Origin of the sequence: Nesterenkonia alkaliphila (assembly GCF_009758175.1) — a bacterium.
Classification (GTDB): domain Bacteria; phylum Actinomycetota; class Actinomycetes; order Actinomycetales; family Micrococcaceae; genus Nesterenkonia; species Nesterenkonia alkaliphila.
This window is the reverse complement of record NZ_WRPM01000031.1, coordinates 1-115,077: the sequence shown is the minus strand read 5'-3', so window position 1 is coordinate 115,077 and position 115,077 is coordinate 1. Positions and strand designations below refer to the sequence as shown.

The 115,077-nt window shown below is 65.1% G+C and carries 105 protein-coding genes and 1 tRNA gene (1 of these 106 only partly in view); 37 read left to right on the top strand and 69 right to left on the bottom strand.

The window, feature by feature from the left end:
• From GNZ21_RS05010 to GNZ21_RS04920, 19 genes are all read right to left on the bottom strand, one after another.
• A protein-coding gene (locus GNZ21_RS05010) for a hypothetical protein (protein WP_157321923.1) crosses the window boundary here: on the bottom strand, positions 1-798 show its 5' portion. It extends 249 nt beyond the left edge of the window; 798 of the gene's 1,047 nt are visible here — the first part of the coding sequence; the start codon lies at positions 796-798; its stop codon lies beyond the left edge, outside the window.
• The gene (locus GNZ21_RS05005; protein WP_157321921.1) at positions 795-1,178 is read right to left on the bottom strand and encodes a hypothetical protein; all 384 of its coding nucleotides are present in this window, start codon (positions 1,176-1,178) and stop codon (positions 795-797) included. Before GNZ21_RS05005 ends, GNZ21_RS05010 begins: the two co-directional genes overlap by 4 nt.
• Positions 1,179-1,232: 54 nt before the next feature.
• A complete protein-coding gene (locus tag GNZ21_RS05000; RefSeq protein ID WP_157321918.1) occupies positions 1,233-1,541 on the bottom strand; it encodes a hypothetical protein in 309 nt (102 codons plus the stop codon).
• 2 nt (positions 1,542-1,543) lie between these two features.
• Positions 1,544-2,020 carry a hypothetical protein gene (locus GNZ21_RS04995; RefSeq protein WP_229659443.1) on the bottom strand — a complete coding sequence of 159 codons (477 nt, stop codon included), beginning with the start codon at positions 2,018-2,020 and terminating at the stop codon, positions 1,544-1,546.
• A gap of 2 nt (positions 2,021-2,022) precedes the next feature.
• The gene (locus GNZ21_RS04990) at positions 2,023-4,170 is read right to left on the bottom strand and encodes a type IV secretory system conjugative DNA transfer family protein (protein WP_229659442.1); all 2,148 of its coding nucleotides are present in this window, start codon (positions 4,168-4,170) and stop codon (positions 2,023-2,025) included.
• A 16-nt stretch (positions 4,171-4,186) separates the two neighbouring features.
• Complete coding sequence (locus GNZ21_RS04985; protein ID WP_157321915.1) at positions 4,187-5,809, bottom strand: conjugal transfer protein TraC; 1,623 nt, start codon at positions 5,807-5,809, stop codon at positions 4,187-4,189.
• A complete protein-coding gene (locus GNZ21_RS04980) occupies positions 5,809-7,485 on the bottom strand; it encodes a PrgI family protein (protein ID WP_157321913.1) in 1,677 nt (558 codons plus the stop codon). Before GNZ21_RS04980 ends, GNZ21_RS04985 begins: the two co-directional genes overlap by 1 nt.
• A 24-nt stretch (positions 7,486-7,509) precedes the next feature.
• Positions 7,510-8,637, bottom strand: coding sequence for a hypothetical protein (locus GNZ21_RS04975; protein ID WP_157321911.1), 1,128 nt, complete (start codon positions 8,635-8,637; stop codon positions 7,510-7,512).
• Positions 8,638-8,696: 59 nt separating this feature from the next.
• The gene (locus tag GNZ21_RS04970) at positions 8,697-9,008 is read right to left on the bottom strand and encodes a hypothetical protein (protein WP_157321910.1); all 312 of its coding nucleotides are present in this window, start codon (positions 9,006-9,008) and stop codon (positions 8,697-8,699) included.
• Positions 9,009-9,098: 90 nt separating this feature from the next.
• Positions 9,099-9,845 (bottom strand): hypothetical protein, encoded by a 747-nt coding sequence (locus GNZ21_RS04965; protein WP_157321908.1) that lies wholly within the window; start codon positions 9,843-9,845, stop codon positions 9,099-9,101.
• 99 nt (positions 9,846-9,944) lie between these two features.
• The gene (locus GNZ21_RS04960) at positions 9,945-10,298 is read right to left on the bottom strand and encodes a hypothetical protein (RefSeq protein ID WP_157321906.1); all 354 of its coding nucleotides are present in this window, start codon (positions 10,296-10,298) and stop codon (positions 9,945-9,947) included.
• A 312-nt stretch (positions 10,299-10,610) separates the two neighbouring features.
• A complete protein-coding gene (locus tag GNZ21_RS04955; protein ID WP_157321904.1) occupies positions 10,611-10,928 on the bottom strand; it encodes a hypothetical protein in 318 nt (105 codons plus the stop codon).
• Complete coding sequence (locus GNZ21_RS04950; RefSeq protein ID WP_157321902.1) at positions 10,925-11,494, bottom strand: hypothetical protein; 570 nt, start codon at positions 11,492-11,494, stop codon at positions 10,925-10,927. The genes GNZ21_RS04955 and GNZ21_RS04950 overlap by 4 nt, the downstream gene beginning before the upstream one ends.
• A gap of 35 nt (positions 11,495-11,529) precedes the next feature.
• Positions 11,530-12,492, bottom strand: a complete 963-nt coding sequence (locus tag GNZ21_RS04945) for a sigma factor (protein WP_157321900.1) — start codon at positions 12,490-12,492, stop codon at positions 11,530-11,532.
• The gene (locus GNZ21_RS04940) at positions 12,467-13,768 is read right to left on the bottom strand and encodes a hypothetical protein (protein ID WP_157321898.1); all 1,302 of its coding nucleotides are present in this window, start codon (positions 13,766-13,768) and stop codon (positions 12,467-12,469) included. The genes GNZ21_RS04945 and GNZ21_RS04940 overlap by 26 nt, the downstream gene beginning before the upstream one ends.
• A gap of 100 nt (positions 13,769-13,868) precedes the next feature.
• Positions 13,869-14,243: a hypothetical protein gene (locus GNZ21_RS04935; RefSeq protein WP_157321896.1), complete on the bottom strand. Its 375-nt coding sequence runs from the start codon at positions 14,241-14,243 to the stop codon at positions 13,869-13,871.
• Positions 14,244-14,246: 3 nt separating this feature from the next.
• Entirely contained in the window at positions 14,247-15,215 is a 969-nt protein-coding gene (locus GNZ21_RS04930) for a DUF2637 domain-containing protein (protein ID WP_157321894.1), read from the bottom strand.
• 44 nt (positions 15,216-15,259) lie between these two features.
• On the bottom strand, positions 15,260-16,168 hold the full coding sequence (locus GNZ21_RS04925) for a hypothetical protein (protein ID WP_157321892.1): 909 nt from the start codon (positions 16,166-16,168) through the stop codon (positions 15,260-15,262).
• Positions 16,165-16,434, bottom strand: coding sequence for a helix-turn-helix domain-containing protein (locus GNZ21_RS04920; protein ID WP_157321890.1), 270 nt, complete (start codon positions 16,432-16,434; stop codon positions 16,165-16,167). The genes GNZ21_RS04925 and GNZ21_RS04920 overlap by 4 nt, the downstream gene beginning before the upstream one ends.
• 93 nt (positions 16,435-16,527) lie before the next feature.
• On the opposite strand from GNZ21_RS04920, the gene GNZ21_RS16280 reads away from it, so the two are divergent.
• Positions 16,528-16,878, top strand: a complete 351-nt coding sequence (locus GNZ21_RS16280; RefSeq protein WP_157321999.1) for a helix-turn-helix domain-containing protein — start codon at positions 16,528-16,530, stop codon at positions 16,876-16,878.
• Here the strand turns inward: GNZ21_RS16280 and GNZ21_RS04910 are convergent.
• The 5 genes from GNZ21_RS04910 to GNZ21_RS04890 all read right to left on the bottom strand — a co-directional run bounded on the left by GNZ21_RS04910 (position 16,838) and on the right by GNZ21_RS04890 (position 23,646).
• Positions 16,838-16,911 (bottom strand) — tRNA-Met (locus tag GNZ21_RS04910). The genes GNZ21_RS16280 and GNZ21_RS04910 overlap by 41 nt on opposite strands.
• 121 nt (positions 16,912-17,032) lie before the next feature.
• The gene (locus tag GNZ21_RS04905) at positions 17,033-20,206 is read right to left on the bottom strand and encodes a UPF0182 family membrane protein (RefSeq protein WP_157321888.1); all 3,174 of its coding nucleotides are present in this window, start codon (positions 20,204-20,206) and stop codon (positions 17,033-17,035) included.
• Positions 20,207-20,257: 51 nt separating this feature from the next.
• Entirely contained in the window at positions 20,258-21,295 is a 1,038-nt protein-coding gene (locus tag GNZ21_RS04900) for a YlbL family protein (protein ID WP_157321886.1), read from the bottom strand.
• 20 nt (positions 21,296-21,315) lie between these two features.
• Complete coding sequence (locus tag GNZ21_RS04895) at positions 21,316-22,851, bottom strand: zinc-dependent metalloprotease (protein ID WP_157321884.1); 1,536 nt, start codon at positions 22,849-22,851, stop codon at positions 21,316-21,318.
• 78 nt (positions 22,852-22,929) lie between these two features.
• Complete coding sequence (locus GNZ21_RS04890; RefSeq protein ID WP_157321882.1) at positions 22,930-23,646, bottom strand: ubiquitin-activating E1 family protein; 717 nt, start codon at positions 23,644-23,646, stop codon at positions 22,930-22,932.
• 213 nt (positions 23,647-23,859) lie between these two features.
• Between GNZ21_RS04890 and GNZ21_RS04885 the strand changes: the two genes are divergently transcribed.
• Positions 23,860-24,411: a M48 metallopeptidase family protein gene (locus tag GNZ21_RS04885; RefSeq protein ID WP_157321879.1), complete on the top strand. Its 552-nt coding sequence runs from the start codon at positions 23,860-23,862 to the stop codon at positions 24,409-24,411.
• Here GNZ21_RS04885 and GNZ21_RS04880 read toward each other — a convergent pair.
• Positions 24,396-26,528: an ATP-dependent DNA helicase UvrD2 gene (locus GNZ21_RS04880; RefSeq protein ID WP_157321876.1), complete on the bottom strand. Its 2,133-nt coding sequence runs from the start codon at positions 26,526-26,528 to the stop codon at positions 24,396-24,398. The genes GNZ21_RS04885 and GNZ21_RS04880 overlap by 16 nt on opposite strands.
• A gap of 88 nt (positions 26,529-26,616) precedes the next feature.
• On the opposite strand from GNZ21_RS04880, the gene GNZ21_RS04875 reads away from it, so the two are divergent.
• Positions 26,617-28,125 carry a phosphotransferase gene (locus GNZ21_RS04875; protein WP_229659441.1) on the top strand — a complete coding sequence of 503 codons (1,509 nt, stop codon included), beginning with the start codon at positions 26,617-26,619 and terminating at the stop codon, positions 28,123-28,125.
• 118 nt (positions 28,126-28,243) lie between these two features.
• On the opposite strand, the gene GNZ21_RS04870 is transcribed toward GNZ21_RS04875, so the two are convergent.
• From GNZ21_RS04870 to GNZ21_RS04835, 9 genes are all read right to left on the bottom strand, one after another.
• Positions 28,244-28,993, bottom strand: a complete 750-nt coding sequence (locus tag GNZ21_RS04870) for a DUF3800 domain-containing protein (RefSeq protein WP_157321873.1) — start codon at positions 28,991-28,993, stop codon at positions 28,244-28,246.
• 25 nt (positions 28,994-29,018) lie between these two features.
• Positions 29,019-29,678, bottom strand: coding sequence for a hypothetical protein (locus GNZ21_RS04865; RefSeq protein ID WP_157321871.1), 660 nt, complete (start codon positions 29,676-29,678; stop codon positions 29,019-29,021).
• The gene (locus tag GNZ21_RS04860; RefSeq protein WP_157321869.1) at positions 29,675-32,425 is read right to left on the bottom strand and encodes a site-specific DNA-methyltransferase; all 2,751 of its coding nucleotides are present in this window, start codon (positions 32,423-32,425) and stop codon (positions 29,675-29,677) included. The genes GNZ21_RS04865 and GNZ21_RS04860 overlap by 4 nt, the downstream gene beginning before the upstream one ends.
• A gap of 28 nt (positions 32,426-32,453) precedes the next feature.
• Complete coding sequence (locus tag GNZ21_RS15665; RefSeq protein WP_198345968.1) at positions 32,454-33,935, bottom strand: P-loop NTPase family protein; 1,482 nt, start codon at positions 33,933-33,935, stop codon at positions 32,454-32,456.
• Positions 33,907-35,607, bottom strand: coding sequence for a DEAD/DEAH box helicase family protein (locus tag GNZ21_RS15660; RefSeq protein WP_198345967.1), 1,701 nt, complete (start codon positions 35,605-35,607; stop codon positions 33,907-33,909). The genes GNZ21_RS15665 and GNZ21_RS15660 overlap by 29 nt, the downstream gene beginning before the upstream one ends.
• A gap of 151 nt (positions 35,608-35,758) precedes the next feature.
• The gene (locus tag GNZ21_RS04850; RefSeq protein WP_157321867.1) at positions 35,759-37,486 is read right to left on the bottom strand and encodes a dipeptide ABC transporter ATP-binding protein; all 1,728 of its coding nucleotides are present in this window, start codon (positions 37,484-37,486) and stop codon (positions 35,759-35,761) included.
• Positions 37,483-38,568, bottom strand: coding sequence for an ABC transporter permease (locus GNZ21_RS04845; protein WP_157321865.1), 1,086 nt, complete (start codon positions 38,566-38,568; stop codon positions 37,483-37,485). The genes GNZ21_RS04850 and GNZ21_RS04845 overlap by 4 nt, the downstream gene beginning before the upstream one ends.
• Before the next feature lie 2 nt (positions 38,569-38,570).
• Positions 38,571-39,647 (bottom strand): ABC transporter permease, encoded by a 1,077-nt coding sequence (locus GNZ21_RS04840; RefSeq protein WP_373868398.1) that lies wholly within the window; start codon positions 39,645-39,647, stop codon positions 38,571-38,573.
• A 10-nt stretch (positions 39,648-39,657) separates the two neighbouring features.
• On the bottom strand, positions 39,658-41,304 hold the full coding sequence (locus GNZ21_RS04835; RefSeq protein WP_157321863.1) for an ABC transporter substrate-binding protein: 1,647 nt from the start codon (positions 41,302-41,304) through the stop codon (positions 39,658-39,660).
• A 276-nt stretch (positions 41,305-41,580) separates the two neighbouring features.
• Between GNZ21_RS04835 and GNZ21_RS04830 the strand changes: the two genes are divergently transcribed.
• Positions 41,581-42,753: an MFS transporter gene (locus GNZ21_RS04830; protein WP_157321861.1), complete on the top strand. Its 1,173-nt coding sequence runs from the start codon at positions 41,581-41,583 to the stop codon at positions 42,751-42,753.
• A gap of 99 nt (positions 42,754-42,852) precedes the next feature.
• Complete coding sequence (locus tag GNZ21_RS04825; RefSeq protein WP_229659440.1) at positions 42,853-44,178, top strand: MFS transporter; 1,326 nt, start codon at positions 42,853-42,855, stop codon at positions 44,176-44,178.
• 6 nt (positions 44,179-44,184) lie between these two features.
• Here the strand turns inward: GNZ21_RS04825 and GNZ21_RS04820 are convergent, their stop codons facing one another.
• From GNZ21_RS04820 to GNZ21_RS04805, 4 genes are read right to left on the bottom strand one after another with little or no spacing between them, the layout of a single operon-like run.
• A complete protein-coding gene (locus GNZ21_RS04820) occupies positions 44,185-47,931 on the bottom strand; it encodes a UvrD-helicase domain-containing protein (protein ID WP_157321859.1) in 3,747 nt (1,248 codons plus the stop codon).
• A complete protein-coding gene (locus GNZ21_RS04815; RefSeq protein WP_157321856.1) occupies positions 47,928-51,143 on the bottom strand; it encodes a PD-(D/E)XK nuclease family protein in 3,216 nt (1,071 codons plus the stop codon). Before GNZ21_RS04815 ends, GNZ21_RS04820 begins: the two co-directional genes overlap by 4 nt.
• 10 nt (positions 51,144-51,153) lie before the next feature.
• Entirely contained in the window at positions 51,154-51,450 is a 297-nt protein-coding gene (locus GNZ21_RS04810; RefSeq protein ID WP_157321853.1) for a hypothetical protein, read from the bottom strand.
• Positions 51,447-52,649 carry a hypothetical protein gene (locus GNZ21_RS04805; protein ID WP_157321850.1) on the bottom strand — a complete coding sequence of 401 codons (1,203 nt, stop codon included), beginning with the start codon at positions 52,647-52,649 and terminating at the stop codon, positions 51,447-51,449. Before GNZ21_RS04805 ends, GNZ21_RS04810 begins: the two co-directional genes overlap by 4 nt.
• Positions 52,650-52,755: 106 nt before the next feature.
• Here GNZ21_RS04805 and GNZ21_RS04800 point away from each other — a divergent pair, with 106 nt between their 5' ends.
• From GNZ21_RS04800 to GNZ21_RS04790, 3 genes are read left to right on the top strand one after another with little or no spacing between them, the layout of a single operon-like run.
• Positions 52,756-53,475 (top strand): 3'-5' exonuclease, encoded by a 720-nt coding sequence (locus tag GNZ21_RS04800; RefSeq protein WP_157321847.1) that lies wholly within the window; start codon positions 52,756-52,758, stop codon positions 53,473-53,475.
• A 15-nt stretch (positions 53,476-53,490) separates the two neighbouring features.
• Positions 53,491-53,835, top strand: coding sequence for a hypothetical protein (locus GNZ21_RS04795; protein WP_157321844.1), 345 nt, complete (start codon positions 53,491-53,493; stop codon positions 53,833-53,835).
• Positions 53,836-53,853: 18 nt separating this feature from the next.
• A complete protein-coding gene (locus GNZ21_RS04790; RefSeq protein ID WP_157321841.1) occupies positions 53,854-54,624 on the top strand; it encodes a hypothetical protein in 771 nt (256 codons plus the stop codon).
• Positions 54,625-54,633: 9 nt separating this feature from the next.
• Here the strand turns inward: GNZ21_RS04790 and hemL are convergent, their stop codons facing one another.
• The gene (hemL, locus tag GNZ21_RS04785) at positions 54,634-55,938 is read right to left on the bottom strand and encodes a glutamate-1-semialdehyde 2,1-aminomutase (protein ID WP_157321839.1); all 1,305 of its coding nucleotides are present in this window, start codon (positions 55,936-55,938) and stop codon (positions 54,634-54,636) included.
• A gap of 7 nt (positions 55,939-55,945) precedes the next feature.
• Positions 55,946-56,926, bottom strand: coding sequence for a porphobilinogen synthase (hemB, locus tag GNZ21_RS04780; RefSeq protein ID WP_188503559.1), 981 nt, complete (start codon positions 56,924-56,926; stop codon positions 55,946-55,948).
• 249 nt (positions 56,927-57,175) lie between these two features.
• On the opposite strand from hemB, the gene GNZ21_RS04775 reads away from it, so the two are divergent.
• Together GNZ21_RS04775 and GNZ21_RS04770 are read left to right on the top strand one after the other, a co-directional pair.
• Positions 57,176-58,351, top strand: coding sequence for an ATP-grasp domain-containing protein (locus tag GNZ21_RS04775; RefSeq protein WP_229659439.1), 1,176 nt, complete (start codon positions 57,176-57,178; stop codon positions 58,349-58,351).
• Positions 58,351-60,417, top strand: a complete 2,067-nt coding sequence (locus GNZ21_RS04770; protein ID WP_157321835.1) for a CocE/NonD family hydrolase — start codon at positions 58,351-58,353, stop codon at positions 60,415-60,417. Before GNZ21_RS04775 ends, GNZ21_RS04770 begins: the two co-directional genes overlap by 1 nt.
• A 15-nt stretch (positions 60,418-60,432) precedes the next feature.
• Here GNZ21_RS04770 and GNZ21_RS04765 read toward each other — a convergent pair whose 3' ends face one another.
• From GNZ21_RS04765 to hemE, 9 genes are all read right to left on the bottom strand, one after another.
• On the bottom strand, positions 60,433-61,137 hold the full coding sequence (locus GNZ21_RS04765; RefSeq protein ID WP_157321833.1) for a uroporphyrinogen-III synthase: 705 nt from the start codon (positions 61,135-61,137) through the stop codon (positions 60,433-60,435).
• Positions 61,138-61,146: 9 nt separating this feature from the next.
• Positions 61,147-62,079, bottom strand: coding sequence for an ADP-ribosylglycohydrolase family protein (locus tag GNZ21_RS04760; protein ID WP_157321831.1), 933 nt, complete (start codon positions 62,077-62,079; stop codon positions 61,147-61,149).
• A gap of 74 nt (positions 62,080-62,153) precedes the next feature.
• Complete coding sequence (locus GNZ21_RS04755) at positions 62,154-63,443, bottom strand: hypothetical protein (protein WP_157321829.1); 1,290 nt, start codon at positions 63,441-63,443, stop codon at positions 62,154-62,156.
• A 53-nt stretch (positions 63,444-63,496) separates the two neighbouring features.
• Positions 63,497-63,892 (bottom strand): hypothetical protein, encoded by a 396-nt coding sequence (locus GNZ21_RS04750; protein ID WP_157321827.1) that lies wholly within the window; start codon positions 63,890-63,892, stop codon positions 63,497-63,499.
• Positions 63,893-63,964: 72 nt separating this feature from the next.
• Positions 63,965-64,990: a hydroxymethylbilane synthase gene (gene hemC, locus GNZ21_RS04745; protein ID WP_157321825.1), complete on the bottom strand. Its 1,026-nt coding sequence runs from the start codon at positions 64,988-64,990 to the stop codon at positions 63,965-63,967.
• Positions 64,990-66,156, bottom strand: a complete 1,167-nt coding sequence (locus GNZ21_RS04740) for a ferrochelatase (RefSeq protein ID WP_157321823.1) — start codon at positions 66,154-66,156, stop codon at positions 64,990-64,992. Before GNZ21_RS04740 ends, hemC begins: the two co-directional genes overlap by 1 nt.
• A 2-nt stretch (positions 66,157-66,158) precedes the next feature.
• A complete protein-coding gene (gene hemQ, locus GNZ21_RS04735) occupies positions 66,159-66,932 on the bottom strand; it encodes a hydrogen peroxide-dependent heme synthase (RefSeq protein WP_157321821.1) in 774 nt (257 codons plus the stop codon).
• A gap of 66 nt (positions 66,933-66,998) precedes the next feature.
• Positions 66,999-68,405 carry a protoporphyrinogen oxidase gene (hemG, locus tag GNZ21_RS04730; RefSeq protein ID WP_157321819.1) on the bottom strand — a complete coding sequence of 469 codons (1,407 nt, stop codon included), beginning with the start codon at positions 68,403-68,405 and terminating at the stop codon, positions 66,999-67,001.
• A 25-nt stretch (positions 68,406-68,430) separates the two neighbouring features.
• On the bottom strand, positions 68,431-69,618 hold the full coding sequence (gene hemE / locus GNZ21_RS04725; RefSeq protein WP_157321817.1) for a uroporphyrinogen decarboxylase: 1,188 nt from the start codon (positions 69,616-69,618) through the stop codon (positions 68,431-68,433).
• Between the two features lie 136 nt (positions 69,619-69,754).
• Between hemE and GNZ21_RS04720 the strand changes: the two genes are divergently transcribed.
• From GNZ21_RS04720 to GNZ21_RS04680, 9 genes are all read left to right on the top strand, one after another.
• Positions 69,755-71,200 carry a glutamyl-tRNA reductase gene (locus GNZ21_RS04720; protein WP_188503557.1) on the top strand — a complete coding sequence of 482 codons (1,446 nt, stop codon included), beginning with the start codon at positions 69,755-69,757 and terminating at the stop codon, positions 71,198-71,200.
• Positions 71,201-71,228: 28 nt separating this feature from the next.
• The gene (locus GNZ21_RS04715) at positions 71,229-73,553 is read left to right on the top strand and encodes a DNA polymerase III subunit gamma and tau (RefSeq protein WP_188503556.1); all 2,325 of its coding nucleotides are present in this window, start codon (positions 71,229-71,231) and stop codon (positions 73,551-73,553) included.
• A gap of 11 nt (positions 73,554-73,564) precedes the next feature.
• Positions 73,565-74,161, top strand: coding sequence for a recombination mediator RecR (recR, locus tag GNZ21_RS04710; RefSeq protein ID WP_188503555.1), 597 nt, complete (start codon positions 73,565-73,567; stop codon positions 74,159-74,161).
• A gap of 367 nt (positions 74,162-74,528) precedes the next feature.
• Positions 74,529-75,464 carry a transporter substrate-binding domain-containing protein gene (locus tag GNZ21_RS04705; protein ID WP_157321815.1) on the top strand — a complete coding sequence of 312 codons (936 nt, stop codon included), beginning with the start codon at positions 74,529-74,531 and terminating at the stop codon, positions 75,462-75,464.
• A gap of 104 nt (positions 75,465-75,568) precedes the next feature.
• Complete coding sequence (locus GNZ21_RS04700; RefSeq protein WP_188503554.1) at positions 75,569-76,387, top strand: amino acid ABC transporter permease; 819 nt, start codon at positions 75,569-75,571, stop codon at positions 76,385-76,387.
• The gene (locus tag GNZ21_RS04695; protein WP_157321813.1) at positions 76,384-77,109 is read left to right on the top strand and encodes an amino acid ABC transporter permease; all 726 of its coding nucleotides are present in this window, start codon (positions 76,384-76,386) and stop codon (positions 77,107-77,109) included. The genes GNZ21_RS04700 and GNZ21_RS04695 overlap by 4 nt, the downstream gene beginning before the upstream one ends.
• Positions 77,093-77,923 carry an ectoine/hydroxyectoine ABC transporter ATP-binding protein EhuA gene (gene ehuA, locus GNZ21_RS04690; RefSeq protein WP_157321811.1) on the top strand — a complete coding sequence of 277 codons (831 nt, stop codon included), beginning with the start codon at positions 77,093-77,095 and terminating at the stop codon, positions 77,921-77,923. The genes GNZ21_RS04695 and ehuA overlap by 17 nt, the downstream gene beginning before the upstream one ends.
• A 111-nt stretch (positions 77,924-78,034) precedes the next feature.
• A complete protein-coding gene (locus tag GNZ21_RS04685) occupies positions 78,035-79,318 on the top strand; it encodes an aspartate kinase (RefSeq protein ID WP_157321809.1) in 1,284 nt (427 codons plus the stop codon).
• A 12-nt stretch (positions 79,319-79,330) separates the two neighbouring features.
• Positions 79,331-80,212, top strand: coding sequence for a 3-methyladenine DNA glycosylase (locus tag GNZ21_RS04680; RefSeq protein WP_157321983.1), 882 nt, complete (start codon positions 79,331-79,333; stop codon positions 80,210-80,212).
• A gap of 148 nt (positions 80,213-80,360) precedes the next feature.
• On the opposite strand, the gene GNZ21_RS04675 is transcribed toward GNZ21_RS04680, so the two are convergent.
• Complete coding sequence (locus GNZ21_RS04675; protein ID WP_157321807.1) at positions 80,361-81,017, bottom strand: NADPH-dependent F420 reductase; 657 nt, start codon at positions 81,015-81,017, stop codon at positions 80,361-80,363.
• Between the two features lie 128 nt (positions 81,018-81,145).
• Between GNZ21_RS04675 and GNZ21_RS04670 the strand changes: the two genes are divergently transcribed.
• From GNZ21_RS04670 to GNZ21_RS04640, 7 genes are all read left to right on the top strand, one after another.
• Positions 81,146-81,307, top strand: coding sequence for a ribbon-helix-helix domain-containing protein (locus GNZ21_RS04670; RefSeq protein WP_157321805.1), 162 nt, complete (start codon positions 81,146-81,148; stop codon positions 81,305-81,307).
• Positions 81,304-81,765 (top strand): VOC family protein, encoded by a 462-nt coding sequence (locus tag GNZ21_RS04665; protein ID WP_157321803.1) that lies wholly within the window; start codon positions 81,304-81,306, stop codon positions 81,763-81,765. The genes GNZ21_RS04670 and GNZ21_RS04665 overlap by 4 nt, the downstream gene beginning before the upstream one ends.
• Before the next feature lie 68 nt (positions 81,766-81,833).
• Entirely contained in the window at positions 81,834-82,088 is a 255-nt protein-coding gene (gene purS, locus GNZ21_RS04660; RefSeq protein WP_188503553.1) for a phosphoribosylformylglycinamidine synthase subunit PurS, read from the top strand.
• Between the two features lie 6 nt (positions 82,089-82,094).
• Complete coding sequence (gene purQ, locus GNZ21_RS04655; RefSeq protein ID WP_157321798.1) at positions 82,095-82,889, top strand: phosphoribosylformylglycinamidine synthase subunit PurQ; 795 nt, start codon at positions 82,095-82,097, stop codon at positions 82,887-82,889.
• The gene (purL, locus tag GNZ21_RS04650; RefSeq protein ID WP_188503552.1) at positions 82,886-85,249 is read left to right on the top strand and encodes a phosphoribosylformylglycinamidine synthase subunit PurL; all 2,364 of its coding nucleotides are present in this window, start codon (positions 82,886-82,888) and stop codon (positions 85,247-85,249) included. Before purQ ends, purL begins: the two co-directional genes overlap by 4 nt.
• A 39-nt stretch (positions 85,250-85,288) precedes the next feature.
• A complete protein-coding gene (locus GNZ21_RS04645; protein WP_188503551.1) occupies positions 85,289-85,834 on the top strand; it encodes a DUF1697 domain-containing protein in 546 nt (181 codons plus the stop codon).
• Positions 85,831-87,993, top strand: a complete 2,163-nt coding sequence (locus tag GNZ21_RS04640; RefSeq protein WP_229659437.1) for an MMPL family transporter — start codon at positions 85,831-85,833, stop codon at positions 87,991-87,993. Before GNZ21_RS04645 ends, GNZ21_RS04640 begins: the two co-directional genes overlap by 4 nt.
• Here GNZ21_RS04640 and GNZ21_RS04635 read toward each other — a convergent pair.
• Both GNZ21_RS04635 and GNZ21_RS04630 read right to left on the bottom strand, forming a co-directional pair.
• The gene (locus tag GNZ21_RS04635) at positions 87,933-89,141 is read right to left on the bottom strand and encodes a cysteine desulfurase-like protein (protein ID WP_157321796.1); all 1,209 of its coding nucleotides are present in this window, start codon (positions 89,139-89,141) and stop codon (positions 87,933-87,935) included. The two genes, GNZ21_RS04640 and GNZ21_RS04635, sit on opposite strands and share 61 nt — an antisense overlap.
• 9 nt (positions 89,142-89,150) lie before the next feature.
• Positions 89,151-89,627 (bottom strand): flavodoxin domain-containing protein, encoded by a 477-nt coding sequence (locus tag GNZ21_RS04630; protein ID WP_157321795.1) that lies wholly within the window; start codon positions 89,625-89,627, stop codon positions 89,151-89,153.
• A 176-nt stretch (positions 89,628-89,803) separates the two neighbouring features.
• Here GNZ21_RS04630 and GNZ21_RS04625 point away from each other — a divergent pair, with 176 nt between their 5' ends.
• Together GNZ21_RS04625 and GNZ21_RS04620 are read left to right on the top strand one after the other, a co-directional pair.
• Positions 89,804-90,730, top strand: coding sequence for an ABC transporter ATP-binding protein (locus GNZ21_RS04625; RefSeq protein ID WP_157321793.1), 927 nt, complete (start codon positions 89,804-89,806; stop codon positions 90,728-90,730).
• Entirely contained in the window at positions 90,727-91,860 is a 1,134-nt protein-coding gene (locus GNZ21_RS04620; protein ID WP_157321791.1) for an ABC transporter permease, read from the top strand. Before GNZ21_RS04625 ends, GNZ21_RS04620 begins: the two co-directional genes overlap by 4 nt.
• Positions 91,861-91,862: 2 nt before the next feature.
• Here GNZ21_RS04620 and GNZ21_RS04615 read toward each other — a convergent pair whose 3' ends face one another.
• From GNZ21_RS04615 to arsB, 12 genes are all read right to left on the bottom strand, one after another.
• Complete coding sequence (locus GNZ21_RS04615) at positions 91,863-93,788, bottom strand: NHL domain-containing thioredoxin family protein (RefSeq protein ID WP_157321788.1); 1,926 nt, start codon at positions 93,786-93,788, stop codon at positions 91,863-91,865.
• A gap of 66 nt (positions 93,789-93,854) precedes the next feature.
• Complete coding sequence (locus tag GNZ21_RS04610) at positions 93,855-95,897, bottom strand: cytochrome c oxidase assembly protein (protein ID WP_229659436.1); 2,043 nt, start codon at positions 95,895-95,897, stop codon at positions 93,855-93,857.
• Positions 95,890-96,075, bottom strand: a complete 186-nt coding sequence (locus tag GNZ21_RS04605) for a hypothetical protein (protein WP_157321784.1) — start codon at positions 96,073-96,075, stop codon at positions 95,890-95,892. Before GNZ21_RS04605 ends, GNZ21_RS04610 begins: the two co-directional genes overlap by 8 nt.
• Before the next feature lie 110 nt (positions 96,076-96,185).
• Positions 96,186-96,470 (bottom strand): HU family DNA-binding protein, encoded by a 285-nt coding sequence (locus tag GNZ21_RS04600; protein ID WP_044493282.1) that lies wholly within the window; start codon positions 96,468-96,470, stop codon positions 96,186-96,188.
• Between the two features lie 240 nt (positions 96,471-96,710).
• Complete coding sequence (gene rpsN / locus GNZ21_RS04595; RefSeq protein ID WP_157321783.1) at positions 96,711-97,016, bottom strand: 30S ribosomal protein S14; 306 nt, start codon at positions 97,014-97,016, stop codon at positions 96,711-96,713.
• A gap of 2 nt (positions 97,017-97,018) precedes the next feature.
• Positions 97,019-97,186, bottom strand: coding sequence for a 50S ribosomal protein L33 (gene rpmG / locus GNZ21_RS04590; protein WP_150460872.1), 168 nt, complete (start codon positions 97,184-97,186; stop codon positions 97,019-97,021).
• Positions 97,186-97,422 (bottom strand): 50S ribosomal protein L28, encoded by a 237-nt coding sequence (gene rpmB / locus GNZ21_RS04585; protein WP_157321781.1) that lies wholly within the window; start codon positions 97,420-97,422, stop codon positions 97,186-97,188. Before rpmB ends, rpmG begins: the two co-directional genes overlap by 1 nt.
• 299 nt (positions 97,423-97,721) lie before the next feature.
• Positions 97,722-99,020, bottom strand: a complete 1,299-nt coding sequence (locus GNZ21_RS04580; RefSeq protein ID WP_188503550.1) for an HNH endonuclease signature motif containing protein — start codon at positions 99,018-99,020, stop codon at positions 97,722-97,724.
• 56 nt (positions 99,021-99,076) lie between these two features.
• Positions 99,077-100,288: an MFS transporter gene (locus GNZ21_RS04575; RefSeq protein WP_157321776.1), complete on the bottom strand. Its 1,212-nt coding sequence runs from the start codon at positions 100,286-100,288 to the stop codon at positions 99,077-99,079.
• Positions 100,289-100,293: 5 nt separating this feature from the next.
• Complete coding sequence (locus tag GNZ21_RS04570; RefSeq protein WP_157321774.1) at positions 100,294-101,532, bottom strand: FAD-dependent oxidoreductase; 1,239 nt, start codon at positions 101,530-101,532, stop codon at positions 100,294-100,296.
• Positions 101,532-101,954, bottom strand: coding sequence for an arsenate reductase ArsC (locus GNZ21_RS04565; RefSeq protein WP_157321772.1), 423 nt, complete (start codon positions 101,952-101,954; stop codon positions 101,532-101,534). Before GNZ21_RS04565 ends, GNZ21_RS04570 begins: the two co-directional genes overlap by 1 nt.
• Positions 101,955-101,990: 36 nt before the next feature.
• On the bottom strand, positions 101,991-103,109 hold the full coding sequence (gene arsB / locus GNZ21_RS04560) for an ACR3 family arsenite efflux transporter (protein WP_268234816.1): 1,119 nt from the start codon (positions 103,107-103,109) through the stop codon (positions 101,991-101,993).
• A gap of 93 nt (positions 103,110-103,202) precedes the next feature.
• Here arsB and GNZ21_RS04555 point away from each other — a divergent pair, with 93 nt between their 5' ends.
• Complete coding sequence (locus GNZ21_RS04555) at positions 103,203-103,607, top strand: ArsR/SmtB family transcription factor (RefSeq protein WP_157321768.1); 405 nt, start codon at positions 103,203-103,205, stop codon at positions 103,605-103,607.
• Here the strand turns inward: GNZ21_RS04555 and GNZ21_RS04550 are convergent.
• Positions 103,589-104,017, bottom strand: a complete 429-nt coding sequence (locus GNZ21_RS04550) for a DUF4345 domain-containing protein (protein ID WP_157321766.1) — start codon at positions 104,015-104,017, stop codon at positions 103,589-103,591. The two genes, GNZ21_RS04555 and GNZ21_RS04550, sit on opposite strands and share 19 nt — an antisense overlap.
• Before the next feature lie 48 nt (positions 104,018-104,065).
• On the opposite strand from GNZ21_RS04550, the gene GNZ21_RS04545 reads away from it, so the two are divergent.
• Positions 104,066-104,665 carry a TetR/AcrR family transcriptional regulator gene (locus GNZ21_RS04545; protein ID WP_157321763.1) on the top strand — a complete coding sequence of 200 codons (600 nt, stop codon included), beginning with the start codon at positions 104,066-104,068 and terminating at the stop codon, positions 104,663-104,665.
• 13 nt (positions 104,666-104,678) lie between these two features.
• Here the strand turns inward: GNZ21_RS04545 and GNZ21_RS04540 are convergent, their stop codons facing one another.
• Genes GNZ21_RS04540 through GNZ21_RS04525 form a run of 4 tightly spaced genes read right to left on the bottom strand, consistent with a single transcriptional unit; the run spans position 104,679 to position 108,713 of the window.
• Entirely contained in the window at positions 104,679-105,734 is a 1,056-nt protein-coding gene (locus GNZ21_RS04540; protein WP_229659435.1) for a YdcF family protein, read from the bottom strand.
• A 26-nt stretch (positions 105,735-105,760) separates the two neighbouring features.
• Positions 105,761-106,282 (bottom strand): DUF3830 family protein, encoded by a 522-nt coding sequence (locus tag GNZ21_RS04535; protein ID WP_188503549.1) that lies wholly within the window; start codon positions 106,280-106,282, stop codon positions 105,761-105,763.
• A gap of 2 nt (positions 106,283-106,284) precedes the next feature.
• Entirely contained in the window at positions 106,285-107,718 is a 1,434-nt protein-coding gene (locus GNZ21_RS04530) for an amidase (protein ID WP_157321760.1), read from the bottom strand.
• Positions 107,715-108,713 (bottom strand): D-2-hydroxyacid dehydrogenase, encoded by a 999-nt coding sequence (locus tag GNZ21_RS04525; protein ID WP_157321758.1) that lies wholly within the window; start codon positions 108,711-108,713, stop codon positions 107,715-107,717. The genes GNZ21_RS04530 and GNZ21_RS04525 overlap by 4 nt, the downstream gene beginning before the upstream one ends.
• 81 nt (positions 108,714-108,794) lie before the next feature.
• Here GNZ21_RS04525 and GNZ21_RS04520 point away from each other — a divergent pair, with 81 nt between their 5' ends.
• From GNZ21_RS04520 to GNZ21_RS04490, 7 genes are all read left to right on the top strand, one after another.
• The gene (locus tag GNZ21_RS04520) at positions 108,795-109,679 is read left to right on the top strand and encodes a maleate cis-trans isomerase family protein (protein WP_188503548.1); all 885 of its coding nucleotides are present in this window, start codon (positions 108,795-108,797) and stop codon (positions 109,677-109,679) included.
• Positions 109,680-109,692: 13 nt separating this feature from the next.
• Positions 109,693-110,457 (top strand): maleate cis-trans isomerase family protein, encoded by a 765-nt coding sequence (locus GNZ21_RS04515; protein WP_157321756.1) that lies wholly within the window; start codon positions 109,693-109,695, stop codon positions 110,455-110,457.
• Between the two features lie 35 nt (positions 110,458-110,492).
• Positions 110,493-111,152: a GntR family transcriptional regulator gene (locus GNZ21_RS04510; RefSeq protein WP_157321754.1), complete on the top strand. Its 660-nt coding sequence runs from the start codon at positions 110,493-110,495 to the stop codon at positions 111,150-111,152.
• A gap of 141 nt (positions 111,153-111,293) precedes the next feature.
• Positions 111,294-112,043, top strand: coding sequence for a TetR family transcriptional regulator (locus GNZ21_RS04505; protein ID WP_157321750.1), 750 nt, complete (start codon positions 111,294-111,296; stop codon positions 112,041-112,043).
• A gap of 58 nt (positions 112,044-112,101) precedes the next feature.
• Positions 112,102-113,040 carry an ABC transporter ATP-binding protein gene (locus tag GNZ21_RS04500; RefSeq protein WP_157321748.1) on the top strand — a complete coding sequence of 313 codons (939 nt, stop codon included), beginning with the start codon at positions 112,102-112,104 and terminating at the stop codon, positions 113,038-113,040.
• Entirely contained in the window at positions 113,041-114,702 is a 1,662-nt protein-coding gene (locus GNZ21_RS04495; protein ID WP_157321746.1) for an ABC transporter permease, read from the top strand.
• Between the two features lie 143 nt (positions 114,703-114,845).
• Positions 114,846-115,034 carry an FAD-dependent oxidoreductase gene (locus GNZ21_RS04490; RefSeq protein ID WP_157321744.1) on the top strand — a complete coding sequence of 63 codons (189 nt, stop codon included), beginning with the start codon at positions 114,846-114,848 and terminating at the stop codon, positions 115,032-115,034.
• The last annotated feature ends 43 nt before the right edge of the window (positions 115,035-115,077 follow it).

Sequence of the window (115,077 nt, the reverse complement as noted above, 5' to 3'; positions counted from 1 at the left end):
ACTGGTGACTTTGGCTCTGACGAAGTAGTTCGGCTCGCCCCGGGCTGGCCTGTCGAGCTTGCGGTGTTCCCGCCGCGAGTACACGGTGGTGCGCCACAGGGTCTCGTCGTAGTCCAGGACCATAGGTTTCAGCTCGGAGTGATTGCCCTTGCCGCACTCGGGCATATTCTCCATGACCGTACGCAACCGCCCGATCATCGCCTGGAGGTGGGGAAGCCACATCATCATCGGATTCACACTCGGGGCTGCTTCCTCCCACACTTTGTACTCCAGATTCAGGGCCGCATAGAGTTCCGCGACGATCTGGGAGTGGCGGTACCAACAGGCTGGGATCACCGTCTTGGGTATCCGATACTCATTGACCAGCCAATCGGTGAACCTGCGCAGCTCGATCCATGCCTCTGACTGGTCTTCAGGGTCGATCTCGGACCAGCGGGTGCCCAACCAGTTCGGTGGTCCTCCTGCCGCCAGCTCCTCGGCCACATCAGCGGCCAAGTAGGCCTCCAGCCCGTTGGTGTTCTCCTCCTGGTGCGCTGTTTCAGTCGGTGGCAGCTTCAGTGTTGAGGGATCTCCTGGTTCTGGGTCTTCTGCGATCTCCTCCGGGGCGGGCTCCAGCTGACGCAGAGTCGATTCAGATTCCCACGTTCGTCTCAGCTGCTCAGCACCTGCCACAGACTCCTCGGGCTCCGTAGTACTGGTGTGTGAGGCTTCAGAGGCGTGCAGCTGGTCATAGCTGGCCGCTACCCGGTGCAGTTCAGCTTCCAACGGGTCAGGACCGGCGGTAGCGGTGGTGCTCATCGTGTGCTCCCATCTGCGGAGTCCCGGGCTGGTTGGTGCTGCTGATATGGGGGCCGAGTGACCAGCTGTTTGAGCCCGTCGATGATCTCGTGGACGACCCGGGCCGCGCACCCAGGCTGAGAGTCTTCTTCCATCCGGGCATGCACTGCGGGGTGGCAGAGATCCTGACACAGCCAGAACCCCGCCCCTGGTGCCTGACTGCATTCCTGCACTTCCGGGTGATCGGCCAGGGTGCAGTGCCATTGCAGGGCAACGAACCGGCCGCAGATCTCGCACAGCGCCGGTTTCACTGGCAGCTGCGCCCACCGCAGATCCGATGAAGCAGGAGTCTCGGCACGGTGTTGGGGTGTGTGAGCCGAGGGTTCCGGCTGGTAGTCCATAGGGTGCTCATTTCTGGTGTGAGTCGAGGTCGGCAAATGCTTCGGAATCGGTGCTCATGCGCCCTCCAGCTCCCTTTGGGAGGCTCGGGCCTGCTGGTGCTGGATGACGGCTGTCGAGAGCTGGCACAGCCGCAGGGCCAGAGCGAAGTGCAACACACCGGGCAGGGTGATCCACCATGACCCTATGACTGGTGTGAGGGTCAACCAGATGCACCCGTGGGCCACCATCATCAGCTGCGCCTTACGGGCGAATCCTGGGTCTGCATCTGCTGGGGTGTGCACCGCCCAGATCCTCAGCCCCAGGTGCCAGTAGACCACTAGGGCCAGCAGACAGCCAGCGGCTGCGATGGAGAGTTCAATCATGCTCAGCCTTTCGTGTACTGGTGGTGCTCGTGCTTGGCAGAGGCCAGGATCGCGGTCTTCAGCTGCGCCCGCTGTGCCGGGGTCAGCCGCTGGTGCCGGCGGATGAGATCCCGCAGGATCACCACTGTGGCCCGTCGCCGGTTCCACCCGTTGTGGTCTTTGGGACGGTCCATCACCCGGTGCAGAGCCTGGTGGTGGTACCTGCACATCGGCATCAGATCCTGGTCTTTCTCCTCAGCCCTCCATCTGCCCCCGGCGTCCTGGGTGACTCCCCCATAGGAGGTGTGGTGTAAGTCCAGGCCCCGCCCGGTGGCTGCTTCGTGCTCGGTGAGGGTGAGCCCGCAGACTTGGCAGGCTGGCTCTTTGCCCTCTGCTCTGCGGTCCTGGAACCAGCGTTGACGCCTCCACCCCCATGCCTGGGACCGCAGGTATCCCCGGTATGCAGGTGAGCCGGTACGGCCCAGTGTGGCCCTGCCCATCCTCAGAACACCGTCACATCCCGGTCTCGGTCCCGGTTCCGGCGCTGGTCGGTCCGGGGCCGGGCCGTGGACTCTGTGGGTTCCACGGTCGCAGTCTGCGGTGCTGGGAAGTGGTGCGGATCAGAGCGTGTGCGGCGGAACCACTCCCTGCCGGTCTCGGTCGTGCCTACGGTGCCGGTCTCCGGGTTCACCTGATGAGAGGAATGCACCGTCTGCACGCCGTTCGTCGTGCTGGTCACCGGGCGGTGGGGCGTCCCGGTGGAGTGCCGTGGCCCCATACCCTGTGCAGGTGCGGCTTCTAGGCCCGCGCTGGAGGCCTGGTGATGGACCGGCTGGGCGTGCTCAGGCGGGCGCAGCATCGCCTCCCACTCATGTTCGTGTTCTGGGTCCAGCAGTGATTTCGCGTAGGCCTTTTTGGCCTGGTCGATCTCATCGGCGTCCTTGCGCTTCCAGTAGGGTTTGAGGTTCATGAAGATGGGCCGCTGCTTCCGAAACAGCACAATGGCCCAGGAGAACGGCAACCGGCGTAGCTCGTCGATCTCCAACACGTTCTTATCGTGGATCTGGTCTGAGACCGAGCTGCCGTCTTTCTGCCGGGATTTGCTGGCCCGGATGATCTCTCGTTGTCCGGCCAGTTTCTGGATCTCCTCCAGATCCCGGGTGCCTGAGGCTCCGCCGAGCTGGATCTTGATGGTGGCCGCATCGAAGATCGCGCTGGCTGCCTGTTCACCCCATGCGTCCCGGACTTGGGCCAGGGACTGGAAGACCGGCATCGCGGAGATCCCGACACCACCGCCGTCAGCCATAAGCTGCACCAGGCCCTCCCAGGCTCGGGTGATGTTGGCGATCTCATCGAGAATCAGCGCCAAGGGTGGGTCCAGCCGGTTGCCCTTGCGCTTTGCTGCGATCTCCCGTGCCCGTTCGGTAATGGCATCCATCATCGCGATCAGAAAAGGTCCGGCTGAGCTGCCGCCGGTTTTGGTGCCGACGATGTAGAGGGTGCCGGATTCTTTGATGAACCGGTCAATGTCGAATGTCTCATCGGCACTCCGGGGATTCAGAGTCTGTCGCACAGCATCCACCGAGAGCCCCTGGACGGCATTGGAGACCCCGAACCACATGTTGGCTCTCATCTTCGGGTCGCCCTCGATCACTGACTCCAAGGCTGCGCCCCACCCCACAGCGGCGGTGCCTTTCTCCTCATGCTCACGCAGGATCTCCACCGCTGCACGCGCCTGCGCTGAGGACTTGCCCCACAGCATCAGATCATCCACGCTGCGGTTCTCCAGGGCTGCTGCGTGCAGCAGGGCCTGCATGATGTCGATAGCAGGTGCCCGCCATTCACTGTTGTTGCCGTCTGCGGCCAACCCGGCTGCCCCAATGAGGCTGCTGGCACGCTGGTTGGCCACCTGAGGCTTCTCACACCCGGTGATCGGAGACCACTTCAAAGTGGTGGCCTTACCGGTCAGCCCCTGCGGGTCGAACAGTGTCACCGGGCCTTTCTTCGCCCTCAGCGGGGCGGTCATCGAGTAGTTATCAGCCCGGGAGCTGGTAGTGATCACTGGTCCTGGGGCGTCCACAATTGCCCCGACCAGCACGTTCACACCCTTACCGGAACGCGGTGGTCCCAGCAGCACCTGGGACTCCTCCAAGGAGGCCCAGCAGGGCACTCCCTCACTGTGGCCTAACAGGATGTTCCCCGCCTCCGGGGTGCGGTCTTTCTTCTCCAGGGTGGGCCTGACTTTGCCGGTGGCTTTCTTCGCTGCCTTTGGCCCCATCCATTCGCGGATCTCCGCGCGTTTGGCCAGGCCCTCGCGCCGGCGCATCCGGGCGATGAAGTACTTATCCGACTGCCGGTACTTGGTATAGGCCGCGAACCCCCCGAGCGTGCCTACTATGGCGACCACCAGGAACAGCCCCCAGGCCACACCCACACCCCAGGTCGGGGCAGTACACCCGGTCTCTGTTTCCCCGAACGCGGTGGCATCCCCGGTGCCCACAAAGGTCAGCGGGTCAAATACTCCACTCGGGGCAGCCCACTGGCCGCAGGCCACACGGTTAGCGACCATGCCCAGCCCGGTCAACGCAGCCAGTAGTGCCACCAGCGCCCCGACCGCGTACATGGCGATATCCCCACCGGTGGTGGGCATCATCCGATTATCGCGCTCACGAAACATGCTGGGCCTCACTCTGTTGTTCTGGTGTCGGTGTGGTGTGCAGCCAGGCGGGTATCGGATCACCGTCGGCATCTACCTCCACCCCCGGGGCATCGGCGTCTTCGGTGTCTGCTTCATCGGGTTCGGAGTCCATGCGCTCATCGGTGTTCAGCAGTGGCAGCTCGGCTGGAGTCAGCTCGTTGTAGACCTCGAATGTGGACTGTCCCACCCGCCACAGCCCCTCCCCTTTGGGCAGTGAGCGCAGCAGCTGCTTCTCCCGGTCGTTGAGTTCCAGCTCATCCATCGTGACTTTCAGTGCGGCACTGTCTTGGCGGTAGATCACTTTCACATCAGCATCAGCCAGCAGAGACCGGGCCATTGCCGCCATTTGGGAGCCCTGGTCACCAGCCATGTTCAAGTCGGAGACCTTGTGCATGATGAGGATGTTGAAGATCCCGTAGGCCCGGGCGAGCTTCCAGTTCTCCACCATCCGCTGCAAATCTGCCCGGGAGGATAGTGAGTCCCAGCCCTCCTCGTAGACGATGATCCGCTGGCCCGCATCGGAGTTAGTGACCATCGATTCCATCCATGCACCACAGCAGGCAGAGACCATCCGGCGGGCCACCTGGGAAGCCCCCCGCATCGAAGAGGTGTCGATGGACACTGCCGGGGAATCAGAGGAGAAGTTCACCGTGGATTCTCCATCGAACATTCCGGCCAAATCACCACTGGTGGTGCGCTGAAACGTCAGGGCCAGCATTTCAGCAGCATCAGCGACACGCTGCGGGGCCTCCTGGATGGTGGCTTCCAGAGCTTTGATCACATCCGGGATCGTCGGAGTCCTCCCACGCTCAGCCGCAATGCGCTCTGCCCCGTCGATGCCCTCCTCCAGGGCGGCGTGCTCAGGCGGGCTGAGCTCATCGGCCCCGTTGAGGATCTTCACCAGAGTCTCCATGATGGTCATGCGCCTGGTGCGCACCACCAGCTTCCAGTCCTGATCTGTCATGGTCTCGCCCTGCTGGTTCTTGGAGGGCCTGATCCCCTCATCCAGCGGGTTCAGCCTGGTGTGGATACCCGGGCCGACCTGGATCACCACCCCGCCAAGGGTCTTCACTATCGGGGTCCACTCACCTTTGAGGTCACTGGCCACCGAGAGTTTGCGGCCGACCAGCACCAATCGGATCGACAGGGACTTCGCCAGAGAGGACTTCCCCGTGCCCACGGTGCCAAACAACAACATGGACATGCCACTGATGAGCCGGCGGTTATAGGCATCCCAGGGGTCGAAGCAGAACGGGCCACCACCGTGCATGTCCCGACCGATGAGTACCCCGTTGGCCCCCAGGGAGGGGCCTGCCACATAGGGGTAAGCGGTGGCCGCAGTGTGTGCCCCTGCTTTGACACCCTCCAGCTTCAGCTCCGTGGTGCCCCAGCCCGAGCGGGGACGCCGCTCTCCACCTGGCCCCCAGGTGCGCCGGGGAAACCCGGCGTTATCGTCTACCTTGTCGCGGCTCTCGCGCTGCTTGGCCTGCTCTTTGAGCATCCGGGCAGCCTCTTTCTGCACCCGGCGACGCTGCTTAGCATCCCCGGTGGAGAACGTGAATACGTCGTGTTTGGAGGAGAGTTTCGGCATCAGAGCGCCAACCTCCCCAGCGGCAGGGCACCAGCGATAAACCCAGAGTCCTGCTCACCCCCCAGTAGTCGGATCTCACATCCTGCCTCCGCTGCCCGGGTGCGCAGATCCCCGCAGTTGGCCTCCAACTCCTGCTCGGTCGTGGCTGAGACGGTGATCAGACATGCGATCTTCACCGGGGCGTGGGATTCCACCAGCTCGGCTTCTTCCCGCTCGATATCCTCGATCTGGCGGGTATGGCGCAGGCTGGGCTGCTTACCCAAACGGCTTCTCACCGTCTCGTTGGTCTGCCAATCTGCCTTGCGCCGCTCATTGTCTTTCAGAGCTTTGCGGGTATCCCTGGGCTTCACATAGAGGCTCACGGTGTGGCGGAACTCCCCGGCGAAGATGAACCGGTCAAGGAACCCCAGCTGGGCTTGGGCTTGGGGCCACTCGCTGATCACAAAGCTGCGGTGCAGAGCCCCGTCGGACTCGAACCGATCCAGGGTCCACTCCGCGTGCATTGGCCCAGCACTATCGGGGGCCACCCCGGCGAAGTCTCCCTCGCGGTCGCTGATCTCCATCGTGGACAGCGGGTCGAACCCAGAACGGATCAGGGCGGCCAAGCTCCGTGGGGTATGCCACTTCACCACTCGGGTGCCTGAGTCCGGCAGTGCCGACTCCACCACCCTCATCACTCCCAAAGCGGTGTCCATGAACCCGCGCAGCTTCCCGCCATTGGCTTGAATCCGTCGGGCCAGTACGTCCTGGGAGAGCACGATGGTCAGCCAGGGCTCATGAAGCGACTGACCGTCCTGGTGGTTCATCATCTCCACGAACGACCCATCCAGGATCGGGTCGATCCCCGGTCCGCTCATCTGCACCTGGTCACCGTCGATATCCCGGGTGGGAGCCTCTAGACGTTTGCGCTCATACCAGGCCATGACCTTAGCCCCGCTGATGATGGTGGTCTGGTCCGAGAATTGCAGCCGCGCCACACCAGGGATACGGGATAGCCCGGAGAGCACACCGGCCCATGCCCGCAGCCGGTCCTCCTTATCCTCAAAGGCCTCCAGGGCGAATGCCTTATCGGTCATGATCGCTGCAACCACCACGGCCTCTTTGCGGCGCGGGTCATAGACGAACGCTGCTCCCCCCGGCTGCTGGAAGACCCGCAGTTCGTTGATCTCCCCGGGCAGTTTGAACCGGTGGCCCTTACCCGGTTTGATCCTGCCTTTCTTGTTCCTGGGGGTATCGTCCTCAGGCCTGATCGGCCCGTCTACCGATTCGTAGTCCGGCAGCACCTGAGAATCCCCGGGTGCCACCAGTTCGTTCTGCCTGTAGATCGTGCCAGTGGCATCCAGCCCGGCCTCCAGACCATCAACGGGCTGGACGTACTCAGTCTGGCCCTGCTTTTTCCGCCAACCGAATTTCATGATCGTAAACGCCCACCTAATCAGTGACTTGCCCATCACTCTGGGGATACCCACCAGAGCGAACCCGCCACCGATCACCAGGGCGATCAGCAAGCCCGTAGGAAACCCGACTGCAACCACGATGGGTACACAGATCAGCACCCCGACTCCCAGGAAGATCACCTGGTCCCACCCCAGGCCCATCACCACGCCGGTGGACTCTTCCCGTCCGAACCGGGTGCCGTCCCACTCAGAGGCCTCATAGGCCATTGGTGCGCTCATAGGATTCTGTGTCCTTTCCGTGCTTTACCGACGCCGAACGCTTCGGGTGATCATCCGGCCACCGCCGCGCAGCACCCGGCCACCGGTCCGTGTTGCTGTCCGGGCAGCGCCACGGCCGACTCCGCTTATCCGCCGGCCACCGCCAGCGGCGGCAGCTACACCTGCTGCTTCCATCGCGCGGTTGCCCTCCGGGGTCATGAAGCTCACAAACGCCAGCATCAGCAGCGGCATAGCGGAGGCGATCACGATCAGTGCCGCCCCAGCAACCAGCTGCACCCAGTCCGAGCCGATGGAGGCCATAGTCAGCCCGAACTGCACAATCGCAGCCGCAACAGGTTTGGCCAGCATCAGCGCGACTTCCACACTGATCCACTTGGAGAAGATCGACTTCGCCGCCTCGAAGCTCAGACTGAATATGGCAATAGGGGTGAACATCGCCAGTGTCAGCACCGCCACGGTGCGGAAGATCATCATCAGCATCAAGATCCCGCAGCAGATCAGAAGCCCGAAACTGACCAAGAATGGCAGCAGGATCGCCCCGGGCTCATCAGCGATACCGGCCATTGCCCACAGCTCGTAATTGGTATCAACAACGACTTCGTCCTCGTGCGGGTTGTACCAGAAGCCCACCAAGCGCATGATCCCGGCAACCCCGATATCCTCACCCGAGGTCTCATCGGTGCCGGCCTGCAGAATCCACAACGCCATAGCGTCAGTGGCCCGCAGCCCCATGAACACCAGGCCCGCCGTGACGTAGGTGGCCGGGACCGCCAACACCGCTGACGCAAACGCCCTGATCATCCCAGCTGTTGAGGCCCGGAACAGTGACAGGATGATCTGGAACGTGAGGAAGATGATCAAGATCGGCAGCATCGCCAGCACCATCACGTTAAGCATCCCTGGGTAGTGGATCGTGTAGGTATCAGCGCCTGTCACATTGACAGTGCCTCCCATCACCGCGATCCACCAGGAATCAGCATCCCCGGAGGGAGTGAAGCTGGTGGCATCCCCGAAAGCTCCTGCGATGAACTCCCACGAGGCGTGGGCAAAGGAGTTGATCGACTGAGCCAACAGGGCACGGAACGATTCACCCCAATCCTCGAAAGGATCGGGGATCAGTCCGCCGATGCCAACCACGACAAATGAATCCATCATCACTGTTCCTCAGTGCCGGTGGGCTGCTGCCTAGCTGCTGGGCTTCGCCTCACCACTCACCCGAAGAGGTTCCAGCCGGAGAACCACATGATTGCCCCACCGATGGAGCCCACCAACAGAGCCGCGACCAGGGAGACGATGAACCCCTGGATGCCCATTGACTGTCCGGCCGAAGCGCCGAACATCTTGGACCCGCCCCAGACGATCAGCCCGATCACAGCGGTAATCACGAAACAGACAATCGCGGTACCGATGATCTGCCCAGCGAACGTCTGGAGGAAGTTCTGAACCCAGGGTGCTCCCATGTTGGGGCTGACCCCAGGGTTGATCCCTCCGCCTCCGGCCTGGATGTACAGTGCGTTGATCATGATCAAAGTTCCTCTCGGTATCAGGGGACAGTCCCGTTGCGCTGTCCACCTGCTCTACCGGCCCCTCACAGCCGGCGCATGTCACCGGCTCTAGTCCCCGGGAACAGGAATGGTGTAGATGATGTAGAGGGCACTCATCGAGGGGCTGGTGTCCAGCACGATCACCTCGATCTCAGAGCCAGGGGCGGGATTCGTGTTGGACCGGGTGCAATCCCCGCCACCGCCGTCAGGACGCCAGGAATATCTCGATATGTAGCCTGTGTCATCCCAAGTGGAGGGGTGCCCTGCATCTTGCCACCCAGAGGCTGGAGCGCTGGAATGGTGCCAAAGCCAGCCCAGAGTCCTGGTGGAGGCCTCACTGGCAGCAAGATCGAACGCACCAAGGCGATCAAGTTCTGCGACCATCCACTCGTGTTCCTGCTCAGGCGGGATATGCGCGTCCTGGCCACCAAATGAACCTGCTCGGTGCCAGTCCCCAGAGACTGTGACGGTGTTCAAGCACTGCGAGGCTGGTTCCTCCAGGTGGACGTTGACATGTCCTGGTCCGGCCTCGTTGACCAGCACTCCCCCGTCACTCGCTGTTGCCGCAGAAGACGACGTCCACTGGATCGCGCCTCCCAAACTGCCCAGCACCAACGCTGCCGCCAAACACAGATAGATCCCACGGAATCCAGCAGCACTGTTCTCACTGTTAGCGATCACCTTGCCGCTGGCCCAACGCAACGCAGCTAATACCCCGCCGATCACCAGCAGCACTGCCGCTGTGCCCATCATCCACCCGGCGATCATGTTGATGTGCCCCAGCCCACTGCCTGAGGTATCAATGTTCTCCAGCACCGCTGGCCTCCTCCATCACTCACCGGCAAACACCCTGCTCGCCGGTGAAATGGGCGCTCAGCAGCCCGGGACGTATGTCAGATAGAGATCACGCGCGGATCAGAACACGATTGCGACCAGAGCGATCATCCAAAGAACCATCACACAAGCAGTGGCCACAGCGAAGATGATCCTGCCCCTGGTGCCCTGGAGAATCGTGGGCAGGTTCTCTGGCCCGTCGTCATCAGCTGGGACACTGTGCGTCAAGTAGTGCACCCAGCCGCGCCGCCACCGCGCACGGCCACGGGCCAACAGCCCTGGCCGGCGCTTTGACCGCTCTACCTCTTCGGCCCAAGGATCATCCATCACCTCGTCTTCGGTGATCGGCTCCTCCAGCTGGTCAGCCTCAGTGTCCAGTGAAGCTGCCTGCTCGATCTCAGTGGTGTTCTCAGTGCTCGGCTGATCAGTACTCATCATCTCTCCTGCCGCTGATCCAATTCTGTCTTTAGGCATCTGGTCCGGTGAGGTCATTGAGGAAATCCCTGAACTCCCCAGGCCAGTGCCGCCTGGCGGGCTGCGCATCTGCTGATGAGCCCCGGGATGTAGCTGCCACACCAAGCAGCAGCCACACTGGTCCCAAAAAAGGAGCCGTTACAGTCAACCTGGCGAACCGGCACCGGTCCTCAGCCCGGGTCGATTGCCCCCACAGATCCAGGAAGACCCACACCGAGCCCATCCCGACGAACAGCCACATCACGCTGATCCCTAATACCGTCTCTACGCCCATCACACGCTCTGCCTCTCATCCGCTGCCACAGGTACCCGTTTGCGGTTATTTCCCATGAGATCTCCAAAGAATGAACGCCTGGACTCCCCGGTGGATCGGGAGGCTGCGGTCTCATGCGCCCAGTCCCGGATCAGTAACCACGCCCCCACCAGCAGCCAAAGGCCCCCGACGGGCAGAGCTACCAGTGTCAGCCGGGCAAACTTGGTCCGGTACTTCTGGTCCTGCTCCTCACGCCACAGCTCGAAGAATGACCAGGCCATCACTGCACCGGTGATCACCCAGGCTGCGGCGACAAACCCCAAGGTTTCAGGGCTCATCGGCCCCACCCCGGCTCACCAACGCTGGGGCCACCGGGGGCGGGGCTCTGATAGCCCTCTGGCAGCTGCTCAGCTGCTGTGCGGGGCCGAGACCGTCCGCGACTCGGGGCTCCGGGGTCTGTGGCGTTGCTGGCAGCTTCTGGCCCTCTCCAGGGAGTCAGCACAGAGCCTCGATTCCCACTGAGCGCCATGACTCTGCGGGTGCCGTCCGCGTCCTGGAGCTTGAAGTCGCTGTGAATCTGCTGCCAGTCTTTGAACACATTGGAGTCAATGCCGTACTCGATCAGATCCGCCTCAACAGGGTCTACTGTCGGGGGCCGGTGCCCGTTGGCCACCAGCATCCGGTCCACCGCCTGATCGAACGTAGCGCAGTCTCCTGCTGCCCGATCCGGGGCCACCACGACGTACCGTTCGCCACTGCTGGCATCCGCATCAGGGGTGGCCACAGTGCCGATCCATTCTGGGCCGGAGAACGCCCGGGAAGACTCGCCCACCACAAAGACATGGGTGCCCACCCCGGGTTGGTCTGAGGTCTTGATGAACGGTGGTTGGTAGCTCTTACTCATGAGTGGTATTCCTTATCCCGGTCGATGGTGGCTGTCTACGCGGCTTTCTCTTCCCGTACCCGGGGATGTTCTTCGTCTGTGGCCCGGCGAAGTTCAATGGGCACAGTCCCGTCGATCACGCCCCAAGCCACACTCAGCAGCCGCACCGTCGTGGCCAGGTACTGCCGGGCAGTGTTGTAGGTCCAACCGGTCTGCTCCTGCACATGAGAGACCGGGATCTTCTGCCAGCTGCCCGGGTAAGAGGCGATAGCTCGGGCCATTTTCGTAGTCCACGACCCCGCCACTCCGATCTCGGGCAGACAAGAGATCAGATCCCGCACCCGGGCCGGCTTCCCCTGAAGCTCGGCGTGCTTGTGCCAGGCGTTCAGAATCACCTGGCAATACAGCTCCAGGGTCCGTTTGAACTCCCTGACCCGGGCCTCACTGATCCCAAAAGCCGCTGCTGCTTGCTTGGTATCGGTGTGGAAATGCAAATGAGTGGCCAGCCCGTGGATGAACACCTCCTGGTCCATCACCGCCGAAGCAGTACCAAGGATGGGCTGCAACCAGGACTCCACCGCTAAGGCCTCTGCGGTCTCCACTGCCGGATCACCGTACTGGTCCCGGTGCTCCCACACCCGCGAGGCAGCATTGGCCAGCTGCTCCTCGACCGTGTACCCGGACTCACCATCGCCACTGGGCCGCTCGGGCAACAGATCCCCGTGCTTGTTGACCTCAGCATGGATACGAGTCACCGCCTGGTTATGACCGATCCTGTTCACCCAGGCTTGCAGAGACCCGATAGCCGGATCGAAGCTGTACCGGGACTGCCATGCACCAGCCACCGTTTCCCCAAGAACGTCTTCCCAGAACCGCAGCAGCCCAGCTCGCTGCATCATCGGCCGGATCACCATGCGCCCGGCAGTCTTCCCGGCCTCCAAAAGCTGCTCACCGGTGAACGGGTCCACTGCCCCGCCAGGTGTGTGTGCCCCGTCAGGTGTGTGCTCTGCTGCGCTCATAGCTGGTATCCCGTCCCGTCTCCTGCTGATCCCTTACCCGGGTGCCCACCGGTGCTTCACTTCGCTGTTGTTGCCGTGGCAGATCCCTGAACCTCAGCCGTCGCATTTCCTCCTCGGTCGCCTCCTGACTGACCTCGACCCCGACGGCAAGGGCGTTGCGACGGTGCTTCTCCGGCAACGCGTTGAAGATCTCCGGGGTCAGCCGGTCAGGGAACTCCACCTGCCAGGTGCCCTTACCCGAGCACTGCGGACAGTTCGAGCGCATATACCCGTTCTTGGCATGAGCCGGCAGCGGGCACACCACCCCAGTACCCGACCCCCGAGCTGAGGGTTGGGACCGCTGCGCGATCCACTCAGCCCACCCCTGGGGAGCGTTGCGCAACGCCGCTGCAATCAGCCCCAACGGGCTCACCACCCGACCGCTGGCCCGGCTGAAGATCTCATCGACCAACGCCTCCAGCGTGGAGCGTGACCCCACCCGCACCCCGGTGTGGCGCTCCACCAACGCTGAGACATGAGCCAGAGGAACATCCCGGTAAGGCCGGTTGTCCATCGGCTCCGGTGCAGGGACAGCCGCCGCAGGCGCTGGCCCCACCGGAGTCTCCCCCTCCGGGATCTTCTCGTCCTCCTCCTCCGAAGATCTGCCGGTCCCGCCTCTGTGCTCACCAGGAGGACTTGAGGAGGAGGATTGAGGGTTTAAGCGATGGTTAGAGGACGTGCGCGCGCGTTGAGGGTGGAAATTTTCGACATCGGAGCCTGCATTTTTTTCCGACCCAGCCAGGGTGGAAAAATTTTCCTCCCTAATGTTCATGGGGGTGGAAGAATTTTCCGACCCAGTTATCCACAGGCCCGACTCTGGGGTGGAAGAATTTTCCGACCTACCCTGACCTGGGGGTTCTTCAACGGCACTTTCGTCGGTCTCAGCTGCTTCCAGGTAGTTGAAGAACCCCTCCGGGTCAGTAATCAGCTGCTGGAGAGCCGCCTCATGGACCCAGAACTCGAAGCCGGCCACGTCCTGGCCACGGTGACCTACAGAGCGCACCAGAGAGATCAGACCCCACATCTCGAACTTGCTCAGCCCAGTCTGGACTGTCCTGGTAGTAGTGATGCACCGCCGGGCCAGTGTGGCCTTGTCAGACTTCCAACGCCACTGCGAGTCCACGTGATTGCACAAGTGCATCAGCAGCAGTGCCTCAGTAGCGGTGACTTTCTTCTCGCCCAGCTTCGCCAGGGCATCCCCCAGCCGCACCGCATAGTTCAACGCCTCAATACTCACGATCTACCTCCGGTGCGTTGAGCCGCAGCGGCCCCGGGCTGAGTATTGCCTCACCGTTGTGGACCTGGTAGATCAACGCGTGGATGGTGCCCGACATGTCTCAGCCCTCCTCCTGCTCGTTCTTGTGCCAGGCGAGGATTGCCGCGACCACGTTGGGAATGTGCTCGGTGGAACTCCACCGGGCACCGGGAGGGTCCAGCGGATGCCAGAGGCCAGTCGCGTACTTGGACTCCCCGTTCTGGAGGTAGTGGGTTCCTGAGACGGTGATGCTCAGGCCCATGCTGTCCTCGCTGATCCGGGCCATGTGCCAGTCATTCACCAGCCGCCAACCGTCGCCGTAGCGCAGGTACAGCGGCTCATCAACCGGCTGCGGGAACTCGTAGACGGTCTCCACTAAGGTTCGCACTGGGGCGTCTGGATGATGGAAGACGACTGGCCCTGGGTCTGAGCTGACCTTGCCGATCAGAGCGTTCATGGTTCAGGCCACCTCCCGCTCGGCGGCATTCAGGTGTGCTTGTGCGCCCTCGGTCTCGAAGATCTCCGGGCGGCTCTCTTTTAGATCTTCCAGGCGGCGGCGTCCGGTCTTATCGCTGAACCCGAAGTGCCGTGCCAGGGCTCCACCACTGACCCGCTTGCCCTTGACCACCAGCTGGGCAACGTAGTCTGTGACCTCGGCCTGGTCGGTCTTCCCGGTGGTCGGTGTCTTGGTGGTGGTGTCCTCTACTGCCCTGAGGTGAGGGCCTGTGGCCGACTCAGTAGGGGCTGGGGACGATGAGGGGGTATCTGCCTCTTTGGAAGCTCGTTTGAGCATGAGATCCCGTTCCAGGCGCAGTTTCTCGATCCGAGCCTTGTGCTCTTCCTGGGCGATCTCTGCCTCTTGCCGGGCGCGTTCCCGCTCCGCTTCCATTTCCAGCTGTTTGCGCTCTCGCTCTGCGTGCTGGGCAGCCCACTCAGCTTCTGCCTGAAGCTCCTTGCGACGCGAGACCGGATCCTCCACTGCGACCCGGGCCAGCTGCTCGGTAGCGGCGAATACCGCCACCGGGACCATTGCCGCGACCCCAGCGCCCACCAGGCCCTGCCAATGCTCCGAGAGCGTGTGAGCATATGAGAGCGCATGGGCGGTATTAGCGATCATCGAGACCACAGTGAATGTGCCCAGCAGCAGCCACGAGGGCCAGGTCTTCTCACCCCGGGCCTTATGGATCAGCACCGACCCGGCGTAGACCAGAATGGCGGTGTCGATGAATGCCGGGACTCCCCAGTGCATCCACATCGGCAGCCCCAACCAGGCGGCGACCTCCATCAGTGCCACGAAGCTGATCAGAAAGGCCACAAGGCCGGCGAAGCACACCCCGATGGTGATAGCTCGGATGAAGCGCGGATCATCAGGATTGATCCTGGACTGCTTCACCTCAACAGCCTTGCCGGTGGTTGTCGTAGTCGTCATCTGGTTCCCGCTCACTCTCGTAGTCCCCATCTGCTTCCGCCTGTTCAGGCCGCAGAGCCCTTGGCTTCGGTCTGGCTCCGGGCATCGTCCAAGTTCGCCTGTGCCTTAGTGATCGAGCCCAGAGTGTCCCGATCCTCCAGGGCATGCCGCACATCCGGGTGAGTGCCCATCCGCACCAGCAGATCCGTGAGCACACCCACCGTGTCGGCCACCGTCCGGGCAAAAGACTTCAGCCGATCCTCGCCCAGCGCCCGGGCATCGATCTGCCTGGTCGTGAAGTAGGCCTCCAGGGCCTGTGCCTTGCGCTTAGCCTGGGTCAGCGGTGCAGCCCCACCAGCCTGCAAATCGGTGATGATCTTCTTGGCCTCATGCTGAGATTTCTCCGTGTGCTTGCCCGTGAAATCCACCCGCAATGGCTCCAGACCGGTATCCGAGACCAACCGGTCCTCACCGTCAAAATCAGCAAGCACATCCTCGTGCTCAACAGAGTCCTCATCCGCAACGGTGGAAACGCTGACCACCTCTGCGTCCACCACGTCCTCGTCCAGGTCATTGGCGGTATAGTCCCGGTACTGTTTCCCATCGGCACCCTGCACATCCAGGGTTTGTCCAGGTGTTGCACTCGCAACACCTTGGGGCTGGCTGGACGCAAGCTTGCGCGACACTGTGGAATGGTCCATGTCAGTAGCCGCCGCGATCCCGCGAGTACTCATTCCCGCATCCCTGAGCATCATCAGAACTTGCTGCTCTTCTTCTCTACTCGGACGCAGAGCGATTCCCTGAAACTCGTGATCCAAGCATTCCTGCCAGGAGTTGTAGCCCAGAGCGATCCAGATCCGGCCACGCCACATCGCTGCCATTTTTACCCGTAGGGCAGCAACATCTGCCTTGAACTCCTCAATGACCTCCCGGGCCTCATCAGCGCTGTAGCTGCTAGTTAGGGCGGTGCTCATGATGCTGACACCAGCTCATCTTCAAGCAGCTCTGCCTCGTCGAATCCCGCGACAAGTGTTGAGAACGGCACCCCGAGCCAACGTGCGAGACGCATTAGCTCATCCAGACGAAAAGACGCTCTACTGGAGCGTTGAACCCTGCCGTGGAGTTTGGCGGAGAATGTCCCCTTACTGATTCCGAGCGCCTCTGCCGCTGCCTGATAAGTGAGCCCTCGACGCCCAATCTCTGCGCCGATGTTTGACCTTAGCTGTTCGAGGTATGTCATGACTGCACACTATTTGGCATAGCCCAATCACGCAAGCACTTCGTTTGGATATTCACTACTTCGTGTCGAAATGTATTGCTCTATAGTGTCTACATGGGTATCGTGAGTGGCATGACTATAGCCCCCGAGAACATTGATCCAAAGATCGCAGCCAACGATCTGGTCTCCGGTGAGATTCGCGCTTGGCTCTCACGTCGTGGCCTGACGCAGAAAGACTTAGCTTCCGTGCTCGGCCTTAGTGCTGGAAGCGTGTCTTGGCGGATGAAAGGGAAGACCCTGTGGGCATTCTCTGAACTTGTGGTCGTGGCCAGCTGGCTCAATATCTCAATCGCACAACTGCTCGGAGAAGATCTCGTGAATGAGAAAAACCCCCACCCAATGGGTGAGGGTTCTCTCCTTGGAGTTGCGCGGCCAGGATTTGAACCTGGGACCTCCGGGTTATGAGCCCGGCGAGCTACCGAACTGCTCCACCGCGCGCTGGGTTTCCCGTTTCCGGGACTTACCTATCTTACATGCTGGTGAACTGAACTCAAAATCTGAGGGCTGAGGGGTCGGTCCCCATCGGGAAACCGGCCCCTCAGCCCTGCCAGCGACCCGCTCAGTCGTTCAGCGAGTTCTCCAGCTGGAAGAGCTCGTCGAGGGTCTCCTCGAACTCCAGCTCCAATTGGCGGTAGCGGGCCAGGTCGCCCTCCGAGAATGCCTCGTTCCGGTCGGCCCAGAGCTCCGCCGCCTCGCCGCGGAGCTGCTCGAGGCGCTCCTGGTCATCCTCGGCGACTGGGGCGTCGTCGTCCTCATCCTCCTCATCGTCCTCAGGGGCCGCAGCCTCCTCGGTCTCGGTGGGGGCTGGTGAGGGCTCGGTGGCCTCGTCCTCCGTGGTGCCCTCGACCCCGTCGAGATCATCCTCCACGGCCTCGGCATCCACACCGGCGCCTTCAACTGCCTCGACACCAGCATCGCCCTCGAAGACCATATCGAGCGCTTCCTGCAGGGTGTCGCCGTAGCCGACCTCCTCGCCGAAGCCGACCAGCACCATGCGCAGGGCCGGGTAGGCCGAGCCGGTGGTGGCCTGGACGTAGATGGGCTGCACGTTGAGGATGCCGCCGCCGGCGGGCATGGTGATCATATTGCCGCGGTGCACCTCGGAACCGCCCAGGTCGTCCAGCACATTGAGCTGCTGGGCGATGGTCTGGTGCGAGTCGAAGTTCGCCTGAGTCTGGCCCGGGCCGGGGATGGAGGTCTGCCGGGGCAGCTCCAGCAGCCGCAGCCGGCCATAGTCCTCATGCCGGACCCCGTCCTCGCCGGTGCCGGCATCGCCGGAGGCCGCCAGGAACCCGTAGAGCACGTTGCGCTGCTGACCATCGGCCTCAGTAGCCGGGATGAAGGCGGAGGTCAGCGAGAAGCTGGGCTCCTCCTGCTCCGGCATCTCCAGCGTCATGTAGTACGGGGGCTGCGGCTCGCCACCGTCCCGGGTGGGGTCCGAGGGGATCGACCAGGCGTCGTTGCCCTCGTAGAAGGTGCCCGGTGAGTCCACGTGATACTCGGTGAGCAGGGACCGCTGGATGCGGAACATATCCTCCGGGTAGCGCACATGGTCCAGCAGCTCCGCGCTCATCTCCTCCATGGGCTGGATGGCCTGCGGGAACACCTCCTGCCAGGCCTGCAGGATCGGGTCCTCGTCATCCCAGGCGTAGAGCTCCACGGAGCCGTCATAGGCATCCACAGTGGCCTTGACCGAGTTGCGGATGTAGTTGATCTGGCCGGTCAGCTGCTGCGGCCCGCCCTGGGTCAGGGCGTCCACTGTGGCCGACTCCAGCTGCTGCTCAGTGGAATAGGGGAAGTTGTTGGAGGTGGTGTAGCCCTCCACGATCCACTTGATCCGCCCGTCCACAATGGCCGGGTAGATGTTCTGGTCCACCTCCAGGTAGGGGGCGACCTTCTCCACCCGTTCCCGCGGGTGGCGGTCGTAGAGGATCTGGGACTCCTCGTTCATGTCACCGGAGAGGAAGATCTCAGGTGATTGGAAGTTCAGCGCGAAGACCAGCCGGTTGAACATATTGCCCACCGAGGGTCCGCCGTCACCGCTGAAGGTGTACTGGGTATCGTCCTGGCCATTGTCATCGGCCTCGGCTGCTTCCGCCTCGCCCTCCTCATCCTCAGTCAGCTCCACGGCCGGGCGGTCCAGCTCGCGTGGCGCAGCGCCCTCCGGGGCGCCCACAATGGAGTACTGGGGTACGGCTTCGCCGAAGTAGATGCGCGGCTCGTAGTCCTCATCGGAGGCCAGATCACCGGTGGTGGGGATCCCCTGCAGGGTGAAGTCCGGCCGGCCCTCTGGAGTCACGGTGTTCGCGTTGGCCGCCACCAGGCCGTAGCCGTGGGTGTAGATCAGGTGCTGGTTGACCCAGGAGCCCTCCGGGGCATTGACCTCACGGGCGGCGATCACCGTGTCATAGCGTTGACCATCAATCTCGTAGCGGTCAAAGCTCAGCGTCTCCGGGAAGGTGTAGTAGGGCCGGAACTGCTGGAACTGCCGGTAGGCGGCGGAGACCAGATTGGGATCCAGCAGACGGATGTTCTCAATGTTCGCCGCATCATCGGCCAACGCTCCTGCCTCGGCTTCCTGGGTTGCGGAGTAGCTGATCTTCTCCAGGTCCTCCAGGTCATAGGCGAAGCGGGTCAGCTCCATATTGCGCTCGATGTACTCGGCTTCCAGGGTCTGCTCCGTGGGCCGCACCTGGTACTCCTGCACCAGGAAGGGCACCACACCGGTGCCGATGATCGCCGTGACGATCAGCACGGCTGTGCCGATGATGGCGAACCGCCAGCGGGCAGTGATCGCGGTGATGATCAGTACGATCGCCACCAGCACAGCGGCGATGGCCAGAATGGTCTGAGCCGGGATGACCGCATTGACATCGGTGTAGAGCGCACCGGCCCAGTTACCGCTCTGATCCTGCAGGGTGGCGAAGCGGCCCAGGAACCAGCTCACACCCTGGAGCAGGATGAACGCTGCCACCGCGATAGCCACATGCCAGCGGGCTGCCTTCTCCACTACGAATCTGCCGCTTGCCTCGATCCGGATGGACCCGAACAGGTAGTGGCAGAGGATGCCGGCGATACCGGCCACCAGCACGGCTGAGATCAGGAAGCCGTTCACGAAGTTCAGGAACGGCAGGGTGAATACGTAGAAGGCGAAGTCGCGCCCGAACTCGGGGTCCGTCTGGCCGAAAGGCTGCTGGTTGATGAACAGCAGTACCTGCTGCCAGTTGGCCTGTGCGGCGGTGCCGGCGAACAGGCCCATCAGCACTGGCAGGCCGAACATCAGCAGCCGGCGCATGGAGGTCAAGGTGGACTGATACTTGCTCACCGAGTCCGCCAGCTGGCCCTCGATGTTCTTGGGCCGGGTGCGGAAGGCAAAGAACAGGCTCAGCCACACCAGCAGCCCCATCAGCAGGAAGGCCGCCACAAAGATCACCCCGCGCGCCACCCACTCGGTCCAGAAGACCTCGGAGTAGCCCAGCTGTGAGTACCACAGGATCTCCGCGTAGAAGCCGGAGAACGCCACGAAGGCACCCAGCAGCGCGGCGATGATCACTATGGTGATGATCAGCGCGGAGGGACGACGCCGCCCGCCCTGGCTGCGGCCGCTCTCACCTCCCCCGCTGCCCCCAGAACCGCCTGAGCCGGCGTCGTCGTTGCTGCTGCTGCCCGACCCGGAGCCGAAAATCCCTCCGGAGAAGGGGTTCGAGTTGCCGAATCCCTGAGAGAAGCTCAAAGTGTGTCCTCGTCTCTACCTGTACTCATCAATTGGTGGTGCGGTGACGAATCACCGGCCGCAGGGCTGAAGCCCTGCCAAAAAGTCCTCATCATTGTCCCTGACCGCCTCGAGGATCGCCACTGCCTGATCCACATCCTCGACCCCGTAGACCTCGATGCCGCCAGGAAGCCTGCCCTCCAGCTCATCACAGTTCGGCCGTGGCGCCAAGAAATGCTCGGCACCCTCGTTCCGGGCCCCGACCGTCTTCTGCGCCACCCCGCCGATGGGACCCACCGTGCCGTCAGGGTCCACCGTGCCGGTGCCGGCCCAGTTCACCCCGCCGGTGAGCGATTCCTCGGTCATGGTGTCGACCAGCCCCAGGGCGAACATCAGCCCGGCGGAGGGACCGCCGACATCCTCCAGCCGGATATCCACCTCCACTGGGAAGTCGAACTCGGTGGCCAGCATGATGCCTACGTAGTACTCCCCGTCGGCCTCCTGATAGGTGGGGACCTCTACCTCCACGGGTTGGCCGTCGCGGACCACCGTCAATTCTATCGGTTCGCCTGCGGCCTCGTTGACCGCCTGTCGCAATCCTTCGAGTCCGGTGATCTCCTCGCCCTCGGCGGCGAGCATTTGGTCCCCGGGGATAAGAATCTCATCAGTTCCGGCCGCTACAGCCTCCTCGGTGAACTGCATCACCGAGAGCTCCACGGTGTAGTCCACGTCCAAGTGGTCCAGGGCGGCGGCGAGCGCCAGCTCCTGGGAGGAGGCCATGGCGGCCTGGTTGCGCTGCTGGACCTCCTCGCGGGTGGTGCCGGAGGGGTAGACCAGCTCATGCGGGGTCAGGTCCACGCTCGGGGCGATCCAGCCGCGCAGAGCGTCGAAGACCCGCACGGTGGAAGTTGGTGCGCCGTTGACGTAGACAGTGGTCAGCGAGAGGCTGCCCTCAGTCTCATGGGTGTCCGCCCCGTGCACGCTGATCACCGGGGATTCTTGGATCTCACCAATGGTATTGAACACCGGTCCGGGGGACTCCGTCAGATAGGCGCTGGGCAGAGTGAAGGCGGCCAATCCGATCACCAGAGCCCCCAGACCGGAGGCCATCTGGACGTTTCTGCGTAGGCTCACGCGCCGGGACCGTCATAGTCACCGTCGAGCAGCCTCTTCAGCTCCTCATCGATCTTGGCGGCCTCCTGCTGCCGCTGCGCACGCCGGGTATGGAACCCGGCCGGGTCGTCCAGATCGGCCTCCTCGGGCTGCACATCGGGGTGCGCCCACACCTCATCGCGACCCTCGGCTCCGTCGCTTTCACGCAGCTTCGCCCACAGAGCGGCGGCGTCGCGCAACCGACGAGGCCGCAGCTCCAGGCCCACCAGGGCGGCGAAGGCCGCCTCGGCCGGGCCCCCGGTGGCGCGGCGGCGGGCGAAGGTCTCGCGCAGCCTGCCGATAGAGGGCAGGTGGGCACCAGCCTGGGACACCACGTCGTCGACCCAGCCCTCCACCAGGGCCAGGGTGGTCTCGATGCGGCGCAGCGCAGCCTCCTGCATCGGAGTGCGGTCGGTCTGGAAGAGACCCTCACCGAAGAGGTCCTCCATCTCCTGGGGATTGCTGGGATCGATCTGACTGGCAGCTTCCTCCACCCGCTCCATGTTGATGTGGATGCCGGCGGCGTACTGGGCCACTGCGTTGAACAGATCATCCTCCAACCAGGGGGCACGCAGGAACAGCCGGATCCGTGCCGCCTCACGCAGCGCCAGGTACAGCAGGATCTCCTCGTGCTCCACCTGCAGGCCCTCGCTGAACTCCTTGATATTGGCGGGCACCAGGGTCATAGCAGTACCAGCCAGCGGGAGGCCGATATCGGAGCCGGAGTGCACCTCTGCGGCAAGTTCGCCGATGGCCTGGCCGATCTGGGCGCCGAAGGCCACTGAGCCCATCCGCTCCATCATGGAAGCCACCTGGGCACCGGCGTCCGGGGGGAGCATCCCTTTGAGCTCCTCGGGCAGCTGGGCTCCGCCGCCCTCCTCCAGCTGCTGGCGCACCACCTGGGCCATGGCCCGGCCCACCGATTCGGCAACCGGTGCCGTCAGCCGCTGCCAGGACTCGAAGGTCCGCTCGATCCATTGTTTGCGGCTCAGGGCCTGCCCGATAGTGCCTACCGCCTCAAAGGCAGTGGCCTCATTGAGCCACATCTCTGCCAACCGGAGAGCGTCGTCGACCTGTTTGGCCTCTGCGGGAGTCACCGCGGCATCGTCTGCCACCGCACTGACTGCTGCGTTCTTGGTCAGCTCCCAGTTCACGGTCTCATCGCCCTGGTTCTGCATAGCGGAGAACATGGCCTGGACCTGGCCCATGATCTGCTGCATCATGGCCGGGTCACCGAAGCCAGGGGGCATCTGGGAGGGGTCGAGCTGGCTGGGATCAAAGCCGGGCGGGAAACCGGGGAAGCCCCCGGCGCCGAAGGGGTTCTCACCGGTGCCACTGTTGTCCTGGCTGTTCTTGCTCTGCGGGTCGCCGGTGAAGCCCATGGAGGGTCCGGTGGAGGGGCGGTCCTGCTCTTCAGCAGAGGATTCGTCTCCGAAGGCCTCGCCGAAGAGTTTGCGCAGGAACTCCTCCTCATTGGACTCGCTGCGATCGTTGTCATCGGGCTTGTCAGTCATGCCTGGCTCCTGCAAGAGGGGAAAATTCCGTGACTGCCAGGGTATCGCCGCGAGCTGGGGAAGACCCGCTGCGTTCGCTCACAGCCCCACGGGGAGGGCGGCGGTGAAGCAGGCGCAGTTGGGCACCGGCTGGATCAGCTGCGGGGTGATGAGCCCGGTGCCGGCCTCACAGACCAGTGCTGCCTGGTGGATGGCAGGGGGCGCACTGCCCTGGATCAGCGCCGAGGCCTGTTGAGCTGCTGCTGCGGCGGCGCCCATCACCAGCGCCGCTGCAGCGGGGCCAGCCGGTGTGCTCTCCCCGGGGTCACTGCCGGTGGCCTGCGGGGTTGTCTGAGTCAGCAGGCCGGTGTGCAGCAGGCATTCGGGGCAGACCGGAGCACCTGGCAGCAGCAGCGGACCGGCCCGCCAGCCCTGGGCTGTGACTAGCACCGGCAGCACCGCTGCAGACTCCTGATAGGCCCGGCGCAGGGCGTCCGCCTCCAGGGCTCCGGCAGCGGTGACCAGATGCAGGTCTGCCCCAGCGATAGCGGTGCCCTCGAAGGCCTCAAGGACCACAGTCTGTTCTGCCTGGCTGCTGAGCCGTTCGGCGGCGGCCTCACTGCGGGGACGGCCCTGCTCGATGGCGCGGAACCCCGGGATCTCTGCGGAGACCGGCCGGGGATCCCGCAGAATGAGGGTCCCGACGTTCAGCCTGATCAGCAGCTCAGCGAGCTGGATGCCCAGGCCTTCCAAGCCCTCCACTGCGATGGTGGCGAGACTGCACCGTGCCGCGCGAACCGCGTCGTCGTAGTTCATCACGTCATCCTTTTCATTTGATAATGTTTGATGACTTTTATTATGAGGGACGACGCCGCCTGCCTCCCCGGGTTTTCCACAGCCCAACTCCCTCCCTCCTCCCCTCCTCGAGGATTTCGTCGCGAAACTGTGGGAATGGAGCCGAAATCGAGGAGAGTTCCCACAGTTTCACTACAGGATCCTCGGGCGGATGCCTCGGTAAGCTGGCTAGCTATGGCGCAGCAGGCAGAGACGAGGATCCAAGTTGACGGGGAGGATGTGATCGTCCTGCGCTCGGCCAGGCGCACCCGTACCGTCAGCGCCGATATGGTCAACGGGACCCTGCGGCTGCGGGCCCCGCTGCGGCTGAGCCGGCGGGAGGTCGAGAAGCATGCCCGAGCGTTCAGACAGCGGCTGCAGTCCCGCCAGTCGGCGGCCTCCAGCAGTGATGCCGCCCTGCTGGAACGGGCCCAGGAACTCTCGCGCCGCTACTTCGGCGCCGCCCTGAACCCCAGCTCGGTGGCCTGGTCCACCCGGCAGCTCAAACGGTGGGGGTCCACCAGTTCGGCCAGCCAGGAGATCCGCCTCTCCGCCAGGTTGCGGCAGATGCCCAGCTGGGTGGTGGACGCAGTGTTGGTCCATGAGCTGGCCCATCTCATCGAGCCCGGGCACGGCCCGAGGTTCCAAGAGCTGGTAGGACGGTATCCGCGCACCGCCGAGGCTGACGCCTTTCTTGCCGGGGTCACCTGGGCTGAGCAGCAAGGAAGCAGTCAGCCTGACCTGTAGGCGTGCAGGGCTGCCTTCAGCTGCTCCCCGTGGGACTCCAGCTTCTTTGCGCCGATGCCGGAGATCTCCAGCAGCTGCTCATCGGTGCTGGGCCGATGCTCCGCAATGGCCTCCAGGGTGGCATCGCCGAAGACCATGAACGCCGGGATCTCCAGCTCCTTGGCATAGCCGCGCCGCCACTCGCGCAGGTGCTCGAAGAGCTGCTCGTCGTAACGGGGCGGACAGTCTTCGCAGCGCCGCCGTTTGATCTGGGTGCCTACCGTCAGCGGGGTGCCGCAGCCGGCACAGACCGCTGCCCTTCGCTTACGGGCGGCGGCGTTGACGCTGAGCCCGCCCCCGCCGGGAGCGATCTTCTGGGCAGGCGCCTGAAGGCCAAGCTCCTTGCGCAGTGGGATCAGGAACCGCGAAGACTTGCGCCGGCCCCGTCCCCCAGGGTGCCGGGCTGCGGCCGAGGAGAGGAACAGATGGGTTTTGGCCCGGGTGATCCCCACGTAGAAGAGCCTCCGTTCCTCATCCAGTTCCCGCTGGCTCTGGGCGAAGCTGATCGGCATCAGGCCCTCGCACAGCCCGGCCAGGAACACCGCCTCCCACTCGAGGCCTTTGGCCGAGTGCAGTGAGGCCAGGGTGACCCCCTCCACAGTGGGGGCGTGCTGGGCGGCAGATCGCTCCTCCAGCTCGGCCAGGAATTCCCGCATGGTGAACGCGGATTCCCGCTCCGTGTTCAGCTGCTCGGCAAGGGAAACCAGGGCCGCCAGGGACTCCCAGCGTTCCCGCACCGCACCGGTGGAAGTGGGCGCCTGCCGGGTGAACCCGATGGAGCTGAGCACGCCGCGGACCTGCTCCGGCACCAGCTCCGCGGACTCCTCCGCCACCAGGGAACTGGTGCGCAGGGCAGCGATCGCCTCACGCACCTCGGGCCGAGAGAAGAAGCGCTCCGAGCCGCGCAGCTGGTAACTGATTCCAGCGGCCGCCAGTGCCTGCTCAAAGGCCTGGGACTGGCCATTGGTGCGGTAGAGCACCGCAATCTCGCTCAGCGGGGTGCCGGAGTCGGCAAGCTCGGCGACTTTCTGGGCAATCCAGGCGGCCTCGGCGTCGTCGTCTGCGTGCTGTGTGATCTCCGGCACCGGGCCGCGCTCACGCTGGGAGATCAGTTGCAGCGGTGTGGGCCAGGGGGTGGGCCCGCCTGGCCGGCGGTCGGCCAGCAGAACGTTGGCCAGTTTCACCACCTCCGGAGTGGAGCGGTAGTCGCGGATGAGTTTGACCACCTCGGCCTCGGGGTAGCGGCGGCGGAAGCTGAGCAGGTAGTCGGGGACTGCGCCGGTGAAGGAGTAGATGGTCTGGGCGGCATCGCCGACCACGCAGAGCTCCTGGCGCCCGCCCAGCCAGAGGTCCAGCAGCCGCTGCTGCAGCGGGGAGACGTCCTGGTACTCATCCACTACGAAATGCCGGTACTGCTGGCGAACCTGGGCGGCCACCCGCTCATCGGATTCCAGCATTCCGGCGGTGAACAGCAGCACGTCCTCGAAGTCCATCAGGCCGCGGTCCTCTTTGATGTCCTCATAGGCCTGGTAGAGCCTGGCGAAGCCGCGGTGGTCCAGCCCCGCCGGGGAATCGCGCTCCTCGGCCTGGGCCAGGTATCCCTCAGGGGTCAGCGTGGAGACTTTGGCCCATTCGACCTCCGCGGCGTAGTCGCGCAGGCTGGCCCGGTCAGTGGTGAGCCGCAGCCGCTTGGCAGCCTCGGCCAGCAGCCGGACTTTATGGTCCAGCAGCTGGGGCATCTGCCCGCCGATGGTCATCGGCCAGAAGTACTGCAGCTGGCGCAGGGCCGAGGCGTGGAATGTCCGGGCCTGGACCCCGGGGGCGCCGAGGCCGGCCAGCCGGGAGCGCATCTCCGCGGCGGCCCGGGCCGTGAAGGTCACAGCCAGCACCCGGTGCGGATCGTAGACCCCGGCGCGCACACCGTAGGCGATGCGGTGGGTGATCGCCCGGGTCTTGCCGGTGCCGGCCCCGGCCAGGATGCACAGCGGGCCGGTGAGGGTAGAGGCGGCGGCCCGCTGCTCCTCGTCGAGACCCTCCAGAACCTGTTCCGGGGCGGCGTCGTTGGCTGCTCCACTCATGGTCTCTACGGTAGCGCCCGGCACCGAAACCGCGCGCATACGGCGAGTCAGCGGGACAGAGGGCACAGCGCTCCATAGGCTGAGGTGCGTGCGATGGACTTCGATGGAACTGGCGGCCCTGGCCACCCGTGCGGTGCCCGGCCTCTCCCCCACGGGGGTGGCCGATGCCGCCGATGACGCCCGGGACTTCATGTCCGCAGTGGTGGTGGACGGTTCCGGCAACCGGTGGCGGGTCCGCGGCCCCCAGCACTCCCAGGCCGCGATGCGCCTGGAGACCGAGGTGCAGGTGCTGCGCGGGTTCTCCACAGCAATCCGCGCGGAACTTCCCTTCCGCGTGCCTTCTGTGGCAGGCGCCACCCGGGTCGATGACATGCGGGTGTTCGTGTACAACCATCTGCCCGGTGAGGCCCTCGAGCTGGCCGAGCTGATCAAGGCCTCCCCAGCACTGATCGATGATTTAGGCCGCACTGTGGCGGCAGTGCATGACCTCTCTGAAGCGGTGGTGGACCATGCCGAGCTGCCCCGCTACTCCGCAGAGCGGGTCCGGCAGCGCCGACTCAATGAGCTCGACGCCGCGGCCGGCACCGGCAAGGTACCCCCGCTGCTGCTGCGCCGCTGGGAGCACGCCATGGAGGATAAGACGCTCTGGGACTTCACCCCGGCTGTGGTGCATGGGGATATGCATGAGGACAACCTGCTGGTTGAAGGTGAGCGGGTGGTGGCAGTCACCGGGTGGACCGATCTGCATGTGGGGGACCCGGCCGATGACCTGGCCTGGTTGATCGCCTCCCCTGACCAGCGGTTCTCCGATGCAGTGCTGGCCGCCTACCGAGGGCATCGCAGCGCAGGCGGTGACGAGCATATTCTGCGCCGGGCTGCACTGTCCGCGGAGTTCGCCCTGGCCCAGTGGCTGATCCGCGGCACCACCGGGGAGAACCAGCAGATGATCGATGAGGCCACTGCTCTGCTGCGCCAGCTGGCCTCAGACATTGAAACCTACGGCGGACGGCCGATCGCGCTGACCCCGCAGCCCGGGGAGGATGCCCCGCAGCCTGCCGACCATCAGGACTCCAAACCGGTGATGCGTGCCGGGGCAGCGGCCACCATTGCCGGGGCCGGCGCCTGGGACCCGGAGGACGATGACGGCGAACCGGCCTTCATCACCGATGCCGATGTGGCAGGCGCAGAGAACGAGGATGAGCCCACCGGTGTGGTGACTCCGCTGCAGCCGCACCCAGCCCAGGATGCACCCACCGACGTCATTCCGGCCTATGTGGACGATGCTGAGTTCGACGTGCCTGCTCCGCGCACCGGATCACTGCCGATCCAGCCTGACCGGGACTCTGAACGCCGGGCCAAGCAGAAGAACTTCTTCCCGGCCTCCGGTGCCTCGGCAAGCAGCGCCAGATCAGCCAACTCCTCCGCATCCGCGGCCTCAGCCGGGTCCTCCTCTGCAGCCTCCGCCGGCTCAGTAGGCTCGGCCAGTTCCTCGACCTCGGCGCAGTCAGCACCCAGCGCGGATGAGGCCGCACCGGCCTCACCGGCCGCCTCCAGCGTCTACGACCGCCACCCGGGCCTGCGCCCGCCCGGCTCCTGAGGCAGTCACAGCAGAAATGTTATACTCATAAACACAGGTCGTACGCGGCTTTGGGACACCGAGGTCCATCGATCTGCAACACCACAGGCCGGGGCAGGAGCCCCGGCCTTCGTGGTTTTCACGGCCAGGTCACTCGCCACGTCCGGATGTATGGGGTGATCAGATCCTCAACCATCTCCTCCAAAGTCACGTCCCCCGCAGAGACAGAATCCCCTGCTTCACGCTTCTCCCAGATCCGGCAGCAACGGTTCAGCGCATAGGCAACTAAGTCAACGAGTTGCACACCACGATTCACCCGAGACTCGACAAAGTGCACCGTGTCTACAATGTTCGTCAGTGCAATGCTCTTGCCGATACCACCAGAACCGTCCTGCATGCTGCGGAGCAACTGCAGCTGGTAATGGTTATTCTCATCGCTCTCATCCGCCACAATGAGAGCGCGTTGCTTCATGGGGTCGTTCTGGCTCCGAACATGGCGCTGAAGCTTCTCAGCCAGAAACTGGAAAGCCAGGATGTGGGGGTGCAGGTCGCGGCGATTACTGGAGTACATTTTGCGCTTGTCCACTGAGGCATGGGCGATCTCGCAACCATTGTCACCAAGAAGCATCAGGGCCTCTTCATAGACGCGGATTCGCTCGGAAGGAGTAATTCCACGCCACGGCCCCTCTCCGCCAAAGAGTTCAGAGCCGTGCAGCTCCGCAGAGTCATCCACCCCGGAAACACTCGCCACGATACCGTCGAGTGCTTGCCGAATCGTTAAAATTTGATCCTCGGGTACCAGAACGGCAGCCATCCAATGGATCGGCTGGTCGGGATCGTTGAGATTCGTTCCAGTGTTCCCGCTTTCGTCAACGTAAGCCAGCCACATAGAACCTCAAAGCATCCGCGTCAACTTACTGACGCCCGTAATCATCGAATAATACTCGTGCGATGTCATGTGCAGTAGGTGTCACCCGTGTTTCGATCCTCAAATCTTTTCGCGCAGCCAGACAAAGCTGCCCAAGTGAAACGAGAATTTCATCCCGCCGATCAACTGGCACAGGCACTGAACCTTGCCCCGTGAGATCTTTGATGTTATCCCGCCAGTAGAGGTAGCGCTCCATAAAATCTGCCGATGCCCATACAGCTATCCGTCGGCGCACTGTCGCCTCATGTTCGGTAAAGGATCCAAGGAAAGACTCCTGTAGGTGCCGTATAACAGCTTCGTAGTCCTCCTCTCGTTGTTCCCGTAGTTTCGCTGCTAGTTCGCGGTCAGACCTCTCACGGTCGCGTGTGCGCTGCTCTTTCCAGGAGATCACTCCTTGACTAGACACTGCACCTGCGATACTCGCAGCGACGATGGTTGCCCCCGGCGCCAGCAAATCAGTTTCGGTACCATCCCACGCGAGCTGCAAACCGCGGCATACGAGGACTACTCCTAAAGGTAAAGCAAACAGCAGAGATATCCAGGTCAGTACCCGAAGGCTCCGAATCTCTTGCCAGATACTTGCCAGGAGTTTGCGAAACTTGCCTGGTTTCGCCGTAGCTTTCGATTTCGCTAACTCGACCGTCATACTCGAAAAACTTTCATGACTTCGTCGCCGTAGTCGTTGATGACCTTCACTGCAATCTTGCCCGTCTCCGGCTTAGGGAACGGGCGGGAGGTGGTGGCGTAGAGGGTGTCCCAGGCTTCGGCGTCGATGTCTGCCTTTAGTGCGGTCTTCAGCCGCTTATACGGGTCAGCTCCGCCTGTGAAGTAGCAGTGCCGGACGAAGAAGCTGTCACCGTTGTAGTCGGTGTCGATCATCCATAGGGCGATCTGGTCAGGCTGGTTGGACCGGATCTCCCCGGTAGTGGGGTCGTAGACATCCACACCCCGCAGATCCACGACAACGCCCTCTTCCGTGGACTCGATGGCGATATCCGGCTCCCCGAACACGGTGAATAAGTTCCCGGAGCCGGTCTTCTTCAGCTGAGTGCCCATGAGCAAGTCCGTGTTCATCCGCACGAACAGCAACGCGACCTTCCCGAACGCCCGCTCCCCCGCTACTGTGGCGATGTCTTGTTCAGTGGCATCCACAGTGACGTTATCGTCCGCGGTGATCTCAGTAATGGTGGGGTCGAAGCTGAATCCGAGTACCGCCAAGGTGGTGATGTCCGGGGTGTGCGGGCTGTTGTGTGTGGTCAGCGCCTCTCGCACGGCATCTTTGGCCTGCTTCTGGCTGAGCGTGCCGTACTGCGGGCCGATGACGATCCCGACGACGGTGCCGTCCTTGGCATGGCCGAGGGCCTGGATGTGGTCACCTGCGTAGGGCTCGATACTGTCGAACTCGAGCCGTTCGTTCTTGATGCCGTTCTGGATGCCGGCACTGGCGAGGTTGTCCAGGATGGAGCGTTCGAAGTCTGGAGCGTCCGGCTGGGTTTCAGCTGCCCGCTCGGAAGTGGTGGTGTACGCACTGACGCTGGTGAGCTCATCCGACGCGTCCCTTGAGAACTCGACGGCGCGGTGCGGAGTGAGGGACTCCACCGTGAACGGGCCGGTAACGCGAACAGCCTTCTTGTTCTCATAGGGTTTGTCGTAGAGAAGCTCGACATCGGCGTGACGCTTGATCGCCGCATCGATCTCTTCGCGGGACATGCCCGGCACGATGTCAGGGTTGTTGGCGATGGACTTAAGCGTGATGTGCGGAACACGTTCGTACACGAAGCCCTGGCGGATGTCGTAGGTGGGCTTGAAGTCAGCAGTTTCAAGCTCACCACTGACTTCCTTCTCCTTTTTCCTCCCCTCGGCGGAGTCCTTCAACAGATACATAGGGAACTTCGCCCCCATGAGCCGCTGCCGGGTCAATGCGAGGGCAACACGAGAGGTGTCGATGGTGATCCAGCGACGCCCCCACTGTTCGGCAACGAACGCTGTGGTTCCTGATCCGCAGGTGGGGTTAAGGACCAGGTCTCCAGGGTCGGTACACATCAGCATGCAGCGCTGGATCGGCTTGGCGCCTGTCTGGACAACGTAAACTTTGTCGTCTGTGAACGATCCGGTCCCAGTGTCCGTCCAGTTATTCCGAAGTGGGACTACTGGAAAATCATCGGTGAACCGGACAAATCCGATACTTGACGCCCTCCTCTCGACTCGGCGGGCATTGATAGCTCTCTCCATACCGTGCGCTGGAGTGGCCCAGTTTCTCTTTCCAGGGGGGAAGTCCTGGCCGTCAAAATTAACGGTGTACCGAGATTGAGAGGAGTCTGTCTGGCTGGTCAAATCTCCGACTTCGTACCAGCGGCTTCCAGTAGGAACCTTTTCGGCTCCCGAGCGCTCGGCAGCGGTAGCAGGACGGCGTGTCTTGTCCGGGAGCTCGAGGAACCGTGCCGTTTTGGGGGGCTTGGGTGTGAAAAGAGGCCTATACTTGAGCTTCTCGTAGTCTGAGGCGTACCAGAGAATATAGTCACTGACGCCGTCGATATAGTCCATTGATGACGAAGTGGTCTTGTCGAAGGCGATCTGACTGACGAAGTTGTCGGCGCCGAATACTTCATCCATGAGGCTGCGGACTAGGTGGACGTTCTCATCGCCGATCTGTACGAAGCAGCTACCGGATGTTGTGAGTAGATCGCGGGCAGTCTCCAGGCGATCACGGAGGTAGCTCAGGTAGCTGTGGATGCCCAGCTCCCAGGTGTCGCGGAATGCTTTGATCTGTTCGGCCTCGCGGGCTGCGTCCTCAGCTTTGCCGTCATCCACGCGCCGCTTTCGGGTGGAGACCTGCCAATTGGACCCGAACTTGATGCCGTAGGGCGGGTCGATGTAGATCATCTGGACCTGACCGCGCAGGTCCTCTCGCTCTGCTAAGGACCCCATCACCTGCAGGGAATCGCCCAGGATCAGCCGATTGGACCAGTTCGCGTCATGGGAGTAGAAGTCCACCAGGTCCAGCTCGTCCAGACCGTCGAAGTCCTCGAAGGACTCGAACAGTGCAGGCTGAGCTGCGCCGTCATCGTCGTGCTCTGCTGTCCGCTTCTGCTCCCGGCGCAGGTCCTCGATCAATACCCGGGGGTCGATCTTCTCCTGGATGAACAGCGGCGGGGCATCCGCTGCCAGGGTCTCAGCCTCGGCGATATCTGCCTCGGTCTCGTCGCCGTACTTCCCCTTCCACACCAGCTGCGGGTCCAGGGAAGGGTCACGCTGCAGCAGAATCTGCCGGCGCTCCTCAATGTCCGGGCGCACGAACTCTTGGGCGTCGGCGGTGGGAAGGTTCACTCGCTTGTCGTCGTGGGTGATCTGCTCCACCGGAACCGGCCCGGCATTCCTCTTCCGCGGTGGCATAGTGCTGTGTCCTCTCCCTGGTCCCTCGTTAGAAAAGCCTGATGTCCGGGTTGCCGGTGATAGGGCTGTCGGCGTAGAGCTGGTCGATGGCGGAGGCGAGCTCCTCCTGGGCACTGGTGATGTCGGTGATCTCGATGAAGCCCCAGCGACCGAAACCGCCGTGATTGTTCACCGCCGCGCACCATTTGCGGGCGTCGTGGACCTTCTGCTCCGTCTGGCGGTGCTTCTTCTCCCGCTTCAGCGAACCTGAAGTCTCCACGATCAGGATGCGGTCGAAGTCCTCTCCCTCGGCCCGCTCCAAACGCAGCAGGAAGTCCGGCTCGAAGTGACGGGTCAGGCCATCGTGCAGATAAGGGATTTCGAAGCCCAGGTTCTCGTTCTTCACATAGGCGGCGACCTTCGGATGGCGCTCCGCCTCCAGCGCAAGGATGTACTCCCAGGTATTGCCGCGGTCCTCGCCGCCTCCGGAGGACAGCACCACGTGCGAGACCTCAGAACGCTGGGTCGGCAGTGTCTTGCGGCTGGTGCGGAAGTCCACCTCGCCGGTGGAACCGGTCGGAGCGAACTGTGCGAGCACCGGACGCACCCACTGCTGGGAATCGGCCACCGCGTGAATGGCGTTGTTCAGCTCCTGGGCGGCCTGGGCGCGGAACTCGGAAAACCTGTCCTCGTCACCCAGGATGGCCAGGCTCCAGCCGTCCTCCACAACCACAGCCCGAGCGATCCACTCCTTGGTGAGCCGCAGCAGGCGCGGAAACAGCCAGGGGCGGGAGGCGACGTCGTCGTCGGTGAAGTGCCGCTTCAGTAGCTCCTTGGTCAGCGAGAACGCCACGGACTGCTGGCGAGCGTCCTCGTCCCAGGTGAGATGGTCTTCCTCGGTGGCACCGGTGATCCCGGAGATCTCCGTGTACCTGGGGAAGGTGTGCGGACCGATCCGGAACTCCGGCAGGTCATCCGGCAGATAGAGCAGGTCTGTCTCCGGCTGCTCCCAGCGGTAGCCAGTCACCCGGGGGAAGGTGATCCGGTACTGCTCACGCCCCGGGACGGTGTGAACCCGTTCGGCGGGCTGAGGCGGCTCTACCGGAGGGATAGTCTGGTCCGAAGGGATGAACTGGAAAGGCACCCCGTAGACGTTGGCGTACTCGGGGTTGAACCGGCCGTGCTCGTTGATGTCATAGGAGCGGCGGCGCAGCCCGCGGCCCACCACCTGTTCGCACAGCAGCTGGGAGCCGAAGGCACGGAGCCCCAGGATGTGCGTGACAGTGTTGGCGTCCCAACCCTCGGTGAGCATAGAGACTGAGACCACGCATCGGACGTTCGCTCCGAGGCGGTCCTTCTTCCCGACCGTATTCATCACCTCGCGCAGCAGCTCCTCGTCGGTGATGCCCAAGTCCGCCCGGCCGGGATTACGACGGCGCAACTCGGCTTTGAACGCATCGATCTCGGGGCCGGCGGCCGCCTTGAATGCGTCGGAGACCTGCTCACCGGACTCGATCTGCTCGGAGTCCACGATGATCGTGTTCGGAGTCCACGATGATCGTGTTCGGGCGGGCCATCGGGGCGCCGTTCTCCACGTTGTTGAACAGCTCGTACCGTCCCGGCACCCACCCGGCGGAGGCGCCGTCGTCGTCGTATGTCTCATAGCCGCCGATGAGTTCGAACACCAGCTTGGAGACCGTCATGTTATTGCAGACCACGATGAACACCGGCGGGGTATCGCGCCGGTCCTCCGGCAGTGCCTCCCAGCGGCGAAACTCGTGCTCGTAGGAGCGGTAGAGGGAGTTCAGCGCACCCTCAAGAGCACCCGGCACCACCCAGTCCGCCGCAGACTCCACCTTGTTCTTGCCTCTCGAGGCGGGCATGTCCCCCTTCAGCTGCTCCCACAGGTTCAGGTAGGTGACAGTGTCCGACTCGGCATCATCGTTGACCGGCAGCCGGGGCACCTTCACGATCCCGGACTCGATGGCGTCCATCAGGGAGAAGTCAGAGACCACCCAGGGGAAGATCTCCCCCTCTTTGTACCCCGAGCCTTTCAGGTAGTACGGGGTGGCGGAGAGGTCGAAGATGTTCTTGATGCCAACTTTGGCCTGGATGGCCTGCAGACCCTTGAACCAGACACGCGCCTCCTGGTTGCGCTCGGTGTCCTGCCGGTCCGCCTTCTCGCCGGGGACCTCGCGGGGCGCGTCCTGGTAACAATGATGCGCCTCATCGTTGAGCACCATGATCTGCGGGGACTTCGGCCGCGCCCAGTCCCGCAGCACCCGGGTGACCATATCCTCCGGGGTCTCCTTGAACTGGGATGTGTCCTCGGAAGCCGCCAGGATTTCCTTGGTCTTCTTTGCCACATCGCGGAACTCGCGACGCTCCCGCAGCAAAAACTGGTGATAGTTAACCACCTTCACCTCAGCCTTGTTCAGCTCCCGTCGCAGGGCGGGAGGGACGATGCCTCGGGCGTCGTAGTAGTTATCCGGGGCATTGGGCTGCAGCACCTGCAGACGGTCCCGGATGGTGATGCCCGGAGCGACGATCAGGAACCGCCGGGTGTAATCCTTCGCTCCCCGGGAGCCCACCGCGTTCAGCGTCTGCCAGGCAATCAGCATGGCCATCACCACCGTCTTGCCCGTACCAGTGGCCATTTTCAGCGCTACCCGGGGCAGTCCAGAGTTATGCTCCGTGTTCGGCGGTTCCAGGCGGTGACGCCAATCCTGATAACCGAGATCTTTAGCCTTCGCTCGGGCACCCACCTCGTAGAGGTAGATAGCGGTCTCAGCAGCCTCCCGCTGGGCGAAGAGCACCCGATTCTCCCGGTCCGGATCCGCCCAGTGCTGAAGCAGCTGCTTGGTTAACGGCCGGGCACCCTGATAGCCCAGCTCACGCCACTTGTCTACCTCCTTGCGGAGGTCGTTGATCAGGCTGTTGTCGCGCTTCTGCTCGTTCAGCGCGGTAAACTCAGCCTCGTCGAAGAGGTGTTCCGACTGATCCTTGGGGCGTTTTTTGGATGGTGGGATCGGGATAAACGATTCGGAGCTGCGGCGACCCGGAAGAATCCTCCCTGTAGGACCTTTACCCATTATCTCGAAATGCCTTGCAGGAGGTTCATAAGGAGAATTGAGGATCGGGTTGGCAAGATTTGCCAGCGTGTCCACAGCCTCGGCGCCAGGTGCGCCAGACTCCTCGGTCATTCATGCTCCCTCAAGCAGTGCCTGTGATTCTGGTCTCTACCCTAACCGCTACGCTGGAGATTGCTCTGTACCTCGCCAATGAGCAACAAGTCTCCGTGACTACCGGGTCTGTTACAAAGGACATAGAACGAGAGCGGGCAAACCCTGAACCTCACTGCCCAAGAGGACTTGACTCACCTCTACGGCTGCGCTGTTCGGTGGGATCAGGAACCGGAACCGAGGCAAGCAGTCGCTGAGTGTAGGGGTCCTGCGGGTCAGAGAGCACATCGTCAGTAGGGCCGTGCTCCACCAGCTGGCCTGAGCGCAGCACCGCCACCTGGTCGGAGACCAGGTCCACCACCGCCAGGTCGTGGGTGATGAAGATAGCGGCGAAACCGAAATCCCGCTGCAGAGACTGGAACAGCTCCAGGACCGCCGCCTGCACCGAGACATCGAGGGCCGAGGTAGGCTCATCAGCGATCACCAGCTTGGGCTGCAGAGCCAGTGCCCGGGCCAGTGAGGCTCGTTGCCGCTGGCCCCCGGAGAGCTCATGGGGGAAACGGTCGGCGAAGGCTGCCGGAAGCTGCACCGCATCCAGCAGCTCGGCCACCCGGGACCGGGCGGCATTGACGCTGCCGGCCTCCCCGGAGACGATCAGTGGCTCGGCCAGGCACTGCCCGATGCTCAGCAGCGGGTTGAAGCTGGAGGCCGGGTCCTGGAAGACGAAGCCCAGATCCTTGCGCAGCCGCTTCAGCTGCCGCTCCCGGGCTCCGATCACACTGCGTCCCAGCACCTTCAGCTGCCCGCCGGCCACCGGGGTCAGCCCCGCCACAGCGCGGCCGATAGTGGACTTGCCGGAGCCTGATTCGCCCACCAGGCCGAGGACTTGGCCGGCCGGAACCGCCAGGCTCACTCCGTCCACAGCGGTGATGTCCGGTTTGCCGAGTCCCCCGGGATAGGTGATCCGCAGCTCCTGGGCGTGGACTGCCAGCTCCGGCGCAGAGGGTTGTTCAGCGCCCTCGGAACCGGTACCGGCTTCGGTGACCTCGGCGGCGCGGCGTCGTCGTTCCTTCCCTTCCCCCAGGCGCAGCACGGCACCGAGCAGCCTGCGGGTGTAGGCATGCTCGGGTGCGGCGAAGATCTTCTCCACCGGCGCCTGTTCAACCAGATCGCCCTTGTACATCACAGCCACGGTGTCGGCGAGATCGGCGACCACACCCATGTTGTGGGTGATCAGCACGATCGCTGCGCCGAACTCGTCACGGCAGCGGCGAAGCAGGTCCAAGATCTCCGCCTGGACTGTGACGTCCAGGGCTGTGGTGGGCTCATCGGCGATGATCACTGAGGGCCGCAGCACCAGGGCCATGGCGATCACTACGCGCTGTTTCTGGCCCCCGGAGAATTGGTGCGGGTAGTAGCCCACTCGCTTCTCCGGTTCCGGGATGCCCACCTGGCGGAGGATCTCCACCGCCTCAGACCGGGCTGCTTTCCGGGAGATGCGACGGTGAGCGCGCAGTCCCTCGGCTATCTGCCAGCCCACCGGATAGACGGGGTTCAAGGCTGTGGAGGGTTCCTGGAAGACCATGGCCGCGTTCTTGCCGCGCAGGGCGCGCAGCTGGCTTCTGCTTAGTGCGGTGACCTCCGTCCCGTCGACCAGCACTGCCCCTTCGGTGCGAGCGTTGGCAGGAAGCAGGCCGAGCAGGCTGCGGGCGGTGACCGTCTTGCCGGAGCCGGATTCACCCACAATGGCGGTGATCTCTCCGGGGCGGATGCTCAGGCTGATCGCGTTGACCGCTGTGACCTCACCGCCGTCGGTGTCGAAGCGGATGCTCAGCTGCTTAAGCTCAACGGCTCGGGCTTCTTCAGGCTTCGCCTGTGCAGGGGCAGTCTGCGGGGTCATGAGCTGGGTCCTATCTCGCTGGGGCCGGTGCCCTTGGGCACCCCTGCAGCCGCTCCGCCGGCGGAGACAGGTGCAGAGGCGGTGGCCTGCGGGGCCTGGGAATCAGTGCGACGGCGGGTGCGCAGCCTGGGGTCTGCCAGGTCCTGCAGGCTCTCACCGACCAGAGTCACACCAAGCACCATCAACACGATCGCCGCCCCGGGGAACAGCGAGGTCCACCAGATCCCGGAGGAGACATCGCTGACCGAACGGTTGAGGTCATAGCCCCATTCGGCTGCCGCGGAGGGTTCGATGCCGAAGCCCAGGAAGCCCAAGGCTGCCAGCGTCAGTATCGCCTCTGCGGCGTTGAGGGTGACCAGCAGTGGCAGGCTTCGGGTGGCATTGCGCAGCACATGGCGGACCATGATGCGAAGGGTTGGGGTGCCGATCACCCGTGCGGCCTCCACATAGGCCTCGGTCTTGATCCGCAGAGTCTCCGCCCGGATCACCCGGAAGTACTGGGGGACGAAGACCACGGTGATAGCCACCGCGGTGGCCATGATCCCGCCCCAGAGGCTTGAGCTTCCTCCAGAGATGACGATGGCGGTGACGATGGCCAGCAGCAGGGTGGGGAATGCGTAGATGGCATCGGCCACCACCACCAGCACCCGGTCCACCCAGCCGCCGTAGTAGCCGGAGATCAGGCCCAGTGCCACTCCGATGAACAGGGAGAAGGCCACTGCCACAATGATCACCAGCAGTGCGGTCTGGGTGCCGTAGATGGTGCGGGTGAACACGTCATAGCCGCCGGCGGTGGTGCCTAGCCAGTGCTCTGCCGACGGCGCCTGCCGAGCCCCGAAGAGGCCGTCCTCGCCGCGAAGCTGGGAGGGTCCGTAAGGGGTGATCAGCGGGGCCAGCAGCGCGGCCGCGAGCATCAGGCCCACGATCACCAAGCCGGTGATCAGCATGCCACGCTGGACTCCGACGGATTGGCGCAGCTGGCGGATCACCGGCAGGCGACGCCAGGAGTACCGCCGGGACGCTGTTCCGGGCACTGCGGCGGGGGTTGTTGTGGAACTGTCTGGGGGTGTCGTCGCACTCATTGTTAGTACCTCACCCGGGGGTCGATCAGGGCCACGACGATGTCCACCAGGAAGTTGGTCACGGCCACGATGACGGCCAGCAGCGCCACAATGCCCTGCACGGCGATGAAATCGCGGGCCGAGAGGTAGTGAGTCAGCTGGAAGCCCAGGCCGCGCCATTCGAATGTGGTCTCGGTGAGCACCGCCCCGCCCAGCAGCATGGCGGTCTGCATGCCGATCACGGTAACGATGGGGATCAGGGCCGGCCGGTAGGCGTGCTTGCGGACCAATCGGTATTCGCTCACGCCCCGTGAGCGGGCAGTGTCGATGTAGTCCATGGCCAGGGTGCCGATCATGTTGGTGCGCACCAGGCGCAGGAAGACACCGGCGGTGAGCAGGCCCAGGGCAGTGGCCGGCAGCACCGCGTGCTGGAGCACATCGGCCACATGGCCCATGTCCCCGGCGCGGATCGCGTCGATGAGATAGATCCCGGTGGCGTCCTCCATCCGCGAGAGCTCGATCCGGGTCCGTGAAGAGGCTCGCCCGGAGGTAGGCAGGATGCCCAGCCACACGGAGAAGACCAGTTTCAGCAGCAGGCCCAAGAAGAAGACCGGGGTGGCGTAGGCCAGGATGGCGAAGAGCCGCAGCCCGGCATCGGGCCATCTGTCACGTTTCGCAGCGGCGATCATGCCCAGCGGTATGCCGATCAGGAAGGCCACGATCAGCCCGTAGAAGACTAATTCCACGGTGGCAGTGCCGTAGGTGACCAGGACTTCGGTGACCGGGCGGTTGTCCGAAATCGTGGTTCCGAAGTCCCCGCGCAGGATTTGGCCCAGGTATTCGACGTACTGGACCAGGATCGGCCGGTTATAGCCGGCGGCCTCCCGCATGTCGTCCAGCTGGGCGGCAGAGAGCCGGCCGCCCTGTGCCGCAGTGATCGGGTCGCCGATCATTCGCATGAAGACGAACACCATGGTGATCAGGATGAACACCGTGGGGATGATCAGCAGGAACCGGACAAAGATATAGCGCACCAGCGGACTGGCGATCAGTTGACCGCCAGTCCGCCTAGATGGTGCTTCAGGGGATGCTGCGCTCACTCGTACGGGGTCACTCAGCCGTGATGGAGCCGAACCGGAACTTGAACGAACCGTCCAGGACCACCCCGTCGATGTAGTCTGCGGTCACCGCGGTCTGCGCTCCCTGCTGCATGGGCAAGGTGGGCAGGTGCTCGGCCACCATGTACTGCAGCTCCTCAATCTTGGCCTCCCGCTCCTCCGGATCCTCTTCGGTGACCTGGTCGATGAGGGCGGCGTCGATCTCCTCATCGGAGAAGTGGTTGGCCAGGAAGTTCTCCGAATGGAAGAACGGGGAGAGGTAGTTGTCAGCGTCCGAGTAGTCGGGGAACCAACCCAGCTGATGCGCCGGGTAGATGTCCTGGGTGCGCTCCTCGGTGAACTGGGTCCATTCGGTGGACTGGATGGTGACATCGAACAGGCCGGTCTCGTTGAGCTGGTCACGAATCATGGCGTACTCATCGGCTGAGGCCTCACCGTAGCGGTCGGTGCCGTACTCGATGTGCAGCTCCACCGGGGTCTCCACCCCAGCCTCCTCCAAACGCTCGGCGGCGCGGTCGGCGTCCGGGCCGCCGCTGCCGTCGCCGTAGAGCTCCATCAGCGCCTGATTGGCCCCGGTGAGGCCCTCTGGGACAAAGGAGTACAGCGGGGTGTAGCTGCTCAGGAACGCCTGCTCCGAGATCTCCTCGCGGTCCAGGATGTCGGCCACCGCCTGACGGACTGCCAGAGCTGCCTCAGCGTCAGCCTCCTCGGTCTGGGTTCCGTAGGGCATGACGGCCAGGTTGAAGACCATATAGCGGATCTCTCCGCCGGGTCCGTCAATAACATTCAGCCCGTCCACCTCGCGCAGGTCATCGACGTCGGTGGCCAGCAGGGTGCGGTAGGCGATATCCACATCACCCTGCTCCACGGCCATCCGCAGGTTGGAGGACTCGGAGTAGTACTCGATGGTGACGGAGTCGTTCTCCGGTGCGCCCAGCAGGCCCTCGTAGGCCTCGTTGGGCGAGAGGGTCACGATGTCGTTGAAGCTGTAGTCATCGATCACGTAGGGACCGGCGAAGGCCTGTTCTGCCACGATGTCGTCATCAGCCAGCAGCTCATCTGCGGGGAACACTTCCTCGTCCACGATGGGCGCCGCCGGGCTGGACAGCACCTGGGGGAAGGTCTGGTCGGGCTCAGCCAGGTGGAAGACCACGGTGTGGTCATCAGGGGTCTCCACGGACTCCAGGTTGCTCAGCAGATAGGCCGGCCCGTTCTCGTGCATGATATCGGTCTGCCGGTCGAAGCTGAACTTCACGTCAGAGGCGGTCAGCTCGTTGCCGTTGGCGAATGTCAGCCCCTCTTTCAGGGTGACAGTGAACTCAGTCTCTCCGGTGAACTCGGCAGTCTCAGCGATGTCCGGCTCCACGTCGGACTCTCCGGGCTGGCTGTTCAGCAGGAACGGATAGACCTGGTTCATTATCAGGAAGCTGGCGTTGTCATAGGAGCCCGCGGGGTCGATGGTCACTTTGACATCGGTGGTGCCGATAAGAATGTCGCCAGCTCCGCCGCCCTCTTCGCCGCCGTTGCCACCTTCATCTCCATTGCCGTCCTCGCCTCCGCAGGCGGAGATCAGCAGTGCTGCGGCCAATGCGGTGCCAGTCAGGGCGCGGCTGCGCCGGGGAATAGTGGAGTGCCTCATGTTCGTGCCTTTCTCATCAGGTGCGACCGCCGTCATGTGACAGCGTATGCGTCCAATTGTTACCACAGTTTCACGGGGCAACTATCCTGGGCATGCGCGGGCAGGGGTCATTTTTACGCAGCTGTAACCCCCAGGGAGGGTTGCGCCCGGGAATCTCCTGCCGGGAATGATCGGCGATCGGCAGCGGTTTGGGCAGGGGTGAAGACCACGACGACGCCGGGGAACAACTCGCCTGCCGCCGGTCCCTTTCCGCTGGTAAAGCCTGAGCAGCCGCGGATGACCCGCACCCAGATTGCCCTGGCAATCTTGGCACTGGCCACCGGCGGGTTCGCGATCGGGGTCACTGAGTTCGCCATCATGGGCCTGCAGCGTGAGATTGTCCTGGACCTGGGCGTCAGCTACGGCCAGGGCGGGATGTTAGTCACCGCCTATGCGCTGGGCGTAGTGGTGGGCGCCCCGGTCCTCTCACTGATGGGCGCCAAACGGGAGCGGAAGGCCTATGCCCTGTTCCTGCTGGTGCTGTTCATCGGAGCACATCTGCTGAGCTTCCTCGCCCCGAACTTCGAGACACTGATTGCTGGCCGGTTCCTCTCTGGGCTACCGCATGGGGCCTATTTCGCCACTGCCGCTCTGATGGGCGCCCAGATGGCCGGTCCGGCCAAGCGCGGCCGGGCGATCGCTGTGGTGCTCTCCGGGCTGGCGATCGCCAATGTCTCCGGAGTGCCGGGGGTGACCTGGGTGGGCCAGCAGTTCGGCTGGCGCTGGATGTTTGTGATCGTGGCCCTGCTGGCCGGGCTGACTATGCTCGCCGTTGCCTTCCTGGCCCCGCGCCAGCAGCCGCCTGCCGGGGCCTCGGTCCGCGGTGAGCTGCGCGCCCTGGCCAATCAGCGGCTCTGGGTGGGGGTGGCACTTTCCGTCATCGGCTTCTCGGGTATGTTCGCCATCTACACGTATCTGTCCCATGTGGCGGTGGAGGTCACCGGGCTCAGCGATCAGGCCTTGCCGCTTGTGGTGCTGATCTTCGGCTCCGGTATGGTGATCGGCACCTTCACCGGCGGCTGGCTGGCGGATAAATCGGTGCTGGGCACGGCGATCATCGCGATGGCGGCGGTGGCGGTGTTCATGGTGCTGTTCGGGCTCCTCGCCCATATTCCGGCGCTGATGCTCATCCTGCTGTTCTGCGTGGGCGTTTCTGCCGCGAATCTGGGTCCCACTATGCAGACCCACCTGATCGACACGGCCCCGAAGGCACCCCAGCTGGCGGCCAGCTTCCACCATTCGGCTTTCAACACAGCCAATGCGATGGGCGCAATTGCTGGCGGGATGACCATTGATGCCGGATGGGGACTGCGCGCACCGGCGTATGTGGGAGCTGCAGCGGCCGCCCTCGGAGTACTGATCACCATCTACGCGATCTGGCTGGCCAAACGCGCAGGGGCCAAGATATGACCATCATCACCTAGGCTTTCCAGCTTCTTCTGACCGGCATTTCACATTCGATTCATGGATGGATGCAATTCTTACCTCGTGACTGACACGAAGAACCCCGTGACTGACACAAAAGACCCGCAAATGGACTATGCCGAGGGGAACTCCTCCCCTGTCGGCCCGATGACAAGTCCCCTTCAGATTCTCACCGGCTCAATCCCGGCGGTCACCGGCACCCTGCAGACGGTCAGGCCTGACCAGCAGGAGCCGAAGTACTCGCCGCGGCAGGTGATGATCGCGATCCTGGCCCTGTCCATCGGCGGATTCGCGGTGGGTGTCACCGAATTCGCCATCATGGGGCTCAATGCGGCTGCGGCCGAGGACCTCGGTATCACCGAGGCGCAGGGCGGACTGCTGGTGACCTTCTACGCCGCAGGTGTGGTGATAGGCGCCCCGATCCTGTCCCTGATGGGGGCTAAGCGGGAGCGCAAGCACTATGCGCTGTTTCTCCTGGGCCTGTTTACCTTCGCACATCTGTTCAGTTATTTCGCCCCCAGTTTCGAGGCCCTGCTGCTGGGCAGGTTCCTCTCCGGGTTGCCCCATGGGGCGTTCTTCGCCTCCGCAGCCCTGATGGCTGCGCATATGGCCGGGCCCACCAAACGCGCCCGGGCAATCGCGGTGGTGCTCTCCGGGATCGCGATCGCCAACCTGGCCGGAGTGCCGTTCGTCACCTGGGCCGGCCTGGAGTTCGGCTGGCGAATCATGTTCCTGATCACCGCAGTCCTGGCAGTTATTACCATGGTGGCGGTAACCCTCTGGGCGCCGAAGGTCTACCCTCCGGAGGGCTCCTCGGTGCGTGGTGAGCTCAAAGGACTGCTGAACCAGCAGCTGTGGGTCGGCGTCCTGCTTGCCGTGGTGGGCTTCTCCGGGATGTTCGCCATCTACTCCTATATTTCCTATATCGCCATGGATGTCACCGGCCTGACTGCCGGGGCCATCCCGATAGTGGTGTTCTTCTACGGACTGGGAAATGTGGTGGGCAACTTCGCCGGGGGCTACTGGTCAGATAAGTCCGTGTTGGGCACGGTGATGGCGGGTACGGTAACCGTGGCGGTGTCGATGGCGCTCTTCGGTGCCTTCGCCCATATTCCGGTGCTGATGATCACCTTCCTGCTGCTGATCGGCGTTGCCGCCGGTGCGCTCGGTCCCTCGGTGCAGACCCATCTGCTGGACTGTGCCCCGAGGGCCCCGCAGTTGGCGGCCAGCTTCCAGCACTCGGCGTTCAACTCGGCTAATGCCATCGGTGCCATCATGGGTGCCGTGGTGATCGAGGCCGAGTTCGGGCTGCGAGCTCCGGCCTATGCGGGTGCGATCACAGCCAGCCTGGGGGTACTGATCTGCGGCTACGCCATCTGGCTGGCCAAGCGCTCAGCATACAGGGTCTGAGGCAGCCTAGCCGCTGTCCTCCCCCTTGATTCTGCGGGCGAGCTCTGCGGCCCCCTCGAGCCGCTGCGGGGAGTGGGTGACGCCCTGGTCGAGGTAGAGGAAGTGGCAGCGGATGTTCTGCTCACTGACTCCGTAGAGCCTGCTGAAGGCTACCCGGTAGACCGCCAACTGCAGTTCCTTCTCCTTCATATCCTCCCCGGTCGGCACTGCACCGGTCTTCCAGTCCACCAGGTCAAAGCTGCACCGGCTCATCAGTTCATTGCGTTTCGGCTTCGGTTCGGCCATCCAGCGGTGGTAGGTCTCACTGCTCAGCGGTATGCCCTTGGCGTCTTTGGCGAAGACCGCATCGATCCGGCCGCGCAGGGTGACCCCGGCCAGACTGGTCTCCAGGGGGATCTCCACGGCGAAGGCCGGCCACTGGGCCCAGGGGCTGGCGTGGTAGCTGGCCCTGACCTGTTCGAGGTCAAGCTCCCCGGCCTCGTCCTCGGCGAGGTGGGCGGCAAAGAGCTCATCGATCTCGGGCAGCGCGCCCTGGACCTCCAGCACCTGTTCGATGATGCCGTGGATGGCGGTTCCTCTGCGTGCGGCCGAGGAAGGCTTCTGAGGGATGGGCCGGCGGGCCTGCTCCAGCACCTGTTGACGGTTATGCGCCAGCTGCACCACTGAGGAGACTGCGAGCTGGCCGGGCAGCTGTGCCGGCTCCGCCATGGTGCTGCGCGCAGCTGCTCTCCTGGTGACCAGGCGCGCCTCCTCCAGCCACTGGTTCTCTTCCAACTCCTCGGAATGTTCGTCCCGATGCAGATAGCTGGTGACTAGATCTGCGGCTTCCTGCAGTGCCGGCCGGCGGGTGTAGACCGCGGGGCTGCCAGGCGCCGCCTCTGCCGGGTCAGTGAAGGTATCGACGGAGGTGTGGTCGGTGAGGTCTGCCTTCTGCAGTTCCTTTCTGGTGACCCGGCGTGCGGCCAGCGGGTCATAGGGCCAGGCGGAGATCAGCGTATGGCTGCTTTGGGGGTTGGCCTCCTCCTGCTCATAGCTGTGCCAGGCGAGCTCCTCGAATCCCTCGGGGTGGGGGCTCTGCTGGGCCAGCCTGCGGATCTCTTTGAGGAAGACTGAGGCGTCTTTGCCAGCTGATGCCCCGTAGAAGCAGGCTCCAGTGACCAGCAGCCGGGTCTTGGCGCGGGTGAAGGCCACATACGCCAGGCGGCGTTCCTCCTCCTCGGCGAAGAGCGCCGCATCCTCCGTGAAGAGGGGCCCTTCGTAGTCCTTGGGGGATTTGGCAGTGCCCTCGGAGCGGGCCCAGACCTGGGCTTTGCGCTTCGGCGGGTCTTCGTCGTCGTACTGGGGTGTCCACTGGGGCAGGGAGTCCCGGTCCCCGCGCAGCGGCCAGGGCAGGTCACCCTCGTTCTTGGTCCAGCGGGAGACCATCCGGGCCGGTTTGGGGAACTTGCCCTCCCTGAGCCCTGCCACGGCTACGACATCCCATTCCAGCCCTTTGGAGGCGTGGACGGTGAGCAGCTGGACGGCCCCGGGGGCGGGGTCGGCCGGGGCCTGCTCCAGGCCGCGTTCCTGCTCCTCGGCGGCCTCGAGCCAGTCGAGGAACGCGGTGATGTCCTGGCTTGATGAGCTGGTCGCGAAGGCCTGGGCGTATTCGATCAGCGTGTCGATCTGCCGGGTGGGGTGGGAGCCGGGCTCCCAGGGTCGGGCGGAGACTTCCACGCCCAGACCGGTCTCTTGGGAGATCCGATGAATCAGGGTGCCCAGGTCCAGATGCAGCAGGCCGCGCAGGGCGCGGAAGTGCTCCCGAGCCTGGCTCAGCCGCCTGGCGCCCTCAGCGCTGAACCCGTAGCGGTTCTCCTGGTTGGCCTCAGGGTCTACCTGGAAGTTCTCCAGGGCTTCGACCAGGGACTGCATCTCGTCCAGCTCCGGCTCCAGGGACTCGACCTGTTCCTCATCGGCATCCCGTCCCCGGCCGCGGGATCGCGAGCTGGCCAGCCCGGCCGCGCTGCGGCCCAGCTGGTAGAGGTCTTTGGGCCCGATGCGGTACCGGGCTCCGGCCAGGATTCGGATGAGCTCGTCAGAGCGTTTCGGGTCGGCGAGCACCCGCAGGTAGGCGATCAGCTCCACCACCTCAGGCTGGTGGAGCAGCCCGGAGAGACTGGCCAGCTCATAGGGCACTCCGGCGTAGCGCAGAGCATCAGCCACAGTGGCCAGCTGACCGTGCGTGGTGGCCAGCACTGCGCAGTTCGGCGGTTCCTGCCCCTCGGGCACCGCGAGCTGACGCTTCATCTCCTCGACGATGGCCGCCGTCTCCTGCGCCTCGGAGGTGAAGAACCCGTAGGCCACCGAGCCGTCTTTGACTGTGTGCGGCGGGACGATCCGGTCCTGCTCCGGCACCAGCTGCACCGCCGGTGCGCCCTGCGGGGTGCCGTCCTCATTCAGAAGCGTGCCGTCCTTGGCCATCCGGTCAGCGGTGATCAGCTGCTGGAGCTTTCCGCGCAGGTGCGCAGTGGAGGCGTGCCAGGCCAGGCCGGTGTCTTGGGTGAAGGGCTCTACCAAGGTGTTTGCCACATCGAGGATACGGCGCCCGTTGCGCCAGGCGATGGTCAGCTGCTTCAGTCCGGGTTCACCGTCTTGGCTGGCGCCGGAGTGGTCAGTGCTGGGCTGACTGGTGGCCTTCGCCTGCTCAGTGGTGAGGACGAATTTTTCGGGGAACTGGAAGAGCTGGCCCGCGGAGGCTCCCCGGAATCCATAGATGGACTGGTTGGGATCCCCCACTGCGGTGACCGCATGTCCGGTGCCGGATCCGAACAGATGCGAGAAGAGCTCCAGCTGGGCGTGGGAGGTGTCCTGGAACTCATCGAGTAGCACGATCTTGTACTTCTGCCGTTCCCGGACCCTGACCTGTTCGACCTCGGTGGCCAGCCGCGCGGCATAGCGCAGCAGGTCTCCGTAGTCCATGAGACCGTTCTCGGCTTTGGCCTGCTGGTAGGCCTGGGTGAGTTTGGCGGTCTCGCGCCGTAGTTTGAGCATTCTGAGCAGGTTTCTGCAATCACCGTTGGGCAGAGGCTGCCAGGGTTCCACCTGGCTGATCTGTTGGTCCAGCCAGGCCACGACCCGTTCGGGGCTCTGCAGGTGTTCGGCCATATCCTGGGAGAGTTTCAGCACCTGTTCGGCCAGGGTGGCGGTATTGGCCTCAGCCTCCACCAGAGCTTCGCCCTCGGGGTAATCGGTGATCAGCGGGGTGATCAGCTGCCAGGCTGCCGCCCCGCCGACCAGTTCGGCATCGGGCTCGATGCCGATGTGCATGCCGTATTCGGCCACCAGGGAGTGGGCATAGGAATGGTAGGTGGAGATAGTGGGTTCCAGCAGACTGCTCAGATAGGTCTGTACCTGACTGTCCTCGGGGAGAGTTGCGACCAGTTCGGCCGGAATGATGTCAGCCGCACTGATCAGCTCCTTCTCCACCAGTTGGGTGAGCTTGCCGGTGATCCGCTCGGCAAGCTCACCGGCGGCTTTGCGGGTGAAGGTGACGCCTAGGATTTCATGCGGCATCACCAGACCGTTGGCCACCAGGTAGACCACCCGGTCGGCCATCGTCTTCGTTTTGCCGGAGCCTGCGCCGGCGGTGACCAGCATGGGCGAGAGTGGCGCTTCGATCACCGCCCGCTGCTGCGGAGTGGGGGTGAACTGCTCGCCCAGGGCTGCGGAGAGCTCATCGGCAGTGTACTGGGGCCCTCGGGTGGGGGTGCTCATGGTTGGGTCACCTGTCGCGTGTCATCGCAGAGCGGGCACAGTGGGCCGACCCGGCATCGGTTGTATTTTCCGGAGCTGGGGGCGGAGGCCTCGTGCCGGGATTCAAAGAGCTGGGCGGTCATCACCTGGGCAGCGCTGCGCAGCTGCTGGTAGACCCAGGTCTGCCTGTCCTCGGCAAGGACCGGATCCTGGCTGCGCAGAGCTGCGGTCTGGTTCTTCCGGATATTGAGCAGCGCTGCCTCTTGGACCTCGCCCAACTGGCTGAGTTGGGGGTCCAGGGCTACCAGCAGCTGGTAGATGCCCAGCTGCGGATTGCGTTGGGTGTCCGCGGGCGTCGGAAGGTGGTTTCCGGTCTTCAGGTCGATGATCCGCAGCTGGCCCTGGTGCCTTTCGATCCGGTCCATACTGCCGCTGATACGCAGCTGATAGTCCTGTCCCTGGTGGTGGAGAGTCAGTTCGGCTGCGCCCTGTGCCTCTACGGCCACCACTTCGCGGTGAAACTCCCTCTGCTGGTACTTGGCCAGTTTGGTGAGCATCTCCCGGGCCAGGTTCTTTTGTGCCTGGGCCTCCCAGCCCTCCATGCGCAGGGTGTGCCATCTCTCTTCGAGCACCTGGTGGAGCACACTGGGCTCAACCTCAGTGCAGTACTGTTCGGCGATCTGGTGGATCAGTGTGCCGAGCATCCTGCTGAACTCTGCCGGCTCGGTGCCACCTGCCCGGGAGGTGAACCACTGCAGAGGCTGGGTGATGGCTGCCTCCACGGCCGAAGGGGAGATCGGCAACGGCTCATCCTGGGCGAATACGGGCTCCTGGGTGCTCAGCTCCGGAAGCCCCCACCAGCTCTGCGGGTCAGCGGCTCGGACTCCAGAAACTGCCAGGTGCGCCAGCGCCTGGGCTGCTTGTGCGGCTCGCAGGCTGGGCTGCTGGCCGGGCTTATCGTGCAGCTCGTTCTCCAGGCTGCGGCGCAGCTCTGCCACCAGTGCAGCATCAGTGAGCAGGCGGACTTCGCGGCTGCTGGCATCGGGTCTTTCGGCGGCCGGAGTGATCAGCTCAAGCAGCGGGCTGGGCCGCTCCTCATGGGATTCCACTGCTACTGCAAAGAGCCGGTTCTTGGCCCGGGAGACCGCCGCGGCGAAGAGCCGGTATTCGTCCTGCAGAGTCTGGATGCGCTGCACTAGGGGGCTGCCGCTGCCGGAGTAGGTTGTGCCCTCTGCCCAGTCGGCCAGTTCCCGGCTGCGCAGCAGTGCGCCGCGGGGCCGCAGATTCGGCCAGACACCCTGTTGGAGATCCACCAGAATCACAGTGTCGAAATGGCGCCCGGCTGCGGTGGTGGGGGTGAGCACTTCCACAGCGTCCTGCCGGGCGGAGGAGGCGGCCAGGGTGTCCATGGGCAGTTCGAGGCGTTGGATATGGTCAGCGAAGACTGCAGCGTCCGCGCCGGGGTTCTGGGTTTCGAACCGATCGGCGGCGTGGAACAGGGCGAGCACTGCATCCAGGTCGTGATCGGCCTGCTCAGCCTCCCAACCCGTGCCCCGGGTGGCCTCCCGCCAGACCTCGGCCAGCCCCGCTGCCTCCCACACCTCCCATAGCATCTCCCCGGGAAGAGTCTTACCCTCGGTCACCGCCTGCTGCGCTGCCTGAAGCATCAAGGCAATGCGCCTGAGCCCATAGGCGGTGGTCTCAGGCCTGTCCCCCTTGGCCGGCTTAGCCCAGGCGGTGAGCACCGGCTCGGACGGATCTGCTGCGGCGGCGAGGATCAGCTCATCGGAGCTGCGAGGATCACGGCCCTCCGCGGCGGCCTGTTCGCGTTCAGCGCGGCGCAGCTGCTGGCGCAGTGTGCGCAGCCCGAAGGCGTCAGTGCCGCCGTAGCGGGAGCCCAGCAGCTGCAGTACAGCAGGCAGCTGCAGCGGCTCTGGCGCCGGGGCGCAAGCCCCTGCGATGATGCTCAGCAGCGGTGCCACAGCCGGTTCCTGGTGCAGCACCACATCACGCATAGACTGGCGCACCGGGATACCGTGAGCCGTCAGAGTCCGAGCCGTGCGCTGGGCGCTGGTCCCGCTGCGCGCAATCACCGCGATCTGGCTGAAAGGCACACCGTGACGGTCATGCCGGTGGAGGATCTCCGCCAGCACAGAGCGTTCTGCGGCGTGGCCGCTGCTGGCGGTCACAGCCTCGGCCTCCGCCGGGGCCTGCACCCTCAGATGCTGTTTGAACAGCTGGCGCAGGTCTCTGCCCGGGGCGGGGATGAACTGCACGGAACGGGCATATACCCCCGCCACCCCGGGGCTCATGCCGTGCTCCCGATTCAGCAGCTCCACCACAGGTGCTTTCCCATGCAGTCCGGCTTCCGGATCTGGGGCGGTGAGCGTGGCCCAGTCTTTCAGCTTGGCCGGGGCAGCTCCGCGGAACCCTTGGGTCACCGTATCGGGGTTGGCCAGGGCCAGTACGGATTTGCCCGCGCCGACCAGCCGGAGCAGGGTCAGCACGCTGGGACTGGCCTCCTGGGCATCATCGACGATGATCCGCTGCAGCCGCTGCCGCTCTGCGGCCAACAGGTCTGGGTTGCGGTTCAGGAGCCGGACTGCCTCGCTGATCAGCCCGGCCGGGTCATAGGCGTCCTCGAACTCCTGGGAGCTGAATCGCTCCAGGTAGCGCGAGTAGATCTCTGCGGCCGGAGCCCACTCAGGGACTCCTTGCTGCTCGGAGGCGAACTGCAGATCCTCGGGGCTGAGCCCGTGCTCGCGCGCCCGGTCGAAGAGTTCACGCACCTCGCGGCGAAACCCGTCGGTGACAGCGGCCCCGCGCACCGACTCCGGCCAGCGTGAGACCAGCCCCTCCTGGACCAGCTCTGTGAGGATCTCGCCGATGATGCGGTCCTGTTCCGCACCGGCCAGCAGCCGTGGAGCCCGTGCCCGGAAGGTGATGAAACCCTGGCGCCGGGCCTCGCCCAGCACCCAGAACGCGTAGGCGGCGAAAGACTTGGAGGGCTGCTCGGCGAAAGCCCCCTCCGGATTGCTCCGCGCCCAGGCAGACTCAATGGCATCACGCAGCACGGCAGCGGAGTCCCGGGTGGGTGAGAGCACCAGCAGCCGTCCCGAGTCCTCACCGGAGTCCAGGAACTGCAGGGCGGATTCCACTGCCGCAGTGGTTTTTCCCGAACCTGGAGCCCCAAGCAGCAGGGTGGGCCGATCAGGGGCAAGCATCGTGGTCACCTGTTCCAGATTACATGTCTCCGAGGGCCAGAATGTGGCTGGCCACAGTGCCGCTGCAGCTCACCGAATGCACCTCGGTGAACCGTGAGAGCTCTACTGCGTAGTGGCGGGCGCACAGGGTCTCTGCGTAGTTCTCGGTGCCGTTATTGCCCCGCCAGACGATCTTCTTGGTGGGAGTCTCGGGGCATACGTCCCAGTCCCACATGCAGCGTGGGTTGCCCTCACCCTCACCCAGGTCAGGAACCGGGGGCAGCCCGGTGACGCTCTGGACTCCGCGCCCCGCGGTTCTCGCTGTGGTCGTGCTCATTGCCGGCCTCCTGTGCTCGTTGCGTCGTCGTTCCTCTGTTCTTCCTGCTGGTAGTGCAGCTCAGCGAGCTGTTGCTCAGCGCTCTGCACCGCTGCCTGAACCTCCTGCTGGCTCAGCTGAACCGTGTGGTCCAGTTCCCGGCCCCACCGGCGGGACCACATCTCCTCAGCCCAGGCCTTGTTGAGGTGCTCGTCATCAGACTGCGCACTGAACCAGACATCTGCACCGTCACGGTCATAGCGCAGTGTGACCACGGCCTTGCGCGCCGGGACCAGCAACACGCTGTCCACCCCCGCCACGGTGACGCCCCACCAGGGGTACTGGGGTTCGCCGCTGCCGAAGGCCTGCTGAACCCGGGAGAGCGGGACCATGTCGTCGCCGTGGAACTGCTCCACTGCCGGACCGTCCATCACCAGGCTGAAGCCTGCCCAGTCCCCGACTCCTACACCCAGGCTGCGTACACCAAGGGGCTTCTGCCTCAACTCACCCAGGGTGATGTCCAAGGGCCGGGACACCAGCTCCCCGGGGGCCTCCGGGTCCTGATCGCTCAGTCGAGTGCAGTACAGGCGGAGCTCGGCTCCGGCGGCGAAGGCCTGGGCATCAGTCAGCGCCAAAGCCTTCAGCCGGGCGGTGGAGGGCCCAGCCGCCTGCTGCAGCCATTCAGTGAACTGCTCAGCGGTGCGGAAGTTCGCTGTGTGGGTGGCGGTGGCGTCAAAGCTCACGATGCCCTGCTCCACCCGGTAGAGCTGAGCCTCAATATCCTCCGACTCCCAGTGCTCCTCTGTGCAGACCCAGTCATGGGCGTTCTGCGCATCCCGCCGGGCCAGCCAGTCGAACCACAGCGGCAGAGTCGCCGCGGGCCCCCACTGCCGCATAGTCAGCGGGTGCACAAAATCCACCGGCCCCTCCGGACCGTGGCAGGTGACCTGCTCCATCCCGCTCGCCAGGTGCAGCACGTACCGCTCGGTGGCACCCCGGGTACTGCCGCGAATCTCCACGGATACGGTCTCAGCCCGGGCATCTGCTCCCAGCATGAACCTCTCCACAGTGAGTTCGGTGTTATAGGGCAGCGGCACATCCCAGGCGTCATCCCAGTACATGCGCAGGTTGTGCCTGATCTGCTCCTGCAGCCGCTGGCCCTGGCCGATGCGTACAGTCTCATTCACGGTCATCACCACTACCTCCTTGGGATCGCTCATCTCTTCTGTTCTGTGGTGGTGATTTCACAGTAGAGCCAGGCACCGACATCGAAACTTCCGGCACCGGGTCCGGGCCATCTCCGAGGCTGACGGTAATCTTGCCGGCATGGATAGCAACGCACTCTTCGAGCTGCACCCCGCGGAGGATTCCTGGCACCGCGGCCGCCGCGTGGGCTTCGATCTGGAGACCACCTCCCGGTTCCCTGCCGAGGCGCGGATCGTCTCCGCTGCCCTGGTGGTCTTCGACGACGACGCCGCCGGCTCACCTCTGGTGCGGGAATGGCTGGTGGATCCCGGGGTGGAGATTTCGCCGGAGACTGTGGAGATCCACGGCATCACCACTGAGTATGCACAGCAGCACGGTCAGCCGGCGCAGGAGGCAGTCGCAGAGCTGCTGACCGCCCTGACCCTGGAGTTCGCTGCCGGAGTGCCGGTGGTGGTGATGAACGCTCCCTATGACCTCAACGTGCTGCAGCAGGAGGCCGCACGCTACGGCCTGGAGTTCCCGGAGCCTCAGCCCGTGGTGGATCCGCTGGTGATCGATAAGCAGCTGGACAAGTACCGCCGCGGCAAACGGACCCTGGGGGACCTCTGCGGGGTCTACGGAGTGCTGCTGGACCAGGCACATTCGGCAGCGCCAGATGCCCTGGCTACGGTGCAGGTGGCTCAGTGCCTGGCGGAGAAGTACCCGGAGCTGCAGATGCCGGCCGCGCAGCTGCACAACCTTCAGGTCGGCTGGAAGGCGGAACAGGCCCAGGACTTCCAGGCCTATCTGCACCGGCAGGGCAAAACGGATGCGGTGGTCAACGGGGCGTGGCCGCTGTGAGCAGGAAGGGTCACCATGACTGAGCGCCCGGAGGGGCAGAGTCCTGAACCGGATCAGCCGGAGGAGCACCCGGAGGCCGCAGGAGATGCGGCGCCGCAGGGTCTCCCCGGTGAGAAGTACACCGGCCCCACGGGATACATCCACGCCCGGGGGGAGGACATCCCGGAGGATATTCAGCGCACCCCCAATGGCGGGCTGCCCGTCACGATCATTGTGATCGCCGCTGCGCTGTTCATCCTTGGGTTCTGGCTGTTCCGCCGCTGGCGGGGACAGTATGTGGACTACGGGAACATCGGCGGGGCCAGTGATGGGGCGGCGGGAGCCCTTCAGCCCCTGGCGACCGTGCTCGGACTGGGTTGAGCTCCGGAGGTGCACGCTGTGAGCACCCGGCGTCTGGACGAGCTGAGACTCTCGGTCCAAGATGATGAGGACCTGGAGACTACCCGCCCGCTGGGCGGCACCTATCAGCCCACTGTGCCTCTGGACGGCCCGGGGTTACCCGGCGAAGACGAGACCGGCAGCCGAGCCTCGCGGAAGAACTTGATCATCGCTGGCGCGGTGATTGCGGCCCTGCTTGCTGCAATGCTGCTGTTCCGGCTTCTGATTCCCCTGGGGCCCAGTACTGCGGAGGTCTTTGAGGACCTGGACATCGTGGGCCAGGAGTGGACGGAGGCCCGTCAGGAGATCCGCAGCGCCGGCGTGGGCGACAACGAATACCAGTTGGTGGAGCCGGAGTCTGCCGCGGCCGATGCTGGGGCCGAACTGCTAGTCGAACACGTGGAGATCGACTCCGGCAGCGATGAGGTCACGGTGCACCTGGAGCTGGATGCCGCTGGGCTCATCGCCCAGCTCGGCCTGGAGGGGATGAGTTGGCCGGCAGCGCAGAACGCCCTGGAGCAGGCGGGGCTTGAGCAGGGTGCAGACTATGAGGTGCTCACCGACCGCGGCGGGGTATGGGTGGAGCGCAACTGGGACGTCGCCGAGGTCCATACTGAGCGGCCGGTGGCGGCGATCATTCTGACCAATCCGATGCAGAACCAGATTGAGGACGCCGGCCAGGGGGTCGCTGACTGGACCGAAGACCAGTGGCAGGACCTGGAGGACACCTTCAGCGGCTGGGGCGAGGAGCTCGAGGGGCTGCTGCCCTGAGCTGCCCGCTCAGGAGGCTTCTGCGGCGGCCCGGGCAGCTGCGGGAAGCGCGGAGAGAATCCGCTCGACAGCGGCGTCGTCATGAGCAGCCGAGAGGAACCAGGCCTCAAACACACTGGGCGGCAGGTACACGCCGGCCTCCAGCATGGTGTGGAAGAACGGACCGTAGCGGAAGGTCTCCTGCGCCTGGGCCTGCGAGTAGTTGTGCACACCGCTCTGGCTGGTGCCGAACGCCACCGAGAACAGGTTTCCGACCTTCTGGATGGTGTGGTCCACCCCTGCGTCGCTCAGCGCTGCGGCCAGGGCGTCGGTCACCACCTGGGCTTTGGCATCGATGTGTTGGTAGACCTCGGCGGTAGCATGCTGGAGAGTGGCCACCCCGGCAGCCATGGCCACCGGATTCCCCGAGAGGGTGCCGGCGTGGTAGACGGGACCGGTGGGGGCCAGCTGCTCCATGATCTCGCGGCGCCCTGCTACTGCGGCAGTCGGCAGCCCGCCGCCGATCACTTTGCCGAAGGTGAATAGGTCCGGTTCCCAGCCCTCTTCGCGGCCGGAAGCGCCCCAGTAGCCGGCCTCAGTGATGCGGAACCCGGTCATCACCTCGTCGAAGATCATCAGGGCACCATGTGCCTCGGTGAGGCTGCGGATCAGCTGGTTGAACCCGGCCTCCGGGGGGACCACCCCCATATTGGCGGGCGTGGCCTCGGTGATGACAGCGGCGATGTCCTCGCCATGCTCGGCGAAGACGGTCTGGAGGGCCGAACGGTCGTTGTATTCGATCACGATGGTCTCGGAGGCCTGCGCCTGGGTGACGCCGGCCGAGCCGGGCAGGCCCAATGTGGCGACCCCTGAGCCGGCTGCGGCCAGCAGTCCGTCGGAGTGCCCGTGGTAGCAGCCGGCGAATTTCACCGCCAGGTTCTTTCCGGTGGCACCCCGGGCTAAGCGGATGGCGGTCATGGTGGCCTCGGTGCCGGTGGACACCATGCGGATCATCTCGGCTCCGGGAACCCGGGAGCGCACCAGTTGAGCCAATTGCGCCTCTGCGGGGTGGGAGGTCCCAAAGCCGAGCCCTTTGTCCACCGCAGCGCGAACAGCCTCGAGCACCGCCGGGTGGCTGTGGCCCAAGAGTGCCGGCCCCCAGGAACCGACCAGGTCCACATACTCCTTGCCCTCAGCGTCAGTGAGATAAGGGCCGTTTCCGGCGACCATTGAGACAGGGACGCCGCCCACGGAGCCGAAAGCCCGCACCGGGGAGTTCACACCCCCGGGCATCAGGTTCTGGGCGGCGGTGAACAGGTCCTGGTTGGTGGTCATCGGAGGCTCAGTCCTTCTGCAGCCAGCGGGCTGCCTCGGCGGCGTAATACGTCAGCACATTGGTGGCCCCGGCGCGGCGAATCGCCATCAGGGACTCCAGAACCACCATCCTGCGGTCGATCCAACCCTTGGCGGCGGCGGCCTCAATCATGGCGTACTCCCCGGAGACCTGATAGGCGGAGACCGGCACGTCACTGATCCCGGCCACGTCGGAGAGGATGTCCAAGTAGGCGCTGGCGGGTTTGACCATCACCATATCGGCGCCCTCGGCCAGGTCGAGTTCGACTTCGCGCAGCGCCTCGGTGCGGTTGGCCGGGTCCATCTGGTACTGGCGGCGGTCTCCGGTCAGCTGGGAGTCCACGGCCTCCCGGAAGGGGCCGTAGAAGCCAGAGGCGTACTTGGCCGCATAGGCGAGGATGGGCACGTGGTGGTGGCCGGCGGCGTCGAGCGCTTCCCGGATCACTGCCACCTGCCCGTCCATCATGCCCGAGGGTGCCACGACATCTGCTCCTGCCTGGGCCTGCGCGGCGCCCATCTGCCCGTAGATCTCCAGGGTGGCGTCATTGTCCACCTCCCCGGCAGGGTTGAGCACCCCGCAGTGTCCGTGATCGGTGAACTCATCCAGGCAGAGGTCGCTCATCACCGGCAGCGACTCCCCCACCTGCTCCTTCACCGCGCGGATGCTGCGGTTGAGGATGCCCTCCGGGTCCAGTCCGGCCGAGCCGTGCGGGTCGCGCTGGGCGGGAATGCCGAAGAGCATGATCCCGCCCAGGCCCAGCTGGGAAGCCTCTTCGGCGGTGCTCAGCAGACTCTTTTCAGTGTGCTGAACCACCCCAGGCATGGAGGTGATCGGCGCCGGTTCGGTCAGCCCTTCCCGGACGAAGACCGGGAGGATGAAGTCTGCAGGGTGCAGTCGGGTCTCAGCCACCAGACGGCGCAGCGCAGGAGTCCTGCGCAGCCGGCGGGGACGGGAGTGGGGGAAAGTCACGACCAACAGTCTATTGCAGGGAGTAACCCGCAGAACTGCTGGGTTGATATGCATGCAGGTATTGCCCAGAATCCGTTAAGGCAGCAGTCCGGATCGCGCTGTTAGCGTGCGAGTCTGAGCGATTCAGCTACTCAAGCCCGCAATGTGTTTGTCCTTGGCCTCACGGAACCGCACCGCGAAGAACTGGAGAGCGTGAGGGGAGCCGATCGTTTCAGGTTTCATCCGCTTCTGGACCACAAAACCTTGGTCGTGGAGACAAACCATGACTTCGACGATCTGCTGCGCCGGGCCCGCGCTGAACTCGATGAGTTCGGCGGCTCGGTGGACGCCATCGTGTGTCATTGGGATTTTCCAAGCTCGATGCTCGCACCGATCCTGGCCCAGGAACGAGGTATACCTGCACCGACGTTGACCAGTATGCTCCAGTGCGAACACAAGTATTGGAGTCGTCTGATGCAGCGTGAGGCAGTCCCCGAGGTGGTCCCCGGATTCGCCGCTTTCGACCCCTTCGACGATGACGCCCTGGACAGCATCGACCTGCCCTTCCCGTGCTGGGTCAAGCCCGTGAAGGCCCATTCCTCCAGCCTGGGGTTCCAGGTCCGCAATGAGGAGGACTTCCGGCACGCCGTTGCCGAGATCCGGCAGGAGATCACCGATATTGGCGATGCGTTCAATCAGGTGCTGAGCCGGGTCGACCTGCCGGAGCAGCTCCGTGGAGCTGATGGCAACACATGCCTAGCCGAGGAAATCGTCACGGGTATCCAGGTTGAGCCGGAGGGGGTCGTGACTCAGGGTCAGTTCAGCGTCCATGGTGTGGTGGATATGCTGAAGGATCCCACCGGTAGGAGCCTGGAGCGGTTGGACTACCCGGCTGCCTCCGTCCCACCCGAAGTTCAGCAGAAGATAGTCGAGACCACCGAGCGGCTGCTGCGGCACATCGGATTCGACAACGGCGCGTTCAACGCCGAGTACATGTGGGATGAGCAGACCGACCGGCTGCGGCTGATCGAGGTCAACACCAGGATCTCTCAGTCTCACAGCGATCTGTTTCTCAAGGTCGACGGCACCTCCAACCACGAGGTCGCTATCGACGTCGCCCTCGGGGAGACTCCCCACATGCCCCGCCATGAGGGCCCATTCAAAGTGGCAGCCCAATGGCGCATCACCCGTGAGACCGACGGCATCGTCCGGCGAGTGCCGGACCAGGAGGAGATCGCCGAGGTGGAGCGCAGCATCGCCGGCACAAAGGTGAGCATCGACGTCGCCCCAGGGGATCAGCTGTCCGAGCTTCCGCACCAGGACAGTTACCGGTTCAGACTGGGCGATCTGTACCTCGGTGCCGAGAATCGCGATGAGCTGGCAGCTAAGTTTCAGCAGGCGCTTCAGATTCTGACCTTCGAGTTCGACCCCGTAGAAGACGAGTAATGACGACTGTAGACGAATTGCCCCACGCTGTAGAGACCATTGAGAACGTCTTCATCCCGTTACGGGGTGGTCAACGCGTCGCCGCGCGGGTTTGGATGCCCGCCGATGCTCTCGAGCACCCGGTGCCGGCGGTCCTGGAGTACATCCCGTACCGGAAACGTGATGCCACGCGTGGTCGGGATGCGAGCCTGCACCCCTATATGGCTGGACACGGCTACGTCTGTGTCCGGGTGGACCTTCGCGGCAGTGGTGACTCTGACGGAGTCATGGTGGATGAGTACCGCCCACAGGAGCATGAGGACGCCACTGACGTCATCAACTGGCTCGCAGAGCAGCCCTGGTGTGATGGCAGTGTCGGGATGATGGGCATTTCCTGGGGCGGCTTCAACAGCCTCCAGATGGCGGCGTTCGGCCCGCCCGCTGTGAAAGCGGTGATCAGCGCCTCAGCCACCGACGACCTCTACGTGGACAATATGCACTACATGGGCGGGTGCCTCCTGGGCGACAACCTCTCCGAGGCCACAGTCATGTTTGCCTTCAACAGCATGCCCCCTGACCCGGCTGTGGTAGGAGACCGCTGGCGCCAGATGTGGCATCAGCGGCTTGAAGGAAGCGGTCTGTGGCTGGAGACCTGGCTGCAGCACCAACGCCGCGACGACTACTGGAAGCCGGCCTCGGTCTGTGAGGACTACACCCAGGTGAAATGCCCGGTAATGACTGTGGGTGGTTGGGCTGATGGCTACACCAACGCAATCTTCCGGCTGTTGGAGAATCTGGACGTCCCCCGCAAGGGCCTGATCGGCCCATGGGGACACCGCTACCCCCATCTCGGTGTGCCAGGACCAGCTGTCGGCTTCCTGAAGGAGATGGTGCGCTGGTGGGACCACTGGCTCAAGGGTCTCGACACCGGTGTGGAACAGGAGCCGATGCTGCGGGCGTGGATGCAGGACAGCGTCCCGCCCAGCGCTTCCTACGCTGAGCGGCCCGGCCGCTGGGTCGCCGAGCAGAGTTGGCCTGCGCCGGGGATCGAAGAGCGCGAGTACCGGTTCACCGCCCACCATCTGGTGCCCAGCGGTCAGACCGATGACCCCGTTGGTGATCCTGGGGAGTCCGCGGCTGAGGAGCTGAGCATCCAGTCCCCGCTGAGCGTAGGCATGTTCGCCGGGAAATGGGCCTCCTACTCGGCCGTGCCGGACCTGCCCTATGACCAGCGCGAAGAGGCCGGCGGAGCGCTGGTATTCGAAACCAGCCCGCTTGAAGAGACCACGGAGATCCTCGGTCTGCCTCGTGTGGCGCTGGAGGTCTCAGCGGACCGGCCGGTGGCCCAAGTGGCAGTGCGTCTCTCCGATGTCGCACCGAACGGGGAAGCCACACGCGTCACCTACGGGGTGCTGAACCTGACCCACCGGGAGGACAGTGAGCACCCTGAGCCCCTGGAGCCCGGCCGAACCTACCACGTGGAGGTTCAGCTCAACGGCGTCGCACAGTCCTTTCCTGCCGGACATCGCCTGCGCATCTCCATCTCCACCTCGTACTGGCCGCTCATTTGGCCGGCCCCCGAGCCTGCGATGGTGACGGTCAAGACCACAGGCAGCGCACTCTACCTGCCGGTGCGCCAGCCACGTGCCGAGGATGAGGGCCTCAGACCCCTCGGCCCGCCCGAGGCAACCCCGGAGGAGGAGATCACCACCCTCTCGCCCGGGACCCAGTCCTGGCAGGTCACCAGAGACTTGGCCACTGATGTCTCCACGCTGGAGATCATCAACGACCAGGGCTCCTTCCGGATCGAAGACACCGGCACCGTGATCCACCGGGACACCCGAGAGTGGTACAGCTTCCGCTGGAACGATGTGAATTCGGTTCGAGGTGAGACGCGCACTGTCCGCAGACTGGAGCGAGGCGATGACTGGCGGGTGGAAGTCGTGACTCGTACTGTGCTGACCTCCACCCGGGAGCACTTTCTCATCAACGCCCAGCTCGATGCCTACGAGCTGGACGAGCAGCAGGGAAGCCCCAGGGTGTACTCGCAGAACAGGGAGCGCAGTATCCCTCGGGATCTCGTCTGAGGAGGCCCGCGCATCCTAGGGTCTGCTGAGAACCTCGAGCACCCCTGCCGCGGTAGGTTCGGGGAGGACGGCGGCGGCCGGCCTGCTCAGCCGCCGGAGGGTCTCAGCGGTGGGCTGGCCAATGGCCAGAACGGTGACCTCAGGCGTTGCCAGGCCCGCCCATACTTCAGCAGCACTGGAACTGGTGACCAGTACGACGTCGCCGCAGCGGAGGGTGCCCACATCCGGGCATTCCACGGGCACAGTGTCATAGACGGAGACCTGAGTGACCTGCCAGCCGCGCTCGAGGAGACCCTCCGCAAGGGCAGGCCGGGCCCGGGCTGACTGGGGAAGCAGCACTCGATCCTGGGCCGCCGGGGGCGGGAGCTCGGTCAGAATCCCGGCAGCACTGTACTGCCGGGGCCGCCATGGGCTGGCAAGTCCTGTGAGATGCTCCAGAGTCCGGGCAGTCCCAGGTCCGACCACGCCGATCCGCGTCTGCTCCGGCAGGCTCCCGTCCCAGCCGGCCCGGCTGAGGAACCGCACAGTGTTCCCGCTGGTGAGCAGCAGCCAGCTGAACCTCCCGGCATGGAGGTCTGCGAGCGCCGTGGTGAGCTGTCCGGAATCCTGTACCGGTACCTGCTGGGTCAGGGGCAGGTGCAGCACCTCATGCCCTGCCTCATGCAGGCCAGACTCCAGTGCTCCGGCGGCCTCAGCAGCTCGGGTCAGGATAATGCGCACCACCTCAGGCTACCGGGGGTTGTCCTCGGCGAAGCGGGTTCTGGGCGCGCTGAGACTACCCAGAGAGGCCAGCGCCTCGGCGACTCGGAGCAGTTCCTCGTAGTCGTGAAGGTCGCCGCGCCATTCGGCAGGAATCTCGGTGAGGCCGTAGTAGGCGCCGGCCAGCTGGCCATAGACAGCGCCGATGGTGTCAGCGTCCCCGCCCAGGTTCACCGCCTTCAGCGCCCCGGCGGCGAAGTCCTCAGCAGTCATGAACGCCCAGAGAGCCGCCTCCAAGGTGTCCACCACGAACCCGCTGGGAGTCAGCTCCTCCGCGGACTTATCTGCCGCGGCATGCAGCCTGCGGGCAAGCTCCGGGTTGGTACCTGCTGAGGGGTAGATACTCTCCTTGCGCCCGCCCTGTGCTCCTGCGGTCGCGGCGCGTTCCAGCATCTCACCGAAGATCTCCGTGGCATGCTCGGCAAGCTCCGAGTAGTGCGTCTCCCGCCCGCTCATCCTGGAGAGCCACCCGACGTCGCCCCCAACTGCCAGTGCCGCAATCACCACAGGAGCCAAGCGCATGATGCACCCGTTTCCGGCCCGCTCGGTACGGGGCTCGGTCTCGCCGACCTCCGGGGCAGTCTCGAAGTCAGCCAGCGCCCGGCGGACCTGGCCACCAATGTCGAAGCAGACCCCGGTGGAGCTGCGGTATCCCTGGGCGGCCCACCGGCTGTAGCGCTGCATCACGTCATAACTGTCATAGCGGCCCTGCTCCAGCAGAGAGTCGCTCAAGCAGAGCGCCATGGAGGTGTCATCGGTCCAGTAGCCGGCCGGAAGGCTGAGCGAGAACGGACCGCCATCCTCCATCCCCTGCACCTGCCGGGGGTCGTTGCCCTCAATCGGGCGGCCCAGGGCATCACCCACTGCCAGTCCGATGAACATCCCCATCAGGTGATTCTTCATAAGCGCCTCCTCAAGCATTGCTTCCCATTGCCTAGGAGAACAACTCTGTCACCCGGTACCGAGACTGAATTGTCCTAAGCCCAGGGTATGACGAGCGAAACCACAAAGCCGAGCAGGAAGAAGACCAGGCTCGGGATGATGGCAGGGAGCCATTTCTCGTTGCGCCGGGACTTTCGGTACTCCGGCCATTTCTCAGCCCAGTCACCGTAGACCTCTATCTGTGACCAGGGCGGCAGCGCACCGCCGTCTGCACCTTCATGGTCCTGACGCCAAGTCTCGTAGGGGAGCTTCAGCGTCGTGTAGTCGGCTTTCCTATGACCGTCTTCCCAGGCCTTGGAGAAAAAGCGTTCACGGGCTACCCGCGCCTGGCTTCCAGCGCCCTGGCTCCAGTTCCGCCACAGGGCACGCCACCTCTGGGCGGAGAGCAGTTCAGCGGCAGGAGGACGCTCATCTGCTGCACGCATCCACTGGTAGAAAGACTCGATGGCGGGCATGGAAGTAGATGACTCAGCGGCAAAGAAGTCTTCGGCTGCGCTCTCCAAGGCTGCCTGAACATCACTGCGCCAACGCTCCCACAGCGTGGGGATGTCCCGTCCCAAGGATTCCACGACCTGGTGCCCCGGATGGGGCTCAATATCCAGGGTTTGGCCCGCGCACCACGTCTCGTAGTCCTCATTACTGGGTGGAGTATCCGATTCGGGATAGCTCAGGCAGAACTCGCGGAACAGTGTGCGGCACTCCTGCCGCACGGCGTCCTCGTCACGCCACTTTGTGCGCTTCTTCGCCCACACGTCTGAGGCCAGCGCTTCTACGGCCTCCCGCGGAGGGTAGTCAATGCCTTCCTCGGCCTGATCCGCATGCCAGCCCTCGTAGAGGACAGGATCGTAGTCCTCTCCGGGCTTCTGGTCCTCGAAGAATTCTGATACTGCTTCGCGACAGGAGTGAAGCAGTTCTTCCCTTGCGATCTCTATGAGATTGGGGAGGGTCTTCCCGTCAATCTTCGCCTCCAGGTTCCGCTCCAGAGTCTGGCGCGTCGGCGGCTCATCCACGGTGTGCGTCTGCCGCCAGACCTGGTACCTCCCGCCGTTGAGCGGCTCGCCGTTGTCCGCCGCCCACTGGGCGAACTTCAGAGGAGCAAAGCGACATTCGTCGGCGGTGGTCCGGACCGGTTTGGTGGCCCGCAGATCGAGCCTTTCGAGACTCCGGTGCCATCCATAGCCGCTGCCCCAGACTTTCTTGAACTTATCCCGTACTTGGGTGACCGGAAGCGGCCAACGGCTGACACCCTGCTGTTTCAGTTCACGGGCTGTCAGGCCCAGGTCCTCGCGAAAAAAGGCCTCTCTCTGTGCGTTGTACGCAGGCATGGAGAGTGAAGGCACTGCTTCAGCGCCACGTTTGGCCTGCTCCTGAGCGTACGCTAACCGGCGAGCACCTGGCACAGCACCGTACCGGGCAGTTCGGGATAGTCCCGCAGGCCCGCCCTGACAGCGACTAACCATGCAGTCTTGGTATCCAGTACGGCATGGGGCACGCTGACGGGTTTCTGGTTGTTCTCCCGCGCTACAGCAAAGTACACCGAAGTGGTTGCCTGTGCCTCCTCGTAGTCTCGCTTCGAGACTTTGTCGCGAAGCTCATCCTGCTCGATGCCGATGACTGATGCCAGCTCATGCTCGGGCACCATTGGGTAAAAGATTTTCAGACGCTGCCGCAGCTCAGCTGAGTCAATGCCAGCTCTCTGCCCAAGATCCACAATCGTCTGAATCTCCCCCCGAGCGCGGTCAAGATCGACTGTCTCAGCAACAATGGCACTCATACAACCCCCTCAACATACTTGTGTTCTGCCCAGGCAAGTATATGAACAGGCTCGGAGATCGAAGACGGCCGCTCAGTGCGTGCCGGTGACATGCTTCAGCAGGCCGGTGTCCTCGTCCAGCAGGGTTTCTGCGACCTGGGTGCCGAGGGTGGCGGACTGTTCGATGCCCGAGGAACGCTCCGCACCGGCCTCCAGGGTGATCTCGGCCCCGGCGCGCTGGGCGTCCGAACCGTCGGGAGCCACCACTACGGCATCCAGACGCAGCATCACTCCCCCGTCGGGCTCCGCTGTGCACCGTGCCAGAGCTCCGATCGGGGCTGCGCAGCCGGCTTCCAGCCGAGCCAGCAGCGCGCGTTCGGCGGTGACCTCCAGGCGGGAGTCGATATCCTCCAGCTGGGCCAGGCCGATCCCCAGCGGCTGGCCCAGCGAGGCATCCGCCTCGCGGACCTCCACGGCCAGGGCACCCTGACCAGGTGCCGGCAGCATCACCTCAGGTGGCAGCAGCTCGGAGATCTGGTCATCCAGCCCCAGCCTGGCCAGCCCGGCACCGGCGAGCACCACCGCATCCAAGTCGCCGCGGGCGGCGTCGGGGGCTTGGCTGGAAGCCTCCGCCAGCTCCTCACGCCCCCGCACCCGGGCCAGGCGGGTGCCCACATTGCCGCGGATATCCACAATCTGAAGATCGGGGCGGGCCACCAGCAGCTGGGCCGCCCGGCGTGGCGAGCCGGTCCCCACCTTGGCGCCCTCAGGCAGCTCCTCCAGGGTCAGCTCATCCGCAGAACAGAGCGCATCGCGCACATCGGCGCGCACCGGCACCGCGGCGATGCTCAGCCCCTGAAGATCCTTGGCCGGCAGGTCCTTCAACGAGTGCACTGCCACATCCACCTGGTCCTCGAACAGCGCGTGACGCAGGGCTGCAGCGAAGACCCCGGTCCCGCCGAGCTGGCTCAGCGGCCCGGTGAGCACGTCACCCTCCGACTTGATGGTCACCAGCTGTGCCTCCAGGCCCGCCAGATCAGCCAGAGCCTCCGCCACAGTGCGGGTCTGGGTCAGTGCCAGCTTGGAGCCGCGGGTGCCCACGCGGAAGGTCTCAGCCATCAGAGCGGAGTGTCCCAGCCGCCCTCGGTGGTCAGGTCTGACCAGTCCCCGGGCACGGTCTGCTCACCGCTGGCCAGCGGCTGCCCGCCCTCACCGGCGATGTACTCGCCCATGATGTCCACCAGTCCGGAGATGAACTCCGGGTGGGTGCCCACGGTGGGCGCCCGGTGGAAGGCCAGTCCCTGCTCCTGGGCAGTTTCCTTGGCCTCGGTGTCGAGGTCCCAGATGACCTCCATATGATCGGAGATGAACCCGAAGGGCATCACGACGACGCCGGCATACCCGGCTGCCGCATCCTCCTCGATCTGGTCATTGATATCCGGCTCCAGCCACGGGGTCTCCGGGCTGCCGGAACGGGACTGGAAGACCACCTGGTAGTCGATGCCCTCGGCCTCAGCCACTGCCCCCATCAGGTAGTCAGCGATCGCCTGGTGCTGGGCGGTGTAGACATCGGTGCCGAATAGCTCCTTGATCCGGGCCGGACCCTGGCGCTGGGCCACCGCAGTAGGGATGGAATGGGTGACGAAGAGCACCTTGATCTTCCCGTCAGGCCTACCGGCTCCAGCCAGCTGGGACCTCACATCCTGGACCCCGGCGGCCAGAAACTCCTCATTGGGCCGGGTGAAGGCTTTGTCGTAGAAGAACTGGCGGACCTTGACCAGGTTCAGCTGGCCCTTCAGCCCGGTCTCCGCCAGGGTCCGCTCGAAGTCCTCCAGGTACTGGTCATTGCTGGAGTAGCCGGCATAGGCCGAGGTCACCAGCACCAGCACATCCTGATGCCCGTCCGCGGCCAGCTGCTTGAAGGCGTCAGCGAAGTAGGGGTCCCAGTTCCGGTTGCCCCAGTAGATGGGAAGATCGATCTCCCGGCCGGCCAACTCAGTCTCCAGGGCGGCGATCAGGTCGCGATTCTGCTGGTTGATCGGGCTGACTCCGTCATTGGCCCGGTAGTGGGTGGCCACCTCCTCCAGCCGCTCATCCGGGATGCCCTTGCCGCGGGTGACATTGCGCAGGAACGGGATCACATGGTCCTGGCCCTCGGGCCCGCCGAAGCTGGCCAGCAGGATCGCAGTATAGGGCCGGAGCTCACCCTCAGCCGGCTGCTGGGGCACCGAGGCAGTGCGGGCGTCGTCGTTATCTGTGGCGACAGGGGAAAAGGTGTCAGTCATGGTCAGGCTAGAACCTCGAGGATATCGTCGGTGCGGGGCAGGCGGCGTCCGGTGTAGAACGGGGTCTCATCCCGTACGTGGTAGCGGGTCTCCGACTCACGCAGCTTGCGCATCATGTCCACCAAGTCGGTCAGCTGCGGGGCCTCCAGGGCCAGCAGCCACTCCCAGTCGTTGAGTGCGAAGGCGGAGGTGGTGTTGGCCAGCACTGAGGGGAACTCCTGGCCCAGCATCCCGTGCTCACGCAGCATTCTGCCGCGCTCGGCCGGGTCCATCAGGTACCAGTCGTAACTGCGGTTGAAGGGGTAGACCACCAGCCAGTCCTCGGCCTCCACGCCGCGGCTGAAGGCTGGAACATGACCGCGGGCGAACTCGGCGGTCCGGTGGACACCCATTGCGGAGAAGGCGATCTCAGTGGTGTTCAGCAGCTCGGTGCGGTGCAACCTGCGCAGCGCGGCCTGCAGGCTCTCGGCCCGGTGGCCGGTCAGCCACAGCATGATGTCGGCATCAGCCCGCATCGCTGAGACGTCATAGGCGCCGCGGAGTACCACGGCGCCCTCGTCGGCTCCCAGGCCGCCGCCGGCCAGGGTGGACACAGCCTCGTCGAACTCGGTGGCGATCTTCTCCGCCTTGCGCCCCTCGGGGGCTCCGCCGCGGGGGTAGATGCTGCCGGCCATTTGCTGCTGGGTTCGTTTGAACACGGTGAACAGAGTGAACCAGTCCTTGCCGGAGGCATTGACCTCTTCAGGGCTGCGCACAGGGTTGCGGCCATAGCTCATGGGTCCCAGCTTAGCGCGGGTCAGCGCAGTTCTTCTACGTGACGTAGAAATCACGACGACGCCGGGCTAGGCGGCGCGCCCCTGCCCCAGCAGGTGCCGGGCGGCCTGGCGGGCGTGCGGGATCACCTGGGCCAAGCCGGTGCCCGCGAAGCTCTCCCCCACGGCCGCGATCTCGGGGCCGCCACGCTCGGCTTGGGCCTTCAGCCTCTCCTGGAGCCCCTGGGCCTGCGGGCTGATGCCGCCGCGCCGCCAGCGGACCACAGTGTGGTCCAGCACCTGCTCGGGGGTGACTGCGGTGCCGGTGAGCTGCGGGAGGTCTGCCAGGGCGGCTCGGTAGAGAGCCTCCTCGGTGGAGTGGAAGCCCAGGGCGGCGCCGTGGTCCCCGGTACGCCCGTAGGAGAGCCGCACCAGATGGTGGCCGGGACCCAGCTGGGCCTCCAGGGACTGCGCTGCCCAGGCCCATTTGGCAGAGATATGCGTCATTGCCTTGGCCCCGATGCCGGCCACGCTGGGGGCCACCAGCATCCCGGTGCCGCGCGGGTGGGCGTCAAGCTCCGGTGCGTGCACCAGCAGGGTCACCAGGGCCACGCCGGCCGGACCGTCTCCGGGGCTCCCCAGCAACTGGGCCGCCTGTTGGGCACCTGCGGCGAGGATGACGGCGCTGTACTCCCTGCCCTGAAGATCCTGTAGCAGCCACGGGGGCGGGCCAGTGGCTACGGGGGTGTTCAGGCGGATGCGGACCCCGAGCTGCCTCAGCTGCTCCTCCAGGGCACTGATCAGGGTGTTCATCCCGCCCCGCAACGATTGCACTGATGATCCGGCGGGGGCCGCGGCGCGCAGGGCGGCCACTGCCCGGGCCAGCGACCCGTGCTCAAGCATGGCCTGATAGAGCCGCGGATGCGCGGTGCTCATCGGCAGCTGGTGCGGGTCTGCGGAGTGCACCCCGGAGGTGATCGGCGCGACCAGCTTCTCCACCACCGCCGGCCCCATCCGGTCGACCACCACCTCACCCAGGCTCGGGCTCTGCTGCGCAGTCCAGGTCATCGCCGCGGTAAGGTCCTCGGCGGCGCGGGCGGCATCGGCAGTCCCCAGCAGGCGCGCGACCTCGCCGGCTGTGGGATCACCGGGTATGCCGAGGATGCCGGTGGCAGGCAGTGGTGCGGCCAGCCCCGGCAGCTGCAGCCAGGCTCCGGCGGGGTTCGGCGAGACGATCCGATCGGCGAGCCCCAGCTCGTCCAGGAACTCGCGGACTGCGGGAGTCCGGGTGGCGAAGGCCTCGGCTCCTGCATCGACCCGCACCCCGCCGAGCTGCAGCGGGGCCAGGGCTCCGCCGAGCCGCTCGGAGGCCTCGTAGAGCTCCACCTGCGCTCCGGCGCAGGCCAGCTCCCAGGCCGCGGTCAGCCCGGCGATTCCGCCGCCGACTACAGCGTAAGTCGCCGGGGCCGCGGCCTTCGCACCTGAAGTCGGCGTCATCGCTTCGCTCCCGCCTCAGTGGGAATCACGGGTGGATCGAGTGGATCAGCTCCACCACGCGGGTGAGCACGCTCGGATCAGTGTCCGGGGGCACTCCATGGCCCAGGTTGACCACATGGCCGCCGGCGGCGCCACCCTCGGCCACCACCTGCCGAACATGGGCCTCCAAAGTGGCCCAGTCCCCGAACAGCAGTGCTGGGTCGATATTGCCCTGCAGCGGAGTGTTCCGCCCGTTGGCACCCTTCCCAAGCGACTCGGCCACCTCGCGCAGGTTCAGCCGGTAGTCCACGCCCAGCACCGGGTGGCCGGCGGCAGGATCCGGCAGGGCGGCCTCCACCGCAGCGCGCATGGCATCCAGGAACTGGCCGGTGCCGGTGCCGAAGTGGATCAGCGGCACCTTGAGATCGGCCACATGGCTCAGCGCGGCCTGGGAGAAAGGTGCCACATAGTCGAGATAGTCAGCCCGGCTCAGCGATCCGGCCCAGGAGTCGAACAGCTGGGCGGCGGAGGCTCCGGCCAGCACTTGGGCCCGCATGAAGGCACCGGAGGCCCGCGCGGCCCAGGCAGCCAGCTCGTTCCAGGTCTCGGTCTGAGCCTTCATCATGGCGCGCACCGCCAGGTGGTCCTTGGAGGGCCTGCCCTCCACCATGTAGGCCGCCAGGGTGAACGGGGCTCCGGCGAACCCGATCAGCGGAGTGGTCCAGTCCCGGCCTGCCTCCGCCGAGAGTTCGGCCAGCCCGGCGGTAGTCCGCTGCACCGCCTCAACGATCGGGGCGAAGGCGGATTCATCGATCTCAGGCAGGGCCCGCACATCGGCCAGGGTGCGCACCGGGGAGTCCAACACCGGGCCCACACCGGGCTTGATCTCCACACCCACACCGGCCAGGCGCAGCGGGATCACGATGTCAGAGAAGAAGATCGCGGCATCCACATCATGCCGGCGCACCGGCTGCAGGGTGATCTCGGCGGCCATCTCCGGATTCAGGCAGCTGTCGAGCATGGAGGTGCCTTCGCGCAGCTTCCGGTACTCCGGCAGCGAACGCCCGGCCTGGCGCATAAACCACACCGGCCGCCGGGCCGGCTGAGCGGTTCTGCCCGCGGCGTCCCGGCCACCCCGGTACTGGTTCAGCAGCGGGGCATCGGCGGTGAGCCCGGCAACCAAGGGATGGTCGGCAGGCAGGGCAGCAGGCGGCGTCGTCGTCATGCGGTTCATTCTGCCAGGTGAGCTGCAAGCGAAGCGATGCAGCGATTTTAGGTGCGAAGGCCAGAGTAAGCCGGCCGAGAGGTGAGCGGGGTTTCCCCGCCGCCGGGACCAGCACTGCTTCGACGGGCTGTAGAATAAGTGCGCCGTGGTTCTCTTTTCACTTGTCGCAACCCACTCCGACCTCGACCTCGAGACCGTCGGAACACTCTCCTCAGGAGCGGCCGATGTCGCCGCTTCTGTTGATCTGCCTGCCGTGACACTGGCTACCTGCAACCGCCTGGAGATCTACGCTGAGACCGCCTCCGATACCCCGGAGGAGCTGGAGGCAAGCCGGCAACAGCTGCTGGATGCGGTGGCTGAGTCCTCGGGTCTGGACCCTGAGACTGTGGCCGCCTCGTTCAAGACATTCATTGACGACGACGCCGCCCGTCACCTTTTTGAGGTGGGGGCCGGGTTGGACTCGGCAGTGGTCGGCGAGCGCGAGATCGCCGGGCAGGTGCGGCGTTCGCTGGCTGAGGCGCAGGCGGCAGGCACCGTCTCGGGATCACTGACCAAACTCTTCGAATCCGCCACCCGGGCTGCCAAGGACGTCGGGGCCAAGACTGCACTGGGTGCGCGGGGCCGGTCCATCGTCTCAGTGGCCTTGGACATCACGGGGGATATGCGCGGTCACGGGCCGGCCTTCTACCGGCAGGCCAAGGTGGTGCTGATCGGCACCGGCGCCTATGCCGGGACCGCACTGGCCCAGCTCAGCGAGCGCGGAGTGCCGGATATCGCAGTGTTCTCCGGCTCCGGGCGGGCCGAGCAGTTCGTGGCCGAGCGCGGCGGCGGGGCCCGCCCGCTGCGGATGGACCAACTGGCGGAGGCCTTCAGCCAGGCAGACCTGATCATCGGCTGCTCGGGCGGGAACCGCCAGATCACTGCCGGGGAGATCCGCTCCCTGGCCGGGATCGAGAACCGCGAGCGCCCGCTGGCCGTGATCGACCTAGCGCTCTCCCACGACTTTGCCCCAGAGGTGGCCGATCTGCCCGGTGTGGATCTGATCACCCTGGAGTCGGTGAAGATCGCCGCCCCGGAGGAGGCCTCCGCCTCCCTGGAGCAGGCCCGCGCCGTGGTGGACGATTCGGTCCAGCAGTACCTGGCCGAGCGGGCCCAGCGCTCCGCCGATGATGCGATCGTGACGCTGCGCAAACATGTGCATTCGCTCATGGACGAGGAGATGGAGAAGGTCCGCAGGCAGCACGGCTGCACTGCCGCCGCGGAGGAGGTGGAGTTCGGGCTGCGCCGGATCGTGCGCAAGCTGCTGCACACCCCCACCGTACGGGCCCGTGAGCTGGCCGCTGAGGGCCGCGGCGAGGAGTACATCGCTGCCTTGGAGACCCTGTTCGGGATCGAGGTGGCACCCAGTGAGCCGGCCGTCCGGGAGGCTCCTCGCCGGCGCCGCCCGGAGGAGTTCTCCGCCGCTGAGCTGACCCAGATGGCCGCCTACCTTCAGCAGGTCCCGGAGGGCGGGTTCTGCCGCCACCACCGGCCAGGCGAATTCAGCGCACCCCGGCTTCAGCCCGCGGCGGATCTGCGCCGCTCGGCCTGAAGCCGGACCACGCGGTAAGGTCGTATCCGTGACCACCGCACTGTACCGACGCTACCGGCCCGATACCTTCGCCGATGTGATCGGGCAGGAGCATGTCACCGGGCCGCTGGTCACCGCTTTGGGCAAAGATGCGGTCTCCCATGCCTACCTGTTCTCCGGGCCGCGCGGCTGCGGCAAGACCACCTCTGCGCGCATTCTGGCCCGCTGCCTGAACTGCTCGGCGGGCCCCACCGGCAACCCCTGCGGGCAGTGCGAGTCCTGCCGCGAGCTGGCCACCGGGGGCCCCGGCTCCCTGGACGTCATTGAGATCGACGCCGCCAGCCACGGCGGTGTGGATGACGCCCGTGATCTGCGCGAGCGCGCCACCTTCGCCCCGGTGCGCGACCGGTACAAGATTTTCATCATCGATGAGGCCCATATGGTCACCGCAGCCGGGTTCAATGCGCTGCTGAAGATCGTGGAGGAGCCCCCGGAGCACATCAAGTTCATCTTCGCCACCACGGAGCCGGATAAGGTGATCGGCACCATCCGCTCCCGCACCCACCACTACCCGTTCCGACTGGTGCCCCCGGAACCGCTGCTGGAGTATCTGGAGCGGCTCTGCTCCGCCGAGGGCGTGCAGGTGGCCCCCGGGGTGCTGCAGCTGGTGCTGCGCGCCGGCGGCGGCTCGGTGCGCGACACGCTCAGCGTGCTGGATCAGCTGATCGCCGGTGCCGATGAGGCCGGGCTGGACTACGACCGGGCGGTGGCGCTGCTGGGCTTCACCCATGCGGCCCTGCTGGACCAGGTGGTGGACGCAGTGGCCGCCCTGGACGGAGCCAAGGCCTTCTCTGTGGTGGACCAGGTGGTGCAGTCCGGCCAGGACCCCCGCCGGTTTGTGGAGGACCTGCTGGAGCGGCTGCGGGATCTGATCATCGTGAAGTCGGTGCCCGATTCCCCGCAGGCCATCCTGCGCGGGGTCCCCGAGGACCAGATCCGGGTGATGCAGACCCAGGCCGGGCACATCGGCGCGGCTGAGCTGTCCCGGGCGGCAGATATCACCGCCACCGCGCTGACCGAGATGGTCGGTGCCACCAGCCCGCGGCTGCACCTGGAACTGCTGATGGCGCGGCTGCTGCTGCCGCACGCCGAATCCGGCCAGGCCAGCCTCGCCGCCCGCCTGGAGCGCCTGGAACGGCGCATGGACTTCACCTCCGGTGCCGGCACCACTCCCCCCGGTGAGGCCCCGGTCAGCGGGCACCCGCAGCAGAGCACGACGACGCCCGCCGCGCCTGCCGCGCCCCAGCAGCCTGAGCCTGCCCCCGCCCGGTCCCAGCAGAGCCCGGCTGAACGCTGGGCGGCCCCGGGGGTCGACACCGCCCCGACTGAGCGGGATACTGCGCCACCGGAGGAGCAGCCCCAGGAGCCGGCTGCTGCTTCCGCGGCGCCGGCTCAGCCACCGCAGTCCGCTGTGCCGGCGGGCGGCGGGGACGCCACCCAGCGGATGCAGCAGGCCTGGCCGGATGTGGTGGAGGCGATGAAGTCCCGTTCCCGTGTGCTGTGGATGCTGTTCAAGTCCAATGTGCAGGTGGCCGGATTCGACGGGCAGACCCTGGCGCTGAGCTTCAGCAATGAAGGTGCACGGAACACCTTCAGCAACCGTGGCGGGGAACAGGCACTGACGGAATCCGTCCACGAGGTGGCTGGAATCCATGTGCAGCTGAACCTGGATGGGCAGTCCGGCGGAGGAGATCCCGTCCAGCCTCCAGGCGGTGGACCGCCCCCAAAAGCTGAGGGCCGGAGCCAGGCTGACGCTCCGGCCGCGCCTCAGGCCAATCCGGTGCCGCAGCCCCCCGACGATGGCTGGGTTCCGCCTACCGATGAACCGCCGGACCTCCCGCCGGCGGAGCCCGGCTACACCCCGCGCTCACGGCCTCCGGAGGAGCCCGCACAGCATGCACCACCTGCTGAGCGGAAGGTCCCGGAGAAGCCGGTGGTCCCGGCCTTCGCCCGCCGCAGCACCCAGAGTTCCTCGCCCATCGCCTCCGCGCCCAGCCCGGAAACGTTGTCGGCTGCTGAGACCACGCCCCCTGCTCAGGGACCCGGTGCTGAGCTGCGCAGCCGCCTGGCCTCGCGCAAGCCTGCCGCACCGGCCTGGAATGAACCCGGCGGGGAGGCGGAGGCATTTGACTCCTCGCCGCCCCCGGACTGGGCGGAGGCCCCCACCCCCACCCCAGCGGGGGAAGCCGAGGATGTGCCCAGTGAGGACGATGCTGATCTGGAGTACTCCGGTGTCTTCGGCCGCAAGGCGATCGAGAGGATCCTGGACGGCGTGCTGATCGAAGAGCGCCGCTTGGACGACCCCACGCCGTAGACTGAACCACTGTGTATGAAGGCGCAGTCCAAGACCTGATCGATGAGCTCGGCCGGCTCCCAGGCATCGGACCCAAATCGGCCCAGCGGGTGGCATTCCACATCCTGGAGGCTGACGCCGATGATATGCGCCGGCTCGCCGAGGCGATCCGCACGGTCAAGGAGAAGGTGCAGTTCTGCGAGATCTGCTTCAACGTCTCCGAGGAGGCCACCTGCCGCATCTGCCAGGACACCCGCCGGGAACCTTCGGTGCTGTGTGTGGTCGAGGAATCCAAGGACGTCATGGCCATTGAGCGCACCCGCAGCTTCCGCGGCCGGTACCACGTCTTGGGCGGAGCAATCAATCCGATCGCGGGGATCGGCCCGGACCAGCTGCATATCCGCGAGCTGCTGAACCGGCTCTCTGATGAGACCATCCAGGAAGTCATCATCGCCACTGATCCCAACCTGGAGGGCGAGGCCACCGCCACCTATCTGGTGCGGATGCTCGGCTCCCTGGGCATCAGGATCACCCGGTTGGCCTCCGGGCTGCCGGTGGGCGGGGACTTGGAGTACGCCGATGATGTCACCCTGGGCCGCGCTTTCGAAGGCCGCACCGCGCTGAGCTGATCGCGGATTCGCCCCCGGTAAGCCATATCTCGCCTTAAACCACCTCTCAGGGCGGTCCCACCAAAAGGTTATTGAGATGTGATCCGCGCTAACTCGCTGGATTTTCTCTGGCGTTTCCCGCAACAGCTGCTGGGCCCTCATAGCGGGCATGTACGGGAGTTGCCGATAAATTCGGCAGTAATTCTCAAAAATCACCTGGAAGGCGATAACAGACCCTGCGCAGCCAGTTTCACTTTGTAAATCCTTTGTTATTCCTTAGCGTAGACCTAGATATCTCCGCGCCGCACTCGTAGGATTGTTGACAACCTAGCGAGGCGGCGGAGAGATCGACTCGCACAACACAATCGAGGAAACAGAGGTAGAACTCATGACCTTCAAGACATCCGCTCTGCGCGCAGGCGCGTTCTCCGCTGCTGCACTCCTGGTGCTCACCGCCTGCGGTGACAACGGCGAGGAGAACGGCGAGGAGCCCGACAACGGCAACGGCGCGGCCGAGGAGAACGGCACTGCGGAGGGCGATGGTGAGGAGATCACCGTCGAGGGCGATGAACTGACCATCTCCCTCTTCGGCGAGGAGCCATACTCTTGGATCGATGAAGAGACCGGCGAGCCCACCGGCGCCACCATCGCCGTAGCTGAGGAGATCTTCGAGAACCGTCTGGGGTACAACGTCACCTTCGAGGAGGAGCCCACCTGGGACAATCTGATTCCCGGGCTGAACGCAGGCCACTGGGACGTGGTCTCGGCGGGCATGTCCATCAACGCTGACCGCTGTGAGCAGGCTTCCTTCGGTGAGCCTGAGCTGGTCTACACCACCGCCTTCCTGGTGGCCGACGAGAACGCAGCAGGCTTGGAGACCTTCGATGATCTGGCGGAGTCCGACCTGGACATCATCGCGCTCTCCGGGGCGATCGAGTCCGGGTGGATGGATGACCTGGGCATCGAGCACAGCACCGTGGACAGTGCAGCCGACGGCGTGGACTACGTGGAAGGTGGGGCAGCCGATGTCTTCGCCCTGACCGCCATCTCCCTGGAGTCCATGGCCGGCGATATGGAAGGGTTGACCGTCACTGCACCGTTCGCCCATGAGATCTCCATCGGCGCCCACGCCTTCCGGCATGAGGACACCGAGCTGATTGATGAGTTCAACGCCGAGCTGGCGGACCTGATGGAATCCGGCGAGTACCTCGAGATCGTCAGCGAGTTCGGCTTCACCGAGGCTGAGATGCCGCCGGCTGGCATCACCGCCCAGGAGCTCTGCGATGAGGATCCTGAGGAGCTGACCGAACAGTACCTCGACTGATCCTGCCGGATTAGTCGCCTTCCTTTTGCGGCCGACCCCGCCCTTGGGGTCGGCCGCAAAAGCGCTGATCAACACCTCGCTCCGAAGCTCTGAGGGGAACACCTGTGGAATTCTTCGAAGACTGGCCCGGCTACTTCCAGGTCCTCTGGAACTGGTCGGACCGTCTGCTCGACGGCCTCTGGGTCACCATCCAGCTGAGTATCTACGGCGGTCTGCTGGCCTTTGTCATCGCCGTGGCCCTGGGTCTTATGGCAGGTTCACCCAGCCTATGGCTGCGGGCACCCGCCCGCGTCCTCATCGAGGTCTTCCGCGGCATCTCCCTGGTGGTGCTGCTGTTCTGGCTGATGTACATCCTGCCGCTGCTGTGGATGTACAACCCGGGGCTGCCATTCCGGGGCATCGTAGAGAGCACCTTCCTGCTCGGCGTCTTCGCCCTGGGCCTGAACTACGGCGCCTACGGGGCAGAAGCAGTCCGCGCCTCATTGACCACCGTGCCCAAAGGCCAGTGGGAGGCCACCACTGCGCTGTCGATGTCCTGGCCGCATAAGATCCGCCGGGTCATCTTCCCCCAGGCCTGGGCACTGATGATCCCCTCCTTGACCAACCTATGGGTCCACCTGCTCAAAGGCAGCGCCATCGCCTACGTCATTCCGCTGGTCAGCGACTTCACCGCCCAGCTCAACCAGTTGCGCAGACCCACTGACATCTGGTTCTCCCATGCCTTCATCGGGCTGGTCATCTACTTCTTGCTGGCGCTGGTGATCACCGTGTTCATGCAGGCCCTGGAGGCCCGGGCCAAGCATAAGCTCGGCCGCGGACCCTCCCTGCGGGAGATCCTCTCCCCCGCTCCTAAGGCCGTCATCCCTGAGACCAGCCCCGCCGGACAGCCGCAGCAGAAGAGCACCGCTGGGGGTGAGCGATGAGCCTCGAGAACCTCTACGCCCAAGAGATCGATGATCCCACCCTGATCGACGAGGAGGAGGTCCGCAGAACCCCCTTCTGGGACTGGGATGTGGCCATCGACGCCTTCCCCTCCATCCTGGAAGCCTTCATCAAGTACACCCTGCTGGTCACCGTGCTCGGCACGCTGATCGCCGCAGTGCTGGGCTTGGTCATCGCGGTCCTGATCCTCACCCTGCCCAAACCGCTGGCGTGGATCGTGAAATGGCTGGCCAACTTCATCCGGATGACCCCGATCGTGGTGCAGCTGATCTTCGTCTTCTGGGCCTTCCTGGGCACCATCGAGCCGCTGACCATGGGCATCATCGTCTTCGGCGTGCACTACGCCACCTATATGTCCGAGGTCTACCGGGCCGGCATCGAATCTGTGCCCAAGGGCCAGTGGGAGGCCACCACGGCCCTGTCCATGTCCCCGGTGCGCACCTGGCAGAAGGTGGTCATCCCCCAGGCGCTGCGCTCCACGGTGCCCTCACTGGGCAATTACGCCATCTCGATGTTCAAGGACACCCCGTTCCTGATCGTGATCGGCGTGGCCGAGATGGTCACCGCAGCCAGCGCATACGGCGCACCGCTGTCCCGTCACACCGAGGTCTACACCATCGCCGGGCTGATCTTCCTGGCCGCCAGCTACCCCACTGCCGTTCTCGTCAACCGATTGGAGAAGCGCCTTGCCTACGCCCACTGAAGCCGCCGGCACCCAACCCAGCCCTGCGGCGTCGTCGTCTGCTGATACCCCCGTCATCGAGTTCGTCGATGTGGAGAAGCGCTTCGGCGATAATGTGGTGCTCAAGGACCTCAACTTCCAGGTAGCCCGCGGAGAACGAGTGACCCTGATCGGCCCCTCCGGCTCCGGTAAGACCACTATCCTGCGCCTAGTGATGACCCTGGAGGAGCTCTCCGGCGGCTACATCTACATCGACGGCCAGCCGCTGACCCATGAGCAGCGCGGCGGCAAACGCGTTCCGGTCTCCAAAAAGCAGCAGAAGGCCCTGCGCACCCGGATTGGGATGGTGTTCCAGCAGTTCAACCTGTTTCCCAATATGACCGTGCTGGAGAACATCACCGAGGCCCCCATCCACGTGCTGGGCCAGACCAAGGCCCAGGCGGTGCAGAAGGCCCACTCCCTGCTGGAACAGGTGGGCCTGCCGGATAAGGCCGATGCCCACCCCACCAGCCTCTCGGGCGGGCAGCAGCAGCGGGTGGCCATCGCCCGGGCACTGGCCATGGACCCGGAGATCCTCCTATTGGACGAAGTCACCTCCGCACTGGACCCCGAAGTGGTGGGCGATGTGCTCAACATCCTGCGCGAGGTGGCCGACACCACCAATGTGACCATGCTCATCGTCACCCATGAGATGGGCTTCGCCCGCGACGTCAGCCACAAAGTCATGATGTTCGACGGTGGGCGCGTGGTCGAGGAGGGGCATCCCGAGCAGATCTTCACCAATCCCAGCCATGAGCGCACCAAGAAGTTCCTGGGCGCTGTGCTGGGCCATTAACAGGACGACGGCGCCCACCACGCCTGCGGCGTAAACTGGTGGGCAGCGCGCCGTCGCGCCGAAGAGTCCCTGACACCTTCAATTCCTCACCGGGAGTGAGCAGATACCTCTATGAGTCTGATCGTTCAGAAGTACGGCGGAAGTTCCGTTCAGGACGCCGAGTCCATCAAACGTGTGGCCCGGCGGATCGTGGACACCAAGAAGGCCGGCAACCAAGTGGTGGTGGTGGTCTCCGCCATGGGCGACACCACAGATGATCTGCTGGACCTCGCCGCCGATATCTCCTCACACCCGCCGCTGCGGGAGATGGACATCCTGCTCTCCTCCGGGGAGCGCATGTCCATGGCGCTGCTGGCCATGGCCATCCACGAGCTCGGTGAGACCGCTCAGTCTTTCACCGGCTCCCAGGCCGGGATGATCACCGATGCCATCCACGGCAAGGCACGGATCATCGAGGTCTCTCCCAAACGGGTGCAGGCCGCGGTGGACGAAGGCCATGTGGGGATCGTTGCCGGGTTCCAGGGCATGAGCCGGGAGTCCAAGGACATCACCACTATGGGCCGCGGCGGATCCGACACCACTGCGGTGGCCCTGGCCGCCGCCCTGAACGCCGATGTCTGCGAGATCTACACCGATGTGGACGGAGTCTTCACCGCCGATCCACGGGTGGTCAGGACTGCACGGAAGATCGACACCATCTCCAGTGAAGACATGCTGGAAATGGCTGCGGCAGGCACCAAGGTGCTACACCTGCGCAGTGTGGAGTATGCGCGCCGGTTCGGCGTGAAGCTGCACGTGCGCTCCTCCTTCTCCGAGAAGGAAGGCACCTGGGTCATCCCCGACGAGTCAGACAAAGTCACCATCAAGGAAGGCGAACCCTTGGAACAGCCCATCATCTCCGGCATCGCGCACGATTCCTCTGAAGGCAAACTGACCATCACCGGGGTCCCGGATGTGCCCGGCAAGGCCGCTGAGATCTTCAACCGGATCGCTGAGGCCTCCATCAACATCGACATGATTGTCCAGGACGTCTCCATGGAGACCCAGACCACCAATATCTCCTTCACTCTGCCCGGGGCAGACGGCGAGAAGGCCCAGCGCATCCTGCTGGAGAACAAAGAGAGCATCGGCTTCCAGAACCTGGACTTTGTGCCCCAGGTGGGCAAGGTCTCCCTGGTGGGCGGCGGCATGCGCAATCACCCCGGAGTCTCCGCCCGGTTCTTCACCGCCCTGCGCGATGCCGGCATCAACATCGGCCTGATCTCCACCTCGGAGATCCGCGTCTCAGTGATCACCGATGTGGAGCTGCTGGACAAGGCCGTACAGGCTATCCACACCGCCTTCGAGCTGGACTCCGATGAGGAGGCCAAGGTCTACGCCGGCACCGGCCGGTAGGCCGGTTCGGTGCTGATTCCCGCTGAGGAGCACCGGCAGCGTGCCGCAGCCCACCATCAGAAGGTCCGGCGCTACACCGAGGGCTTTCTGACTCGCCGTAATGCCGGGTTGAAGCATCCGGTGGAGGACTTCCTCTTCACCTACTACTCCTTCAAACCCGGCCAATTGGCCCGTTGGCACCCCGGTGCAGGCAAGGTCCTGGAAGGGGCAGGCGGGGCAGAACAGGCCGGCTGGAAGTTCTACACCACGGTTCCGGACGGCACTCCCAGCGGCGGGGCCACAGTCGACCTCAAGGCGTTCTGCACCGAACGAGCCGCCATGATCAGCTTCGCCGGTCGCCTGCTCAGCCAGACCTCGGCACGGCCGGCTCAGCTGGGCTGTTTCGGCCTGCACGAGTGGGCGATGGTCTACCGCTCAGCCCAGCACGGCCAGCGCCACGACCAGGTGCCGCTGCGGCTGGGGCCTGAGGGCACCGATGAGGTGGTGGAGTCCCTGACCATTCGATGCAGCCATTTCGACGCCTTCCGCTTCTACACCCCTTCGGCCAAGCCGCTGAACGCTCTGCAGCCGAGCAGAGAAACGCAGATGCAGCTGGAGCAGCCGGGCTGCCTGCATGCCAATATGGATCTCTACAAATGGGCGTATAAGCTCAGCCCGGCCCTGGGCAGTGATCTGCTGCTGGAGTGTTTCGACCTGGCCTGGCGGATCCGGGAACTGGATATGCGCGCCTCCCCCTATGACCTGCAGGACTGGGGCTATGAGCCGGTGAGGATTGAAGAACCAACAGGACGGGCCGAATACGCCCGGGCGCAGAAGGCCTTCTCTGAGCAGGCCCAGGCCTTGAGGTCCAGGATTGGTGAGGTTGTGGCGGGGTGGGGCGACTTAACGACTTGAGGACGACGGCTTCTGGTGGGAAACCGCCGCCCTCAAGTTTCAGGTGCGAGATTACAATTTCCAGTGTAGCGCTCCATCAGCTTCGCGTCAGCTGTTTTCCGGGTTAGTCCGGTTATCTGGACGGGGTCTCCACAGCAGCACCTCGGGGTTAGACCGCTGCCAGCACCCGCGCGCACTCGTTGAGCAGAGCCTGCATCTGCTCGGCCGTGTGCCTGCCGTTGAAGATCTCGGTGCCGTTCTCAAAGGCCCTGCCGGCAGCCAGCGGCCCGGCGTCCACGGCGTCGTAGCCGAGGGAGTCGATGAAAGCTGCCACCAGCTGCTTGGCGTCGTCGTGATCTGATGCCACCGCCAGTGCCCGGCGCTCGGGGGCACCGGCGGGATAGGAGTCCACCTCCAGATCGCCGTAGCCGATGTGATTCAGGGTTTTGACAAGTTGCACGTCGTCACCGAGGAACCCCGCGATCACCTCCGAGGTGGACCGGCCGGACTCGAACTCCTCCATCACACCGTCCACCGGTGCCCAGTAGTTCATGGTGTCGATGACCACATGCCCGGCCAGCACTGCGGTGTCGATGCTGCGGTATTTGTGCAGCGGCACGGCCACCACAATGATGTCCGAGCCCCGCAGCTGCTCTTTGTTGACCGCTTGAGCCCCGGGGACGATCACCTCGGTGAGCAGCTTGATCTGCTCAGCCGGCTTGCCGGTGGCGATCCTCACCGTGTGCCCGGCACGCACCGCCTGGCGGCCCACGGCGGTGCCGACTCGGCCGGCGCCGAGGATCCCGATGTTCAGCTGCTGAACCATGACTTCCCCTTCACGGAGTGCTTCAAATTTGAACTACCACCGTGCCCAACACCGCAGCCCCCGCCCTTCTTCCCGCTCCCAGTCCATTGTGCCCAATACCACCAGCGCTAATTTGCTAGCATACTCGTATGCCAGATGAGAAGAAGCAGCAGTTCAACGTCTACCTGCCCCCGGAATTGGTGCGCGCGGTCAAGCACCGCTGCATTGATGAGGGCCTTTCCCTCTCCGCCTTTGTGGAGAACATCCTCACCGAATACCTGGAGTCCGCAGAGAAGGAGGACAAGAAGTGACGACGCCGCCCACCACCGGGCTGCCCGCCCTCACCGTTCAGCCAGTCCAGTTCAGCTCGGACTATGCACGCTGGCGAGAGTTCTATCTGAAACTCGGCCTGCGGCCCACCGAGGCGGTCGATCCGATGGTGACCGTGCTCACCGCCGACTCCGGACAGCTGATGCTGGGCGAGGTGCCAGTGGGCCACCCACTGGACGGGATCCGGGTGCAGTTGGCACACCGCCGGCAGGAGTCCATCGCTGTGGACCTGCCCCAGGGGAGGCCTGTGGTGCAGGTGCTCGGTGAGACGGGCGACGTCCTCGGCCTCGCCGCTGAACTAGAAGACCGGGGACTTCAGGCCACGGTGATCGACGAATCCTACGGCCGGTCGCTGCGCGTGCTCCAGCCGAACGGTCGGCAGCTCTACATCAACGAGACGATGCACGATCTCTACGGCTACCACCGCCTGGATGACTAATCAGTGGGCCCATCCCCGGTAGACTGGTGCAGCAGTTTCGCGCCGCCTACCTTATGCAGGAGACATCTGTGCCTACGATCGTCGTCGAGGTCATGCCCAAGCCCGAGATCCTCGACCCGCAGGGCAAAGCCATCGCTAACGCACTCCCCCACCTGGGCTTCACCGGATTCGCCGGGGTCCGGCAGGGCAAGCGCTTTGAGCTGACCGTGGAGGGCCAGGTCACCGATGAGCTGCTGGACTCCGCCCGCAGAGCCGCCGCCGAGATGCTCTCCAACCCGGTGATCGAGGACGTAGTGTCCGTGACCGTGGCTGAGGACATCTGAGAAAAGATGACGACGACGCCCACCGACACCCCCCTGATCGGCGAGTTCACCGCCGTAACCCCCTCCGGCCCGCTGGAGGGTGCCCGCATCGGGGTCATCACTTTCCCCGGCACCCTTGACGACCGCGACGCCGCCCGGGCCGTTCGCCTCGGCGGCGGCACCCCGGTGCCCCTCTGGCACGCCGATCAGTCCCTGCACGGGGTGGACGCGGTGATCCTGCCGGGCGGGTTCAGCTACGGCGACTATCTGCGAGCCGGCGCCATAGCCCGCTTCGCCCCGGTGATGGACACAGTGGTGAAAGAGGCAGGTGCGGCCGCGGCGTCGTCCTCCCCGCTTCCGGTGCTGGGCATCTGCAACGGCTTCCAGGTGCTCACCGAGGCGCAGCTGCTGCCCGGGTCCATGATCAAGAACGACCACCTGAAGTTCATCTGCAAAGACCAGGTGCTGCGGGTGGAGAACACGGAGACCGCCTGGACCTCCCAATTCACCCAGGATGAGCTGATCACCGTGCCGATGAAGAACCAGGACGGCCAGTATGTGGTCTCCGCTGAGGAGCTGGAGGCCATTGAGGCCGAGGGGCGCGTGGTGTTCCGCTATGTGGGCGAGAACCCCAACGGCTCGCGCAATCACATCGCCGGGGTCACCAATGAGCGGGGCAATGTGGTGGGCCTGATGCCCCACCCAGAGCACGCTGTGGAGGCCGGATACGGGCCCGACGACGCTACAGGCTTACGGGAGGGCACCGACGGGCTGACTATCTTCACGTCCGTGGTCTCGTCCCTGGCAGGAGGCAGCAAGTGACACAGAGCAGCACATCTTTCAATATCGATACTGTCGAGAACGCCTCCACCACCCCGGAGACAGAGCTTCCCTGGGCCGAGCTGGGGCTGAAGGAAGACGAGTACCACCGGATCGTGCAGATCCTGGGCCGGCGTCCCACCGCCGCAGAGTTGGCCATGTACTCAGTGATGTGGTCCGAGCACTGCTCCTATAAGTCCTCCAAGGTCCACCTGCGCCAGTTCGGCGAGAAGGTCACCGAGGAGATGAAGAAAGACCTGATGGTCGGCATCGGCGAGAACGCCGGGGTCACCAATCTCGGCGACGGCTGGGCGGTGACCTTCAAGATCGAATCGCATAACCACCCCTCCTATGTGGAGCCCTATCAGGGGGCTGCCACCGGGATCGGCGGCATCGTGCGCGACATCATCTCCATGGGTGCGCGCCCGGTGGCGGTGATGGACCCGCTGCGCTTCGGCGATATCGACCACCCGGACACCAAACGTGTGCTGCCCGGGGTGGTCTCCGGCATCGGCGGCTACGGCAACTCCCTGGGCCTGCCGAATATCGGCGGCGAGGTGGTCTTCGACTCTGTCTACCAGCAGAACCCCCTGGTCAATGCCCTGGCTGTGGGTGTGCTCAAACATGAGGACCTGCGACTGGCCAACGCTTCCGGGGTGGGCAACAAAGTGGTGCTCTTCGGGGCGCGCACCGGCGGCGACGGCATCGGCGGAGCCTCCGTGCTGGCCAGTGAGTCCTTCGACGACACCAAGCCCTCCAAGCGCCCGGCCGTACAGGTGGGTGACCCCTTCGCAGAGAAGGTACTCATCGAATGCTGTCTGGAGCTCTTCCACAGCGAGCTGGTGGAGGGCATCCAGGACCTGGGGGCCGCCGGCATCAGCTGCGCGACCTCCGAGCTGGCCTCCAACGGGGAGGGCGGCATGCATGTGGAGCTGACCAAAGTGCTGCTGCGCGACCCCACACTGACCCCTGGCGAGATCCTGATGAGCGAGTCCCAGGAACGCATGATGGCAGTGGTCACCCCGGGCAACGCCGAGGCCTTCGAGGCCGTGATGGGCAAATGGGGCGTGGAGTACTCCTGGCTGGGCGAGGTCACTGACACCGGCCGGCTGATCATCGAATGGGACGGCGAGACGATCGTAGACGTCGACCCCCGCACCGTGGCCCATGACGGTCCGGTCTACGAGCGGCCGTACCACCGCCCGGACTGGCAGGACGATCTGCAGGCAGACACCTTCCGCATCTCTGATGCGGCGGCGGACCTACCTGCCACTGCGGAGGAACTGGGTGAGGCAGTGGTAGAGCTGATGAGCTCACCGAATATGACTGATGTCTCCTGGATCACCGACCAGTACGACCGATTCGTGGGTGGCAACACCGCCCTGTCCCAGCCCGACGACGCCGGAGTGATCCGCGTTGATGAGGAGACCGGGCTCGGGGTAGGCCTGGCCACCGACTGCAACGGCCGTTACGCCTATCTGGACCCCTACACCGGGGCCCAGCTGGCCCTGGCTGAGGCCTACCGGAACGTGGCCACCTCAGGTGCCGTACCGATGGCAGTCTCCGACTGCCTGAACTTCGGCTCCCCGGAGGACCCGGAGATCATGTGGCAGTTCGCCGAGGCTGTGCGCGGGCTCGCCGACGGCTGCAAGACCCTAGGCATCCCGGTCACCGGCGGCAATGTGAGCCTCTACAACCAGACCGCCGGCCGGGCCATCCATCCCACCCCAGTGGTCGGGGTGATGGGCAAGTTCGACGACGTCGCCCGCCGCACCCCCTCCGGCTTCCAACGCTGGGCTGACGGGCAAGCGATCTATCTGCTCGGCACCACCGCCGACGAACTGGACGGCTCCGAGTTCGCACGACTCCGCGGGCACCTCGGCGGCCTGCCGCCCAAGGTGGATCTGGCAGCGGAGAAGACCCTGGGCGAGATCCTGATCAACGCCTCCCGGGACGGCATGATCGATTCAGCCCATGACCTCTCAGAGGGTGGGCTCGCAGCTGCCCTGGCGGAGATGAGCCTACGCTTCGGCGTCGGCTCCCGGACGGCCCTGGATGAGCTGTGCGAACGTGATGGCGTAGACCCCTTCACCGCCCTGTTCAGCGAATCTCAGGGCCGCGCCCTGGTGGCACTGCCCCGGTCCGAGGAACTGCGCTTCACTGATATGACCAGCGCCCGCCGTTTCCCCGCGCTGCGCCTGGGCGTGGTGGACGCAGTCTCCGGCGGACTGGAGGTCTCCGGTCCGTTCGAGGGCGGCAGCTTCGGCATCGGCCTGGATGAACTCAAGGAGGTCTGGAGCTCAGTGATCCCCAGCCGCTTCGGCGGACTGGTGGAAGCTGAGATCGCCACCCGCCAGCAGTGAGTCTATCGAGTTGATAGGCCTACGGCTTACCCTGGACTGGTGACCTCCTACTGTGCGCTGCTGCGCGGGATATCCCCGGGCAAGCCCGGCAACGACAAGCTGCGTGAGACGTTCTCCGGGCTCGGCTTCGACGAGGTCACCACGCTGCTCTCCAGCGGGAACGTCCTGTTCACCACCAGCTCCGAAGACCCCGTACCGGTGCTGGAGAGCCGCATCCAGCAGGCCCTGCAGCACCAAACCGGCATCGGCGGCGGCACCATCCTGCGCAGCAGGCAGGAGATCGATGAGCTGGCGCAGCGTGAACCGTTCGGGGCGCTCTCCCACGGCAAGCAAAGCTATCTAACCCTCACCTTCTTCAAGGAGCCCCTGGATTCCGGAGCCCAGCAGCTTCCCGCTGAGCCGCTCCCCCACGTCCGGGTGCTCGGATACGACGCCGCCTCCCGGGCGCTGTTGGCAGTGGTGGACCAGACCCGGGGCAAGACCCCGGACTATATGGCCTGGCTGCAGCGCCGCTACGGTGCCGAGATCACCACCCGCACCTGGAACACCATCACCAAGATCCACACCAACAGGCAGCGAGGGTGACCACAGCCCCTCGCCCCCTGGTCCGTGCGGTGATCCCGGCCGCCTTAGTACTGATCTGGCTCCTGTGGACCGCATGGGGAGGCCAGACCTTCGGGAACCTGTCCTCAGTCACCAGCAGCGACCAGGCCACCTTCCTCCCCGCCGAGGCCGAGTCCACCCGTGCCTCCGAGCTTCAGCAGCAGTTCTCCGAGGACGACGCCGTCCCCGCCACCATCATCGCCACCGCAGCCGGCGCTGACGCCCCCGAGCTGTCCCAGGAGCAGATCGGGGCCGCAGAGGCCCTGGCAGAGGAGGTGGGAGAGCTGGAGGGCGTCGTCCAGCTGCTGCCCGTGCAGCCCTCCGAGGACGGCCGGGCCGTGCAGATCACCGCCCTGCTGGATGAGGAGGCTGCGGATGCAGGATTGCTCGGCCAGCTGCGCAGCCTCACCGCCGAGGAGCTGCCCGAGAGTGATTGGAACGCCTACGTCACCGGCCCGGCCGCGTTGTCTGCAGACCTCTCGGAGGCCTTCGCGGGGATTGACGGGCTGCTTCTGCTGGTGGCCGTCGCGGCGGTGCTGATCATCCTGGTGGTGGTCTACCGCTCGGTGCTGCTTCCACTGCTGGTGCTGCTGTCCTCGGTGGGCGCGCTGTGCGCAGCCATCACGGTGATCTTCCTGATGGCCCAGGCCGGATGGATTCAGCTCAACGAGCAGGTCCAGGGCATCCTCTCGATTCTGGTGATCGGTGCGGCCACCGACTACTCACTGCTGCTGGTGGCCCGCTACCGGGAGGAGCTGGCCTCCCGGGAAAACCGGATCACGGCCCTGGCAGTGGCTGTGCGCCGGTCCGCCCCGGCCATCCTGGCCTCTGGCGGCACTGTGGCCGTCGCCCTGCTGTGCCTGCTGTTCTCGGATCTGAACTCCAACCGCGCGCTCGGACCGGTGGCTAGCGCCGGGATCGTCTTCGCCATGCTGGCCACGCTGACCTTCCTGCCGGCACTGCTGGTGCTTACTGGACGCCCAGCCTTCTGGCCCCAGGTCCCGCAAGCAGCTGATGCTGCCGACCCCGGCAGCCGGAAGGCCCAGCACCGGCTCTGGCAGCGGGTGGCAGCGGCAGTCCGCTCCCGACCCCGCACAGTCTGGATCGCAGTGACCCTTCTTCTGCTGCTGGGTGCCGCCGGAGTTCCTCAGCTGAAGGCTGAGGGCATCCCCCAGTCCGAGTTCGTTCTCGGTGAGACCGGCACCAAATCCGGGCAGGCCCTGCTGGAGGAGCATTTCGACGCCGGCACCGGCAGCCCGGCTTCGGTCTTCGTCTCCGCTGAGGAGGCCGAGCCGGCCCTGGAGCTGGTCACCGATGCTGAGGGTGTGGGTGCGGCTTTCCTCATCGGGGAGGGTGGGGCCCCAGCCGAAGGCCCCCAGGAGGCTGCAGAGGTGGACGACTGGGTGCAGATCTCCGCCACCCTAACCTCCCCCGGTGATTCCCAGGCGGCTGAGGAGACGGTCCGGCAGCTGCGCATGGAGCTGGACTCACTGTCAGGGCCGACTCTGGTCGGCGGGACCTCCGCCACCCAGCTGGACACCAATGAGACGGCCCAACGGGACCTGAGAGTCATCATCCCTGCCGTGCTGGTGGCCATCACTGTGATTCTGGTTCTGCTGCTGCGCTCGCTGGTGGCCCCGCTGCTGCTGGTGGGCACCACTGTGCTCTCGTTTCTGACCGCGTTGGGGATCTCAGCGGTGGTCTTCAACCACATCTTCGGCTTCCCCGGGGCTGACCCCACTGTGCCGCTCTACGGCTTCATGTTCCTGGTCGCCCTGGGCGTGGACTACAACATCTTCCTGATGACCCGGGCCCGGGAGGAGACACCGGGACTGGGCGCCGCCGAGGGTACCCTGAGATCGTTGGTGGTCACTGGCGGGGTCATCACCTCAGCCGGCATTGTGCTGGCCGCCACCTTCTCCGCTCTGGCGGTGCTGCCCATCATGTTTATGGTGCAGCTTGCCTTCCTGGTGGCGCTCGGCGTGCTCATCGACACCTTCGTGGTGCGCACCCTCCAGGTCCCGGCACTCTGTGCGGACATCGGGCAGAAGATCTGGTGGCCCTCCAAGCTCTCCGGCCCTCAGGCCAGAGCTTCGGCGAGCGCCTCCAGAAGCCGGTCGGCGTCGTCGTCGGTGGTGTAGGGAGCTACGCCGATGCGCAGGCCGGCATCATCGGCCACACCCAGCCGGCGGAACGCCTCATAGGCGTAGAACGACCCGGCCGGGGCATGCACGCCCCGCTCATGCAGCGCCCGGGAGACCTCGCGTGAGCTGCGGCCGGGGAAGGTCAGCAGCAGTGTCGGCGTGCGCCGTCCGGCCCGCGAGTGCAGCACCACCTTCGAGGCGAAGTCCTGCTGCACGGCTGCTTCGATCCGCCCAGCCAGGGCCTGCTCGTGCTCAGCGATCACCGTGTGGGAGGCTGCTAGGCTCTCGCGCCGGCTTCGGCTGCCGCCGGCTGTGCCTGCGATGAAGTCCACTGCCGCAGTCGCACCGGCCATGATCTCGTAGGGCAGGGTGCCGAACTCGAACCGCTCAGGCACCTCATCAGAGGAGGGCAGCAGCTTGTCCGGCCAGATGCGTTCCAGCAGCTGCGGGTCAGCCGCGAGCACCGCACAGTGCGGACCCAGGAACTTATAAGGGGAGCAGACAAAGAAGTCCGCGCCGAGCGCCTGGATATCCACCAGGTGATGGGCCGTGTAGTGGACCCCATCCACATAGACTAGGGCCCCGTGGCTGTGCGCGGCGGCCGCCAGGGCCGCCACATCAGGGATGGTGCCGATGAGGTTCGAAGCGGCGGTCACGGCCAGCAGCCGGGTCCGCCCGGTGATGACGGTCTCCAGATCGGAGGTGTCCAGCTCTCCGGTGGCCGGGTTCATATCGATCCACCGCAGGGTGGCGCCGGTGCGCTCAGCGGCCTGGACCCAGGGGCGGACATTGGAGTCGTGATCCAGCCGGGTGACCACCACCTCGTCGCCGGGGCCCCAGTCCTTGGACAGGTGCCGGGAGAAGTCGTAGGTCAGCTGGGTGGCGCTACGGCCGTAGACGATGCCGCGCGGATCGGCGGCCAACAAGTCGGCGTAGGCGCTGCGGAACTCCGCCACAGCCTGTTCCGCGTTACGTTCGGAGACTGACTGGCTGCCCCGGTTGGACAGCGGAGAAGTCAGCACCGCGGCGATCGCCTCCCCCACCTGCCGCGGGGTCTGGGTCCCTCCCGGGGCGTCGAAGAAAGCCACCCCGGACTCCAGAGCGGGGAATTGGGCGCGGAAGCCTCCGAGGTCGAAACCCGTCATAGCCGGGGCTCAGGAAACGCCGTAGGCGATCAGACCGCGCGCCCAGTCCTCAATGGCGGGCCAGTCGCGGAAGTCGGCGTCATGGGGTGCCCTGGCCACCTTCAGCTGCAGCTTCTCGAAGAAGCTGAGCTTCTCCGCGTCCATCATCCCGCGGAAATAGGTTAGCTCCCGGTGCGGGAACCGGCGCAGCTGCTCGACCAGTCTCTGATCGAGCCGGGGCCCGCCGCCCACCGCGTAGAGGAACATAGGCTTGCCGGTGAGTTCAGTGCGATGGGCCTCCAGGAAGAGGGTGCCCTCGCCCAGCAGTTTCTGCCGGTATACGGGTATGCCGACCACAACGTTATCGGTCTCATACAGCCATGCTCCGGCCTCCGCCACGTCCTTGACATGAGCTTTGACCCCGCGGGCGGACAGCGTGGCGGCGATACGTTCGCCGATCTCAGCTGTGGAGCCGTGCTTACTCGCCACAACGACCATGGTGGTCATAGGTTCACGCGCCTTTCGCTGGGTGCCTTGTACTGCCCTGAGCTTATCGAACTGTAGGCGGGAGTGTCGTCAGATACCTCTTGAGGATGATGCAACAGGTGCCACGGCGCCAGTAAGGTTGCTTGCCGGAAGCAAACAACAGCAGCACTTAGGGACGGATAAGGGGTTTCACCGGAATGCTGGAACTGCACGAGATCTGCCGGGGCTTCTCCGGAAAACAGGTGCTCCACGATGTCAGCCTCACTGCCGCACGGGGTCAGCTGACAGGTTTCGTGGGCGGCAACGGCGCAGGAAAAACCACCACGATGCGGATCATCCTGGGTGTGCTCGCCGCGGACTCCGGCACTATGAAGCTCGACGGCGCCCAGCTCGGGGCCACAGCCCGCTCCCGGTTCGGCTATATGCCCTCAGAGCGCGGCCTCTATCCCAAGATGAAGATCGCCGAGCAGATCACCTACCTGGCTCGGCTGCACGGGTTCAGCAAGTCCGAGGCCACTGCCCGTGCGGAGGATCTGCTGGGTCAGCTCGGTCTGGGCGAGCGGCTGAAGGACCCGCTGGAGGCGCTGTCCCTGGGCAATCAGCAGCGGGTGCAGATCGCGGCGTCCCTCGTCCATGATCCAGATGTGCTGATCCTGGACGAACCGTTCTCCGGGTTGGACCCCTTCGCCGTTGATTTGGTGCTCAGAGTACTGGTGGAACGAGCCCAGGCGGGTGCGGTGGTGCTCTTCAGCTCGCACCAGCTGGATGTGGTGGAGCGGCTCTGCGATGATCTGGTGATCATCGGTGAGGGTAGGATCCTGGCCGCTGGGGAGCGTGAGCACCTACGACGCCGCCACGGCACACTGCGGTACGAACTTGCCTCGGAAACCGATTTGGGCTGGGCGGCCACCCAGCCGGGAATCCTCGTCGACTCCCAGGAGGAGAACCGGATCCTGTTCCAGGCGGAGTCCGAAGTGGCACAGCAGCTGCTCAGTCAAGCGGTGCAGCGCGGGCAGGTCACAAAATTCGGTCCGGTGCTGCCCACGCTGAGTGAGATCTTCCGCGAGTTCACCACTGACTCCACTGACCCCGCCGCTGAGAACGCCCAGGAGGCCGCCCGATGAGCACCCAGAGCAGCACCCCACAGGCTGCACCGAGCACCCGATTGGGCACTATGGCCGCCACCCGATTGGTGGCGGGGCGTGAGATCACCACTCAGGTGCGCTCCAAGTCTTTTGTCATCTCCACGATCATCACTGTGGTGATCATTGTGGGCGGCATCTTCGCGATGAGCTTCTTCGGCGGGGGGGATGATGATCCCAGCCCCGTGGCGGCCGTTGAGGTGCCCGCCGAGGTGGTCCAGGAGATCGAGGGCTCCGGATTCGAAGTCACTGAGGCCGGCTCCATGGCCGAGGCTGAGCAGCTGCTGCGCGATGGCGAGGTGGACGCCATCGTCACCCTGGATCCGCAGTCCCCGGTCGGGGTGCATCTGATCGGTCTGGACGACCTTCCGATGGGCGCCGCCCAGCAGCTCTCAGTGATGCCCACGATGGATGTGCTGGAGGGCGATGCCGCGGACTCCATGATGCGCTACTTCGCGGCCATGGGCTTCGGTCTGGTGTTCATGATGGTGGCCATGGGGTCCGGGGTGATGATCCTGCAGAACACCATCCAGGAGAAGCAGAACCGGATCGTGGAGATCCTGCTCTCCGCGATCCCGGCCCGGGCCCTGCTGGCGGGCAAGATCCTGGGCAACTCGATCCTGGCGATCGGCCAGGCCCTGATCATGGGGGCCTCGGCGGTGCTGGGGCTGCTGATCTCCGGGCAGACTGAGTATCTGCAGATGCTCTCCTGGCCGATGCTGTGGTTCGTGCTGTTCTTTGTGCCCGGGTTCGTGCTGATCGCCAGCGTGTTCGCCGCCTCGGCCTCCCTGGTCTCCCGGCAGGAGGACTCCGGCTCGGTGATGACCCCAGCGATGATGCTGGTGATGGCCCCCTATTTTGTGGTGCTGATCTTCATGAACAATGACTTCGCCATGCTGGTCACCTCCTACATCCCGTTCACCGCGCCGGTGACCATGTCGCTGCGGCTCTTCGACGGTGGGGTGGCCTGGTGGGAGCCGCTGGTTTCGATGGGCATCCTGGTGGCCACCACCGCACTGGTCATGGCGGTGGCGGCTAAGATCTACACCCGCTCGCTGCTGCAGATGGGCCAGCGGGTGAAACTGAGCGCCGCGCTGAAGTCCTCAGACTGAGGCTATTTGACCCCGCGGAGGTCCAGCGTGAGTGCCGTATCGCCCTCAGGGTTCAGCGTCACGGGGATTCCCCAGTCCTGCTGGTAGAGGTGGCAGGCGGCGTGCATGGGGATCTCCTCCCCCGGGGCCCCGTCGCAGGCTGCGGCACGGGCTGTGATGTGCAGGACGCCCTCGGGAACTGCAGGGTTCAGCTGAAGCTTCCGGTTCAGGCCCTCGGTGGTCCCGGCACCGGAGAGGATCAGCTCCGGCGGAGTCGCCGAGACCTGCAGCTGGGTCGGATCACCCCATCGGTCATCGAGCTTCTGCCCGGTTGGAGCCTGGAAGCTCACGGTCAGGCCGAACTCTCCTGCTGCCACCGGGGTCCGGGGCCGCTGGGTCTGGGTCGCCCCCTCATCGACCGTCAGATACTCCTCAGGCACCGCGATACGCACCAACTGGTGAGCATTGGTCTCCACCACCAGCAGAGACTCCCCATCTGCATCCAGCAGCACATCTGAGGGTTCCTTGAGCCCTCGGGCCACCGTGGAGACCTCGGCCGGGACCAGCGTGCCGTCTGCGGCGGAGTGCTCGCCCCGGTAGCGGCGGATCGCGCCGTTGTAGGTATCGGCCACCAGCACGGAGCCGTCCGGCAGGCAGGTGACTCCCAGCGGGTGCTGCAGCCGGGCGTAAGCAGGCTCCCCGTCGCGGAACCCGAAGTCGAAGAGTCCCTGCCCGATGATGGTCTCCACTGTGGGGGACTCGGCGTCGGCTGAGGTGCGCAGCACGCGCAGCGCAGAGGTCTCGGAGTCGGCGATCCAGATGTCCCCGGCGCTGTCCTCTGCCAGACCCGAGGTCTGGGCGTACCAGGCCTGCTCGGGGGCGCCGTCGGTCAGACCCTCGAGCCCGGTGCCGGAGCAGACGGCAAGCTCCCCGCTGGCCGGGTCGAAGCTGAAGATCTGGTGGGTGCCTGCCATCGCCACCACCACCCGTCCGAGTGTGGCTGACCAGAGGACATCCCAGGGTGAGGACAGCGAAACATTCAGCGGGTCGGTGCCCAATGATCCTGTCGGCTGCTCAGCGCGGGTGCGCTCAGTGTCCAGCAGCCGCTGCACGCCGTTGCCGGCCAGGGTGGTGACCTCGCCAGTGACGGTGCTGATACCGCGCAGCCGGTGGTTCACGGTATCGGCCACGACCACGTCATAGCCGACCTGTTCTGCCAGCTCGGCCGGCAGCAGGGTCAGCCCCTGTGGTTCGTTGAACTGCGCGGCCTCGGCGGGTCCGTCAGCATACCCCTTCTCACCGGTGCCCCATGTGCGGATCACGGTCTCCAAGTCGGCTGCCAGCTGAACGATCCGATGGTGGCCGGTATCGGCAACCAGGAACCCCTGCGGCACGGGCACGGCCTTGCCCGGGAAGCGCAGGGTGCGGCTGACCGGCTCCGGGGCCACATAGGGGCCATCTCCGCGGTGCAGGGTGCCCTTGGCCTCGTGCTCGGCCACCAGCTCCTCCACCAGGGAGGTCAGCCCCGCCACATGCCCCTCCCCGGAGAGGGAGGCGGCGATGTACCCCTCCGGGTCCACGACCACCAGAGTGGGCCAGGCGCGGGCGGAGTAGGCCTGCCAGGTGATCAGCTCGGGATCATCCAGCACCGGGTGCTCGATCTCATAACGCTCCACTGCGGCGGCGATCGCCTCGGGATCGGCCTCATGCTCGAACTTGGGCGAGTGGACCCCCACGGTGACCAGCACCTCTGCGTACGTCTCCTCCAGCGGACGCAGCTCGTCCAGCACATGCAGGCAGTTGATGCAGCAGAAGGTCCAGAAGTCCAGGATCACGATCTTGCCGCGCAGCTCCTCCAGGCTCAGCTGCTTTCCCCCGGTGTTCAGCCAGGCCCGGCCCAGCAGCTCAGAGGCACGCACGCGGGAGGTGCGGCGGATCGTCTCAGTCATTCTGTGTGCTCCCATTCGGTGATTCTGATGGTGGGGCGTCGTCGTTATCTGTTGAGTCAACCAGGCTCAGCGCCGATCTGTTCCGCGTTGAGCCATCTCCTCAAACATGCGGTTATAGGCTTCCAGCTCAGCGTCCCCGGTACGGTCGGCCTCCCGGTCCAGGCGCTTCATCTCGCGCTTATCGTCCTTGGCCCACTGGATGCAGGCGATCACGCCCAGCAGCACCGCCGGGATCTCGCCCAGGCCCCACATCAGCTCGCCCCCGTTGTGCTGATCATCGATGGCCGGGAACCAGCCATGGCCCATATTGCCGAACCAGTCTGGTTGGATGAGCTGCTCCGATGACATCAGGGCCACCGCAAAGAAGGCGTGGAAGACCATAGTGGCCAGCAGGATGATCACCCGGGCGAAGTGCGGCGGGCGGGAGGGCAGCGGGTCACGGCCGATGATCACCAGGGCGAAGATATAACCGGTGAGCAGGAAGTGCACGGTCATGAACACATGTCCCAGGTGGTACTCCAGGGCCCAGCCGAATACCGGGGTGTAGTAGAAGAGCAGGATCGAGCCGGCGAAGTTCACCGCCGCGACGATCGGATGGGTGATGATCTTGGACCAGGTGGAGTGCACCAGCCAGAGGATCCATTCCCGGGGGCCGCGGGTTCCGTCCTGACGGACGGGAAGTGCCCGCATCGCCAGAGTCACTGGGGAGCCCATCACCAGGAAGATCGGCGCGACCATTGTCAGCGTCATGTGCTGAATCATGTGCCCCGAGAAGGTCACCATTCCGTAGACCGCCGGCCCGCCGGAGGTGACCCAGAGCAGCACCGCCAGACCGAACAGCCAAGCCACGGCGCGCATCACCGGCCAGCTGATGCCTTTGGCCCGGACCAGTACGACGGCGCGGACGTACCAGATTGCCAGGAACAGAATGACGGCCACCCAGAGCCAGTCGAAGCGCCAGAGCGTGAAGAAGTTGGCCAGGCCCGGCTCGGGGGGCAGATCGTAGCCGGTGAGCTGACGGGCGGCGGTGGCGTCCGGAGGCAGCTCCTCGGGCACCGGCGGGGAGGTGCGGCCCAGCACGGCGCTGATGCCGATCACCGCAGACATCACAGCGACCTCCACAATGATCAGCTGCCAGAGCAGCTTGGCCCTGCCCGGAAGCCTTCTGATGACCCAGCTGCGGTGGGCGAAGCCGATCCCGGCCAACACCAGGGTTGCCACAGCCTTGGCCAGGAGCATGAGCCCATACTCCGTGCCGAAGAGATCCCCGAAGCCGCTGACCCTCAGGCCGGCGTTGATGAGCCCGGAGGCTGCCACGGTGACCAGGGCCAATCCGGCCAACACCGAATACCGGCGCAGCAGGGTGCCGAGGATCTCGGAGCCTGCCTGGTCCTTAGCAGTGCGGGAGATGTCCGGGGCCAGCAGAGCCAGGACGATCAGCCCGCCGACCCAGACCACCACGCCCAGCAGGTGTAGGCCCAAAGAGTTCACCGCCGCGGTGTGGTCATCCCCGGAGGAGGAATGGCCCACCATCGCCATCGGCACGATCGCACACAGCCCCAGCAGCCCGGCAGAGCCCACCGCTGCGGGCTGGCGTACCGCGGCCAGCAGGGTGGCGCAGCTGCCGGCGATTAGCACGATGGCCAGCCACGCCTGGCCGGTGGCGATGTTCAGGGCGTAGTCGAAGAACCCTTCTGAGAAGGCCTGGTCTGCAGAGAGCCGGAGCCCGGCGAGGTCGGAGAAGGTCAGCACGAGCACGGCTATGGCCGCAACCGTCCAGACCACCGCGGCGGTCATGCCGATCTGCAGGGCGCGGCTGTAGAGCGGATGCTCGGTCCCCGCGTTGCGGTTCTGCCGGTCGCGCGGACCGGTGCGGGAGGGAATGGCCACGGCAGCGAGAATGGCGGCTGCCACTGCCGTGGCCATAGCCAGGTGGTGGATATAGCGGGCGGCGGGCAGCCCCCAGCGGGTCAAAGCGCCGGTATCGGTCATCAGGCCGGCTTCGCCGATGCCGGTGAGCGTCCCGGCGATGATCAGGGCCAGCAGGCCGGTGCAGAGCGCCGCGGCGGTCAGCGGCAGCGGGGCCGCCCACAGCCGCCGATCAGTCATCCGGGGTGTCCTCATCGCGGCGCCACTGCTCGGACTGCCTGATCTTCTTCCACATAAGGACCATCACAGTGGCCACCACCACAAACGCGCCGGCGGCGAAGAGGATCGGCGCCCAGCCTGGTGCATCGACCTCCAGGGCGGGCTCATCACTGAGAAGCAGCAGGGCGGGCCAGTACATACACAAATTCTACAACCGATAGAAAACAACGACGCCGCCTACCCACGTCCTCCATAAGAGGCAGGGTGGCGGCGTCGTCGTCTGTCAGTCAGTGAGTCAGTGAGTCATGCTCACTTGCCGGAGGCAGCAGCCTTCAGCTTGGAGCCGGCGGAGAGCTTCACGGAGTAGCCGGCCGGGATCTGGATGGTCTCACCGGTCTGCGGGTTGCGACCAGTGCGGGCGGCACGCTCAGTGCGCTCCACGGAGAGCCAGCCGGGGATGGAGACCTTCTCACCCTTGGAGACCTGCTCGGTGAAGACCTCGAAGACGGCGTCCAGCACGCCGTTGACGGCGGCCTGGGAGTTGCCGGACTTCTCTGCGACGGCTGCGACGAGTTCGCTGCGGTTCAGTGCCATGTGTTTGTCCTCCTGGACTGATCATTGCTGTCCCGTAGGGCCGAACTTCCCCGTGATTCCGCGGATCCCGGCCTTTCTTAGGCTTTCAGTCTGGCAACTTACCACGCTCTCCAGTCCAAACCGGCATAGAACCGCGGTTTTGGGGCGTGTTTCCGGCAGTTTCGTCTGTTAGCGGACGCAGAACGGGGCCCCACCCGAAGGTGAGACCCCGTCCAGAGCTACCGGATCAGCTGCGGCTGATCACCAAGAGGACTTGGTGATTCCGGGCAGCTCGCCCCGGTGCGCCATATCGCGGAACCGGATACGGGAGATGCCGAACTTCTGCAGGGTGCCGCGCGGGCGGCCGTCGATCGAGTCGCGGTTGCGCACCCGGATCGGGGAGGCATCGCGGGGCAGCTTCTGCAGACCCACGCGTGCGGCCTCGCGGTCCTCATCAGAGGCGTTGGGGTCAACGAGGGTCTTCTTCAGCTGAGCGCGCTTCTCCGCGTAGCGCTCAACGATGACCTTGCGCTGCTCGTTCTTTGCGATCTTGGACTTCTTGGCCATGATCAGCGCTCCTCTCGGAAGTCGACATGCTTACGGACAACCGGGTCGTACTTCTTGAGCACAATGCGGTCAGGGTTGTTGCGGCGGTTCTTGCGGGTCACATAGGTGAAGCCCGTGCCGGCGGTCGACTTCAGCTTGATGATCGGGCGTACGTCCTTTGCCTGTGCCATTAGAACTTCTCACCCCGCTTCAGCATGTCGGCGACGACTGCGTCGATGCCGCGCGCGTCAATGGTTTTGATGCCCTTGACCGAAAGGTTCAGGGTCACTTTGCGGCCCAGGGAAGGAACCCAGTAGGTCTTCTTCTGGATGTTCGGGTCGAACCGGCGCTTGGTGCGACGGTGTGAGTGGGAGATCTGGTTGCCGAACTGCGGCCCCACTCCCGTCACCTGGCAACGTGCTGCCATGATCACTCCTCTTGTGGATATTAGGTACTTTGATGCTGTTTTCAGGTCGGGCGGTCATGCCCGGTTTTCGGGTGCGCGAACGCCGACCCTATTTACCGCACCGGTACGAGGACGACCAGGCTGGGTGAGATCCAACCGAAGCTGTCTGCGCACACGCAAGTAGCGTGGACGGTGCAAAAGTTGATTGCGCTGGCCGTTTTCCGGCGCTGAGCCCCGCAGGTGGGCACAGCACGGCCAAGCAGACAAAGATCTATAGTAGCCGCAAAGGCCGTGGTGCCGCAACGCGCAGGGCTCAGGGCTCAGGCTGCTCGTGCTTCTGCTCGAGGTTCAGGCCGGTCAGCCCCAGCGTCAGGGGGTTCGCGGGGTGGTGCAGGCAGGTAGCCATGGGATTTCATCTTGTGGTGCCTGCGGCACAGGGCCCACAGATTCTCCGCGCTGGTGGGACCGTCCCGGTCGTAGGGAACGATGTGGTCGAGGTCGCAACGTTCTGCCGGGGCCGTGCACCCCGGAGCTTGGCATATGCCGTCCCTGAAAATGATGGCGTCTTTGAGCCGTTCGGGGGCGAAGCGACCCGAATAGACCACCGCGAGGATGTCTCGGTCGGCACCCCGGGTGCTCTTCCGGGTGAGGGCGGCGTACCACTCATGCTCGGCACCTGGATCAGTGGCGAGCTTACGAATATCTGCTGCCGGCAGCACCCAGGAGCGATCGGCGCCCAGGGCTGGTTCATTGCTCTGACCGGTGAGCGTCTCTTCTGAGACCATCACGCAGATTTTGGCTGAGACCGGGGCACCGTAGCAGCGCCCATCCCGTAGCCAGGCGCTGAAGAGGTCCGCTTCCTTCTGCGCAAGGGTGCGGTCATCGCCCTCCGCTGCGCCCGGGTGACCGGCGGCTTCACCGCCGGGCCGGGAGTCCTGCTCCTCGTCTGCCGGTTGGGGGAGGTTCATTGACCGGGCGACGGCCTTGAGCCTGCGCTGGAGGGCAACTGCCTCAGCTGTGGGAATCAGCGCTTCGATGAAGCTCATCCCGTCGTCGAGATGCTCGATTCGCACATACCTGTCCTCCTTGGCCCGAGCTGCCCGCTGTTCGTACAGCTGCGCATCGAGCTCAGGTATCCGGCGGGCCAACCAGTGCTTCAGCTCCCCGGGGTTCATCGCTGCGGCCAGCTGTGAGACCTCCTGGTCCAGGACGGCCAGCAGGTCCTCCCGGTCAGCAATGGGGACTGTGGCAGCAGCAACTTTGCGAAGCCGGTCCAGGCACACCGCCCCAGCCTGGAATCGAGCCCACAGAAGGGGCAGCACCTCTCTGACTTCCGCGGCCTGGTTGAGGATGATCGTGGCAGTGCGCTCACCCAGGCCCAGCAGCAGGCCCGCATCACGAACCGCGGCCTGGTCCGCAGCTGATCGGGCAAAGAGGTGCCGGCCAGCTGCCTCTTCCCGGCACCGGTTGCGGTAATCCAGCAGGGCACTGAACTGCCTGGCGGTCTCCCGGCGGGAGGCCACTGCGTGGTCCCATGCCAGAGCCAGCTCCGGGATGTCTGCCAGATGGCTTAGGTTCTCCGGCAGCTCCGGATCGGGGAATCCGTGCTCGTTGTCCATGTGATTAACGTTACTAAGACCCCCGGACATGCTGATTGTCCGGCGGGGACCACCGACTATTCAGTCTGGGTCGGTGCCCCACGAGGGACGGAGAAGAAGAGCGCGACGACGCCCGCCGCACCTACTGCAGCCAGCACCAGGTACATCGCCTCCCAGCTGCCCATCAGCTCAGCCAGCCAGGCTCCTGCCGCTGGGGCGATGGCGATGGCGAACATCACCGGAGCATTGAAGACCCCGGAGAGCCGGCCATAGGCCCGGGTACCCCAGCGGTCAGTCACCGCAGTGGCCTTCAGCAGGGTCGAGATCCCCCGGCCCACCCCGGCACCCATGGAGATGGCGATCAGCCAGACCGCATTGGTCCAGTCCAGTGCCAGTGCTGCGGTGGTCACTGCCACCAGGCTGTAGATCAGCACGGTGCGGGCCCGCACACTCATGCCGCGCTCCATGGCCCAGTAGAACAGACGCCCCAGCACCTGGCCGAGCCCGCCCAGTCCCAACACCCAGGCGGCCAGGGCGGAGTCCACCCCGCGGGCGGTGAGCATCGGCACCAGGTTGATCATTGCGGCGAACATGGCGAAGGATCCCAGGGTCAAGCCGAGGGTCATCAGCAGATAAGGGCCTGAGCGCATCACCCGGCGGGCATAGCGGTCCTCCGCCGCGGCGCCCTCGTCTGCTGCCCCTGCGGTGTGCTGTTCGTGCCGTGGCCAGGGGCGGCGCAGAATCACCGCATGCATCGGCACCGTGATCACCGCGAATGTCACCCCCAGAATGAGGTAGACCTGCCGCCAACTGAAAGCCTCAGCCAGCGCCTCGGTCACCGGGGCGAAGACCGTGCTGGCCAGCCCGCCGATCAGCGTGATCACAGTCAGCGCGAAGACCCGCCGGGGGCCGTACCAACGTGTCACTGCGGCAAAGGCCGGCGGATAGAGCGTCCCGGTCATACCCACCCCGGCCAGCAGCCAGCCAACCAGGAACACCCAGTAGGTGGGCGCCCACGCGATGAGCCCCACGGCCAGTGCCCCGATCACCGAGCCGGCGGTCATCACCAGGCGTGGGCCCCTGCGGTCCAACAGCTTGCCCGCCGGGATGCCCAGCACTGCCGAGACCACCAGGCCCGCGGAGTAGCCCACTGTGGTGGATGCCACCGACCAGCCGGTGTCCTCTGCGATCCTGGCCGAGAGCACTGGGAAGGCGTAGTAGAGGATCCCCCACGCGGTGATCTGAGTGATGCACAGCCCGGCCAGAATGACAGGCAGGGTGGGGCGCATACCTCTCATTCTGCGGCACAGACCCCAGTTGCCGGGAGATTGAGCTCCCGCGGGGCGGCGTTATCACCTGCCAGATGCGCCGCGATGGAGCGGACCTGCTCGTAACCGGTAGCCAGCAGGAAGGTCGGGGCACGGCCGTAGGACTTCATACCCGCGATGAAGAATCCCTCCTCCGGATGGGCCAGCACCTCAGCCCCATGGGCCGGAACCGTGCCGCAGGAGTGCAGCTGGGGATCGATCAGCGGCGCGAGCCGGACCGGAGCCTCTACTGCCGGGTCCAGGTCCAGGCGCAGCTCCCGGAGAATCCCCAGATCAGGGCGGAAGCCGGTGGCGGCGGCCAGGGCGTTGACAGTCTCCGAGTGCCCAGCATTGAAACTGACCCGCAGTGCATCCTGGTGGACATCCAGGGCCCGTACCTCGGCTGACCTGATCAGCGTGATCCGCCCTGCCTCCACCAGTCTGCGCAGCCGCTGGCCCAGGGCTCCGCGCTCGGGCAGCTCGTCCTGGTCCCCGCCGCCGTAGCTGCGCTGGGGACTGTCCCGGCGAATCGCCCAGAGAATCTCGGTCGCCGGTTCCTCGCGCTTCAACGCTGCCAGGTTCAGCAGGGTATTGGTGGCACTGTGCCCGGAACCCACCACCAGGACCCGCTTCCCGGAGACCCGGTCCCGATCAGTGCCCAGCACATCGGGCAGTGGGCCCAGCAGATGAGGTGCTGATGCGGCGTCGCCCTCTCCGGCAGCCGGCAGCCCGGCAGCACCCAGCGGGTTGGGACTGTCCCAGGTCCCGGAAGCATCGATGACAGCGCGGGCCTGAATCTCCAGGCATCGCCCCTGCTGGAGAGCATGGATGAGGAAGGGCTGTCCCTGCCGGGCTGAAGTATGGGTCTTGTCCCGGCTGCCGCGGCTGATCCCGGTGACCCGGGCGCCGAACCGGATGCGTTCTCGAAGCGCCGTGCTGCGGGCCAGCGGCTCCAGGTAGTTCTGCACGAGCTGATCCCCGCTGGGCAGCTCAGTGGGGCGCGGGGGCTGCCAGTCCGTGGGGTCCAGGAGACGGCGGCAGGCGGCGTCGATTGTGTACTGCCAGGGGGAGAACAGCCGGATGTGCCCCCAGTGGCTGACTGCAGCCCCGGCGTGGTCTCCGGCCTCAAGCACCAGCGGCTGAAGGCCTCGTTCCAGCAGATGAGCGGCGGCGGCCAGACCCACTGGGCCGGCCCCGATGACGACGACGGGGTGTGTGGTGTCCATCAGGCGCCAAGGGAGCCGATCAGCTCCTGGACCCGGGCACGGATCTGGTCACGGATCGGCCGGACTGCTTCGAGATCCTTACCGGCGGGGTCCTCCAGCGGCCAGTCCTCATAGCGTTTGCCAGGATAGTAGGGGCAGTCGTCCCCGCAGCCCATGGTGACCACCACATCTGATTCCTGCAGCATATCCGCGGAGAGTTCATTGGTGCCCCGCCCGGAGATGTCGATGCCTACCTCGGCCATCGCCGCCACGGCCACCGGGTTGACGGCCTCGGCGGGCTGAGTGCCACCGGAGTAGACCCGGACCCGGTCACCGCCGAGTTCCCGGAGGAACCCCGCGGCCATCTGAGATCGCCCGGCGTTGTGCACGCAGACGAAGGTGACAGTAGGCAGATGCTGAGCTGCATCGGTGTGCGAGTTCATGGCTTTCTCCTTTGGTCGGGGTGAAGGGGTGTGACTTCAGACGGTGGTGGGCGGGGTATGGGCGATAGTCGACTGACCGCTGGCCCCGGTGCGGTAGAAGAAGCGGCGGGCCCAGAGCGCTACGTAGACCAACCCCACCAGTACCGGGACTTCGATGAGCGGGCCGACCACCCCGGCCAGAGCCTGGCCGCTGGTGGCACCGAAGGTGGCGATTGCCACCGCGATGGCCAGCTCAAAGTTATTGCCCGCTGCGGTGAAGGACAGCGTGGTGGTGCGCGCATAGTCCATGCCCAGCAGCCGGCCGATCACCATGGAGGCGCAGAAGGTCACCACGAAGTAAATCAGCAGCGGCACCGCGATCCGGGCGACGTCCAGCGGCCTGCCCATCACCTGTTCCCCCTGCAGCGCAAAGAGCACCACGATGGTGAACAGCAGTCCGTAGAGGGCCCAGGGGCCGAGCTTGGGCAGCAGCCGTTCCTCATACCACTGACGGCCGCGGGCTCGCTCGCCGAGCACCCGTGTGAGGAAGCCTGCTGCCAGGGGGATTCCGAGGAAGACCAGCACTGAGACGGTGATCGCCCAGATGGAGAACTCCGCGCTGGTGGTCTCCAGTCCCAGCCAGCCGGGCAGGACTTGTAGGTAGAACCAGCCCAGTACGCCGAACATGAAGATCTGGAAGACCGAATTGATCGCCACCAGCACAGCTGCGGCCTCGCGGTCTCCGCAGGCCAGGTCGTTCCAGATCAGCACCATGGCGATGCAGCGAGCCAGGCCTACGATGATCAGCCCGGTGCGGTACTCGGGCAGGTCCGGCAAGAAGATCCAGGCCAGGGCGAACATGAACGCTGGGGCCAGCAGCCAGTTGATCGCCAGCGAGGTGATCAGCAGCTTCTTATCGCGCAGCACCAGGTGTGTATCCCCGTAGCGGACTTTGGCCAGTACCGGGTACATCATCAGCAGCAGCCCGAGGGCGATGGGCACCGAGACTCCGGCAACCTCCACTGCATGGAGCAGCTGGCCGACCCCGGGGGCGAGCAGCGCGATCAGCAGGCCCAGGCCCATGGCTGCCAGAATCCACACCGGCAGGAACTTGTCCAGCACAGAGAGCCGGGCGACGACGGGAGCCGCTTCAGGGGCAGTGGCTGTTGAGGGCACAGGAACCTTTCCCAAGAATATTGACGTCTGTCGATATACGAGTATGCTCTCATACATCGATAAACGTCAATCTAGCCAGCTGCGGGGGCCTCGATGAGCACATTGATCCACGAGTCAGCAGCCGAGTGCTGCACAACTCCAACGTCCTCCACTCTCGATCCGGAGCGGGCAGCGGACCTGGCTGCCCGATTCAAGGCGCTGGGGGACCCCAACCGAATCGCCCTGCTCTCGCTGATCGCCGCCGGTGAGAACGCTGAGGCCTGTGTCTGCGATATGACCGAGCCGCTGGGCCTGGGCCAGCCGACAGTCTCGCACCATCTGCGGATCCTGACCGATGCCGGGTTCCTTACCCGCGAGAAGCGCGGCACCTGGGCTTACTACTCCATCGTTCCGGGCGCGTTGGAGAGCCTCTGCTCTGAGCTTTGCGCTGACTCCGGCCTGGGCTCCATGCTGCAGGCCAGCCGCACCGTCAAAGACGCTCAAGAACCCTGCTGCTGAAGCTGTGCCACCGGCGAGAGGCGGCGAGCCCCGCCCCGCGTGACCCTCCAGTGCCACCAGATCACAGCCGGGACCACCACCAGCTCCAGGACGATAGTGCCGATGAAGATCGGGTGCGGCCAGTCAGTCTGCACCACTGACCAGAGCCGGGCCAACCCGCCCAGGGCCGCCAGCACCAGCACAAACCGCGCAGCAGCAGCCCGCTCCACCACTTGCCACGCCGACCAGAACAGCACACCCCCGGCGCCCAGCCAGAAGACGTTGACGAATCGATACTCACTGTCCAAAGTTGCCGTGGCGGTAGTGGGTTCAGGCAGGCCGGGCGGGCCTTGAACGATTCCGTTGAGCCCGGTTGCCAGCGGAATCAGGCTGAGAACGATCAGCACAACGCGCAAAATCTGGACCGACACGGGCTCCCCTCACTTCAAAATCTCCTGGTAAGTGAGTAGTCTCTCACCATGCCTACTCCAGCACAAGGTTCTACTCGCGATCAGCTCATCGCGGCCGCTGCCCAACTGTTCTCCGAACGTGGTGTCAAAGCCACCAGCACCGGGGAGATCCAGCGGGCGGTGGGACTAGCTCCAGGCTCCGGGGCGCTGTACAAGCACTTCTCCTCCAAGGACGAGCTGCTCGAGGCGGTAGTGAGTGCCTATCTGGACCGTCTTGATGCTGAAACGGATGAGGTATTGGACGTGCTTCCGAATAATCTGGAGAGCGCACTCCCCCTGGTGGCTGCTGCAGTCGGCGAGTCCATGGGGCGGGAGCGGAACACACTGCGGCTGGTGCTTCGAGATCTGGAGCATCGCCCGGATCTTGTCGAAAGGGTCTGGCACTCAGTCCTGGTGGCAGTCCCAGGCCGCTTCGCCACCTGGGTGCAGCGCGCTGAGACGGCGGGAGCCGCCAGGCCGGGCAGCACAGACCAGGCTGTGGTGCTCATGGCAGCGCTGATGGAGGCGCACACTGTGAGAGCCCTGGTGGATCAGGACTTCGCCAGCGTGTTGAACGGCACCTTTGAGGAAGCCTGGGTCACCACCGCCTCGCGGGCGCTCTCCCCCTAGTCACATCACCTGATCAGCCGTCGAGAATCAGCCACATGCCGAAAATCGCGGCCACCAGCAGCAGGAAGGGTGCGAACAGCACCGCGTGAAGAACACGGTGGCCCAGCATCACAGCGGCGAATTCGCGCAGAAACGCGCTGGGCACATAGTAGAAGGCCGTCTTGGCCCCCACCGCCTCGATGTCCAGCTTCAGCCGCCGGGCCAGCAGGGCGGCTCGCAGGGCGTGGTAGTTGTTAGTGACTGCGACTGCGGGACCCGGGCGGGCGGCGTCGTTCTGGATCTGGGCGGAGAACCGGAGGTTCTCCTCGGTGGTGGTGGCCCGGTCCTCCACCAGAATCTGCTCCCCGGGGATGCCCCGCTGGAGCAGGTATTCGGCCATCACCTGACCCTCGGGCCTGGATTCGTCAGAACCTTGACCGCCGGAGGGGATCATCAGCGGGGCAGGATGGCCGGCTGCCAGGGTGTCGCGATAGACCCCGATCGCCCGGTCCAGGCGGGCGCGCAACAACGGCGGGACCCACCCGTTGATGACCTGGGCACCCAGGATGACCACTGCCTGCGGCACCACTTTGGCGGTAGAGCGCCCGTAGACCCAGGCGTAGACCAGAACCACCAGGAAGCAGGCAGAGAGGTAGCCGGTCAGGAAAAAGATCAGCACCGCCAGCGCCACCCCGGCCGCGGAGCCCGAGATCAACAGCCATACGCAGGCAATCGGCGCGGCCAGCAGCCCCAGTCCAGCGATCAGCGAGAGCAGATTCCTCAGGCTGCGGCTCTCTCTGCGGAGCATGGTCAGCCCGTTGGTCAGCAGGAACAGCACCAGGACCAGATAGCCCACGGGCAGCAGCACGAACAGGCCCAGCAGGGTCAGGGCCAGCGGAGTGGTGTACCCGAGACCACCCTCGGTGCGGGGGACCTCACTCAGGGCCAGCCAAGCCAGGTCCACCAGTCCGAATACGGTCAGCAGCACCCCTGCTACCAGCAGCACACCGTTGCGCAGCATGCGGCTATCACGGCGGCGGAAGAACCAGTACAGGGCCAGAAGCACCGCGCCGAGGGCTAGGGAGATCACCGAACCAGCCTAGCGGCGGCCCTGGGTCAGTTCTCCTCGAGGCGCGCGAAGCTCAGGGTCTCCCCCCGGGCGCCGTCCATCCAGATGGACTGGCAGGCCTCCGCCAGCTCCGCCAGGCCCTCAGTGATGGTGGCGAAGACATTGCCGGGAATCCAGCCCTGATCACCGTTGATCAACAGGTTGTTGCGCCCGTAGAACACCGCGAGGTCCACAATGGCTTTACGCTGCACCGGATCCTGCGCCCGGACATCGGCGGCCTCCTCGTAGCCATAGGCGGGGTTGCCCAGATCATCGGAGTCGAAGGCGAAGTAGCACACATCCCCCGGGATCGGGGTCACTGTGGTGTTCTCCTTGCCGGGTTCGGTCGCGGCAAATGCCGGCACCAGGTTATAGATCTCATTGCGGGCGTACTTGCCGTGGTATACCTGCCCGGACTGGGGCAGGGCATCCCAGACTGCGGCGCAGGTGCGTGGGGCGGCGTCGTCGAGCAGCTTGGCCACTGCGGTGACTCCGCGCTTCTGCAGGGTGATGGTGATGTAGCGGGTCACGCTCAGTCCCCCGTTCCGGCAGCGGACGGGGCCACCGGGCGGGAGAACCGCGCTCCCGAGGCCTGCTCATAGGCGTGGGCGGCGCGCAGCACCAACCGGTCCTGGGTTCTGGCGGCCACAAACTGGATGCCCACGGGCAATCCGTTCTCCGCGATCCCGCAGGGCACTGAGGCGGCCGGCTGCTGGGTCATGTTGAACGGGTAGGTATATGGCGTCCAGGAGGTCCAGAGCTCGGACTTCCACCCCGCAGGGGCCTGCCGCGTGCAGTCGAAGGATGTGATCGGCATCGTGGGAGTCACCAGCAGATCGTACTGTTCGTGGAAGGCCCCCATGATCACACCGAGGTCCATCCGCACGGCGGTGGCGGTGAGGTAATCCAGGGCGGTGGCATCCTGGTACTTCTCGATGCCCTCGCGCAGCCCGGGATCGATCTGACCGAGCGCATCGGGGCCGAAGACCTCCAGCACCTTAGCGGCGCCGGTGAACCACAGCACGTGGAAGGGCTCGGCCGGATCAGCGATCTGCGGGTCCACCTGCTCCACGGTGGCCCCGGCCTCCTCCAGCACTTTGACGGCCTCACCGACCAGGCGCTCAACCTCGGGATCGTTCTCACCGAAGCCCAGCGTGGGCGAGTAAGCGATGCGCAGCCCGGCGATGCCGTCCTCCAGCCCGTCGGTGAAGGACCCCTGCGGCGTCGGCAGCGCCGACCAGTCCCGGGAGTCGAAGCCGGAGATGATGTCCAGCAGCAGGGCGGTGTCCTTCACGGTGCGGGTCATCGGACCGGCGTGGGCCAGGGTGCCGAACGGCGAGGAGGGATACATCGGCACGGTGCCGTAGGTGGCCTTGATCGCCACAGTGCCGGTGAAGGCCGCCGGGATGCGCACTGATCCGCCGCCATCGGTGCCCACCGACCAGGGGCCCATCCCAGCGCCCACGGCCGCTGCCGCTCCGCCGGAGGAGCCCCCAGCGTGGGTGCTGGTGTCCCAGGGATTGGAGGTGACCCCCGAACGCAGGCAGTCAGTCACACCCTTCCAGGCGAACTCCGGGGTGGCAGTCTTGCCCAGCAGCACCGCGCCGGTCTCGCGCAGCCGGGCCACACAGGGCGCGTCGGCATCCCAGGGGCCGGCCTCATCGATGAGCTTGGTGCCGCGCAGGGTGGGCCAGTCCTTGGTGAGGAAAATGTCTTTGATGGAGGTGGGCACCCCGTCGCCCGGACCCAGGGTCTCCCCCGCCTTCCACCGCGCGGCCGAAGCCTCAGCGGAGGCCAGCGCGGACTCACGGTCCACCAGCACAAAGGCGTTGAGGGCGGCGTCGTGCTTCTCGATCCGCTCCAGGGCAGCCTCGGTGGCCTCCACCGGGGAGAACTCCCCGGCTGCGTAGCCGGCGAGCAGTTCGGCGGCGGTCAGTTCGGCGAGGTCGGCAGGGGTCTGGGTCATCTGTTCTCCTTCCGCGGCACGAAGCCGGCGGCCTTGTCCACCACATTGATCAGCTCTTCTCCGGCCAGCCAGCGTTCGGCGTTGGCCAGGAACAGCTCGGCCAGAGCTTCCCGCCAGCCGTGCACATCCCCGGACATATGGGAGGCGATCATCACGTTATCCAGCTCCCAGAGCGGCGAGTCCGCCGGCAGCGGCTCCTCGGTGAACACATCCAGCGAGGCGAAGCCCAGTGGCCCGTTCTGGAGCGCCTCGATGAGGGCGGGCTCATCCACGGAGGCACCCCGGCCGATGTTGACAAAGTGGGCTCCCGGCTTGACCGCAGCCAGGGTCTGCGGGCCGATCAGGTTCCGGGTGGCCGGGGTCAGCGGAGCGGCGTTGACGATGATGTCGAACTCGCCGATATGCTCGGGCAGCTCAGCAGAAGGCAGGACGACGCCGAAGTCGGGGTCATCAGTACGCGGGGTGCGGCCTGCCCCGGTGACCGCGATACCCACAGCGCTCAGCAGCCGGGCGATCTCCCGCCCAATGGCTCCAGGTCCGATGACCAGGGCGCTGCGGCCCTGCACGCGCTTGGTCTCGCGGCGATCCCAGGTCTTGGTGGACTGGTTGCGGTAGTTGCCGGCAAAGTCCTTGGCCTCGGCGAGCACCGCGCCGAGCACCCATTCCGCGATCGGCCGGTCGAAGATCCCCTGTGCGTTGGTGACCACCACATCGGAGGTGTTGAGCTCCTCGAAGAGCAGCTTGTCCACCCCGGCGGCGGCCACGTGGATCCACTGCAGCCGGTCAGCATGGGGCCAGGCGGCCTGCAGCGCACCGGAGAAGAAGTCCCAGAGGAACAGGGCGTCGGCCCCGGAGATGTCCTCCGGGAGCTGCTCGGCAGAGGTGAAGCGGATCTCAACGCGCCCCTCCAGTGCTTCGAGTCCCGGAGGTGTGTGGTGCGGGGTATCCGGATCGGCGGGTCGCAACACCGTAAGCACCGGGAGAGGCTCAGACATGGGTGTAACATTAGAAACTCCATCTGCAGATTGTCAACAATCCTGCAAGGCACCTGATCGCCGTCTCCAAAGGGGTCCCTTATGACACCCAAACACACTGTGCACACTCCTGAAGACCGCTCGCCTCTGGCAATCCCCGTGGGCGCAGTGGTTCCCTATGACATGGCCCTGGACCGGGAGCTGCGGCAGTTCTCCCAGGATGAGTACGGGTTCGAGCAGCTGGATCTTCTGTTCACCCGGACTCCCTTCCAGCCTATGGCGGTCACCGTGGAGCAGGCCCGGGAGATATCCCGCCCGGATCAGATCGCTGATGCCCTGCGCGCCACCTCCGCCACCGGCCCGGCCGGCTATATCTACGGCTGCACCTCGGGCAGTTTTGTGCGCGGACTGGCCGGGGAGCGCAGACTGGCCGAGACCATGGCAGCCGCCGGGGCGGAGGCCGCTGCCGCTGCCCGCTTCGCTGTGGACACCGCCGGAGCCTATGACTCCACCAGCCCGGAGCTGGCCGCCCAGCCCTTTGCGGTGACCACCTCGGGGGCGCTGCTGGAGGCCGCCCAGCTGCTGGGAGTCACCCGCATTGCGGCAGCGACACCCTATGACGAGGCGATCGGCGCGCTGTTCGGCCGGTTCTTCGCCGAGGCCGGGATGCAGCTGGTGCATACGGCGAACCTGGGGCGCAGCGGCCGGATCTGGACTGTGCCCTGGGAGGTCACCTATGACCTGGTGCGCGCCGCCGATCACCCCGAGGCCGAGGCTGTGCTGGTGGCCTGCACCAATCTGCCCACTTACGAGATCCTGGACCAGCTGGAGCAGGACCTGGGCAAACCAGTTCTCTCGGCCAACCAGACCACAGTCTGGTCGGCACTTCGCCAGGCCGGGGGCCAGTACGCCGGCCCAGGATCGGCCCTGCAGCAGACCGGCCGGAGAAGCCCTGAGACCACCTCTGTCCCGGCCCCCACGGCATAAGGAGCTTCCTGAGATGACCATCACCGTCGGCATCCTCTATCCCGGCCATGCTGCCGAGGATGACTACCCCGCCTTCGAACAGCGGCTGAAGAACGACGACGCCCCACCACCGGTACAGCTGCCGGTCACCATCACCACTATCGGAGTGGATGAGCACACCCCTGAGGCCCTGCTGGAAACCGGATCCCACCACCGGCTGGCCGAGGGCACCGCGCGCATGCTGGCACAGCACCGGGTGGACTCGGTGATGTGGGCATGCACCTCCGGCAGTTTCGTCTACGGCTGGGAGGGCGCTCATGAGCAGGCCCGGAAGCTGGCTGAGGAGGCCGGCCTGCCTGCCTCCTCTACCTCCCTGGCCTTTGCCCGGGCAGTGGAGGCACTCGGTGTCAGAAAACTGGCGGTGGCGGCGTCGTACCCTGATGAACTTGCTGGCCACTTCCGGGAGTTCCTGCGCGCGGGCGGATCGGAGGTGGTGAATTTCGCAGCCCATGGGGTCTTCACCGCTGAGGCGGTCGGGCGGATGGGAGCTGAGGAGATCATCGCGATGCTGCGCGCGGTAGACGTCCCAGAGGCAGAGGCCATGTTGGTGCCGGATACCGCGATGCACTCGCTGGGCTGGGTGGAGGAGTTTGAGTCCGCACTGGGCAAACCGGTGCTGACCGCCAATCAGGTCACGGTCTGGGAGGGCATGCGGATTGCCGGGGCTGAGTGCCCGCAGCTGCCCGGACTGGGCCGGCTGCTGAGCGGGATACGGCACAGTGCGGCCAGAAGTGGATAAGATCGATTGTCAACAATCCACCGATCGGAGCAATCATGGCAGCCGCCGAGCCGTTCCAGCGCGTCAACCGGGAGTCCACTGCTGGGCTGATCACCCGGCAGCTTCGCGAGGCCATCATGTATGGCCGAATCGCGCCGGGGGCCCAACTCTCTGAAGCTGCCTTGGCTGCTCAGTTCGGGGTCAGCCGGGGCCCGCTGCGCGAGGCCACCCAACGGCTGGTCCAAGAGGGGCTGGTGCGTGCTGAGCCCAATCGCGGCCTGTTCGTCAAAGAGCTCGACGCCGCCGGCATCCGCGATCTCTACGCTGCCAGGATTGCGGTGGAGGCCGCGGCGGGGCGGATGATCATCCGTGGGCATTCCGCCGAGGCCGTGGCCAAGCTGCGGACCGCCTACGATGCGATGCAGGACGCCGCTGAGCGCGGGGAACTGGCCGAGCTCTCCGATGCTGATCTGCACTTTCACGAGGTACTGGTGGATTCCGCCGGCAGCCCGCGGCTGCAGCGGATGCATAAGACCCTGATGGCCGAGACCCGAATGTGCCTGACCGCCCTGCAGGGGACCTATCAGGACCCGGAGGACCAGGTGGCTGAGCACCGGCGGATTGCCGAGGCGATCGCTGCCGGTGACGCGGATGAGCTGGTGGAGGCGGTGGAGCTGCATATGCAGGAGGCTCTGGACCGGCTCGTGCCTGGCTGACCCAGGCTCGCCAGCTCTGAATGACACACCCTTCCCATTCAGCCTCTTGTAGGCTGAACGGCTGTTCAGCTACGGTCAGTAACAGCAGGGCTGAACGGCTGTTCAGCCACCGCCAGTTCAGACTGAAGGGAGGTGACGGTGATGGCCTATCAGTACGGTGCCACGCGGGCCCACGCGGGGCACAACCCGCTGGATGCCGCCAGTACGCACAACATCACCGGCACCGGGAACACCTCACCGCCGGAACCGGCTGCCTGCCGGATTCTCAATGCAGCGGTGGAGCTCTTCGGCGAGCGCGGGTTCACCCCGGTCACGCTGAAGGATATTGCCGATCAGGCCGGAGTCTCGGCACCGCTGGTGATCCACCACTACGGGTCCAAGGCGGGGCTGCGGAAAGCCTGCGATAGGCATGTGGCTGAACTCTTCCGGGAGCGCAAGGCTCAGGGCCTGCAGGCCGGGCTGGACGGTATGGCCAGAAACTATGCGTTCGAGGCAATGCAGGCCAGCCAGCACCTGCTCCGATACCTGCTACGGGCGTTTTTGGCCGGCGGTGAGGAGATGGACGAGCTGTTCGACCATCTCGTCGACGACGCCGTGGAGTACACCGACCAGGCAGTTGAGATGGGACTGGTGTACCCCAGCCGCAACCAGCGCAACCGGGTGGCTCTGATGCTCATGCAGCAGTTCGGCTCTCTGATGATGGCTCACCAAATGCAGCGCTACTTCGGCTTCGACCCCACCCGCGGCCAGCCTGAGGATGTCACCACCTATCTGGAGACCATCATGGAGCTCTACACCCAACCGGTTATCAACGGCGAGGCATACGCCGAGCTGCTCGGCACCGTGGATCAAGAGCGTCCCTCTTTTCCTCCAGACCACACCCCCACATAATTCACGCCCGCATCGAGCGCTCTGCTCCTCGGGCACCCTTGCAGAAAGGAACCGGCCGATGAGTGAAAGCACCCCGGTCATCTACGCCGAGAGCCTGGTCAAAGAGTTCGGCCCGGTCCGCGCCCTGGACAATCTGAATCTGAACATCGTCCCCGGAGAAGTCCATGGCTACCTGGGCCCGAATGGGGCCGGGAAGTCCACCACCATGCGGGTGCTGCTGGGCCTGCTGCGCCCGGACTCCGGCACAGTGCAGATACTCGGACGGGACCCCTGGAAGGACGCCGTCACCCTGCATAAGCGCCTGGCCTATGTGCCCGGTGATGTGGAGCTGTGGCCCAACCTCACCGGCGGTGAGGTCATCGATATGTTCCTGCGGCTGCGCGGCTCCTATAACAAGGAACGCCGCGATGAGCTGATCGAACGTTTCGACCTGGATCCGCGGAAGAAGACACGCACCTATTCCAAGGGTAACCGGCAGAAGGTCGCCCTGATCTCGGCGCTGGCCGCTGATGTGGACCTGCTGCTGCTCGATGAGCCCACCGCCGGCCTGGACCCCCTGATGGAGGCGGTGTTCCAGGAGGTCATCCACGAGGCCAAGGCCGAAGGCCGCTCGGTGCTGCTCTCCAGCCATATCCTGGCCCAGGTGGAAGCGCTATCCGACCGGATCTCGATCATCAGGGCCGGGCACATCGTGGAGTCCGGGACCCTGTCCGAGCTGCGGCATATGACCCGCACCACTATTGAGGTCGAGACTGAACGCTCAGCCCAGCCGATGGCCGGCCTGAGCTTCGTCCACGATTTCCGCACCGAGGGCGAGCGTGCTGTTTTCGAGGTGGACGGCGATCATGTCCAGGAGGTCATGGGCGACCTCGCCAGCCTGGGCGTGCGCTCCATCGTGGCCCATCCCCCGACTCTGGAGCAGCTGCTGATGCGTCACTATGGGGATGATCTCTCCGCACGCGGGGTCAGCAACGGAACGTCGAAGAAGGTGTCCTAGATGAGCACTCCAACTGTTTCTGCTGAGGCGCGTCAGGCGCCGAGTCCCGCTGCAGGCCAGGCGAGATTCGCCGGCACCGGCACGCTGCTGAGGTTCATGCTCCGGCGCGACCGGATCCGCTCTACGGCCTGGGTGCTGGGCATCGGGGTGCTGGCCTTCTACTTCGCCAACGCGATCCAACTGATCGCGGAGACCCCGGAGGAGCTGCGCTCGCTCACTGTGATGTTCGCCGATCCGATCGGGCGGATGATGACCGGGCCGGGCTTCGGCATGGAGGATCCGACCCATGAGAGGTTCTTCTCTTCAGGTTATGTCCTCTACCTCTACATCCTGATTGCACTGATGAGTGTCTTCACGGTGGTCCGCCACACCCGGGTCGAGGAGCAGACCGGCCGGGCCGAGCTGGTCCGCGCCAATGTCGTGGGGCGTCACGCCACCCTGACGGCCACTCTGGCACTGACGGTGCTGGCCAATGTCATTGCCGCCCTGCTCATCTGGGCCGCAGCCCAGGCTGGCGGTTTCGCCGCGGAGGGCTCCACCCTGGTCGCACTGGGCGGACTGGCTGTGGGACTGTTCTTTGCAGCCGCCGCCGCAGTCAGCGCCCAGCTCAGTGAGTCCTCACGCGGCGCCTCGGGGATGGCGGGCGGGCTGATCGGCCTGGCCTTCCTGATCCGCATGGGCGGTGACGCCGCGGAGCCGGGCGGCAGCGCTCTGTCCTGGTTCTCCCCACTGGCCTGGTCCCAGCAGACTGCGCCCTATGTGGAGGACCGCTGGTGGCCGCTGCTGCTGCCGGTGGGGTTCGCCGTCGTGCTGGTGTGGCTGGGCTATTGGCTCTCCACTAAGCGCGATGTCGGGGCCAGCCTGCTGCCCACTCGGCTCGGACGGGCCGCGGCGCGCCCATCCCTGGGCACCCCGCTGGGGCTGGCTGCCCATACGCTCAAGGGCGGGCTGCGCGGCTGGGGCATCGCCCTGCTGCTGACCGGCCTGATGTTCGGCAGCTTTGCACAGACTATGGTCGACGCCGCCGGGGACCTCCCTGAGGAGATGCAGCAGATATTTGCCGGAGAAGACATGATGCTGGGCTATCTGGCGTATATGGCGCTGTTCATGGCTGTGTTCATCGGGGCTGCCGGGGTCAGCGGGCTCCAGCAGCTGCGCGGCGAGGAGAACCGCGGCCGGGCGGAGTACGGCATGTCGGCACCGGTGGGCCGCACCACCTGGCTGGGCGCACACCTGACTGTGCTGGTAGTCGGTGTGCTGCTGATCCTGGTGTTGGTCGGCATCGGAATGGGGCTGGGCGCGATGGCCTCCCTGGAGGAGGACGGCGGCCAGTACTTCGGCAAGCTGATGCTGGCCGGGTTCATGCAGGCGCCTGCCGTGCTGGCTCTGATCGGCATCGTGACCGCCCTGTTCGGTTGGCTCCCGAAGATCGCGGGCGCAGTCGGATGGGTGATCGTGGGCTTCGGCGGCGTGATGTCCACCTTCGGCCAGCTGCTGGAGCTGCCCGAGGCGGTGCTGAACCTGAACATCTTCGGCCACCTCTCCGACTACCCGGTGGAAGATATCGCCTGGGCCCCGGTGGTATGGCTGACCGCCATCGGCGCTGCCGGGATCATCCTTGGCCTGATCGGCTTCAACCGCCGCGAGATCAACCGGGTATAAGTCAACAACCGTTGCACCACTGAGGTCGGGGCTCCCCTGTGGAGTCCCGACTTCAGCCCTATGTGACGAACACCTCCGGCCCGAAGGTCCTTTGAGAAGACGGAGGCTGAACGAAGGGATTACAGCGGTGATAGCCTCAACGCATGCGGTTGAGCTCAGAGTCCCAGGCCGTCGTCGTAGGCGGTGGGATTGCCGGGCTGACGGCGGCGGCGAGTCTGTTGCGCGCAGGCTGGCGGGTCAAGGTGTTCGAGCAGGCTCAGTCGTTTTCCGAAGTGGGCGCTGGACTCGGGGTCACTGAGAACGGGCGACGTGCACTAGTGGTCCGTCTCTGATTTAGCTTGCCATTTCGGTGAGTTTCGCTCGTGCTCGGCGGGT

Bases quoted from the DNA above. Each gene is read 5' to 3' on its own strand.
- GNZ21_RS04625 (WP_157321793.1), top strand. From the start codon at position 89,804: ATGCTGGAACTGCACGAGATCTGCCGGGGCTTCTCCGGAAAACAGGTG.
- GNZ21_RS04565 (WP_157321772.1), bottom strand. From the start codon at position 101,954: ATGAACTCGCACACCGATGCAGCTCAGCATCTGCCTACTGTCACCTTC.
- GNZ21_RS04685 (WP_157321809.1), top strand. From the start codon at position 78,035: ATGAGTCTGATCGTTCAGAAGTACGGCGGAAGTTCCGTTCAGGACGCC.
- GNZ21_RS04800 (WP_157321847.1), top strand. From the start codon at position 52,756: ATGGATAGCAACGCACTCTTCGAGCTGCACCCCGCGGAGGATTCCTGG.
- GNZ21_RS04500 (WP_157321748.1), top strand. From the start codon at position 112,102: ATGAGTGAAAGCACCCCGGTCATCTACGCCGAGAGCCTGGTCAAAGAG.
- GNZ21_RS04795 (WP_157321844.1), top strand. From the start codon at position 53,491: ATGACTGAGCGCCCGGAGGGGCAGAGTCCTGAACCGGATCAGCCGGAG.
- GNZ21_RS04990 (WP_229659442.1), bottom strand. From the start codon at position 4,170: ATGCCCACCACCGGTGGGGATATCGCCATGTACGCGGTCGGGGCGCTG.
- GNZ21_RS04620 (WP_157321791.1), top strand. From the start codon at position 90,727: ATGAGCACCCAGAGCAGCACCCCACAGGCTGCACCGAGCACCCGATTG.
- GNZ21_RS04865 (WP_157321871.1), bottom strand. From the start codon at position 29,678: ATGACGGTCGAGTTAGCGAAATCGAAAGCTACGGCGAAACCAGGCAAG.
- GNZ21_RS04505 (WP_157321750.1), top strand. From the start codon at position 111,294: ATGGCCTATCAGTACGGTGCCACGCGGGCCCACGCGGGGCACAACCCG.
- GNZ21_RS16280 (WP_157321999.1), top strand. From the start codon at position 16,528: ATGGGTATCGTGAGTGGCATGACTATAGCCCCCGAGAACATTGATCCA.
- GNZ21_RS04900 (WP_157321886.1), bottom strand. From the start codon at position 21,295: ATGGCCTCCGGTCTGGGGGCTCTGGTGATCGGATTGGCCGCCTTCACT.
- GNZ21_RS04890 (WP_157321882.1), bottom strand. From the start codon at position 23,646: ATGAACTACGACGACGCGGTTCGCGCGGCACGGTGCAGTCTCGCCACC.
- hemL (WP_157321839.1), bottom strand. From the start codon at position 55,938: ATGACCACCAACCAGGACCTGTTCACCGCCGCCCAGAACCTGATGCCC.
- GNZ21_RS04705 (WP_157321815.1), top strand. From the start codon at position 74,529: ATGACCTTCAAGACATCCGCTCTGCGCGCAGGCGCGTTCTCCGCTGCT.
- GNZ21_RS04675 (WP_157321807.1), bottom strand. From the start codon at position 81,017: ATGGTTCAGCAGCTGAACATCGGGATCCTCGGCGCCGGCCGAGTCGGC.
- GNZ21_RS04740 (WP_157321823.1), bottom strand. From the start codon at position 66,156: ATGACTGACACCTTTTCCCCTGTCGCCACAGATAACGACGACGCCCGC.
- GNZ21_RS04600 (WP_044493282.1), bottom strand. From the start codon at position 96,470: ATGGCACTGAACCGCAGCGAACTCGTCGCAGCCGTCGCAGAGAAGTCC.
- GNZ21_RS04695 (WP_157321813.1), top strand. From the start codon at position 76,384: ATGAGCCTCGAGAACCTCTACGCCCAAGAGATCGATGATCCCACCCTG.
- GNZ21_RS04670 (WP_157321805.1), top strand. From the start codon at position 81,146: ATGCCAGATGAGAAGAAGCAGCAGTTCAACGTCTACCTGCCCCCGGAA.
- GNZ21_RS04635 (WP_157321796.1), bottom strand. From the start codon at position 89,141: ATGACGGGTTTCGACCTCGGAGGCTTCCGCGCCCAATTCCCCGCTCTG.
- GNZ21_RS04515 (WP_157321756.1), top strand. From the start codon at position 109,693: ATGACCATCACCGTCGGCATCCTCTATCCCGGCCATGCTGCCGAGGAT.
- GNZ21_RS05000 (WP_157321918.1), bottom strand. From the start codon at position 1,541: ATGATTGAACTCTCCATCGCAGCCGCTGGCTGTCTGCTGGCCCTAGTG.
- GNZ21_RS04935 (WP_157321896.1), bottom strand. From the start codon at position 14,243: ATGAACGCTCTGATCGGCAAGGTCAGCTCAGACCCAGGGCCAGTCGTC.
- GNZ21_RS04510 (WP_157321754.1), top strand. From the start codon at position 110,493: ATGGCAGCCGCCGAGCCGTTCCAGCGCGTCAACCGGGAGTCCACTGCT.
- hemE (WP_157321817.1), bottom strand. From the start codon at position 69,618: ATGAACCGCATGACGACGACGCCGCCTGCTGCCCTGCCTGCCGACCAT.
- GNZ21_RS04605 (WP_157321784.1), bottom strand. From the start codon at position 96,075: ATGTACTGGCCCGCCCTGCTGCTTCTCAGTGATGAGCCCGCCCTGGAG.
- GNZ21_RS04955 (WP_157321904.1), bottom strand. From the start codon at position 10,928: ATGAGCCCTGAAACCTTGGGGTTTGTCGCCGCAGCCTGGGTGATCACC.
- rpmG (WP_150460872.1), bottom strand. From the start codon at position 97,186: ATGGCACAGGCAAAGGACGTACGCCCGATCATCAAGCTGAAGTCGACC.
- GNZ21_RS04495 (WP_157321746.1), top strand. From the start codon at position 113,041: ATGAGCACTCCAACTGTTTCTGCTGAGGCGCGTCAGGCGCCGAGTCCC.
- GNZ21_RS04525 (WP_157321758.1), bottom strand. From the start codon at position 108,713: ATGTCTGAGCCTCTCCCGGTGCTTACGGTGTTGCGACCCGCCGATCCG.
- GNZ21_RS04810 (WP_157321853.1), bottom strand. From the start codon at position 51,450: ATGAGCACGACCACAGCGAGAACCGCGGGGCGCGGAGTCCAGAGCGTC.
- GNZ21_RS04820 (WP_157321859.1), bottom strand. From the start codon at position 47,931: ATGAGCACCCCCACCCGAGGGCCCCAGTACACTGCCGATGAGCTCTCC.
- GNZ21_RS04870 (WP_157321873.1), bottom strand. From the start codon at position 28,993: ATGTGGCTGGCTTACGTTGACGAAAGCGGGAACACTGGAACGAATCTC.
- hemG (WP_157321819.1), bottom strand. From the start codon at position 68,405: ATGACGCCGACTTCAGGTGCGAAGGCCGCGGCCCCGGCGACTTACGCT.
- GNZ21_RS05005 (WP_157321921.1), bottom strand. From the start codon at position 1,178: ATGGACTACCAGCCGGAACCCTCGGCTCACACACCCCAACACCGTGCC.
- hemC (WP_157321825.1), bottom strand. From the start codon at position 64,990: ATGGCTGAGACCTTCCGCGTGGGCACCCGCGGCTCCAAGCTGGCACTG.
- GNZ21_RS04880 (WP_157321876.1), bottom strand. From the start codon at position 26,528: ATGAGTGGAGCAGCCAACGACGCCGCCCCGGAACAGGTTCTGGAGGGT.
- GNZ21_RS04630 (WP_157321795.1), bottom strand. From the start codon at position 89,627: ATGACCACCATGGTCGTTGTGGCGAGTAAGCACGGCTCCACAGCTGAG.
- GNZ21_RS04490 (WP_157321744.1), top strand. From the start codon at position 114,846: ATGCGGTTGAGCTCAGAGTCCCAGGCCGTCGTCGTAGGCGGTGGGATT.
- GNZ21_RS04805 (WP_157321850.1), bottom strand. From the start codon at position 52,649: ATGAGCGATCCCAAGGAGGTAGTGGTGATGACCGTGAATGAGACTGTA.
- GNZ21_RS04920 (WP_157321890.1), bottom strand. From the start codon at position 16,434: ATGACATACCTCGAACAGCTAAGGTCAAACATCGGCGCAGAGATTGGG.
- GNZ21_RS04850 (WP_157321867.1), bottom strand. From the start codon at position 37,486: ATGACCCCGCAGACTGCCCCTGCACAGGCGAAGCCTGAAGAAGCCCGA.
- GNZ21_RS04980 (WP_157321913.1), bottom strand. From the start codon at position 7,485: ATGAGCGCACCAATGGCCTATGAGGCCTCTGAGTGGGACGGCACCCGG.
- purQ (WP_157321798.1), top strand. From the start codon at position 82,095: ATGACGACGACGCCCACCGACACCCCCCTGATCGGCGAGTTCACCGCC.
- GNZ21_RS04945 (WP_157321900.1), bottom strand. From the start codon at position 12,492: ATGAGCGCAGCAGAGCACACACCTGACGGGGCACACACACCTGGCGGG.
- GNZ21_RS04895 (WP_157321884.1), bottom strand. From the start codon at position 22,851: ATGACTGACAAGCCCGATGACAACGATCGCAGCGAGTCCAATGAGGAG.
- GNZ21_RS04570 (WP_157321774.1), bottom strand. From the start codon at position 101,532: ATGGACACCACACACCCCGTCGTCGTCATCGGGGCCGGCCCAGTGGGT.
- GNZ21_RS04755 (WP_157321829.1), bottom strand. From the start codon at position 63,443: ATGCCTGCGTACAACGCACAGAGAGAGGCCTTTTTTCGCGAGGACCTG.
- GNZ21_RS04985 (WP_157321915.1), bottom strand. From the start codon at position 5,809: ATGCCGAAACTCTCCTCCAAACACGACGTATTCACGTTCTCCACCGGG.
- GNZ21_RS04575 (WP_157321776.1), bottom strand. From the start codon at position 100,288: ATGCGCCCCACCCTGCCTGTCATTCTGGCCGGGCTGTGCATCACTCAG.
- GNZ21_RS04760 (WP_157321831.1), bottom strand. From the start codon at position 62,079: ATGAAGAATCACCTGATGGGGATGTTCATCGGACTGGCAGTGGGTGAT.
- GNZ21_RS04845 (WP_157321865.1), bottom strand. From the start codon at position 38,568: ATGAGTGCGACGACACCCCCAGACAGTTCCACAACAACCCCCGCCGCA.
- GNZ21_RS04530 (WP_157321760.1), bottom strand. From the start codon at position 107,718: ATGACCCAGACCCCTGCCGACCTCGCCGAACTGACCGCCGCCGAACTG.
- rpmB (WP_157321781.1), bottom strand. From the start codon at position 97,422: ATGGCAGCACGTTGCCAGGTGACGGGAGTGGGGCCGCAGTTCGGCAAC.
- GNZ21_RS04835 (WP_157321863.1), bottom strand. From the start codon at position 41,304: ATGAGGCACTCCACTATTCCCCGGCGCAGCCGCGCCCTGACTGGCACC.
- GNZ21_RS04750 (WP_157321827.1), bottom strand. From the start codon at position 63,892: ATGAGTGCCATTGTTGCTGAGACAGTCGATCTTGACCGCGCTCGGGGG.
- GNZ21_RS04860 (WP_157321869.1), bottom strand. From the start codon at position 32,425: ATGCCACCGCGGAAGAGGAATGCCGGGCCGGTTCCGGTGGAGCAGATC.
- GNZ21_RS04925 (WP_157321892.1), bottom strand. From the start codon at position 16,168: ATGAGCACCGCCCTAACTAGCAGCTACAGCGCTGATGAGGCCCGGGAG.
- GNZ21_RS04885 (WP_157321879.1), top strand. From the start codon at position 23,860: ATGGCGCAGCAGGCAGAGACGAGGATCCAAGTTGACGGGGAGGATGTG.
- rpsN (WP_157321783.1), bottom strand. From the start codon at position 97,016: ATGGCCAAGAAGTCCAAGATCGCAAAGAACGAGCAGCGCAAGGTCATC.
- GNZ21_RS04975 (WP_157321911.1), bottom strand. From the start codon at position 8,637: ATGGATTCATTTGTCGTGGTTGGCATCGGCGGACTGATCCCCGATCCT.
- GNZ21_RS04970 (WP_157321910.1), bottom strand. From the start codon at position 9,008: ATGATCAACGCACTGTACATCCAGGCCGGAGGCGGAGGGATCAACCCT.
- GNZ21_RS04545 (WP_157321763.1), top strand. From the start codon at position 104,066: ATGCCTACTCCAGCACAAGGTTCTACTCGCGATCAGCTCATCGCGGCC.
- GNZ21_RS04770 (WP_157321835.1), top strand. From the start codon at position 58,351: ATGACGACTGTAGACGAATTGCCCCACGCTGTAGAGACCATTGAGAAC.
- hemQ (WP_157321821.1), bottom strand. From the start codon at position 66,932: ATGAGCTATGGCCGCAACCCTGTGCGCAGCCCTGAAGAGGTCAATGCC.
- GNZ21_RS15660 (WP_198345967.1), bottom strand. From the start codon at position 35,607: ATGACCGAGGAGTCTGGCGCACCTGGCGCCGAGGCTGTGGACACGCTG.
- GNZ21_RS04930 (WP_157321894.1), bottom strand. From the start codon at position 15,215: ATGACGACTACGACAACCACCGGCAAGGCTGTTGAGGTGAAGCAGTCC.
- GNZ21_RS04615 (WP_157321788.1), bottom strand. From the start codon at position 93,788: ATGACTGAGACGATCCGCCGCACCTCCCGCGTGCGTGCCTCTGAGCTG.
- GNZ21_RS04520 (WP_188503548.1), top strand. From the start codon at position 108,795: ATGACACCCAAACACACTGTGCACACTCCTGAAGACCGCTCGCCTCTG.
- GNZ21_RS04995 (WP_229659443.1), bottom strand. From the start codon at position 2,020: ATGGGCAGGGCCACACTGGGCCGTACCGGCTCACCTGCATACCGGGGA.
- GNZ21_RS04950 (WP_157321902.1), bottom strand. From the start codon at position 11,494: ATGAGTAAGAGCTACCAACCACCGTTCATCAAGACCTCAGACCAACCC.
- GNZ21_RS04830 (WP_157321861.1), top strand. From the start codon at position 41,581: ATGACCCGCACCCAGATTGCCCTGGCAATCTTGGCACTGGCCACCGGC.
- GNZ21_RS04580 (WP_188503550.1), bottom strand. From the start codon at position 99,020: ATGGACAACGAGCACGGATTCCCCGATCCGGAGCTGCCGGAGAACCTA.
- GNZ21_RS04610 (WP_229659436.1), bottom strand. From the start codon at position 95,897: ATGACTGATCGGCGGCTGTGGGCGGCCCCGCTGCCGCTGACCGCCGCG.
- GNZ21_RS04555 (WP_157321768.1), top strand. From the start codon at position 103,203: ATGAGCACATTGATCCACGAGTCAGCAGCCGAGTGCTGCACAACTCCA.
- GNZ21_RS04960 (WP_157321906.1), bottom strand. From the start codon at position 10,298: ATGAGTACTGATCAGCCGAGCACTGAGAACACCACTGAGATCGAGCAG.